At 42.0% G+C, this 92815-nt stretch carries 75 protein-coding genes, 2 tRNA genes, 1 pseudogene and 1 riboswitch; of the genes and pseudogenes, 42 read left to right on the top strand and 36 right to left on the bottom strand.

The features are described from left to right. Positions 1–107: 107 nt before the first annotated feature. The 4 genes from ACX0G7_RS20135 to mtaB all read right to left on the bottom strand — a co-directional run bounded on the left by ACX0G7_RS20135 (position 108) and on the right by mtaB (position 3098). Positions 108–182: transfer RNA gene (locus ACX0G7_RS20135), tRNA-Val, on the bottom strand. A gap of 357 nt (positions 183–539) precedes the next feature. Then, the gene (locus ACX0G7_RS20130; protein WP_458925319.1) at positions 540–1028 is read right to left on the bottom strand and encodes a hypothetical protein; all 489 of its coding nucleotides are present in this window, start codon (positions 1026–1028) and stop codon (positions 540–542) included. Positions 1029–1284: 256 nt separating this feature from the next. Continuing rightward, positions 1285–1719: a DUF1810 domain-containing protein gene (locus tag ACX0G7_RS20125; protein WP_458925318.1), complete on the bottom strand. Its 435-nt coding sequence runs from the start codon at positions 1717–1719 to the stop codon at positions 1285–1287. 104 nt (positions 1720–1823) lie between these two features. Further along, positions 1824–3098: a tRNA (N(6)-L-threonylcarbamoyladenosine(37)-C(2))-methylthiotransferase MtaB gene (gene mtaB, locus ACX0G7_RS20120; RefSeq protein WP_458925317.1), complete on the bottom strand. Its 1275-nt coding sequence runs from the start codon at positions 3096–3098 to the stop codon at positions 1824–1826. 60 nt (positions 3099–3158) lie between these two features. On the opposite strand from mtaB, the gene ACX0G7_RS20115 reads away from it, so the two are divergent. The 3 genes from ACX0G7_RS20115 to priA all read left to right on the top strand — a co-directional run bounded on the left by ACX0G7_RS20115 (position 3159) and on the right by priA (position 7105). Next, a complete protein-coding gene (locus tag ACX0G7_RS20115) occupies positions 3159–3698 on the top strand; it encodes a DUF4258 domain-containing protein (protein ID WP_458925316.1) in 540 nt (179 codons plus the stop codon). A 101-nt stretch (positions 3699–3799) separates the two neighbouring features. After that, positions 3800–4585 (top strand): lysophospholipid acyltransferase family protein, encoded by a 786-nt coding sequence (locus ACX0G7_RS20110; protein WP_458925315.1) that lies wholly within the window; start codon positions 3800–3802, stop codon positions 4583–4585. 81 nt (positions 4586–4666) lie between these two features. Then, a complete protein-coding gene (priA, locus tag ACX0G7_RS20105) occupies positions 4667–7105 on the top strand; it encodes a replication restart helicase PriA (protein WP_458925314.1) in 2439 nt (812 codons plus the stop codon). 115 nt (positions 7106–7220) lie between these two features. Here priA and ACX0G7_RS20100 read toward each other — a convergent pair whose 3' ends face one another. Beyond that, complete coding sequence (locus ACX0G7_RS20100; protein ID WP_458925313.1) at positions 7221–7895, bottom strand: NAD(P)H-binding protein; 675 nt, start codon at positions 7893–7895, stop codon at positions 7221–7223. Positions 7896–8022: 127 nt separating this feature from the next. On the opposite strand from ACX0G7_RS20100, the gene murB reads away from it, so the two are divergent. Beyond that, entirely contained in the window at positions 8023–9051 is a 1029-nt protein-coding gene (gene murB, locus ACX0G7_RS20095) for a UDP-N-acetylmuramate dehydrogenase (protein WP_458925312.1), read from the top strand. Between the two features lie 5 nt (positions 9052–9056). On the opposite strand, the gene ACX0G7_RS20090 is transcribed toward murB, so the two are convergent. From ACX0G7_RS20090 to ACX0G7_RS20040, 11 genes are all read right to left on the bottom strand, one after another. Then, positions 9057–9755: a hypothetical protein gene (locus tag ACX0G7_RS20090; RefSeq protein ID WP_458925311.1), complete on the bottom strand. Its 699-nt coding sequence runs from the start codon at positions 9753–9755 to the stop codon at positions 9057–9059. Positions 9756–10017: 262 nt separating this feature from the next. Further along, complete coding sequence (locus ACX0G7_RS20085) at positions 10018–11547, bottom strand: MoxR family ATPase (RefSeq protein WP_458925310.1); 1530 nt, start codon at positions 11545–11547, stop codon at positions 10018–10020. A 205-nt stretch (positions 11548–11752) separates the two neighbouring features. Beyond that, positions 11753–12850 carry a vWA domain-containing protein gene (locus ACX0G7_RS20080; protein WP_458925309.1) on the bottom strand — a complete coding sequence of 366 codons (1098 nt, stop codon included), beginning with the start codon at positions 12848–12850 and terminating at the stop codon, positions 11753–11755. A gap of 682 nt (positions 12851–13532) precedes the next feature. After that, entirely contained in the window at positions 13533–14600 is a 1068-nt protein-coding gene (locus ACX0G7_RS20075; RefSeq protein WP_458925308.1) for an aminotransferase class I/II-fold pyridoxal phosphate-dependent enzyme, read from the bottom strand. Positions 14601–14629: 29 nt separating this feature from the next. Then, positions 14630–15460, bottom strand: a complete 831-nt coding sequence (locus ACX0G7_RS20070) for an amidohydrolase family protein (RefSeq protein ID WP_458925307.1) — start codon at positions 15458–15460, stop codon at positions 14630–14632. Positions 15461–15546: 86 nt separating this feature from the next. Next, positions 15547–16908: a dipeptidase gene (locus tag ACX0G7_RS20065; protein WP_458925306.1), complete on the bottom strand. Its 1362-nt coding sequence runs from the start codon at positions 16906–16908 to the stop codon at positions 15547–15549. A 47-nt stretch (positions 16909–16955) separates the two neighbouring features. Then, on the bottom strand, positions 16956–17306 hold the full coding sequence (locus tag ACX0G7_RS20060) for a hypothetical protein (RefSeq protein WP_458925305.1): 351 nt from the start codon (positions 17304–17306) through the stop codon (positions 16956–16958). Positions 17307–17356: 50 nt separating this feature from the next. Beyond that, positions 17357–18199 carry an OmpA family protein gene (locus ACX0G7_RS20055; RefSeq protein ID WP_458925323.1) on the bottom strand — a complete coding sequence of 281 codons (843 nt, stop codon included), beginning with the start codon at positions 18197–18199 and terminating at the stop codon, positions 17357–17359. Between the two features lie 419 nt (positions 18200–18618). Then, positions 18619–20475, bottom strand: a complete 1857-nt coding sequence (locus ACX0G7_RS20050) for a hypothetical protein (RefSeq protein ID WP_458925304.1) — start codon at positions 20473–20475, stop codon at positions 18619–18621. 10 nt (positions 20476–20485) lie between these two features. Continuing rightward, the gene (locus ACX0G7_RS20045; RefSeq protein ID WP_458925303.1) at positions 20486–21799 is read right to left on the bottom strand and encodes a hypothetical protein; all 1314 of its coding nucleotides are present in this window, start codon (positions 21797–21799) and stop codon (positions 20486–20488) included. 3 nt (positions 21800–21802) lie between these two features. Beyond that, positions 21803–22627: a hypothetical protein gene (locus ACX0G7_RS20040; RefSeq protein WP_458925302.1), complete on the bottom strand. Its 825-nt coding sequence runs from the start codon at positions 22625–22627 to the stop codon at positions 21803–21805. 346 nt (positions 22628–22973) lie between these two features. Here ACX0G7_RS20040 and ACX0G7_RS20035 point away from each other — a divergent pair, with 346 nt between their 5' ends. Then, positions 22974–24350 carry a sigma 54-interacting transcriptional regulator gene (locus ACX0G7_RS20035; protein ID WP_458925301.1) on the top strand — a complete coding sequence of 459 codons (1377 nt, stop codon included), beginning with the start codon at positions 22974–22976 and terminating at the stop codon, positions 24348–24350. Between the two features lie 116 nt (positions 24351–24466). Here ACX0G7_RS20035 and ACX0G7_RS20030 read toward each other — a convergent pair whose 3' ends face one another. The 4 genes from ACX0G7_RS20030 to ACX0G7_RS20015 form a co-directional block, all read right to left on the bottom strand. Continuing rightward, entirely contained in the window at positions 24467–25066 is a 600-nt protein-coding gene (locus ACX0G7_RS20030; RefSeq protein WP_458925300.1) for a hypothetical protein, read from the bottom strand. A 264-nt stretch (positions 25067–25330) separates the two neighbouring features. Continuing rightward, positions 25331–28651 carry a protein O-mannosyl-transferase family gene (locus ACX0G7_RS20025; RefSeq protein ID WP_458925299.1) on the bottom strand — a complete coding sequence of 1107 codons (3321 nt, stop codon included), beginning with the start codon at positions 28649–28651 and terminating at the stop codon, positions 25331–25333. A gap of 204 nt (positions 28652–28855) precedes the next feature. Further along, positions 28856–29707, bottom strand: coding sequence for an SAM hydrolase/SAM-dependent halogenase family protein (locus ACX0G7_RS20020; RefSeq protein ID WP_458925298.1), 852 nt, complete (start codon positions 29705–29707; stop codon positions 28856–28858). A 140-nt stretch (positions 29708–29847) separates the two neighbouring features. After that, entirely contained in the window at positions 29848–30666 is an 819-nt protein-coding gene (locus tag ACX0G7_RS20015) for an SDR family oxidoreductase (RefSeq protein ID WP_458925297.1), read from the bottom strand. A gap of 415 nt (positions 30667–31081) precedes the next feature. Between ACX0G7_RS20015 and ACX0G7_RS20010 the strand changes: the two genes are divergently transcribed. Beyond that, positions 31082–31154: transfer RNA gene (locus tag ACX0G7_RS20010), tRNA-Lys, on the top strand. A 167-nt stretch (positions 31155–31321) separates the two neighbouring features. Further along, entirely contained in the window at positions 31322–33427 is a 2106-nt protein-coding gene (locus ACX0G7_RS20005) for a hypothetical protein (protein ID WP_458925296.1), read from the top strand. 173 nt (positions 33428–33600) lie between these two features. Here the strand turns inward: ACX0G7_RS20005 and ACX0G7_RS20000 are convergent, their stop codons facing one another. From ACX0G7_RS20000 to ACX0G7_RS19990, 3 genes and pseudogenes are all read right to left on the bottom strand, one after another. Next, positions 33601–35613 (bottom strand): nSTAND3 domain-containing NTPase, encoded by a 2013-nt coding sequence (locus tag ACX0G7_RS20000; protein ID WP_458925322.1) that lies wholly within the window; start codon positions 35611–35613, stop codon positions 33601–33603. Positions 35614–35775: 162 nt separating this feature from the next. After that, a pseudogene (locus tag ACX0G7_RS19995) lies at positions 35776–35946 on the bottom strand (restriction endonuclease); the annotation flags it as partial. A gap of 194 nt (positions 35947–36140) precedes the next feature. Next, entirely contained in the window at positions 36141–36347 is a 207-nt protein-coding gene (locus ACX0G7_RS19990) for a hypothetical protein (RefSeq protein ID WP_458925295.1), read from the bottom strand. A 960-nt stretch (positions 36348–37307) separates the two neighbouring features. Here ACX0G7_RS19990 and ACX0G7_RS19985 point away from each other — a divergent pair. The 7 genes from ACX0G7_RS19985 to ACX0G7_RS19955 all read left to right on the top strand — a co-directional run bounded on the left by ACX0G7_RS19985 (position 37308) and on the right by ACX0G7_RS19955 (position 44383). Next, positions 37308–38870, top strand: coding sequence for a tetratricopeptide repeat protein (locus ACX0G7_RS19985; protein ID WP_458925294.1), 1563 nt, complete (start codon positions 37308–37310; stop codon positions 38868–38870). Positions 38871–39327: 457 nt separating this feature from the next. Further along, a complete protein-coding gene (locus ACX0G7_RS19980) occupies positions 39328–40302 on the top strand; it encodes a GlxA family transcriptional regulator (protein ID WP_458925321.1) in 975 nt (324 codons plus the stop codon). A 238-nt stretch (positions 40303–40540) separates the two neighbouring features. Then, on the top strand, positions 40541–41446 hold the full coding sequence (locus ACX0G7_RS19975) for a DJ-1/PfpI family protein (protein WP_458925293.1): 906 nt from the start codon (positions 40541–40543) through the stop codon (positions 41444–41446). A gap of 91 nt (positions 41447–41537) precedes the next feature. Continuing rightward, a riboswitch (TPP riboswitch) is annotated at positions 41538–41641 on the top strand. An 83-nt stretch (positions 41642–41724) separates the two neighbouring features. Continuing rightward, positions 41725–42447 carry a class I SAM-dependent methyltransferase gene (locus tag ACX0G7_RS19970; RefSeq protein ID WP_458925292.1) on the top strand — a complete coding sequence of 241 codons (723 nt, stop codon included), beginning with the start codon at positions 41725–41727 and terminating at the stop codon, positions 42445–42447. A gap of 6 nt (positions 42448–42453) precedes the next feature. Beyond that, a complete protein-coding gene (locus tag ACX0G7_RS19965; RefSeq protein WP_458925291.1) occupies positions 42454–43506 on the top strand; it encodes an AIR synthase family protein in 1053 nt (350 codons plus the stop codon). Continuing rightward, positions 43503–44162 (top strand): thiamine phosphate synthase, encoded by a 660-nt coding sequence (locus ACX0G7_RS19960; protein ID WP_458925290.1) that lies wholly within the window; start codon positions 43503–43505, stop codon positions 44160–44162. Before ACX0G7_RS19965 ends, ACX0G7_RS19960 begins: the two co-directional genes overlap by 4 nt. Next, positions 44159–44383: a Trm112 family protein gene (locus tag ACX0G7_RS19955; RefSeq protein ID WP_458925289.1), complete on the top strand. Its 225-nt coding sequence runs from the start codon at positions 44159–44161 to the stop codon at positions 44381–44383. Before ACX0G7_RS19960 ends, ACX0G7_RS19955 begins: the two co-directional genes overlap by 4 nt. A 114-nt stretch (positions 44384–44497) precedes the next feature. Here the strand turns inward: ACX0G7_RS19955 and ACX0G7_RS19950 are convergent, their stop codons facing one another. Next, complete coding sequence (locus tag ACX0G7_RS19950; RefSeq protein WP_458925288.1) at positions 44498–46441, bottom strand: FAD-dependent oxidoreductase; 1944 nt, start codon at positions 46439–46441, stop codon at positions 44498–44500. A gap of 444 nt (positions 46442–46885) precedes the next feature. On the opposite strand from ACX0G7_RS19950, the gene ACX0G7_RS19945 reads away from it, so the two are divergent. The 13 genes from ACX0G7_RS19945 to ACX0G7_RS19885 all read left to right on the top strand — a co-directional run bounded on the left by ACX0G7_RS19945 (position 46886) and on the right by ACX0G7_RS19885 (position 56042). Further along, the gene (locus ACX0G7_RS19945) at positions 46886–48073 is read left to right on the top strand and encodes a LacI family DNA-binding transcriptional regulator (protein WP_458925287.1); all 1188 of its coding nucleotides are present in this window, start codon (positions 46886–46888) and stop codon (positions 48071–48073) included. A gap of 52 nt (positions 48074–48125) precedes the next feature. Then, entirely contained in the window at positions 48126–48401 is a 276-nt protein-coding gene (locus tag ACX0G7_RS19940) for an alginate export family protein (protein WP_458925286.1), read from the top strand. Positions 48402–48664: 263 nt separating this feature from the next. Then, positions 48665–49240, top strand: coding sequence for a Crp/Fnr family transcriptional regulator (locus ACX0G7_RS19935; RefSeq protein ID WP_458925285.1), 576 nt, complete (start codon positions 48665–48667; stop codon positions 49238–49240). 152 nt (positions 49241–49392) lie between these two features. Beyond that, positions 49393–50046: a hydrolase gene (locus ACX0G7_RS19930; protein ID WP_458925284.1), complete on the top strand. Its 654-nt coding sequence runs from the start codon at positions 49393–49395 to the stop codon at positions 50044–50046. A gap of 108 nt (positions 50047–50154) precedes the next feature. Continuing rightward, on the top strand, positions 50155–50511 hold the full coding sequence (locus tag ACX0G7_RS19925) for a nuclear transport factor 2 family protein (RefSeq protein ID WP_458925283.1): 357 nt from the start codon (positions 50155–50157) through the stop codon (positions 50509–50511). 15 nt (positions 50512–50526) lie between these two features. Further along, positions 50527–51408 carry a pirin family protein gene (locus ACX0G7_RS19920; protein ID WP_458925282.1) on the top strand — a complete coding sequence of 294 codons (882 nt, stop codon included), beginning with the start codon at positions 50527–50529 and terminating at the stop codon, positions 51406–51408. Positions 51409–51418: 10 nt separating this feature from the next. Beyond that, complete coding sequence (locus ACX0G7_RS19915) at positions 51419–52282, top strand: SDR family oxidoreductase (protein WP_458925281.1); 864 nt, start codon at positions 51419–51421, stop codon at positions 52280–52282. A gap of 44 nt (positions 52283–52326) precedes the next feature. Next, the gene (locus ACX0G7_RS19910; protein WP_458925320.1) at positions 52327–52626 is read left to right on the top strand and encodes a GNAT family N-acetyltransferase; all 300 of its coding nucleotides are present in this window, start codon (positions 52327–52329) and stop codon (positions 52624–52626) included. A gap of 8 nt (positions 52627–52634) precedes the next feature. Next, the gene (locus tag ACX0G7_RS19905) at positions 52635–52850 is read left to right on the top strand and encodes a (4Fe-4S)-binding protein (protein WP_458925280.1); all 216 of its coding nucleotides are present in this window, start codon (positions 52635–52637) and stop codon (positions 52848–52850) included. A 140-nt stretch (positions 52851–52990) separates the two neighbouring features. Then, the gene (locus ACX0G7_RS19900) at positions 52991–53971 is read left to right on the top strand and encodes an alpha/beta hydrolase (RefSeq protein WP_458925279.1); all 981 of its coding nucleotides are present in this window, start codon (positions 52991–52993) and stop codon (positions 53969–53971) included. A gap of 43 nt (positions 53972–54014) precedes the next feature. Continuing rightward, positions 54015–54983 (top strand): zinc-dependent alcohol dehydrogenase family protein, encoded by a 969-nt coding sequence (locus ACX0G7_RS19895; protein ID WP_458925278.1) that lies wholly within the window; start codon positions 54015–54017, stop codon positions 54981–54983. Between the two features lie 159 nt (positions 54984–55142). Continuing rightward, positions 55143–55592 (top strand): SRPBCC family protein, encoded by a 450-nt coding sequence (locus ACX0G7_RS19890; protein ID WP_458925277.1) that lies wholly within the window; start codon positions 55143–55145, stop codon positions 55590–55592. Positions 55593–55652: 60 nt separating this feature from the next. Then, complete coding sequence (locus tag ACX0G7_RS19885) at positions 55653–56042, top strand: RidA family protein (RefSeq protein WP_458925276.1); 390 nt, start codon at positions 55653–55655, stop codon at positions 56040–56042. A gap of 171 nt (positions 56043–56213) precedes the next feature. Here ACX0G7_RS19885 and ACX0G7_RS19880 read toward each other — a convergent pair whose 3' ends face one another. Continuing rightward, positions 56214–56768 carry a hypothetical protein gene (locus ACX0G7_RS19880; RefSeq protein WP_458925275.1) on the bottom strand — a complete coding sequence of 185 codons (555 nt, stop codon included), beginning with the start codon at positions 56766–56768 and terminating at the stop codon, positions 56214–56216. Positions 56769–56908: 140 nt separating this feature from the next. After that, entirely contained in the window at positions 56909–57922 is a 1014-nt protein-coding gene (locus tag ACX0G7_RS19875) for an NAD(P)-dependent alcohol dehydrogenase (RefSeq protein WP_458925274.1), read from the bottom strand. Positions 57923–58561: 639 nt separating this feature from the next. Between ACX0G7_RS19875 and ACX0G7_RS19870 the strand changes: the two genes are divergently transcribed. Genes ACX0G7_RS19870 through ACX0G7_RS19860 form a run of 3 tightly spaced genes read left to right on the top strand, consistent with a single transcriptional unit; the run spans position 58562 to position 62335 of the window. Further along, positions 58562–59410, top strand: a complete 849-nt coding sequence (locus ACX0G7_RS19870; RefSeq protein WP_458925273.1) for a peptidyl-prolyl cis-trans isomerase — start codon at positions 58562–58564, stop codon at positions 59408–59410. Beyond that, positions 59407–60399, top strand: coding sequence for a HupE/UreJ family protein (locus tag ACX0G7_RS19865; RefSeq protein ID WP_458925272.1), 993 nt, complete (start codon positions 59407–59409; stop codon positions 60397–60399). The genes ACX0G7_RS19870 and ACX0G7_RS19865 overlap by 4 nt, the downstream gene beginning before the upstream one ends. 37 nt (positions 60400–60436) lie before the next feature. Then, positions 60437–62335 carry a DUF3604 domain-containing protein gene (locus ACX0G7_RS19860; RefSeq protein ID WP_458925271.1) on the top strand — a complete coding sequence of 633 codons (1899 nt, stop codon included), beginning with the start codon at positions 60437–60439 and terminating at the stop codon, positions 62333–62335. A gap of 34 nt (positions 62336–62369) precedes the next feature. Here ACX0G7_RS19860 and ACX0G7_RS19855 read toward each other — a convergent pair whose 3' ends face one another. Together ACX0G7_RS19855 and ACX0G7_RS19850 are read right to left on the bottom strand one after the other, a co-directional pair. Continuing rightward, positions 62370–63524: a BamA/TamA family outer membrane protein gene (locus ACX0G7_RS19855; protein ID WP_458925270.1), complete on the bottom strand. Its 1155-nt coding sequence runs from the start codon at positions 63522–63524 to the stop codon at positions 62370–62372. A 359-nt stretch (positions 63525–63883) separates the two neighbouring features. Continuing rightward, positions 63884–64948, bottom strand: coding sequence for an SMP-30/gluconolactonase/LRE family protein (locus tag ACX0G7_RS19850; RefSeq protein ID WP_458925269.1), 1065 nt, complete (start codon positions 64946–64948; stop codon positions 63884–63886). Positions 64949–65465: 517 nt separating this feature from the next. Here ACX0G7_RS19850 and ACX0G7_RS19845 point away from each other — a divergent pair. Together ACX0G7_RS19845 and ACX0G7_RS19840 are read left to right on the top strand one after the other, a co-directional pair. Beyond that, positions 65466–66464, top strand: a complete 999-nt coding sequence (locus ACX0G7_RS19845) for an aldo/keto reductase (RefSeq protein ID WP_458925268.1) — start codon at positions 65466–65468, stop codon at positions 66462–66464. A 9-nt stretch (positions 66465–66473) separates the two neighbouring features. Next, positions 66474–67370 (top strand): helix-turn-helix domain-containing protein, encoded by an 897-nt coding sequence (locus ACX0G7_RS19840; RefSeq protein ID WP_458925267.1) that lies wholly within the window; start codon positions 66474–66476, stop codon positions 67368–67370. A gap of 48 nt (positions 67371–67418) precedes the next feature. On the opposite strand, the gene ACX0G7_RS19835 is transcribed toward ACX0G7_RS19840, so the two are convergent. Next, positions 67419–70340 carry a ligand-binding sensor domain-containing protein gene (locus tag ACX0G7_RS19835; RefSeq protein ID WP_458925266.1) on the bottom strand — a complete coding sequence of 974 codons (2922 nt, stop codon included), beginning with the start codon at positions 70338–70340 and terminating at the stop codon, positions 67419–67421. A 198-nt stretch (positions 70341–70538) separates the two neighbouring features. On the opposite strand from ACX0G7_RS19835, the gene ACX0G7_RS19830 reads away from it, so the two are divergent. From ACX0G7_RS19830 to ACX0G7_RS19820, 3 genes are read left to right on the top strand one after another with little or no spacing between them, the layout of a single operon-like run. Beyond that, a complete protein-coding gene (locus ACX0G7_RS19830) occupies positions 70539–72053 on the top strand; it encodes a TolB family protein (RefSeq protein ID WP_458925265.1) in 1515 nt (504 codons plus the stop codon). A 45-nt stretch (positions 72054–72098) separates the two neighbouring features. Further along, positions 72099–75266: a SusC/RagA family TonB-linked outer membrane protein gene (locus ACX0G7_RS19825; RefSeq protein ID WP_458925264.1), complete on the top strand. Its 3168-nt coding sequence runs from the start codon at positions 72099–72101 to the stop codon at positions 75264–75266. Positions 75267–75287: 21 nt separating this feature from the next. Further along, a complete protein-coding gene (locus tag ACX0G7_RS19820) occupies positions 75288–77066 on the top strand; it encodes a RagB/SusD family nutrient uptake outer membrane protein (RefSeq protein ID WP_458925263.1) in 1779 nt (592 codons plus the stop codon). An 827-nt stretch (positions 77067–77893) separates the two neighbouring features. On the opposite strand, the gene ACX0G7_RS19815 is transcribed toward ACX0G7_RS19820, so the two are convergent. From ACX0G7_RS19815 to ACX0G7_RS19800, 4 genes are all read right to left on the bottom strand, one after another. After that, positions 77894–78148 (bottom strand): hypothetical protein, encoded by a 255-nt coding sequence (locus tag ACX0G7_RS19815; protein ID WP_458925262.1) that lies wholly within the window; start codon positions 78146–78148, stop codon positions 77894–77896. Positions 78149–78267: 119 nt separating this feature from the next. Beyond that, on the bottom strand, positions 78268–79716 hold the full coding sequence (locus ACX0G7_RS19810; protein WP_458925261.1) for a S8 family serine peptidase: 1449 nt from the start codon (positions 79714–79716) through the stop codon (positions 78268–78270). 657 nt (positions 79717–80373) lie between these two features. Then, positions 80374–81045 carry an FAD-binding oxidoreductase gene (locus ACX0G7_RS19805; RefSeq protein WP_458925260.1) on the bottom strand — a complete coding sequence of 224 codons (672 nt, stop codon included), beginning with the start codon at positions 81043–81045 and terminating at the stop codon, positions 80374–80376. 481 nt (positions 81046–81526) lie between these two features. After that, the gene (locus ACX0G7_RS19800) at positions 81527–82828 is read right to left on the bottom strand and encodes a hypothetical protein (protein WP_458925259.1); all 1302 of its coding nucleotides are present in this window, start codon (positions 82826–82828) and stop codon (positions 81527–81529) included. A 516-nt stretch (positions 82829–83344) separates the two neighbouring features. Between ACX0G7_RS19800 and ACX0G7_RS19795 the strand changes: the two genes are divergently transcribed. Both ACX0G7_RS19795 and ACX0G7_RS19790 read left to right on the top strand, forming a co-directional pair. After that, the gene (locus ACX0G7_RS19795; RefSeq protein WP_458925258.1) at positions 83345–83677 is read left to right on the top strand and encodes a hypothetical protein; all 333 of its coding nucleotides are present in this window, start codon (positions 83345–83347) and stop codon (positions 83675–83677) included. A 178-nt stretch (positions 83678–83855) separates the two neighbouring features. Next, the gene (locus ACX0G7_RS19790; protein ID WP_458925257.1) at positions 83856–85268 is read left to right on the top strand and encodes a SulP family inorganic anion transporter; all 1413 of its coding nucleotides are present in this window, start codon (positions 83856–83858) and stop codon (positions 85266–85268) included. 115 nt (positions 85269–85383) lie between these two features. On the opposite strand, the gene ACX0G7_RS19785 is transcribed toward ACX0G7_RS19790, so the two are convergent. Together ACX0G7_RS19785 and ACX0G7_RS19780 are read right to left on the bottom strand one after the other, a co-directional pair. Further along, a complete protein-coding gene (locus ACX0G7_RS19785) occupies positions 85384–85713 on the bottom strand; it encodes a hypothetical protein (RefSeq protein WP_458925256.1) in 330 nt (109 codons plus the stop codon). A gap of 124 nt (positions 85714–85837) precedes the next feature. Then, positions 85838–86416 (bottom strand): TetR/AcrR family transcriptional regulator, encoded by a 579-nt coding sequence (locus ACX0G7_RS19780; RefSeq protein WP_458925255.1) that lies wholly within the window; start codon positions 86414–86416, stop codon positions 85838–85840. A 371-nt stretch (positions 86417–86787) separates the two neighbouring features. Between ACX0G7_RS19780 and ACX0G7_RS19775 the strand changes: the two genes are divergently transcribed. Continuing rightward, positions 86788–87798, top strand: coding sequence for a ScyD/ScyE family protein (locus ACX0G7_RS19775; RefSeq protein WP_458925254.1), 1011 nt, complete (start codon positions 86788–86790; stop codon positions 87796–87798). Positions 87799–87809: 11 nt separating this feature from the next. Here the strand turns inward: ACX0G7_RS19775 and ACX0G7_RS19770 are convergent, their stop codons facing one another. Further along, positions 87810–88442 carry a DedA family protein gene (locus tag ACX0G7_RS19770; protein ID WP_458925253.1) on the bottom strand — a complete coding sequence of 211 codons (633 nt, stop codon included), beginning with the start codon at positions 88440–88442 and terminating at the stop codon, positions 87810–87812. 254 nt (positions 88443–88696) lie between these two features. Between ACX0G7_RS19770 and ACX0G7_RS19765 the strand changes: the two genes are divergently transcribed. The 4 genes from ACX0G7_RS19765 to ACX0G7_RS19750 form a co-directional block, all read left to right on the top strand. Further along, complete coding sequence (locus tag ACX0G7_RS19765; RefSeq protein WP_458925252.1) at positions 88697–89218, top strand: hypothetical protein; 522 nt, start codon at positions 88697–88699, stop codon at positions 89216–89218. Positions 89219–89384: 166 nt separating this feature from the next. Further along, the gene (locus tag ACX0G7_RS19760) at positions 89385–90335 is read left to right on the top strand and encodes a DUF1259 domain-containing protein (protein WP_458925251.1); all 951 of its coding nucleotides are present in this window, start codon (positions 89385–89387) and stop codon (positions 90333–90335) included. 758 nt (positions 90336–91093) lie between these two features. Continuing rightward, entirely contained in the window at positions 91094–91951 is an 858-nt protein-coding gene (locus tag ACX0G7_RS19755; protein WP_458925250.1) for a carbonic anhydrase, read from the top strand. Positions 91952–91980: 29 nt separating this feature from the next. Further along, positions 91981–92815 (top strand): DcaP family trimeric outer membrane transporter (locus ACX0G7_RS19750; RefSeq protein ID WP_458925249.1); only part of this gene is annotated, 835 nt, incomplete at its 3' end.

Below are 92815 nucleotides of genomic sequence, written 5' to 3'. Positions count from 1 at the left end.
TGGGAGTTGACGGGTTCGAACCGCCGACCCTCCCGGTTGCAAACCGGGATGCACTGGACAATGGGATAAATGAAAAAGGTTTCAGTAAACTGAAACCTCTCAACCTGTGGGAGTTGACGGGTTCGAACCGCCGACCCTCTGCTTGTAAGGCAGATGCTCTGAACCAGCTGAGCTAAACTCCCTTTATCAATAGTTCTCTCTGTTTTGGGAGTGCAAAGATAGGGGAATGAATATTTTAGAACAATTTTTTTCCAATTTTTTTCTACAAGAAGTCAAATGCATTTTCGGACGGATCTTAAAGCTCCGGATCAACTCTTTAATAGCAAAAAGTTTCATTTTCCTGAAACCTTTTGCTTAGCAAAATTTAATTTATCAAGGTTACCACCAGAAGTCGGTCCAAATGATTAGAGAACTGTGTTGCAATCAAGTATTAGAGACCAGGCAGATCGGTACCTCATACCACATTGTAAAATGCGAGATTCGCATGTCAAAGTTTCGGCCTACCCTCAGAAATCATGAGCCATTTTCCGAAGTACATACTATTTCTTCCCGCTGGTCATCAACTGACCATAGGTAGGGATCTGTTGCATGATGGATGTCCGGATTGAGTTCAGCAGGTATACTTCAGCCTGGTAAAACTCGAAAGCGATCAATGCGTTGGTAGCGCTTTTTATCTTCTTATAATAAGACTCTAAACTCTTCTCCTGCTCTGCGCGGTTAATAAAATACGATTGTGCCAGTGAATCTGCTACAGCAGGATCCATGCGATTATAGGCATTCGCAGTTCTTTCATATAATGCCATCCTGTTTTTGGCGGTGACGCGGTTGGCCTGCTGGTATTCGTCGTAAATTTTCCAGAATGCGACAGAGTCTTTACCCTGGACCATCACCATCTTTGAAACTGCTTCTCTTTTCTTTACCCCTAAAAGATTGATTATTGCTTCGGCTTCCGCATCTGAGGTCTGAGCACAGATGGTATTTACTGAAAATAATGAAACCGCTATAAGTATTGTTGATCTTAATTTCATAGTAACATTTTACTGCAAATAGGACATTATTCCTGACAATAAGATGAAATCCGGACGTTTAACTGTTAAACGTAGAATCTGACAAAATGTACCGAAACGTTTACTGTATATGGCGGCTTAACTGACCTTTGCAGGCCGCTGAGAGTGGTGGATAGAACATCTGAATTTCCGGGTGTTCCGGGCAGGTTGCGATGTCGGACAGGCGATGTCGAATTATTTGGTACCGGATAGTTTTTTTGCAAAACTGCCTGGCGTGCTATTGCTTTTCCGAACTCAAAATCTGTATCGTTTTAGCATCGGGTTCGCCTTCAAAAAATTTATCAAGTACCTGTTGAAACACCGGATCAGTATCGGGCAAAGATGCAAACAAACTCATCGATGACCTTAACTTCATATCGTCAGGCACACCAAATATCATACGGGCATTATTTGATTTCTGCTTTAGCAACTCCCTGGATATTTCAATTAACCTCTTACCTAAAACAGGATGGCGAAGATATTCAGCAGCTTCGTCTGAATCTTTGATCGCATAGAATCTCGAGGTGTCAGTCAGGCCAAGACCTGCTATCTGTGGAAATATATACCACATCCAGTGACTTACCTTGCGGCCTTTTTTTACTTCAGAAAGCGCTAACTCATAGTCGCTTTTCTGCGCAGTTAAAAATCGTTGGAGATCTTTCTCTTTTGACATGGCCTTTGGATATAAGTTGTGCAAATCAAAATTTGTACCCTAGTGTGGCGTAAGCGGAAATGAGCATTCAGATCTTGTAGTTGACAATTCGCAGGGGTGATCAATCAGATCTTCCAGTCGACGAGTTCATTGACCCATTCCGGTTTGCGCGGAGCAGTAATCTTGATATAATTATCCGTGTATCCTTCCATCATAGCATGATTGCTGTGTTTCTCAAACAGCACTTTTCTTGTTTCACCGGCATGCAATGATGTGAAGTATTGCATCTTCATATATGATAGGTTCCGCAGTGTTTTGTTGCGCTCATTTCTTACGTTGATATCAACCACGGGTTCTATTTCAAGGGCCCGGGTATTAGCTCTTTCAGAATAAGTAAATACATGCAGATAGGATACATCAAGTGAATGTAGAAATTCAAACGTATCCTTAAAATCCTCATCGGTTTCCCCAGGGAAGCCAACAATTACATCAACGCCGATAGCGCAATGAGGCATCAGTTTTTTAATAAGGCTCACGCGATCTGCATAGAGTTCGCGCTGATAACGACGTCGCATCAGTCCAAGAATTTTGTTGCTGCCACTTTGTAATGGAATATGGAAATGAGGCATGAACTTATCGCTGTTCGCGACATACTCTATTATTTCGTTGGTCAGGAGATTTGGTTCGATAGAGGAGATCCGGTAACGTGCAATTCCATCCACCTTATCAAGCGCCCGCACCAGATCGTAAAAGTTTTCAGCCTGCTTTTTATTACCATCGGGACCCTTCCCGAAATCCCCAAGGTTCACCCCTGTCAGCACCACTTCCTTAACGCCTGTTCTGGCTAATTCGCGGACATTGTTAACTACGTTCGCAACCAGATCGCTACGGCTTTTTCCCCTGGCCATCGGGATGGTACAGAAAGAACAGGTATAATCACACCCGTCCTGGACTTTTAAAAAAGTCCTGGTTCGGTCGTTTTTTGAAAAAGATGGATTGAACCCGCTTACCTCGGATATATCACAACTACAGATCTTAGCGGTATCCGATTTTGCGAGTTCTCTGAGATGCTGGCCGATATTAAACTTTTCAGCCGCCCCGAGCACCAGGTCAACCCCCGGAATTGAGGCAATTTCTTTGGGTTTAAGCTGGGCGTAACAACCGGTGATCACTACAAAACTTTCGGGAGATTTCCGCTGTATTTTGCGGACAAGATAACGACACTCCTTATCTGCATTTTCGGTAACCGAACACGTGTTGATCACATACACATCTGCCTTTTCTGTAAAATCCCTTTTTTCGAAACCTTCGTTCTCGAGCAACCTCGACAGGGAGGAGGTTTCCGAGAAATTGAGCTTACAACCAAGTGTGTGAAATGCCACTGTCCTTTTTGCCGTCATACGGCCGCGAAGGTAATATTTATTCAAAACAATACATATCTTGAACTTTATCCTGAGATTATGAGACAGCGGCGTTTGCCAATTTTTCTGGTTGTTTTCATTGCTATCCTGGTAATGGTCATTTCGAGGCTCTACTGCAAAGGAACCTACCAGCCGGAAAATCAAGAGGAAAAAAAGCAGCAGGAAACATCTTCCCGGAATAATACGGTTTCGAACGAGAAGGCGGAGCCTGAGCCGGCCGGGGGAAAACAGGGTGATGACAGGGTCACAGCACCGTCAGGCGAAAGGCGGGGCAGACGGGATAATAAGGTTGAGCCTGTATTCAACCGTAATCTTTCCAAAATTGTCTACTCAAAACATGCCCGGTGTCGTATGGATTGCCGCCGGATCGATGAATCAGAAGTCCTTGAAATACGCGGCGAAGGAAAAATTAATTATGCGAAAAGTGAGCTTGATTCAAATCGCGATCCAAAATTTGCACTGGAAGGCGTCACCCACGACAAGCAACATGTGCGGATCGTTTTTGCCCAAACCTCCCATGCTCATGTGGTGGTCACCTGTATAGACCTGGATACCGACTGGGCATGCCGTTGTAACTAGGTATATTTTGTCGTTTTGCCATGTAAAGAAAACTGCCCGGGCCTAAACGATTATATTTACTATTCATAACTCAAATTATCTTTTTCAACTGCGTTTATTCATTGGTAAGATCTGTGATAAAAATAGCCCGGTTCATTTATGCGATCTATGTTTTGATTGTATTCATTCTGACAATGTTCCTGATCTTGCCGTTCGTGGTCATTGCTTCATTTTTTGGAAGGATAAAAGGGGGTAATGCCATATACCGGCTGTGCAACTTCTGGGCTGATCTCTGGTTCTTTTTTATCGGGATCCGTCACAAAAATTATTATGAATCGCCGCATGACAAACACAAACCTTACATTTTTGTAGCGAACCACCTGTCATATATAGACGCGCCGATCATCTGCAAAACACTCCGGCAGCAGGTAAGGATCCTTGCCAAATATGAAACTTCGAAGATCCCGTTTTTCGGATTTATCTATCGCAATGCTGTAGTAACCGTTGATCGTTCCAGTACGGAAGCACGATCAAAGAGTGTGAGGATACTCAAGTCTGTATTAAAAAAGGGAATATCAATATTTATATTTCCGGAAGGGACTTTTAATGAAACCGGCGAGCCTTTAAAGTCTTTTTTTGATGGTGCTTTCAGGGTGGCCATCGAAATGCAGACACCCATCAAACCTTTGCTGTTCCTTGATGGATACGACCGGATGCCTTATGAAAGTGCGCTGCTGATTTCACCTGGAAGATCGAGGTCCGTATTTCTTGAAGAAATTCCTACTAAGGGGCTCACACCCGCGGATCTGAGCTTTTTGAAAGAAAAAGTGTATGCCATCATGGAGCAAAAGCTTATAGAGTATAAAGCCTCATGGATCAAGGTTGAAAACCTTTCGCACAAAGGTTAAATACTGTTCAGCTAAAAGAATTCGATCGTAAATTGCCGGCTGACCAATTCAAGCCTTCGCCGGCAGTGGTCTTACCAAAACATGTTTGCAGAAATCATCATACCATTGGCCCTGCCAAAAAATTATACCTGGTCCGTACCCCCAGAACTTGAGCAACAGGTATTGCCCGGCTGCAGGGTTGAGGTTGTGCTTGGAAAGAATAAAAAATATGCGGGGGTTGTCAGGCGGGTTCATCATGATACACCCTCGTTTGAGATCAAGGACCTGTTGAATGTGCTGGATGCCGAGCCCATTGTTTTTGCTGAACAATTACAGCTGTGGGAATGGATCGCGCGTTACTATATGTGTAGTGAAGGTGAAGTAATGGCGGCTGCATTACCTGCGCACTTTAAGCTAAGCAGCGAAAGTATTCTTGTATTTAATGAAGAACATGGTGAAGATTTTTCGATGCTCGAGCAGGATGAGTTTGTGGTAGCTGAAGTATTGCACGTCAAAAAAGAACTCAGGATCACCGAAGTTCAGCAATTGCTGGAATCGCCCAAGGTTTATCCCATCATCAAAAAGCTCATCGAGAAAAAGGTCTGTTTTGTGTGGGAATCGCTGAAGGAGACTTATTCACCCAAAAAGGAAACTTATGTTATCCTTCATTCAGTGTATGATTCAGAGGATAAACTTGCCGACCTGCTGAACAACTGGTCGAGGGCGCCCAAACAAATGGAGTTGTTGCTTGCCTATCTGCATCTGCAAAGAACGGAGGGAGAGGTTACAAAATCCGGCTTATTAAAAAAAAGCAATGCTTCTGACGCCCAGTTAAAAGGGCTGATAGAAAAGAACATCCTTTGGATAGAAAAACGGCATATCGATCGGATCCGGTACCTGCCCAGGGATATTCAGATCGATTTTCAGCTGACCCCTAAGCAGGAAACTTCGCTGGCCGACATTACCAGTTCATTCGGCGAAAAATCTGTTTGCCTTTTGCATGGGGTTACTTCGAGTGGGAAAACCCTGGTCTACATCAAATTGATTGAGCAATATATCAGGCAGGGGAAACAGGTGCTGTTCCTGCTGCCGGAGATCGCACTAACGTCGCAGATCATCCGGAGACTACAGAAACATTTTGGAGGCTTTATTGGGATCTATCATAGTAAGTTCAGCCAGAACGAAAGGGTGGAGATCTGGAACAAGGTAAAGAACAGTGAGCTTAAGGTGGTGCTGGCGGCGCGTTCCGGCTTGTTCCTGCCATTCACAGATCTCGGGTTGGTGATTGTTGACGAAGAGCATGACGGTTCTTACAAGCAACAGGATCCGGCACCAAGATATAATGCCCGTGATGCCGCCATTTTCTATGCCTCCCTGTTTAAGGCAAAGGTGTTGTTGGGCAGTGCGACGCCTTCGGTAGAAAGTTATTTCAATGCCAAATCGGGTAAATACGGTTTTTCGGTTCTGGATGAACGTTATGGTGGTGTTCGGTTACCCGAGATAGAACTGATAGATCTGAAAAAACAGTTCAAGGTTGGCAATGAAAAGATCATGGTGAGTCAGCCAATGCAGGCTGCGATAGAAGATTCCATAGAAAGAGGCAAACAGGTCATACTGTTCCAGAACCGTCGTGGCTATTCGCCTTACCAGGTGTGTAAACTTTGTGGAACCATCCCGCATTGCCGATACTGCGATGTGAGCCTGAGTTTTCATAAAAACACGAACAAATTACACTGCCATTACTGTGGTACGGTTTATCCGCTCGTGCATCGTTGTGAAGCCTGTGGGGGTGACCAGTTTATGCAACAGAATTTTGGAACGGAGAAAATTGAGGAGAAGCTGGAAGAGTTGATACCAAAGGCACGCATTGCCAGGATGGACATTGATAGCGTTCGCGGCAAGATGGCGCATGATAACCTGATCCAACAATTTGAGCAGCACAGGATCGATGTACTGATAGGAACCCAGATGGTTGTGAAGGGCCTCGATTTCGAAAATGTGAACCTGGTAGGTATACTTGATGCGGACAGTTTATTAAGCTTTGCGGATTTCAGGGTGAATGAAAGGGCCTTTCAGCTGATGGAGCAGGTTAGTGGACGTGCAGGGAGGAAAGATGGTGAAGGTAAGGTGATGATACAGGTAGCGCAGACCGGGCATCCTGTGTTGGCTTATGTGGCGGCTCATGATTACGATCTTTTTTACCAGAATGAGATACAAAGCCGTAAACAATTTTTTTACCCGCCTTTTGCACGCATCATTCAACTTACCATGAAGCACCGGTCAAAGGATGTGGTTGCAGCAGCTGCAAAGATTTTTGCCGCGGCTTTAAAAGATGAATTCGGTTCTTATATGATTGGGCCGGCAGAACCGGTTGTGAACCGTGTAAGAAATCAATACCTGATGGAGCTTCTTTTCAAACTTCCCAAGGACACGGCCTTGAATAACCGTTGCAAAGCAGCTATTCATGAGCAGGTTGCTATTATGCACAATGATAAAAATTACAAAAACGTCGTGATTATTGCAGATGTAGATGCGGTTTGATCCGCTCCCGTGAAACGAGGATATGACAAAGGATGGTTGTCTGGGCCGTACAGGTACGGGTACGGTCCTGCGGCGTCAAAAACAAGATACCTGCTTGTATGCATTTGACTGGAAACTAAGTTTGATGAGCCATAGCCTCGATCTCATCGTAGAGATACACATTGACCCCTGTTTTATCTGATTTAGCGGCGTTGATCATAGCCCGGGCAACATCTGTCCCTTGCACTGCCCTGTATTTTCTCATTTTTCCACCAAGCACAAACGAAAACACAGGCATCAACACCTGGGCGATCTTTTCAGTTATCCGGAATTCGTTCCTTTCTCCGATTAATAAAGACGGTTGAAAAATATGTAAGGCCGGATAATTCAATTTTCTCAGCGCCGTTTCCGTTTCTCCTTTCAGTTTCAGATAAAAATTCCCGGAATTGGGATTGGCACCGACCGCCGAAACCAACAGGAATTTGCTAAATCCGTATTTAAGACCTGCCTTCGCGGAATTCACAGGTATATCGTAGTCAACTTTGCGATAAGCAGTCTTATCACCCTTCACTTTTGACTGCGTGGTTCCCACGCAGCAGAAAATACAATCTCCGCGGCCAATTTGCTGATCGAGATCAGCCGGATCATCGAAATTGACAAGCTTTACCTCTATTTTCGATTCATGGAAAAGAATGGGTCGGCGAACCAGCAATCTTACGCGGGTAAAGGCGGGATCAGCAATAAGTTGTTTAACCAGAAGGTCCCCGATCATCCCAGTGGCACCAATAACGACTGCAGTTTGTCCGGTCATAATTTTTTATTTTTGTATAGCAGCATCTGCTAATTGACGATGTTTGCCGGACCTCAGCCGATGTTCAATTCAATCAGTGGATTCAGCTAACGAACTGGCTGGGTGCAGGTACAAACAATAAAACTCTATGCAAGTTCACGAAAATTACCCACTGCGGGATCTAAATACCTTCGGCATTGCTGAAACTGCGCGATATTTTGCCACTTTCAGGGATGAGTTCGAATTGGAGGAACTGCTGGGCCGCTATAAAAAACTCACCGGGGTGTCAAAGTTCCCACCGATGATACTCGGGGGAGGTTCCAACATTCTACTTACCGGGAAGGTAAACCGAATGGTGCTTAAAAACGAGGTCAGGGGGATTGACATTATCAAGGAAGATACGAACCATGTTTATGTCAAAGTGGGGGCGGGGGAAAACTGGCATCGCTTTGTATTATTCTGTCTCGAAAATAACCTGGGCGGAGCAGAAAATCTTTCACTGATCCCGGGCAATGTTGGTGCTTCGCCCATGCAGAACATTGGTGCCTATGGAGCGGAACTCAGGGAGATCTTTGACGAATTGGAAGCCTTCGATCTTCAATCGGGCAAGGCATATATGTTTTCGGTGAATGATTGTGAATTTGGCTATCGTGAAAGCATATTCAAAAGGAAGTTCAGGGATCGGTTCGTAATCCTGAACGTAACCTTCCGAATGAATAAGAAACATGAATACAGGATCTCGTACGGAGCGATATCACAGGAGCTGGAAAGAATGCGCGTGAGAGATCTTTCTATCCATGCCATTTCACAGGCGGTGATTAACATCCGAACTTCTAAGTTGCCTGATCCAAGGGTAATAGGAAATGCAGGTAGTTTCTTCAAAAATCCAACGGTAAGTAAGGCCGTGTACGAAAAACTGGGGGCGAAGTTCCCGGACATTGTTGCCTATCCGCTGGAAGATTCTTCGATGAAACTTGCTGCCGGCTGGCTGATAGAACAATGCGGATGGAAAGGGTACCGAAAAGGAGACGCAGGTTGTCACACGCAGCAGGCGCTGGTGTTGGTAAATTATGGAAATGCGCGTGGCGCGGAAATAAATGCTTTAGGTATTGAGATCGCACACTCTGTAAAGAAGAAGTTTGGTGTGCAGCTTGAACGGGAAGTGAATCTTATTTGACATGCTCACTTATTCAGTTCCTGGAACAAGGTCACCAATGACTCTTCGTTTTTCAACCTGAGGTCGTTTGTCAATTTCATAATTTTATCCGCATATTCAGGCATTGCCTTCATCAAAAAGTTCCTGTCTTTTTTGATCCTGATGATGGTGTTGTCGGGAAGGGCAGCATATAATTGAGAATCTTCTGTATAAGTTCTTTTGCTTGCAAGATTAAACTCTCTGAATCCAATAATCGTCTTATACCGGTGTTTCAGCAATGCAATTTTTCCATCAACAAGCAATTCATAAAAAGTAGCCCTTGTGTTTCCAGCTATCGGCGGGAAATTACTTCTGAACACAACACCCAGCGTATTGTTTTCTGTATGCTGCAGATAAAAAGTCCTGACACTATCTACAAATTCAAGCGCCATACCATCACGTTTAAATAACAACCTGTTATTAAACAAATCGAATTGCAGATACACATCATTGCTCATTTTACCATCATTGAAAACTACACGGCCGGAAGCGAATTCATCATTGAGAAAGGGACTCCCTTCAATATCCATGCTTGGGGAACGCGGCAGTGGTTTCCCTGACAGATCACGTAAATAAACCAGGGTATGCTTTCCTGGTCCGTTCAGAACGGATAGAGGTGTCGCTTCCTGGGCAGAGCCGGAACCAGCAAAAAGGACGCAGGTTGATAAGAAGGCGATTTTTAACATGGTGCGTAATTTGACGACTTCACATCCAACTGATTTGAGTAGCCGCGAGTTATATCCAATTTACAAATTCTGCATCGATTTTCACATCTGGCCATGACGTTATATCATATACTCAATATCCAAGACCAAAGTGCGCACAATAAAAAAACCCCGGTAATTCCGGGGTTTACTGTGAAATACTGGTACAACTTTAAGATTAGCGTTGTTCGCGGTCTTATGCAACCGTAAGATTGATCACCCGCAGATTATTAGATAATGTTTGTTAATTAAAATCATCATTTTCGAAATCGTCATCAGCCTGGCTGGTACCACTGCTCATATTCAGCATAGATCCCATCAGGTCCTTAAACTCGATCTTGTTATCAACAATTTTTTTACTGATCAACGAATAAGAGGCGAGACCATGTAGTACAAACTCCATGAGTAAAGCAGCTTCTTTTTCATTTGCTGTTTTATAGTATTTCTTAACCAGTGAATGCAGGCCATCGACCTTGTAAAGCTGCTGGATCTTTTCCTGGTCCTTCGTATTCAAAAACAGGTTTAGCGCATTGCCCTTATCAAACCAGTTCTGAACAGGTTTGTAGGGATTTTCTTCCTGCGGCAGTTTAGGATTCCTTTTTTTCTTGAACGTATCAGGATTCGGAAAATAAGCTGCAAACTGGGTGCGCATAGCTTTATCCAGCAGGTTTGTTGCCACCTGGTACGGGCCTTCCTGTTCACCTTCGTAAACCAGCTCGATTTTACCGGTGATGGATGGTATTATACCAGACAGATCACTGATCCAGATCTGCGTTTCTTTTTCGTTATTAATAATGGCACGGCGTTCAGCTGCACTCACCGCATTTTCGTAAGCTGAGATACTGAGGCGTGCAGAAACACCACTTTTCTTATCAACATATTCACTTCCGCGGGCCTCGAAAGAAATCTGCTCGATGGTACGTTTGATGAGATCGCTGATCTTAACTTTTGATGACTGAGCCTCGGGGATGTCAGCTTCCTGCTCTGTAATGCTTAAAGCCGTATCAATCGTTTTTGGATAGTGGGTCAAAATCTGGCTCTCGATCCGATCCTTGAGTGGTGTTACGATGGAACCCCGGTTCGTGTAGTCTTCCGGGTTAGCCGTAAAGACAAAAATGATATCCAGTGGCATACGAAGCTTGAAGCCCCGAATCTGAACATCACCTTCTTCCAGGATATTAAACAAAGCAACCTGGATACGAGCCTGCAGATCCGGGATCTCGTTGATAACAAATATGCCACGGTTACTACGGGGGATAATGCCATAATGGATAACCCTTTCATCACCGAAATTCAGCTTCAGGTTTGCCGCTTTGATGGGATCAATATCGCCGATCAGGTCAGCAACACTTACATCCGGAGTCGCCAGTTTTTCACCGTAACGTTCTGAATGGTGCAGCCAGTTGATTGGAGTGGCATCACCTTTTTCTGCGATAAGATCTTTCGCGTAACGGCTGATGGGATTGAAAGGGTCATCATTGATATCACTGCCCTCGATCACCGGTACATACTCATCCAGCAGCATGGTCATCTGCCTGGCCATACGCGTTTTCGCCTGGCCGCGGAGGCCAAGAAACAGGATATTGTGTTTGGATAGGAGTGCACGTTCAACATCAGGTATTACCGTTTCTTCATAGCCGATAATATTGCTGAAAGTTTCTTCCTTTGCCTGTAATTTTTTAATGAGGTTGTCGCGGATTTCTTCCTTAACTGATTTTGGTTTGTAGCCTTGTTTCTTCAGTTCGCCTAATGTCCTTATTTTCTTAATATCCATTGTTGGTTTTTTATTTGGCAGCTTCAGCATCTGCTTAGCTATAGTACGCTTTTAATATTTTGTAAGATCCGGTGGTTGCTCTTTCAGGCAACATAGTCGGTTCACTAATCCATGAATACCCTTATACGATCTGTGCTAAACCGGTAAGTACAGGTCCAGGTATTTATAGCTTAGGGGGCAAGGCTGTTGACGAAAACTGACCTGTTTAATAAACCGTTTTACGTTTGCCGTTCTCGAAATCTTTGAAGATGAATGAACCGAGCCTGTCCAGTGAAGCAAAAAAGGCTTTACCATTATTTGTTTCGGTAAATTCGGTAACAAACCGCTGCAGGTATGGATCCGTGGCGATCATAAAAGTAGTAATCGGTATTTTAAGTTTTTTACATTGTGCAGCAAGGTTGAGACAGCGGTTGGTGATTTTCCTGTCTAAGCCGAAACTGTTCTTGTAATACTTCTTGCCAATCTTAAGGCAGGTAGGCTTACCATCGGTGATCATAAAAATCTGTTTGTTTGGATTTTTACGACGACGAAGCAGATCCAGGGCAAGTTCCAGTCCGGCTACAGTATTTGTATGATAAGGACCGACTTCCAGGTATGGCAGGTCCTTGATTTCTACCGGCCAGGCATCATTGCCAAAAACCACGATATCGATGGTATCTTTCGGATACTTGGTGGTGATCAGTTCGCTCAGCGCCATTGCCACTTTTTTGGCCGGTGTGATCCTGTCTTCCCCATACAAAATCATCGAATGAGAGATATCAATCATCAGCACCGTCGAGGTCTGTGCCTTGAAATCGGTTTCCCGGATGGCCAGGTCATCTTCACTCATCATGAAACTATCAATACCATGGTTGATCTGTGCATTCAGGATAGAAGTCGTAAAATCGATCTGCTCAAGGGTGTCCCCAAACTGGAAAGGTTTGGTTTCAGGATTGATCTCATCCCCCTGGCCAGGTTTGAAGCTATGGTGGTCGCCGGCTTTGGTCTTTTTTAGTTTGCCGAAAATTTCTTCAAGCGAACGTTTTCTGATGCCCTGTTCAGTTTTCGGGGTGATCTTGATCTGCCCGGTCTCTGTGTTATCCTTTAGATAACCTTTTTCCTTCAGTTCATCGATGAAGTCGCCCATGCCATATTCGTCGTTGGTAAGATTGTATTCCTTATCCAGCTGGTTCATCCAGTTCATCGCTTCGCTCACATCTCCGTTGGTATAACTGAGCAATTGCATGAAAAGATCCAGCAGTTCTTCGAATTTGCTTTTGCCTCCTTCACCCGGTTTAAATTTTGAAAAGTTGTAGCCAATCACGCGCAAAAGTTTTAGTGAATCAATTATCTCAATTTAAGCAATATTTGCCAACGGATTAATTACAAATAAATCACCTGATTGTTGTGGGGAAGATTCCGTGCCTGAGTTCTGGCGCGGATTGAGACAATCCCATTTACTTCAATTTTACGAGGCCCATGATTGGCCAGAGAAAACATATGTTTTCCCGGATAAGCAACTGAACGTTTGACCTCTTAGGGGAATCAACTGATGAATCTTCGAAGATAAAGAAGGAGCCGGCTATTTTGACGAGCACATAAATCAGTCGCAGGATAGGATCATAGGCCGTTTTCTAAATGAACGTCCTGAATCGGTAAAGTAAACCGCTAATGTCTTTTTCAGGATTAGGTTCGGTATTCATGATTAACCATCGCGATTATCTCCAACATGCAGAAATTCATGGTCTCTACTCGTCATAAGTTTAACAAAGGCGCTGAAACATTGTCGATTAATTTATTACATATGGATATAAATATTAATGGAAGCAGATATTAATGTGAAGTGGGATGCAGTTTTCTGATCAATTGAAATATGCACAAATATAGGCGGAGTGCGAATTTGAGGAGATGGCCCATGATTGGCTCCAAAATTGGTGGCATAGAGGGGTATGGGAGGAAATCGCATTCTTCGCAAAACAGGCTGCAAAGATTATGTGTATCGGTATTCAGAACATTCTTTGACAAGATTTTTTTAGATAACAGCCTAATCGCCTTAGGTCATTTTCTGAGTGATCCGACCGCACTATAACCGAAATAACCGGATGTGGTTCTAAATGCGGTGATGTTAAGGCAGTTCTTACTCCGTATGCAATTAACTTTTCATGAAGTGCTGTAATCTTTTCGCCGTTTGATTGGTTTATGTTTTGGACGGGAAAAATCCCCCCATTTGCACTCACACCAAATCCCGTCAACTCATTTCTAAATAATAGGACATTTTTCCATAATCTGTTTCTTTTCTGGTCACCCAGACTGTCGTTAATCATAAGCGCATTCAATGCTGCATTGAGATGTGCAGCACTGACGGGACTTGAATGTATCCTGGTTTCGCTGTATTTCTTAAAAGTTTGAATAAAGTCTACAGATCCGCTCATTACTGCCATTGGAACACCGAAGCCTTTGGCAAGCGAATTAATGGTAACGACGTTAGGGTCCTGGAGATTCAACCATTTCAATATCCCCCCACCTCCCTTGCCATATGGACAAGTGTTGTTTATTCGTTTTCCAAGAATTCCAAATGACTGCGAATCATCTAATATTGTTTTCCCTCCAAATGGCCTCAAAATTTCCAGGTAATCTTTAACCGGAGCAGGTTTTCCACATTGAGGGCACCAACCATCCGTGAGTATAACAGGAATTGAATTTGTCGGAAGGCAAGATTTTATTAATTGGCCAAGATGAAATATATCAAAATGCCTAAATGATCTCACCGGGATCTTTTTAACGATTAATCTTTCAATCCCATACTTCGAAACAGGATAAATTTTTTCATCTATAAAAACTACTATTCGTTTGGTGCCCAGGAAACCATACAGATCCCAATAAAGATGCAAAGTTGAAGGTGAGGTGATTCCGCTACTAAGACCTTGCATTAGCGCTACCTTTGCTGTAATTTGTTTGCTTTGTTCAAATTCATAGAGAGCCGAAGGAGCGCCTGAAGTAAGTTGTTTCCATCCGGGCAGCTCAGCACTGCTATGTTTCATTCCCAGATATAAAGAGGAAGTAAAATCAATCATACCTGATTTATTTTATCATCTAAGGACACTTAGACGGCCAACCATGGATCGCGATATTCATTACTCAATATGGAATCTGTTCTTCGATATCGGGGAATTTTTTGGTCTAAATGTTTATATTCTTTATTTCTCACCCTGGTGGTCATTCGCAGAAAATTTCCCGAAAGCATCTTTTCAAGCTCGGCCTTATTGTTTGTCAGTGCAAAGATCTTCTCCAGCTCTACCCGAGGGTGTAACCAGGGGCCATCGGTACCGAATAGAATTTTCTCGGACCCGGCCCTCTTAAATGCCATTTCGAGCAAATCAAATCTTCTGACGCCTGAAGTATCAGTAAAAACATTTCTATGCCTTTCCAACATGGGAATAAAAGCGATTTGTGCACGCCAGTCATCAGCAAAACTCGAAAGATGTGGTATAATAAAATTCACATCGGGATATTCGGTAGCAAGTAACTCAATCATAGAAACTTCACCCATCACATCATATAAAACAGGCAGATAAAAATATTTAGCGGTTTCGCATATTTCTCTTGAGATCCGCGCATCATGTCGGTGCACTTTGATGCCGCAAAATCCATATTCGGTAACAGCCTTCTTCACAAGTTCAAACACCCTCCCCCTGTCACTCACGGCATTTATAAAAGCAAAACCATAAAACTTTTCCGGATTGGAATTTACAATAGACGCGACTTCTGCGTTCGCGATTGAATAATCAGAATGAAAAGCCGCGAATAAATTCGTCTTAGAGATACCGGCATTCTTTGACCATCCTAAAAATTTTCTTAACGACGCACGTGTGTCCCAAGGGCCCGTAAAGCCATCGCCTTTGCCGGCATGACAGTGTGCATCAATAATAAACATAGCTGAATGATTTAAGGATCCCGATTTTCGTAGTTCTTGAAATGACAATATTTCCTTTCCAGCTAACTTCGGCCTCATAAAATATCTTATGACAGTGATTCTCGCGGATGAAAGGTAGGTGGATCCAGGCACCTTATTATCTTTATAAATTCAATAACTGTTTTTACTCCCCTAAAAAAGTTTGGCAAATAAAACCGTTCATTTGGGGCATGGATATTATCGCTGGCCAGCGCAAAACCCATTAAAATGACAGGCGCTTTAAGAATACTGCTCATATATTCCACAGCTGGTATCGTACCCCCTGATTTAATTAGCCTCGGCTTTACGTGGAATACAGATTCGTATGCTTTAGAAGCCGCCCCCAGTAAATAAGAATTCGTACTCTTGAAGTCTACTGGATTTGCCTGTGAACTATACTTCACATACGCCCAAACATCCTTAGGAATAAATCTTTCAATATGCCGGTTAAGTAGTGCTTCAATTCTTCCCGGGTTTTGATTTCTCACTAATCTGAAATTAAGTTTTGCTGATGCGCTCGAGGGAATGACATTTTTTACACCTTCACCTCCATATCCTCCAGAAATGCCTGTAACAGATAAGGAAGGCCTGATTGTTGTCCTTTCATACATTGTGTAATTGGCTTCACCCCATGAAACCGGGATTGCTGCGTCTTTCAAGATATCCTCGTCCGAAGGTCCATTCATTTTCATGAACATTCTTTCTTTTTTGCCTACCTGAACAACATCATCATAAAAGCCTTCTATGGCTATTGAGTTATTGTCATAATGTAAAGAACTAAGAAAATTACTTAAAACGATTGCTGCATTTGGAACGCACCCGCCAAACGTGCCGGAATGCAGATCTTTTCCCGAAGTTTTGATAGTAATTTCTGCATTTAATGCACCACGCAAGGAATAAGTGATAGCAGGTATGTCTTTGGAAATCATTTTTGTATCGGATACCATCACAGCGTCACAATGTAATATTTGCTGATTTGCAATTATAAAATTCTTTAAACCTTTGCTGCCAATTTCTTCCGCGCCTTCAATTAAAAACTTTACGTTTACAGGTAATGATCCTTTTTTCTTCAAAAGATGTTCAACTGCTTTTATGTGTATGAATAATTGACCTTTATCATCAGATGACCCTCTCCCATATATATGCGCGCCTTTAACTTCAGCCTTGAAGGGCTGTGTGTCCCATTTGGCCAAGGGATCCACCGGCTGCACGTCGTAATGACCGTAAAATAAAATTGTAGGGAATGAGGGATGTACGTTATATGTTGCAAACACTACAGGATGAGCCATTGTTTTGTAGACAGCTGCATGTTGCATTCCAATAGATTGAAGATGTTTCGCCAGCCACACAGCACATGCCCTCATGTTCTCTTGTTGGTTGCGGCTACTGCTGATAGTGGAAAAAGCAATGAAGTCAGATAACTCATTCATTATATTTTTCACATCCAGCATGTATAGTATTATTAGGCATTTGTATTTTACCTTGGTCTTTGTACATATTTTCTTCTATTTTGTGGGGAAGGCGCATTCTCGATATGTCTTTTCTTTTGGTCTTCAATATATACTGCTATATCATTGACCGGGGGCGGTGGTGGTGGCGGTCCGTCAGCCGGACCCAATAATTTTGCTATAATTTTAGCAGTTGCTATAAGCGGTTTTGCCTGATTGTATTTCTTTTTAGCAAAATCCTTCAGCCTGTTGAATAATCCGCCTAGTTCATATAATTCTGCCTCAGTTAATTCCCAGCCCAATTCATTGACCATGTTGCTCGTTTCGGCTTCCTTGGTTTCATATTCGCTGAATATTTCATCCATTATTGTTCTTTGCATTTTTTTAGATTTTGTTGAAAAGGATTCTGATTAAACACTGTCACTTTTGATTATACGACTATCACTTTCTTCAGACATATTTCTACCCGGCGATTATCGGCCGGGTTACTTGATACGGGCCTCGTTTCCCCTTTTGAATTGATTCTGAAAAATACTTTGTGCAGGTACCCTGGTCGCAATAATTCCAGTTGTTTAAACAATTCATTTATTACAGCAACCGACCGCCGTCTTCCAAGCTTTAGGTTGTTTGGCTTGCTTCCACTTGAATCTGTATGTCCAGTAGAGATAACTCCATTTATCTGGGCTCTAACTATCTTCTTAGCTAATAGTTGTATACGTACAATATGCGACGGATTTAGGACATCTTTATTGATTTCAAAATGAGGAAGTACATCACAAAGGCTATGTGTACACCCACAGGCGTTGCATGCAGCCGTTCCTGGTGAAGATATTGGCTGTGACGCATTAATATTTTGCGAGGTTATTGGCTGTGACGGATTAGTAATTCGTGGAGCTATGCGCTGCGCTGGGCTGGAATTCCGTTTACTGCTGTTTGTGACCTGTATTGGTACAGTTACCTGCTGAGGGCCTCTTGTCGTTGTAGAGCTTCGCACTTTGTTCTGAATTTTTGATCTTCCACTCCTTTTAGCTAAAATTCTCCGAAGCTTATTTAACAATATTATGGTTAGGCGTCCATCTGGCTGAAGGCCCAGCTTTTTTTGCAAATATTTTATAGCCTGCAAGGTGCGTTGTTCCATTTTTCCTGAAACCGGCAGGTTGGCTTTCAATATCTTGTTCAACGAATGCTGAACCCATTTTATCAATAGGGGGTTCAGGGTAGGCTGAGTTAACGAGTTCTTGTTTTGTCCCACCGGCTTCACGCTCGCAGGCATTCCTTTTTGTTGTATTGTTTCATATATCATGATACAAGGTTTTTACCTTTTGCGGTAACTGAATGAATCATTTGAAATTACTTATACATTCATAGAAGTTGCAATTCAATTTCGTTGTGACGGCTTTTCAATCAGATATCCGTTTGACGAATGAACAGTAGGGTAACATATGAACTGGGGTTATTAAATTCAACTTAGTTATCCAGTGGAATCACTTTTGCAGCAGTTCGTTTACCTGTAGGGTATAGCTGTATCACCTTTGCACCGTGTTTGGTTTGTTCGCGCCAATTTTCTAAAGCAGTGTCATTGAACTGTTTATTATTGGGTCTTGATGCATGTAATAATACATGTAAGCAGCGGGTTATTATCTTAGGAATAAGCATAACATAGATTTTATAGTTGAAAGGGTGATCAGGACTTCATGCCCGATTTCTTGATCTGTTTTCTAATAGCAGCCTTCGTGAAAGGAGATAGGAGGGTTGCGTTGCAAAATGTTCAACCAGCTGCACACTTTCTGCCGTTACAGCATTTAATTCAACACCTGTCACCGCACGGTAAGCATGTATATAACGTTGGATGCTATTACGGAATTCCTGGGCCCAGTTTGCCGCATTCTGACGGTCAAGGTTTACATCACTCCAGTTTCCATAACGAATCGATAACAGTATTAGCTCTCCATGTACCGCCAATTCATAAAAATATACGATGCTCGTAGTTCCCCATCCCTGTATATCGCGCATCGTATCCACCCGGTCCATCCAGGGCTCTTGGTAGGGAACCATAACACGACCTCCTAAAAATTCACGCATTTCGGGACGGGCAAGAATATATTGCTGCATCAACATTTCCTGGCGGGCAGTCCAGGTAAGATTACCATAAGCATTGTGGTTCCCCTCGGCAAGTAATAGATGCACTTCCTTCAATGCGTTGAGTATAGGGAAAGCATCGGCAATACGCGTAGTGTCGTCAGACTCCTTAAAATAAATGGTACAAATGTTTAGCAGGTTGTGAAATGCTCCCAAAAATGGTACCCGTGTATCTACACCAACAAATCTTGGTACTGCCTGGCCGGTAAGTTTTAATCCATATTCATGATCATATTCAACAACCCTTCTCGGAATTGATAAACGGTGTTGTTCATCCTGTATATAACCCCACAATATGTGGCTCAGAGGGCGAAGTGGATCGGTATTGAACCTTACCAAAGGATCACGATATTTAGAACCCTGTACGTTTTGAAAGCGCAAAGTAATTACATTGAGTGCCTGTACAAGCATACCTTGTTCCATCCAATAGCTCCAGATAAGCTCTACCATAAAGGGATTGAATACCCTTTCTTCTTCACGTTCCTCACAATCATTTAAAAATCTTGTTAAATTGGTATTATTCGCCAGGGTCAATTGATCATTAATTCGCTTGATTATAAAATCGTAATAAGGCAATTTGCCGGAACTACCAACATAACCTTTCATCTCGAAAGCTGAAATGCCGAACTTGAATAACATAAAGAATTCAGTACCGAACTTTACCAGATTATATTCATCGGTTTTGACAAAAGGGGTCCTTTTTTTCATCAGGTCTCTTTCATTTCTATATCCGGCCTTGGGCGCACAGATGATGTCATCAATAAATTCTGAATACTGATCGAAATTTAGAAAATGCGCTTTGATTGCCTTCCAGAGTTTCTGATCATCGGAATCTCCGGTGTCGGCCCGGGTAAGCCTTACGCTGGTAATGGGCGTAGTAATTCCTGCGACGGGTTTTTGCAATGCTACTTCGCCTAAACTATTATTGATTTCAGCAGGAAGAGGACTAACTAAAGTCAAGGTAGTTCCACTTTTGACAAATAATTCATTTGCCGGTGGACTTATAAAAAGATTCAGGATTGCATTTGATTGTGATCTCGAAGTGTCACTGTACATGACAAAGATTTCATTATTTCCGTCGGAAAAGTCTGATAGTGAAATACCTGTTTGATAAATTCTTTTCGAACTGGTAGTTTGCACCAAATCTAATTTGTATCCATTAATTGGTTTTGATGATCCTGGTGTTATGATAGCATAAAAATTGGGATCAGCATTTGTTTTTACACCACTAGCCGTCCTATAAAAGATCTCTGGCAGTTCATTCTCGTCTTCACCTACTCCCAGGTCAAGGGTTAGGTCTACCGTTGCGTTATTGACAGAAGTATTACATGTGATTTCATAGAAATAGTCCTTGAATCTGGAATCAGCATGTTTATATTCCGGGGGATTGATGGTTATATTCTGGCTCATATTGTATTTTTTAAACGGTAATCAAATTTTTTATCTCGTGAATGATCTTTTTGGATTCTTTCTTTGTCCTGTTTTCAGAACGCAGGAAAGCCCAGTGGGTAAGCCATCTAGAAAGTAACTTGCTTTCGGTCATAGCTGAAATGCTTGCATCTGCATGTGCCTGCCCAATTACTGCAAAGACAAGGGATGGGGGAGCAGCATTCATTGCATCCGGTGCGAAACGCCAGGTATTATATAAGAATTGCAGACTGGCAGGTTGCCGGACTTTGTAGGGAAATATGTCGGCCAACTTGTTGCCATTTAAATTAGGTGGCCGAAGAGTAATGATCATGTTTACAAAGTCAGGCATGCATATTTCCAGTTCCCTGATAATCGCTTTGCTTCTGTTATCAAGTGCTTCTACCGGGTACATGCTATTCCAGAGTCTGTCAAAACGTCTCCATTGCTCGTGTGGATAAAGTGCATCTCCAAACGCAAGACTCAACTTAACCCTGATCCATGGAAAAGGATGCGGATCGTCTAATTGTATTCTGAACATGAAGTACCGGGGTAGGCTTACTACGCTCATTAAACCGATTGTAGCCCCGATACCCAGGTGCGCCATTGCCCAGAAGTCTGCAATAATTTCTGATATCCAGCGATAATACAATTCCCAGGCAAGTAAATTTCTTCGCAGGCTCTGCTTTATCCTTATTTCCTTTCTGATTACACCAATAAGATCTAAGAGTGCTGCTCCCTGGTGGCCTACCTCATGTATGAGGGATGAGGCAATACCACAGCCCACCATTCTTTCTCTGGGCACCTGGATCACTGCAACTGGATTAAGTTTCCCCCCCGGCAATCTTGTCCTGGCTCGTCGGATCGCCGCACCATGTCCTCGTTCCAGATAACAAATCACCGGAGGGGATTGGTAATAGTTTCCTCTTAGGCTAAGTGTATCTTCGGCGAGTGCATCCAGGCCAGCTACCCAAACGCCAGTTTCGTGTTCAGCGCGCTGTGAGGTGACATCTGCAAAAATATCCAACTCATCCAGCAGGGCATTAAACCGTAGTTTAAGTAATGCAAATCGTTTTTGCGCCTCCTCTGAAGAGATATGATAACCTGACGGATCTCTAACCCAGAAGACAAAATCACGGACACTTTTTTTCAGCTCTTTGTTACCAACAATTATCAGGTCAGTAACGGCTTTTAACGCATCATCAGAAATATTAGCCGCTACAACCATTGGCATTGTGAGTGCAAACGGCTTAATCATTTCAAGTCTGCTCAAAAGCGACAGTGCCTCATTTACAATGAAGTGTGTTGCAAATAAACTACGTGCCATTTGTTATTGCAGATTAAGAATAATTTGATTGCCCTGCCTGTACCATGTACCAGATGATGTACCTGATGATTGATCCTGTTGCGCCGAACCATTCCATGCACCACCGTAGTTATAGCCACCTCCATTGGAAGGATAAGGTCTTGGCCTAGGTATTCTTCTCAATAAACCGGGTGCATACCTACGTGCAGAAGAAATCACGGCACTTCTTACCGTAGAGCGTGGTCTGGACCTAAACGCTGGGTTGCGTGACGCAGTTCTCACTGCATGATTAGCAAAGCGTACATAAGCCCTTGCCATCTCAAATTCTTTGTCTTCATTGCTTAGTCCCTCGAGTTCTAACTCAAAAAGATTACCTGCGAGCGAACCTAGCTTTCCACCAATGGCGCCTCCAAGAGGTCCCCCTACAAAAGTGCCTAGTGCACGACCGGCAAAGGGTAAAGCTTTTTTGGCTGCTGATTTTAGAAACCCACCGATTGCTCGTCCCGCAGAGGATTTTGCGAAACTTTTTACGGCTCCAGCTGCACGTCTCACAAGTTTACCCAGGAACTGTTCCATTTCGGCTTCGTTACTCACAGAAAGTAGTTCAGTAGCGAGTTCCGTTTCAAATGCTTCTTGTGAGATTTCATTCATTTCGTACGATTCATGACTAGTTTCCTGGCCATATTCACCTGGCAGCTCTCCGGTCTCCTGCAATTCCTGCAAGAATTCATCTTCAAATTCCTGACCGTATTCCCCTGTTATTTCATAACTCTCAGGATTTAATTCATAACCACCTTCCTGGTTATATTCATAGTTGGCTTCACCAACTGTGCGATCGATATTGTGCATAATAAATTTTTTAAATGATGAATAAATAAACGCCGGCAGTACTAAAGAAGCGAATAGTATGCCACCAGCTTTTTCGTATACTTTGAAGGCTTTATGCGAATAATTTTTCATTCAGTGACGAAAGAATACTTTTTACACGAAATAATTTTCGTGTTTAGTAACGTCTCTATAAAGACTATTATCTAATGTCTTATCAATAAAATATATTTCCATTTTTGAGTTCTTATTTGTATTTTGTACGTCCCATACCCAGGCATGTATTCGCAAATCGAGCTAACTGGTACTCCTCTCCAAAAAAACAACAAGGAACTTCATTAATTTTTTTGATGCTTCAATCCTTTTCTCTGTGCAAAGGAAAACTGAACATACGGCGGTTTGGCTGCAAGATTTGTCAGAGAATAAAATGTTCAATGATAAATTATCGAAGACTTTTACAAAAAATAATCTCTTATTAGAAAAATGGCATCATAAACTTGCATTCCCATTAGGGATAATTGTAATTGACGGGTACCATAATTATGAAGCGCTTATATCACTACTAAATATACAGCTGAAGAATAAATGTGAAAGGGTCATTGTAATTAATTCATCTCCAGATGCCCTTAACAGAGATGAAGTTATTAAGATCTTAAACTACGGGGCAGAGTATTATTTCGAACTATTGTCTCTAACTGAAAACTTTGAAAATCTAATTGAAAAAATTTTGCGTTGGAGGAATATTGAGAGCATCCTGCAGTCATCACTCGTAAGAAGAAGCATCGTTGGCGAGAGCAGTCTCCTTAAGAAGATGCTGCGTGGCATCATTGAAGTTGCGGTATATTCTTCTGCTTCGGTTTTAATCCTTGGCGAGAGAGGCACAGGGAAAGAGCTTTTTGCAAAGCTTATTCATGAAATTGATAATTCCAGAAACAAAGAAGATTTTGTTCTGGTTGACTGCACGACCATAAAAAAAGAACTTTCCGGCAGCGAATTTTTTGGTCATGAAAAAGGTTCTTTCACCGGGGCAGATTACACCCGGGAGGGTGCCTTTGCACTCGCTAACAATGGAACGTTGTTTTTAGATGAAGTAGGAGAGTTGCCCCTCACAATGCAAGCTGAGTTATTGCGTATTATACAGGAGGGGACCTATAAAAAGATCGGGAGCAATTTATGGAAGCAAACGAATTTCAGACTTGTATGTGCCACTAACCGGAACCTTGAACTGGAGACGGAGACAGGTAATTTCCGAAAAGATCTTTATGATAGAATTTCATTGTGGAAATGTTATACACCATCCTTAAATGAAAGAAAAGAAGACATTCCGCTACTTGCCGAATATTTTTTCAAAAAAAATATTCCTGAGCCGGACTTAATTATTGATGAAGGCATTATTAATTACCTTAAGGAAAGAAATTATCCTGGCAATGTTCGTGAGTTGCAAAATCTAATTAAACGAATTTGCCTGCGATATGTTGGTAAAGGACCCATTACCATGGGCGATATATCTGAATATGACCGCATCAACTTTACTTCATTTAGAAAAAATTGGTATGAGGATTCCAATCTTGCTGAATTAATTGCCGAGGCACTAAACGAAGGATATGATGCAAAAAGCATTGTAGACACCATTAAATCGCTTACTACTAAAATTGCGTTGTCACTAACTGGTAGTAATAAAGAAGTGTCACAATTGCTTGGTAAAAGCGAAAGATGGATACAATTGCAGAAAGCAAAGGAAAAATGATTTCAGAACAACACCCAATTCTCTAAACTGATTTCCAGTCTAAACTTAGGTCGGACAACAGCCAGGTCAATCCACATACTGGCAAAGTAATCTAAAATGGATAGTACAGGCGTTAACTACCAAGATTTTGCCTTGTTGTCATTACCTGCATACTCTATAATCACAATTTCTGTCAGCGGAAGGTAAATATTACGGTCTATGAGGGCGGGTGTTGTTTCCGCTGTGCCCAGCATTCCATATAACATGGCTGCGACCTGGTTTGCGGGAATATTGCCTTTCTTTTCACATTCCTTTGCCTGGTTGGCGATCAATACCGGGAGCTTGATCACCTTATTCTTTAATCCATGGTCACCGCCCAACACTGCCCAGTTGATCTTTATGCCTTTGCCAAGTTTAGCCATTATCTTGTCCTGCACGTTTTCAGGAAGGTTTGACTGGAAGCGGATCGTATCCAGGCGTTTTGAGGCGGAATCAAGGATAAATGATACAACGGCATACTGCACAACGCATTTATCGGGGGCCTTAATAAACGGCATCATAATTTGTGATACCTGGTTTTGAAGGCGCGAAATCTCTGCATCCTGTTTTTCATTGCCGGGTCCACTAAAACTGCTAAGCATAAAAACGATTGCCAGCATTATAATCATAAACGGGAAGGTCCAGGGATGATTCGGCACCCGGGGGAAAGCTGTTTTAGAAGGATATATTGCAAGCATGATTGACAAGTTTTAGAAGTGTATATATGTTTAGTCGCATTTCTGATAGTATGAGGAAACAACGGGTTTCGGGCCTCAGACTTCGTTTCTACATGTCAAACATACTATTGATCCATGCGGTAGCCATAGGTTAAAACACCCCTTATTTTAGCGTCGTTTCCACGAATCCAAACATGTTAGCGGCGTTCCATAAATGCAAAATCCCCGGCGGATGGCCGGGGATTTTGCATTTGGTTGATCTTACAATTAGTTGATTGCAAACACCTATTGTCTGTCTCCTTTACCTTGTTCCGTATCTCTTGGATTCGGAAGCTGCACCGGTGCATTTTCAGGTGGAGCTGCGGGTCTTGGGGCAGAGAACTGTTGTTCCATTGCTTCAATTTCGCGCAGCATCTGGTAGGAAGTATAGATATCGTATACAAACGGTTGCTGTTTGGATGAGAGATCACCCGGTTTGTTGTTCAGCAACTGCGCTGCCTGCATGGCAAGCTGCTCATTGGTCATATTATTTTCACCCAGCGAGCGGTAATATTTCATTTGCTGTTCCAGATCTTTTTTCAAAGAAGCTTTCACTTTTGCTGCCAGTTTTCTGTCACCCGCCAGGTAGGCTGCTTCAAGGAACTCTTTGGTCACATCATTATGGAAATTACCACGGTTCGAGGTCATTCCGTAAGGCACATTGCTCTCATCCACACCCCGGTCGTATTTGTTCAACACTTTAACGGCAGAATCTTTACGGCCATTGTACGCAAGGAATTTACCAAGTACAGCATGGGTCTGGCGGATACTGTTTATATGACGGCGGTTCTCTTCATCAAAATAATTTCCTTTTTTATCGGCACCACCGTAAGTGAATTTTTCCATCACATTTTTGTAGGCAACATCAACCTGGATCTGTGAATTTTCAACCGGTACAATGCGGTAGGTCAGGCCCTCCATTCTTGCATATTTTTCCAGCCCCAGATTGCGCAGTTCGGCAGTTGAAGTAACATAGATCGGGCGTCTCCACTTGTTCGTTGCGAGCACGGCCAGCAATGCCAGGTCATTTTTCTGGAGGTAGTTTTTGTTGATATCGAGGTTCACTACATTCACAATCGTATCGCCCGGATTCAGCTTAACTGTTTTTCTTACCGCTTCCACATCAACCGGGATAGACACTTTTTTGGTCGGGAACACATTAGCCATATCACCACTTTGCATAGCCACCTTACGTGCCGGATCATCACTGGCTACAACATCCTTCAACACAGTATAGAGATCCGAATATTTTGCCTGGTCGTATCCGGGAAGAGGATAAACCGGGATCACGTTTCGGGTCTCGCCCTGGATCTGCTCTTCGGTAAAGATTACATCGGCAGGTGAACTTTCATTCAGTTTATAACGAAGCTGGTTTACATACCAGTCGGTACCAAGCAGGCTATAGTTGATCACGCGGAGGTCGGGGCGTTTGCCTTCCACTTCCTGTGCATACCACAGCGGGTAGGTATCATTATCGCCAAAGGTTAACACGATTGCGTCTTTTTCACAACTTTCGAGATAGTTGAAACCAAGATCACGGGCAAGTGTTTTCTGGCTACGGTCATGGTCATCCCACTCCTGTGAAGCCATCAGCACCGGTACTGCAAGCAGCGTTACTCCGAAGGCTATATAAGATGGGGTGGCCAGGTTGCCTTTCATAAACCGGGCAAGCTGATCGCGGACCCAGATCACACCCAGGCCTATCCAGACAGCAAAAGCATAGAACGAGCCAACATAGGCATAGTCACGTTCACGTGGTTGCTGGCCCGCCTGGTTAAGGTAGATCACGATGGCAAAACCAGTGAAGAAGAATAGTAAGAAGTTGATAAAAAAATCGCGGCGGGTGCGCATGTATTGATGGATAAAACCGGCTATACCCAACAGGAAGGGCAGGAAGAATAACTTGTTATTCGCCTTGTTTGTTTTTCCTGCGGTATCGGGCAATTCCTGGTCGGTGCTGATGCCAAATATTCCGTTGTCGATGAAATGGATACCGGATTGCCAGTTCCCATCACGTATGTTGCCAAAACCCTGCAGGTCGTTTTGTTTGCCGGCAAAGTTCCACATAAAGTAACGCCAGTACATCCACCGGAACTGGTAGCTCATGAAGTATTTGATATCGGTAGCAGTATTCGGATCTTCCCCCTGTTCAAGACCACCGAAGTTGCGGTACATCCCTTCCTGGTTACGTTCGGTGCCATTGTCCCAGGTTCTGGGAAAAAGGTGAGCCGTTTCCATGCCGCTGTAGTTCAGCTTGCGTTGTTTGCCGGCCACTTCATATTTATCTTTTCCTTTTACATAGATATCACCTGCTTCAACATAGTCTTCGTTGGTCAGTTCTTCCGTAAAAAACGGTCCGTATAATATTGGCCAGTCTCCGTATTGTTCACGGCTGAGATAGCCCACTAAACTCACCGGGTTATCGACATTGTACATATCGACAGATGGATTGGCATTCGAACGTATCAGTGTGGTGAAATATGTTGAGTATCCAACGATCACGAAAATGGTTGACCAGATGGCGATCTTCAGGAAAGAGAAGATCTTGTCTTTTGCATAATAACAAATGGCTACGACAGCGCTGATCGCAAGTAGAAGCAGGAAAAATGTTCCTCCCGAATTGATAAAGGGAAAACAGAACATCAGGATGATGGCTGCCAGCCAGACACCAAAAGCATTGAACTTTTTGATCTGCTCGGGTTTGAAACGGAGACCTAGCACCAGCAATGCCGCGAGGATGGCGAAGTAAATTCCAAAACCCACGAAAAACGGTGTGCCTATCTGGTTCACGAAAAAGATATCAAAGGCGCCTGCACCTTTAATGGACCATTGGATGATCGCTACCTGCACAATGCCGGTAATGATACAACCGATCAAAAAGGCCCAGAATGTGCCCCACTTGGTGACTTTGTATCTTTTGAAATAATACACCATCACGATGGCGGGTATGGTCAATAAGTTCAATAAGTGAACACCGATGGACAGACCCATCATATAAAATATAAAGACTAGCCAGCGATCAGCACGGGAGAACTTATGCCCGTCTGTCTGGCTTTCGCGATCAACCTCATGTTCCCATTTCAGGATGGCCCAGAATACGATGGCGGTAAACAGGGATGAAAGTGCGTACACCTCACCCTCAACGGCGGAGTACCAGAATGAATCAGAGAAAGTATAGGCGAGGGCACCAACAACACCGGCAGCCATGGCAACAAACAGGTTTGCGCCGGTCAGCTCTTCACGGCCTTTCTGCACCATTTTGCGGGCGAAGTGGGTGATGGTCCAGAACAGGAACAGGATGGTGAGACCACTGGCGATAGCGTTCATGAAATTCACGGCCCTGGCGGCGCTTTGGGGATTGTCTCCGAACAGTACAATAAAGAAGCGGCCAAGGAGGATGAACATTGGCGCGCCGGGCGGGTGGGGGACCTGGAGTTTGAAAGCACTGGAGATAAACTCGCCGGTATCCCATAAACTACCGGTTGGTTCCATCGTCATTATATACACGGTACATGCAATAAGGCCCACGATCCACCCTACAATATTGTTCAATCTGTTGAAGTTCATTTGCATCGAATTTTTTTGAAACTTGGCAAACCTACATGATTTTTAATTACTTGCAAACGAAAGCCGCGAGTAATGAGGCTTAAACCTAAGAGGGCGTGAAATTATGTAATTATGATATTTGTTTTAGATTAATTTCTGCGATAATTGACAAGAGGATTGTTAATTGTAAAATGTCAATTTTAAGTTTTAGGATCGCCCCGGTTATCAGAAGAAGTCAACCTTAACGAGCTGGTAGATGAGCCGGTTTTGGGCATTCTGTGATTTTTCTGTGAAACCGCTGAGCCCGAGGAGGCCGGCAGCATTGCCTTTATTAATAGCGAGTTCCAGGTATCCCGCCGAATTGAAGAGCGCTAGTTTTTCGCCTTCGGGCACATTTGAGTAGTGGTCGCTGATCTTTTCGATCTTGTCGCCGTGGCGAAAAACGATCATAAAGTCGCGTCCCCTGCGTTTTTCCTCGAATTCTTCTTTTGTGATGTTGACAATGATGTTTTCGAAATGGTCTATAAATATGATCTGTCCTTCAATAAAATTGTCGGTCATCCTGGGTCGAAGCGGGTTCTTTACCTCTATTTCGATGTCTTCTTCGCCTATCTGAGTGATGCTGGTGCCATTTTGAATGCGTTTTATGGCTTCCGCCATGATCCGGGCGCAGTATAAGGTGTTTTTTGGTCCACCGTTAAATGTGAGGCCGGCGGCCGGCATCAGTGCCGAACCATCCAGGGGCAGGCCGATGACCAATTCGGGTTTTCCTTCCACGATCATGGTGATTAAACCATTGTCGGCGCAAAGGATATACTGATCATTGTGGAAAGCGAGTAAAAGTCTTTCGGGTTTTTTGTCGAACAGGTTGACCAGCACGATATGAAACGTGTGTGGCGGGAAGTTTTTAAAAGCGCTCCGGCAGATATAGGCTGCCTGGGGATGATTAAACGGCGAGATGCCGTGGGATATATCTATTATATTGAAACCCGGGTCAACCTGCAGCAGTTGGCCCTTGATGGCACTTACAAGATAGTCCTGGTGACCGATATCTGAAGTAAGCGTGATTAAGGACATTAATGGGAAATATTTTGAAAGATGCCCGAGGGGCCCCGCCCAAGCGGGGAACGGACGGGAAACGGATTCATGTTCGTCCCGACCTTGCGGGAAGCCGGAAAGGTATAAAAAAGTATCAATTCCATAACGAAAAGCATCAGTTACTTAATCAGCTTACCGTCTTTAATAAAGAACTTGTTGACCAGCCGGTCCGCCCAGGCAGGGAAAAGTTTGTTCATAAATACCGTTTGTTTACCCGTGAAGGTCAGCACCAGGTTGCGTTTGTTTTTTTCTATCGCATGGATTATATGTTTGGCCACTTCGCTTGCGGGCATCATCTTTTCTTCGTCGGACGCGGAAGTTGGCTGGTATTCACTGAGGTGGCCTTCACCTACCACTGGTGCTGCCTGCCTGATATTGGAACCGGTGAAGCCGGGTGCGACCCACATAATATTAATGCCTGTATTGAGTAATTCTGTCCTGAGCGCTTCCATCCAGCCCTGCAGGGCGAATTTGCTGGCAGAGTAACCGCTGCGGCCCGGGAGACCCCTATATCCAGCAATGGAGGAGATGCCAACAATCGATCCTTTTCTTTCCATGATCGAAGGCAAAGCATATTGGGTGCAATACACGGCTCCGTAGAAATTGGTGGCCATTATCTTTTCGATGGCTTCAACTCCCGTGTCTTTGAAAAGACCGCGGATATTGATGCCGGCGTTGTTAACCAGTATATCGATACCGCCGAAAGTGGCTATGGTAGAGTCGATGAATCGTTTACAGTCGTGCTGGTTGCTTACGTCGCAGGTCATGATATGCAGCATTACATTGCTGTATTGCATTTGCAGCGAGTAGAGTTTATCATAGTTGCGGGCGCAGGTTGCGATCTTTGCGCCGAGGGGTATAAGCACTTCTATCAGGGCTTTCCCGATTCCTTCACTGCCGCCGGTTATGGCGACCACTTTATTTTTAAAAAATGACATCAGCGATAGTTATCCTGCAAAAATAACAACCTTAACCCGGGTCAAAAAATAACATGTTGAAAATGATTGAGAAACCTGATGGTTTGAGAGGAAACTGAGGTTTACCGGCAATGGAAGCCTTGATCACATTATTTTTTTCGATCCCCTTGCCCGGTAGGATGCTTAAACATTTGGCCAGGCAATTTCGACTCAACAAAGCGAATCTGATGGCGATATAATCGTTTACGATGGCAGTTCTATAATCTTCTTGTTTCTTTGTAAAGAATTTAGTTATTGACGGCTGTTGAAAACAATCTGAATTTATTTTCAGCAAAAATTTGCCACAAAAAGATTTTGCCCTATTTTCGCACTCCCAAAAACGAGCAGCGCATCTCTGATGTCGTTGTAAATCAAAGGGAAAGAATACATAGTTTAAGATTCCGTAGCTCAGTTGGTAGAGCAATACACTTTTAATGTATGGGTCCTGGGTTCGAGTCCCAGCGGGATCACTGTTTAAGCCTCAATATTCAATTTAGATTATTGAGGCTTTTTGTTGCATATGATTTAATTTAGAAAATTAAACTTCGATTTTTGATTTTATAATATCTGATTGCATTGACACTTCTGATATTTTATCGATTGACCAAGATTAGTTTCTCTAATTTTTCTACATTTTATGACAACACCCCTTTCTCCGGCTCTCTCCAAGCGCGTAACAACTTATAGTTTATTGGCATACATCAATAACAAACAAGCAAGAACGGCGACATATGAATCAATATTCATTCCTATTGTCAAAAGGGGTTTATCCAAAATGGTGTCTCTGGGTGTTAAGAAAGGTGAAGATATAAGAACAGTACTCGATTTTATCGATCAGCTTTATGACATTGATATGCCTATAACGGTTCTTAAGAAACTTCTTAAAGTTATTGAAAATGAAGCTAACCATTCGAGTGAAACCCCGGCAGTTAAATTTTATGAGGATTGGTCATTCATCATTAACAATTACTACTTTGATGAATATGAAGATGAAATAGAGAAACGCGAAAGTGAAATTCAAAGGTTGCAGGAAATTTATGAAGCCTTTGTTCGTTCTGAAAGTAATGAGTCGGCACCTACTAGTATCTTTCATTTTATTGAGCAAGGAAAATTTTCACTAGGAAAATACATTAAAAGTAAGTATCCAAGTGATTTTCAAGACCACACGATTGAAGCAAGATTTATCAAATTTATTGAACCTATCGCGGGGTTTTATGAACTTGTACAATCAATTTACCTAGGTGCGATAATATCAATCTACTTAGAATATTCTCCGTCTGATGTAAAAAAGGATGTAGAATTAGTTCTTGACACAAATTTCGTAATTAGTTTATTAGACCTTAATACTTCTGCATCAACCCAAAATTGTAGGCGTCTCGTTGAAATAAGTAGACGGCTTGGGTATAGATTTTCGATTTTATCGATAACGCTAAAAGAGATAGATAATCTCCTCACTAGTCGAGTGCAGTTTTATAATGAGTATTTTTTGGGGAGTTTAGCCGACCCAGAGGATATTTATAATGCTTGCAAGCGCAGAAGTCTAAATAGAGCGGACCTAGACAAAATTCGAATTGATGTTCAACATCAGCTTGAAAACTTTGGGGTGGTGATAATTCCCAACGTGGATAAATATATTAATCTAGCGAAAAATGGCGATTTATTCTCTAAGTTAAAAGGTAAACGAAATACAGATTTTGCTGCGCTGCATGACGCGACCTGTATGGAATATGTCAAAGCCAAAAGAATAAAACAACAATATTCTTTTGACCGAGTTAATTGTTGGTTCCTAAATAATTCAAGCTCCAGAGCCACTCTTGCCAGTAATGGATTTCAACCGTTTACAATAAAATCGGAGGATTTATTAAATTTATTGTGGCTAACTTCTCCAATGGTGAAAGATATTGTCGATCAAAAAGAATTCTCCAATATCGGATTGTCGCGTTTAGTGTCTTCAACTTTAGATGACTCTCTCCCAAAATCACAAACAATTCGAGAATTAGACGATAACATCAAGAAATATGCAAATGAAAATCTTAAAGATGAAGACATTCTTAGAGTAGCAAAGGCCGTTGCCGAAAGAACTATTAAGAATTTAGACAAAATTAATGACCTAGCAGAAAACGACAGTGCCGCCTTTGTCAAAAAGCTACAAGAAATAGCCGATCATGAGAAAGAGAAAGAGGATGCGAGAAATCAAATGTACTATGAACTTGTGAGTCGGACGCGCGAAGAGATTTCTCAAATGCGGAATATGCATCAAAGTTTATCCGACGCAAAAGACGAATATCAAGACAAATACCAGGAACACCAACGAGTACAAACAGACACAATTAATCTTAATGCCGAAATCGTTGAGGTGAATAAACGATTAAAAAGAGAAAAAATCGACCTATTAAACCAAATTAGAATGGAGAAACGAACGTCATATACAGCTATCCAGAAATCCAAATGGCGCCGTAGGAGTTGGCTTCACCTGGTATTGTTAAGTATATGTGTCATTGCACTTTTGTTTGGCTATGCTGGTATTCGCAATTGGGACTTCACTGATTTCTATAATAATGCCAAAAATAGTAATTTAGGAGTTGTATTTACCGTTCTTGTTGGTATATGCCTAACTATTATTAGCGTCGTTATTATCCCCAGTTTAAGAGAAAAATACTACAATTTGAGCATCATCGAAAAATTTGAACAGCGCTTGACAATTCCGGAGGAATTTCGGCAGCTTCCATATGAGAATGAGTGAAAATATTGTGCTAGATTCTGAACGTATAGAAAGTTTTACTTACATCGTTAAGGGGCTATTTTCTAGTTGTCATTCTGTTTATCCAGAATGATTGTGATTTCGCGGGTCCAGCGGAAGTTCTGAAGTTCTCAAAAACGTTTACTCAACAAACCTGACAAATTTATCACAAAATGCTATTGTTCAAATAAGGCTTTTATTTCAGTTGAGTAGTCGGTTTGTTTAGTTCGAACAGATCGAGGACTATGTTTTACAATATCAGTAAGATTATTATCCGATTCATTGTCTTTTTCCCATTCGTGATAGTTATCACTCTCTTCAATATCAGGCAGGTATTCCTCTACGTCGAAACGCGGGGGAGGTAGTTTTACCTTTGTAAAGTTATCTTCCCAAATATCTCTTAGGTCGTCGGCGAGCGAATCTTGATCATCGCTTGTCTTTATAGAGCTTTTTCTGTACGACGCTTCGTCTGCTAAAACTTGGGATGCTACTGTGGAAATTCGCTCCAAAACGTTGCTCCGGTTTGGAGTTTCTAGAAGATATTTCGCTAGATCCTCAGAATAATATTTAAAGATATTGATAACATCATCGATATCATCCGGAATAGTGATGTTTGACCAAAGGGTGTTGCTGATGATCTCCCAGTTTACTTTGAAGAACTGATATACTTTCCCGCCTTGAAATCCATTTTGCATCGTTGCAATTAGCATGTCAAAAACCCGAAAGTTTAAGATATTGTTGAAATCAATATTGCTCAGCCGTTCTGCGCATAAAGCGTCTATCTTTTCTCTTAAAAATGAAAGTTCCGTCAGCTTTTGAAAAACCACAATGATTTTACATTTTGTCAGTTCTGCCTGCCTTTCTCCGAAATCAGTCATTGACACAAAACGATGTGTTTTAATAAAATTTAGGAGATCTGTCTGTTCATTGAATGTTCCTGGGCGCTGGAATACCAAAACTAGAATAGATCTGTAAATTCTTTCTAATTGTTCAATGTAAACTGCAGATTCCCAAACTTTTCTTCGTTCTTCTAAAGATTCTAGTAAAAAATTTGATAAAAAATCTTCAAGAGATGGATTTATAAATTTTAGAATAAAATTGCTTTCATAACCAGATTTTGTCCTTGTTATATGGCCATCCAAAAGCCGTTCTAACACACTTACATAGGTATTAAATGTTTTAGTGAACCCAGAATGGCTAACTTCGTATTCTAGTTTTTGTTTAAAAGCGAATTGAATTACATTTTCATGGGCCGTTCCACCCAAACTAAGCAAGGTAAACAGGAGAAAACGATCTTCATCTTTGATTTGATTTGTGATACTCTGTTTCCATATTTCCTTAGGATTATTGAGCATATCAGAGACAAACTGAAGGTAATCCTGGTTGCCGCTCTGGGAGAACCTGGTATTGTCTGTCACAAACTCTATTAATCGTGGATTATAATTTTGGTGTTTAATGATTTTTAAGTATGACTCATTAGCAAACAGAGGAGTCATATATGTGCGAGAAATTTTAGAGTGAAATAGGTGATTGTATAAAATTCGAGCTTTGTCTAAATCACTATATTCCACCAGCTCTAATTCCTTTCTCCCCAAATGTATGGCAGATTGATTTATTTTTTCATATAACTGGTAAGCTGAATTTAGGATAGTGGTTCTCGTTGTCAAGATTAAAAATTTGTTTGTAGATTTTGTAATTCGCTCTAGGAAGTTAACAAGTAAGCCATCTGTTGTTTTAGGATGAATAATGTCAAAGTATGTTGATCCAAGAAAATCATCTAGGTAAAAAATTTGTTTTGCATCGGGGTCACTGGTGATTGCTTCTTCTGCCTCCTTCAGATCACGCTCGACTACGACTAACTGGTAAGATTTTGAGAGCATAGAATAAATTACGATTTGAGCCAAAGTTGTTTTGCCAACTCCTGGCTGACCGGTAATCATCAGGTAGTGATGTTTTTTTAGAATCCGGATTGCATCCGCAAAGGCTTTTGTTGAAACATATTTTTTAATATTGGCTCGAATCTTTTGTTCATAAAATTCAGAACGACCATTCACTGAATTATGTAGAATACGAGTTAAAACATTAGAACTAGATATCCAAAGTTTGAAATACTTCTTTTCGATTTGCGGGAATTGAGAAAGAATTGAATTTAATCTTTCCCGGTCATAGATAGAATTCGCGGATATCATATGGGGTTTAAATAGGTCCAATATAGTTTTTTCATGCTGAGGAAGAAGTCTAATCGACGTCGCAATTATATAACTTCGAATTTTGTGTTGTGGCAGCTTTGTAACATCGTGTTTAAGCAACGTCACTAACGCACTAAACTTCGATTCAGGTATATGTTTACACTGGACTATAGTGTCGTTCAACTTGTTGGCAGTGGAGTAGCGTAGGTCAATACCGTTGTCTTTCCCCCTTTTAAAGCTTCTTAGTTTTAGACCCAAATCGGCGCTTAGCAGGTCCCGGCACAACTCTTCAAATTCCTTATCATTCAAACTCGAGAAGTCATAATTGTTCATGAGTGTGGGGTCTATTTGTATTTGAAAATATCATTTTTTTTGCGCTAAAACCAGAAAGCGCATTCTTTTTAAACATAATTTTAAGTTCCGTTATTCCTAGATTCTGAATAAGCAAAAATATAGATTTCTAAATCGTCCAGTCAAAAAGGGGAGGATTTTCACATCTTCGATGAGCTTACTGTTGCAAATGAAGCCTATGCAAGGTTGCTCACGATAATATTTCCTTCCTGATCGATATTTGGTGATGTTTTATCATAATTTCTAAGAAGAATTACAGTCTTCTTTGACCGTGTATCACTCAGCATAAATCGATTGAATCTGGCTACCGTTCCATTATGGTTTACCTTTTTATTGTCAGTATCATCGTCTGGTGAATAATCCCAGGCAATAACCATTACCATATTTTTTGTTTGTGAATTTTATATTGTCCGCATACTATCTCTATAATTCTTGAACAGGATATCTTTAACTATTGTTAATGCTATTGCAGATCTTGACTGGTTGTTAGTTGTGGTAAAAATGCCCCCTCTTAGGAGTTTGTTTCGTCTTCCTGCAAGTTCTTGTTCAGATGACTCTGTGCCACCAAGGGATGGATTCCAGTGAGATATAAACATACCCCCCCCAGGCATAACCATTAAAGGTTTTTGTAAGCTGCACCAAGTCACGTGTCCATCAAGCAACCGAGCAGCCCGTTATAGGTCAGGAGATTTTTTTCAGCTCTGAGGCAGCAGTTCTTTAACTTTGAGATAATTCTCACAGTTTGCAACGCGTGAATGTTTAATTCGCATCGATGAAATTTAAGAAATGGCTTGAGAATTTCTTGTATCGCGGTAGAATTAAATCGAAGCATTTCCTTCTACCAGGGCAGCTGCCCTTCTTTTTGCATTAATTTCTGTTAGTTAGCGGTCGATCAAAGCAGCTACGGCTAATATTGTTGATAAGATGAAAGATAAAATAAGTGGATTCAAAGGGGATACCTCCCCGGATAAATAGTCTTGAATAATAGATGCTGCCAATCGATGGCTTAAAGACAGGATAGGAGTGGAAGAACCATGAAATCAAGACAGACTTCTCACCCAATGCCACAATCTTTAAACATTCATAAATTAATGTTATCCTTTTGTCCTGCCCATCGTATAAGCGAATCACCATTTGTTTATTATTTCCTCGATTCTCCAATATCTTTCTGTATATAATGCCCAGGACACTTTTCACGGTTAATGTAACACTTTCAATTCTATTCACTATAATTACCCAGCTTCGTTACTCGTTCTAATTTTTTAGCTGGCTCTCTGGAAAAAATCAAATCTTATTGCTGATGTAAATTTTTTTGTAAATTAAAGCCTAATGCCGCTCTAAGTATGGATTTTTGGAAGGTTTTTGGTGACCCGATAATAGCATTCTTTTTTTCCCTGACTACTTTCATTATTAGCTTAATCGTGGGTCATATCTACTATGTCAAAGGTAAAACGGCCGGTGCAAAAGATTCGGAAATTTACAAACAACAACTTGAAAAGGCCAATGTCTCCCTAGCGATGGTTCAGAAAAAGTTAAATGATAGTTCCGCCCATTTAAAAGATTTAATTTCGTCGAGTCACCAAAATGCGGCAACAGTAACTTGGCTTAAGCAGGTATTGTCTATAATGAAAAATGGCGAAAATCCCACAGAACTCGAGGTAGTTGATACATTTATGGAACTGTTGCAATTTAATAGAGTCGAGGACGCTAAAAAGTACGCAGATGGAAAGAAATCAGTAATAACTACTACAGCGCTGCAGCAGTTTATTGAAGCCATGATTTGTGCCATATCCAATTTACCCGAAAAAGCGATAACATCATTTCAAAAGTGCGCAAATGCATTGCCGGAGAATTTGCGGTATACTGCTTTTATCAATGCTGGTACGCTTTATCATTCTTACAAGGCTAATCCGTCTCAAGCAATTAGTTACTATAAAAAAGCTGAAAACCTCTCGCCGAATGATGTGAGGGCCGTGTTAGCTCAAGTTTCGGCTTATCTTGAATTGGGAGAACGTGAGTCTGCGCGAGAAAAAATGAACAGGGCGTTGCGTATAGATCCAGATCACCCCAAAACATTTGAAATGTTGGTTATGTTTCACCTCTATACTGGTGATTTTGATAAAGCCATTTCTGTTGGGGCTGATTCTATTCGATGGGGCGCAGATCCCGACACTGTTAATGCCTTAATGGGTGATGCTTATTTGGCTAAAGAAGATTTTAACAACGGACTCGAACGCTATTTGCTAGTCTCATCAAAAAGTCTAAGCTTTAAGAAGGTATTGGATAGCATAATTCTCTGCCATCTTGAATTAAGCAATTTTCATTTTGCAGAAAAGGAATGTCTACGTTACATGAAAATATTTTCAGATCATCAACCTATTGCAGACAAATATATTTCTATCTTGTCTGAAACCGGGCGAGATGCACAAGCAATTAAATTTGCAGAAAGCCTCACGCCTTACCATGACGTTGCTGCAAACTATTCGGTTTTATCAAATTTGGGCAATTGTTACTTTAATATTGGCGATTTTTCAAAAGCTAAAACATGTTTTGACTTTTCTCTCTTAGGATATGAAAATAACTATACTGCCTTGCTTGGATTAGTCAGGTACTGGAATCACTCACCAGAGGCTAACCATAATAAAGCCCTCCAGATTCTAATCGACCTAGAAGAAAATGGATACGGACATGAAAAAGACGTTTTATATAATCTAGGTTTTACCTATTTTATGCTGAAAGATTTTACAAAGAGTCTTGAGTATTTAAATGAGTCCGTGAATAGATACCCAAATTTTAACGAATCAATTCAGTTACGAAAACGAGTTGTCGAACATAGTCAAATTGAATACGGCCGTATTTCTTCAATAATTCGTCACAGTCCTAAAAACGATTCGACAAGTGAGTGAAAAAGCATCAGTTGTGAATGTTAATTTATGGCGAAAAACAAAATAGTCGGACCACTAAAAGTATACTTACATAATTGCACGAGAATTGACCATTTATGGGATGAACGCTTCTCTAACTCAAGATTCGATAGGTTTGAATAATTATAAGTGATAAGATCTAGACGCTCTATTAAAGAGCATGATTATGTAAACTTTTGTTTCAAATTCTAAGCTTACCCTCGGAGGTTTAAACATTTTTCACCAAGGTATATACATTCGTTCATTTCTTTAACGCGAACAAATTGAATAGCCCAGACATCTAGGGTATTCGGATCTTGCTAAAGTCACGTTTAAAAAGTATCTCACCATTTCGCTCAATATAGTCGCCCGATATAATTCATAAGATTAAAACCATTCTTCCCACAGACTCGCTTCGTCCCTTCCTTTTTTCTGAGAATATTATGTTTCCTTTGAGGAAATCAACGCGCAGAATATCAAAAAGATACTTTTTATAGTACCGCCTAAAGTGCACTTGCTTGATATAACAGGACCCGCACATATTTATTATGAAGCAAAAGAATATAATGCGGAGATTGAACTTCATTTTATCTGCTTCGATGAAGTGGCGGAAGTCGAAAGTAGTGCAGGCTTGTTTTTTTCCAGGCTAACTTGTTTTGACCAATTCGAGTTATCAGCAACCGATTTTGTTTTTGTACCAGGGCTGGATTATAGCCAAATTCTGGATAATCATTTTCACCTGAAATTTAGTCCCTTTTTGAATTGGTTAAAACGGCAATATGCTGGCGGAACTAAGATTTGTTCTGTTTGTACGGGTGCATTTATACTGGCAGAAGCAGGTTTATTTAATGGTAAAAACTGTACCACCCATTGGAAATACTTCTCAAGATTTTCATTAAAATATCCCCAAGCAAATTTAAAGAGAGACCGTTTATTTGTTGTAGAAGATCATATTTATTCAAGTGCCGGCGTTTCTTCGGGAATCGATTTGGCTCTTTATATCCTGGAAGAACAGTTCGGGACTAAGTTAGCTATAGACGTTGCTAAAGAAGTGGTAGTTTATCTAAGAAGGGGCGAATCTGATCCGCAGTTGAGTATTTTTCTTCAATACAGAAATCATCTTGACACACGCATTCATGACGCACAGGATTTTATGCTTCGAAATATATCACACAATTGCACCTTAGAGGTTACAGCAAACCATGTAAATATGAGTATGCGGAACCTGACGCGAAATTTCAAAAAAACCACGGGCATCACGGTTGGTTATTACCTCGAAAAACTAAGAGTAGAACGGGCTGTACAGTTGCTGGCAGATGGCAACAAAATGTTGTCTGTAAGTTTAGATTGTGGATTTAAGAGCCCTAATCAGTTAAGAGCGCTTTTAAAAAAACACCTCCAGGTTTTGCCTGTTGAGCTATCCGACATATCCTGAGTTTGTCCTGATGTGGCGCTAATCTGTCCTTCCCGATCAGACGGCGTTTATTAGTTTTGGGTTCATCAAACAATCAATCATGAAAACAGTTTTGATTCTGCTTGTAAGTCTTTTACACTTCCAGGCACATGCGCAATCTTCCGTTAAACAATCAAGTCCTGATTACATTTGTCCGCCATGCAATAGAGAATGTGATAGCCTGACATTTAATAAAGCCGGAATCTGTACACAGTGCGGGATGAAGTTAGTCTTACATAATGATTCGACAGAACCGACTCCGCCAATCAGAAAAAAAATAGCTTTTTATTTACAAGATGGAGTAGAAGTACTTGATTTTGCCGGACCTATGGAGGTTTTCTCATACGCCGGGTATGAGGTTTTTACCGTTTCGAAAACAAAAAAAGTAAAATCTCAAGGCATTTTGAATATAGTGCCTGACTATACATTAACTGATGCTCCTGAAGCCGGTGTTCTCGCGTTTTTCGGTGGAAATTCTGGCGTAGCCTCTAAAGATCCTGATGTGATCAATTGGATAAAATCCCGAAAAGAAGTTGAGTATTATTTTTCAGTATGTACAGGAGCTTTTATACTTGCCGAGGCCGGACTGCTGAAAGGCAAAACTGCCACTACTTTTCACGATGCACTGGATGGCCTGGAGAAAGGTTATCCGGATACAAAAGTTTTAAGAAACACCCGCTTTGTTGATAATGGCAAAGTGATAACGACTGCCGGAATTTCTGCGGGAATTGATGGAGCATTGCATTTAGTTACAAAGCTTGATGGCCTTAATGCAGCCAGGAAAGCAGCCTGGTACATGGAATATGATAAATGGGTGCCTGGTGAAGGATTGATTTTATCAGCTGATAACCCCTATAGGGATTTCACGGACGCTCACCTCCAGGCATATCAGGGAGTGTACGAATTCAAGGATAATAAACAGATCCAATTAAAAATAAACGCAAGAGATAAGACACTTTATGCAACGGATAATGATCGGAAAACGCCGATCTTTTTCATCGAAGAAAACCTGTTCATGACTCCAAATGACGATGAGATTCTTTTTGCAAGAGATCTCAATAATAGAGTCGTTGGCTTTAAACTGAAAGAAGACAAAGGAAGATTATATCAGAGAATCAGGCGCTGAAAGAGTCTAACCTGTTCTGAATGTAGTTGTGGTTATTTTGTCGTAGACCCAGTTAAAAATTGGAACACTAGATAAAACTATTATATTGCATGGTACTTGCACGGGGTGCTTTTAATTGATATTAAAGGCTGAGATAATACCCGACACAACCTGATACGGATAATACCGGCGGAGGGAATGCATTGGCCAGCATAATTCACTTTGTTGTTTTATAAAGCCTTGTTCCCTGCACTTATTATCCTTGCAGGGAACAAGGCTTTACTTTTTAAAACAAGATTATGCAACTGGCAAAAAAACAATTTGACCACGTAACTAAAGACCTGCGCAACTGGCAGGGCCGTAAGGAATGGTTCTTCAACCGCGATTACACTGACACGTATGAGCAATGGTATGAAGGCAGGTATAAGAGGGCAGAAATATGGCAAAAGAAAGTGATAGCTCAATTGCTGAAGAAAGACGCAAGGGTTGCAGAACTATTGGAATTTGGCTGTGGCACTACTCGTTTTACGCGGTGGTGGCAGGAAATCGGAATTGAGGCCACAGGTGCAGACATTTCCCCTTTTATGCTGGGACAGGCAGTGCATTTGTTTGACGGCGACCTGGTAAATGCTGATTCACACCACATGCCTTTTAAAGATCAGAGCTTCGACGCGGTCGCCTTTATCACCACATTCGAATACTATAAAGATCCTGTGCAGGTTATACTGGAAGCCGCCAGGGTGGCCAGGCATGGCATCGCATTTGGCATGATGAACCGCAATTCTCCAAAGTTCCTCAGGCGCCGGGTGCAACAGGCATTTGGTAAAAATCCGTTTTATATAACGGCTACTTTTTATACGCCTCAACTGTTGATCCGCCAGATAGAAAAAGCGCTTAAGGGAAGAGAATACAGGCTGGAGTGGACCTGCACCGGTTTGCCTGAATGGTTTCCCGTTCAGCAATGGAGTATCCCCATTGGAGATTTCTTTGGATTGTATGTAAAATTTAATGTTGATAAATAGAGGATCATGTTTTTATCCGGCAAGATAGAGAACGGCGCTTTAGATACACTCGTGCTTGCGCATTGCGGTCATCATCGCAGCGAAATGTTGACGGGCCCGGGTTTAGGAGTAGACGTGGCTGTGATCGATCTGGGTAGCGACCAGGCTCTTGCCATAACAAGCGATCCTTTGTCGCTGATCCCTTCGCTGGGTTTACAGGAGTCCGCCTGGTTGTCCGTTCACCTGATGTCAAATGATATGGCAACAACAGGCTTTGCGCCGATGTATGTCCAGATGGTACTGAACCTGCCTGTTACGTTGACCAAAAAGGACTTTACAATCTACTGGGACCATATTCATAAATACTGCAGTGAGATCGGGGTGACCATTACCGGTGGACACACCGGCGGGATCGAAGGCCAGAACTCGACGATATCCGGTGGAGGAACCATGTACTTAACTGCGCCAAAAAAGAAAATACGCGTTAGCAGCAATGCAAAGGCCGGCAACCAGATTATTGTCACTAAGGAATGCGGCTTGTCGTCGGCGGCTATCCTGGCCATGAGCTTCCCGGAGATTGTAAAAAACACCCTGGGTAAACAGGTTTATGAAGATGGGCACAACCTGTTTTATGAGACGTCTTCCCTAAAAGACGGATTGATTGCAGCGGATGTGGTGAATCCATCGCTGGAAGTGACAGCTATGCATGATGTAACAGAAGGAGGTGTACTGGGTGCCGTGTATGAAATGGCGATAGCTTCCGGTAACGGTGTTCGTATCTATAATGACAAGCTGCCGGTGAGTAACACTGCTGCAAAGATCCTTGATCTCTTTAAACTCGATCCCCGGTTTTGCATCGGCGCAGGTGCAATGATCATTGCTGCTGAAAAAGAATTTGCCGGCAATGTAGTGGATAGGTTGAGCCAACACGATATAAGAGCCACCGTGATAGGGGAGTTTACTAATAAGGAAGATGGTTACCAGTTAGTGAAGGAAGGCATTAATACGCCATTGCCTTTTTTTAGCAGGGACCCATATTGGGCCGCATTTTTCAACGCGTATAAAATGGGATGGAAATGAACCACATGTCAATAGCAACCGGGGGAGTGTACCTGGTTGTTAATCCTTCTTTACCGGAACAAGCGCTTATGAATAAACTGAAGTCATCGCTTGATGGTGGAATCAGTCTTGTTCAGATCTGGAACAGGTGGGAGTTATTTGCCCGCAGAACAGAACTCATATACAAGATCTGCGCAGTTTGTTCAGCATATGACGTGCCGGTATTGATCAACGAAGATTGGCAACTACTTCAGGAACTTCCGGAAATTGATGGAATTCACCTGGATAAAATCACCCTCGATATCCACTCGATGAAACAAATGATCAACCGCCCGTTTATCACGGGTATCACCTGCGGCAATGACACCAGCGTTGTAGAATGGGCGATTGAAAACCGGCTTGACTATATTTCTTTCTGTTCGATGTTTCCTTCCGGTTCCGCTGGCGCCTGTGAAACAGTCACTCCTGCAATTATCAATAAAACGAAGAACATGACTGAGATACCCATTTTTATCTCGGGTGGAGTTACGCCTGAAAACCTGTTAATGCTTGCACACACAATTAGATTTGATGGCGTGGCGGTAATAGGTGGCATCTTAAGTAGTGATGACCCACAGCAAGCGACCAAAGCGTATAAAGAAGCTCTCAGGAAAATTAAAGAAAATCACCACAAATGAAATTGAAAACCATAAAAAAGCTATGCTGTCCTTTTGATAAGCACGATCTCTTATTAGAAGTGTTTATCCAGGATGCCAGCCAGGATATTCTCGAAGGTATCCTCACTTGTGACACTTGCAAAAGAAAATATCCAATTGTTTATGGAGTGCCGATCATGACACCCGATGAATACCGTGAAGTTGGGTTGGAACAAACCCTGCTCGGCAATGGTAATGTTTAATTGAAATCCCAGTTCATAAGCTATTTCTGCAACCGTTAAATGTGATGTTGACAGATCCTTCCCATCTCAGCATTTCGAGGATTACAGTCTGCGTTGAATTGGCCGCGTACCTTGCTAAAAAGCTTTTAAGTCTGTTTCGTTGCCTGGTTTATTCAACAGTTGTTGCAATGTTGCAAGATGTTTGGTATATACTTCCCGTGGCGAAGCATTTTGTTTGATACAAATGGAAGCCGCCTTGCCTACTACTTCTCCCATCATTCCGCAGGTCTTCATTACTCTTACCGGGCCCAGGCCTGATTTTGTTACGCTGATACATCTGCCTGCCATAAACAGGTTGTTGATATTCCGGCTATACAATGTTCTGTATGGAGCCCAATACTCACCGCCATACTCATATTCAGCTCCACGGGTATAGTCGGCTACAAAGGCATTTCCCTCAAAACCTTCTTCATATTCTTTTTTTGGGGAATGAAGATCAACGTGCCAGGAACAGGGAAATGACGCATCCGGATACTTTCGTTGTTGTTTAAAGTCTCCGGCATCAAGTACTATATCGCCCATCAAACGACGCGATTCGCGTTTTCCAGCTATAAACGCTACCCAACCAAGCCTGTGCCTCGGATACATCTTATCGACATTTTTTAAAACGTCCCAGGCACCATACATGGCTCTGAAATTATGGTAGCGTATAAGTTCAATATCATTTACCTGATCTTTATCAAACCCACTTTCCCAGTACCACTTATTTGCAAATGCCTCAAGCCCCTCTTTTCCAAAAGTCTTTGTGCCTTTTCTGCCCGGGAAAGGTTTATCTGACAAATCTAAAGCCCATGGGCAACGAGGGAAAGGCTGGTCATAATCTCCCATTTCACATTGCATAGCCAATGCACTTTTGTCTTTGCACTCACATGCCAGTACTTCTTCCTTGTTGGAGGCATCCAGTATATTAAAAAGATTAGTGCTTCCCATTAAATTTTCCACCTTGTATTCATAGTCCGCACCAGCCTTGTAGCCGATGGTAGCGTCGCCGGTGCAGTCTGCAAACAATGTTCCATTCAACCTCTTTTGCATTGCGGTACGGGTGCTTTGAATGACTACAGCTTTTATTGATTGTCCTTCAGTTTCGACCTTTATAACCCTGTGATTGATAAAGAGTGTTATGTTAGGTTCCGCTTTAACTTTCCGAAGCTTAAGTTCATCATCATAATAGTTTGCAGCCACGCCATTTAATACCTGTCCCGCTTCTTTTTTTATTGGGGGTAAAATTTCATTAACAATGTCGCCGATATGTGGGTATAGGCTTTTATTTGTATGACCCTCTGGCCATACACGTACCTCGGAACTACCATTTCCTCCAAGCACCGGTCTATCTTGCACAAGGGCAACCTTGATTCCATTCCGGGCGGCCGAAATGGCGGCACAGGTTCCTGCTAAACCACCACCGGAAACAATAAGATCAAACTTTCCTCCTTCTCCTGGCTGTTCGGGAAGGCCAAGAAGCTTGCGCCGGAACTTTGTTAAGGAGGCAATATCATTTGTTGGCTTAAAATCACCATCCTTGCAAAATAAGATGGCCTCGCAGCGACCTTCAAAACCAGTTAAATCGTGCAGCGCCAGGGAAGCCTTTTTGCCAACCTTTATAATGCCACCATCATGCCAATGCCAGGTTGCACTTTTAGTTCCAAAGATCTCCTTGAGTGCCACACCATCTACCAAAAGCTGAAATTTGCCGGGAGCACCAGGTGCCTTCCACGGTGCTACCCAGTCGCGGGTACGAACCCAAACGCGATAATTACCTTCGGAGGGAAATTCAATATTTGTTGTTGCATCTATAACTGGTATTCCCAACCCATGAGCCAATAAATAGGGCGATCCCATTTGCTCCATCGATTGTTGATCTAATTCCCACCCACCAAGGTCAGCAAACTGTTCTGCTTCGATAAAAACATATTCACCTGCGGCTTTCTTTTTATCAGTACTGGCTAATCCCGGCATACTGCCTGCTAACAAGGCTAAGCTTGTGTTGCCAATCAGTCCAACAAATTGTCTTCTTTTCATCTTGCAAAAATTAATTATCAGGTGTATAATGATCTGGGTTTGCACCTTTAGCAAACTCCATTTGGTGTTTACCTGGTCACGAAAAAGTGTATCAACTAAAAAAATAAAAATCAATCCACCTATCTCTTTTTCATCCGGGTATAACTAAAGATATAGTGAAGAAGGTAATAATATTACGGGAGCTTACCCGATCAATTAATTTTACCTATCGAAAACGATTCCGCAATCATTTCCGATACTTGGACGTTTTCAGCATCATTGTGTTGAAACCGTGCAGCAAATAGCAAAACTAATGACCCGGTTTTAAAGTATCATTTGAACTATCAGGTTGCTAAATGTATAAATATTGATTTAGATTCGAACCCACGAAACGCTTTCATATGAACATTTGCCTATCGCAAATACTTGCGAAATCGTTTTCGATAGGTAATTAAAGTTTACCCCATGCCAAGAGTTGTTTGCCCGAGATGTTTAAAAGCCGAGACTATTCAAAGGTCTGGTATAGTTCGTAACAAGCAACGATTCTGTTGTAAGGACCGTAATTATCATTTCACGCTACATCACGAAAGCATCAAAACGAAAAAGAAGCCGAAAGTAAATACAGGTACCCAGACATCACTGTCAGATATTGCAAAAGCGATCGGAGTTTCGGTTTCTACTGTATCAAGAGCGTTAAACGATCACCCAGACATTAGCGAGAAAACCAAGGCCGCAGTCAAGAAAATAGCCCTTGAATTAGCATATGAGCCAAATGCATTAGCACTCAGCCTTGTGACCAGGTCTACTCATACGCTGGGTGTAATTATTCCAAATTTGCAGACTACTTTTTTTGCAACCATGTTAAGCGGCATTCAACGTGTAGCTTCACAAGCTGGTTTCCGTATTGCAATCAGTCAGTCAGATGATCTTCATCAAACAGAAGTAGCGAATGTGCAGGCATTGATGAATAATATGATTGACGGGCTTTTGTTCTGCCATTCGCTTGAGACCTCAACATTTGACCATATAAACGTTCAATTAAAAAAAAGGGACATCCCCATTGTTCAGTTTTACAGGGTAACGATGGAAGTTGAAACGCCGCGCGTTTTTTGCGAGGATGAAGAAGGTGCTTTCCAGGTAACAGCACATTTGCTTGAAAAAGGATGCAGACAAATCGGCCTGTTGCTTGGTCCGCCACATTTGATGATTTCAAAAAAGAGGTTGAAGGGATATAAGAAGGCTCTGAAGAAATTTAACGTGCCATTTAATGCGCGGCTAATCTCTAATGTTGATTTTAGCATGGCTCAAGTCTCCGTCGCCGTTGACGCATGGCTAAAAGACCCTGTTCCGGTTGACGCAATATTTTCAATTTCGGATAAAAGTGCAGTGCAAGTAATTCAATACCTAAAAAAACAACAAATCAAAGTGCCGGATACTGTTTGTGTTGCCGGATTTGGCAATGAATATACCGGAGAAATAATTGAACCACAACTCACCACTTTTGACGTTCGGACTTCGATGATCGGAGAAGCGGCCGCCAGGCTTTTACTGGAAAAGATCATTGGACAAAACAAAAGTTGCGAAAACGTTACAGTAAAAGGTACTTTGATCGTGCGGGATTCTTCAAAAAAACCACCCCCTGTTGGAAGCTAATGCCGGTTGTTTCTAAATTGTTTTTATTCCTACTTTTTACAGTAACTACCGGGTGTGGTCTCCTTGGAACGGTGGATATTTTGGAATGAATCCGCAAGTGGGTCCGGCAAATTTAATTTCCGTATATCCAAACTTCACGTGGACCCCCAAAAACAAACTGAGGCTTACAATGGATGTGCTAATCTACTGGCGCTACTCTACAGAGGCTGGTATTTATGCCCCAGGTGGTTCGTTCCGGTTGTCGGGATCCGATTCGAAAAAAAGATACATTGGTACAGCATACATTATGACTCTTACATGGAACATAAATAATTTTTCTGAACTATAACATCGGTGTACAATATTTTAAAACAGGAAGTTTTATCAATGAAGTAGTAGCCCTACATCAAAATGGCTTTTTTGTAGGCTCGGTATTAGGGTTTAATTTTTAACAGTGTTGTGCCTTACTGGTAAGGATAAACGTATGTTCGTCAATGGTGATATTCGCAAAGATATAGGAAAGGGAGGCGATGAAGTGGTTTTTACAATGAACAGGACTGGCAGTAAATCAAGATCAAAAAAATCACTAATTTAGCCAGTCAATTTATGCTCATGCATCCACTTCATGCTTATCTCAAAACCTATGCTTCAACTTCAATCACAGATGAAGACTTTCAATTTATCGAAAGCCATTTTACCAACAAAAAAATAAGGAAAAGACAATACTTTTTAGAAGAAGGTGGGATATGTAAATACTTTGCTTTTATCATCAAAGGAGCTATGCGTAAATATTATTTAGATGACCAGGGGAAAGAACATGTGGTAGACCTTTATGTTGAGCATTGGTGGGCAGGTGACCGTGAAAGTTATGTTATGTTAACACCCAGTATTTATTACATAGAAGCTTGGGAAGATTGTGAATTGATGCTCATTACAAATGAAAATAAAATAAAATTGTGTAGTCAATTACCTTCCTTTAATGAGTTCTTACTAAGGCTTGACGAAAAAAATAATATTGCAACACAAAAAAGAATAACCTCTGCCATCAGCTCTTCTGCTAAAGTTCGTTATGATGATTTCGCAAATTCCTATCCTGAATTTCTACAGCGCTTTCCTCAACATGTTATTGCCTCTTACCTGGGAATTTCAAAGGAAACGCTGAGCCGTGTTCGTAGCCAGGTTTCTTAACCCAGGCTGCCTTGGCTACATATTGTCATCCTTAAGGGCGTTACATTTTATATCTGTTGACATTTGTCAACATTTTTTTTTGTCATTTATCATCGTTTCCGGCATCGGATTCCATGCAACTTTGTGGGATTAAGCATTTAAAATTAAAAACGATGTCAAAAAATCCACCCACAGGGCTTGCCGGTCTTCTTCGTCCTGAAGATAGTATAGTTGTACTAATCGACCACCAACCTTTTCAGGTTGCTAATTTACATAGCCATGAACCCACTATGATTATTAACAACACAATAGGGCTTGCTAAAGCTACAAAAGTATTTAAGGTGCCAACTATTCTTACTACTGTTACCGAAGAACGGGGAGGCTATATCATTAAAGGTATTCAGGATGTATTCCCGGAACAAAAACCGATTAACAGAACATTCATCAATACCTGGCAAGATCCTGCAGTTACTGATATAGTAAAGGAAAGCGGTCGTAAGCAATTGATATTAGCAGGCTTATGGACAGAAGTTTGTGTTGCGATGCCTGCAATTCAGGCTATGGGAGAGGGTTATGACGTATTTGTTGTTACAGATGCTTGTGGTAGTGTAAGTCCTGAGGCCCATGATATGGCTGTTCGTAGAATGGTTCAGGTAGGTATCGTGCCAATCAATTGGTTAGCTGTAGTTTCAGAATGGCAACGTGATTGGGCTCGTCTGGAAACAGCAACTCAATTGGGTCCTGTTTTGTTTGATCATGGTGGCGGAAGCGGTGTTGCTTTAGCCTGGGAATGGCAGTTACTTGCTACAACGCCTCCAAAACAGTAATGGTAATCAGGTATACTTAATACAGAAAGTATTAAACCAAAGACTGTCTTCGGTTTTTGAAAGTCTTTGGTATCTCCTTTCAACCAATCTGCTACATAAAATATATTTATGAATACTGATTTAGTTCTTTTAATGGAACAAAATTTAATTCAGGTCTGGAGTGAAAGAGACGCTTCCAATAGAATGAAATCCATACATGCCATCTATGCTGCTGAAAGCACACTATACCATGTAGGACATCAGACCACAGGGTATGCCGCTATCAATGAAAGCGTAAATAATGTTCTGGCTAATGTGCCTCATGAGTTTAACTTTTTTCAATTAAAGCCAGTGGTTATCAATAACAATGCAGGCAGGCTGATTTGGGGACTGGGGCCTGCTGTAGATTCAATTGTTGCAACAGGGATGGATATTGCTGTCTTTGAAGACGGGAAAATAAAATCATTATATGTATTCCTGGATTAATTTAAAATTGAAGAGATGAAAAAGAAAACCAGTTTTTCAACAAAAGGGCATAGAGCCGATATAGGAAACCTGACAATTTATAGAATATTAGCGAATAGATATGCCGATGCTGTTGGACCATTTGTGTTTTTAGATCACGTCACGCAACAAACCAGGGCGTCTTCTATGAAAAGGGGGACTGGTGCACATCCACATCGTGGCATAGCTACCTTGAGTTACATCATAGAAGGCGAAGCTGAGCATTTTGATAGTGCAGGAAATTATGCGAAAGTCCGTTCCGGTGGAATTCAGTGGATGAAAGCCGGAAATGGGATTATTCATGATGAAACGCTGAACATTGATTCTAAAACAGGAAGTAATTATATCCATGGGTTTCAATTCTGGATTAATCTCCCTTCAAAGAATAAAGTTGAAAAGCCAGAATACCTGGCAGTTCAAAGTACTGATGTACCACAAAAAAAAATATTAAATGATCGTGGTTGGATAAAAGTAATAGTTGGTAATTACGAAGAATTGAATGCTATAATACCAAATTATTCTAACCAATTTATATATCATATTCAACTTCAGCCGGGCAAGAGCTTCACTATTTTTTTTGATGAACTGGTAGAGGTTGCTGCATTCTTGCCGGGGAATAATGCGACGATTAATGAGGTTGAATTCCATGCAGGCGAGTTCATAGAATTTGACAGAAATGCCGGGGACATAGTGATCGAAAATAAACTGCAGGAAGTTACGGACATCTTTCTATTTGGAGGAGAAACTTATAAAGAGCCTATTGTGGCTGAAGGCCCATTTGTAATGAACAGTTCTGCTGAAATAGCAGAGGCTTACCGGGACTTTCATGCCGGTAAATACGGGAGAATCAGTTATCAATCAGGTGAATCAACAAATTAAAAATAAAAAAATGAACAAAAAGACTGTAGTGATCACAGGAACCAACAGTGGATTTGGATGGCTTACGGCCCAGAGTGTAGCCGCATCAGGGCATAAAGTGTATGCTACCATGCGGGACACCAATGGCAAGAACGCCGCTAAAGCAGAAGTCTTATCACAGGTAAAGAACGTAACTGTTTTGGATGTTTCGCTGACTGACGAAACAAGTGTGAAAAATGCGATTGATACCATATCAGCTAAAGAAGGAACGATCGATGTATTGGTAAACAATGCAGGTGCTGTGATTTTTGGTGTTGCTGAAAGTGCTACAAGCGAAGATGTACAGCGCATGTTTGATATTAATGTGATCGCCCCCTGGAGAATGATGAAACTGGCATTACCCTACATGCGTAAACAAGCCGAAGGTTTGATCATCAATGTTTCGAGCGGGTGGGGCAGATTCGCTGCTCCTTTTTCTGCTGTATACGCCGCTTCAAAGTTCGGCCTGGAAGGTTTGAGCGAAGGTTTGCACTATGAATTACGGCCGTTGGGTGTTGATGTAACCATTATCCAGCCAGGTGCTTATCCAACTGAAATGTCTCAAAATGTGCAGTTTGGCGCCGACACATCAGTTGTTTCCGGTTATCAGTTGATAGCAGATTTCCCAAATAAAATGGGTAGCGCCCGTGCTCAGCTGATTGAAACCGCAAATCCTGATCCACAGGATGTCGCAGACGCCGTTGTCGGGCTGATCAATATGTCTAAGGGACAAAGGCCATTAAGAACAGTTGTTGACCCAACGACAGGAGAGTTTGTCAAAAGGGCTAACGACGCTGTACACGTTGAGTACGTAAAAGCTTTAACAGCTTTTGGAATGAAAGGGTTATTGACGTAAATAAGTTAAGCCCTGTACAGTGTGTTGTTCAAGCATAGCCATATATTAAAAATGATACAATGGAAATACTATTAAAAGAAGAAAGCACCAAAGGCTTTGTGATGGCAAGGGAAAATAATCATCGGGCAGGGATCATGACCTATTCCGTTGCAGGACCATCATTAATTATCATAGACCACACCGAGGTTGAGCCGGCATATAATGGGAAAGGCGTGGGTAAACAGATGCTTTATAAAATGGTAGAGATGGCAAGGGAAAAAAATATAAAGATTATTCCACTGTGTCCATTTGCGGCATCTGTGTTTAAGCAATCCGAAGACATCAAAGACGTATTAAAAAATTAGGGATCACGATGGAAACAGTCAAACATTATTCAAAAGAAAATTTGACGGTAATATGGAAGCCGGCAAAATGTATTCATTCTGGTGTATGTGTAAAAACGTTACCAAAAGTTTACGACCCCAAAGCCACACCGTGGATTAAAACAGAACATGCCTCGCTGGAGGATTTAAAGAACCAGATCGATGCTTGCCCATCCGGGGCATTAAGCTACATACAAAACCAATGATGGCAACCAGCCGGATTAGAATCGCTTAGCTTCATCTCCACCATTTAGTAAAGGCTTCTAACTATCAGAAATATATGAAACAGATCAGCGTATCAGTAACAACAATTTTGTTGGCTTTCATCCATTTAAATTTGACAGTCATGGCACAAACGATCCCCGGAGAAAAAGACCCGAACATTTCAAAAGACACACGAGTATTTTTAAAAGCACTCAACAGTGGAGGTGGCCCGCCATTGGAAAAGCTGTCACCCAAAGATGCCCGCCAGGTTCTTATCAATGCACAAAAATCCGTGTCTTATGACTACAGCGATATTGAAGAATCAGAACGAGCCATTACGCAGGATGGTCTAACAATCACCATCCACATCATGAAACCCAAAGGAGCCAAAGACAATCTCCCGGTTTTTATGTTTTTCCAGGGTGGCGGCTGGGTACTGGGTGATTACCCAACACATAAACGTTTAGTCAGGGATTTAGTAGTGAAAAGCGGTGCGGTAGCCGTCTTCCCCGATTACACGCCAACTCCCGATGCACAGTTTCCCGTAGCCATCAATCAGGCTTATGCTGCTACAAAATGGGTTTCTGAAAATGGTAAAGAGATAGGGGTTGATGGATCCCGGTTGGCAGTTGCAGGTAACAGCGTGGGAGGAAATATGTCGACTGTAGTGGCATTAATGGCGAAAGAAAAAAAAGGACCAAAGCTGGTTTTTCAGCTTTTGTTATGGCCGCTTGTTGACGCAGATATGAGCCGACCATCTTATCAGAAATTTGCACAAGGCAGGTTCTTAACTACGCCAACCATGAAATGGATGTGGGATATGTATCTGCCTAATCCTCAGGACAGGAAACATAAATACGTGTCTCCAATTAACGCCACGCTGGAAGAGTTAAAAGGATTGCCACCCGCATTAATTCAGGTTGCAGAAAATGATATCTTATATGATGAAGGAATTGGGTATGGTCGCAAACTGGACGAAGCAGGTGTAGCCACTACTGTTGCCGTTTACACGGGAATGATCCACGACTATGGGATGTTGAATCCTTTGTCACATATTCCTGGCGTGCAGGAGGCATTGAGCCAGGCTTCAGCTGTATTGAGGGACGCTTTGTTCGGCAAGTAAGATAATTTTCTGTCTTTTGATTCCAACCAGTAAATGCATCATCATGAAAGCAGCTATTTTGAATGAGTTCGGATCTTCCGAAATTTTTCAAATCATAGAAATACCAACGCCTGCTCCACAATTTCAAGAGGTTTTAGTGAAGGTTCTTGCCACTTCGGTCAACCCTTTAGATTACCAGGTCCGCCGTGGAGATTATAAAAATGAATTGACCTTACCTGTTATTACAGGACATGATATCTCTGGTGTAATTGTGGAAATTGGACCAGGAGTAAAAAATTTTAAAGTTGGTGATGCGGTTTATTATTCCCCTGAAATTTTCAATGGGCAAGGAAGCTATGCACAATATCATAGTGCTCACGAATCTATCATTAGTCTAAAACCCGTGAACATAAGTCACCTGGAGGCAGCAACGCTTCCATTAGCTGCGGGTACCGCCTGGGAAATGCTTGTTACAAGAGCTCAACTTAAAATTAACCAGACAGTATTGATTCACGGAGGTGCAGGTGGAGTGGGAATACCAACTATTCAGATTGCTAAAGCCATGGGAGCAACTGTATTTACAACGGCAAGAAAAGTTCACCACCCGTTTCTATTGGAGTTGGGGGCTGATTATGTCATTGACTACAAAAATGAAGACTACATTCAGGCTATTCATCAATTAACCGGCAATAAAGGGGTAGATGTAGTTATTGATACCATCGGTGGCAATACTCTTTCTGAAAGTGGAAAAATACTTAATCAACTGGGCCAGGTAGTAACTATAGTCGATATTGAGAAGCCACAAAACCTTATTGATGCCTGGGGGAAAAATGCAACCTATCATTTTGTTTTTACACGACAAAATAGAAACAAACTGGAGGAACTCACTAAACTTGTAGAGAGCAAAAAACTGAAAGCCATTGTAACCAAAACCTTTTCTCTATCCGACATTGGTAAAGCTCATAACCTTTTGGAAACAAAAGCTGGTGATGAGAATATGTACGGTAAGATAGCTATAGAAATGGAACATTAACTGCTTTAATCAAAAGGGAAGGCATTTTACAAAATTGAAAATCGTATGCAACAGGCCGTTTAGTTGCTGATTAAGTGAACCTAAGTAATGTGGGTTGAAAAATGCATTCGGTGGTTCTACTTGAATACGACTGAAATTAGAAAATAGACGTCATTTGCAATGGAACTTAACACACAAATCATAATTAATGCCACACCTGGTCGGGTCTGGGCAGTATTGACGGATTTTGAAAATTATCGAACCTGGAATCCTTTTATTATAAGTATCACTGGGGAACCAAAAGCCGGTAGTCAAATCAAAGTTACCGTTTTGCCGCCACAAGGTAAGAAAATGACATTCAGACCAACTGTATTAGTCTTTGAACACAACAAAGAATTTCGCTGGAAAGGAAGATTGTTTTTTAATGGTTTATTTGACGGTGAACATCAGTTTGAACTCGTTGATAACGGAAACGATACCACTCTTTTTTATCATTGCGAAACGTTCAAAGGACTACTGGTCCGTTTATTCAAAAACCAACTGGAAAACAATACTAAGAAGGGCTTTGAACTAATGAATCAACATTTAAAGAAAGTTGTGGAAACTAATAACAGTTTGGAATTACCGTAAGGAGGATCATGTTAATCATTTAGTAAATGTGATGTATTCATAGAATTCAAAATCAATACAATGGAAAAACGTGTAATAAACCCCTGGACCTGGCAAAGGGAACGTAGTTACCACCAGGCGGTCGAAGTAAGAAATGTAACAGGAACGCTTTATGTTTCCGGGCAAACGGCCATCAATGATGGAGGCGAATCAAGTACCGCTGATATGAAAACCCAATTGGAGTTGGCGATTAACAATTTGGAGCAAGTAATTAGCCAGGCAGACTATCATTGTAAAAATATTGTGCGCCTTAACATTTACACCACTTCTACCAAAGATCTTTGGCCGCATTTCCACATACTGCAGAATTGGGTCGAAAAACAAGGCATGGCACAGGCTCTAACGCTTTTAGAGGTTGTAAGTCTTTTTGAAACCCTAACCGTTGAGCTCGAAGCGACTGTTGTTAAATGAGTTGATCAATCTACATCATGCATTATGATAATGAACAGCAGGAATATGCAGCAACGACTTCCTTTTGGAATAGTTTTTAAAGCACAGTTTCAAAAAATGATGCAGAGAAAATCAATCTTCTGTATGCCCACCTTCAGATAGCCGGCCAGGTGCTGATCGCTGCCGTAATCCTCAGCAACCTTGATTTTTGCTAAAGTCCCGTTTAAAAAGCACCTCACCATTTCGCTCAATATAGTCGCCTGATATAATCAAATAGGGGTGATTGGGGGAATACCCGGCGCTGCGGCTTCTTAGGATTATTTCGTCGTTGACTTTCAGGCTATTTAGCTGCTGAAATTCCTTAGGGCTGAATTGCATCATGTATTCTTCCTTATTAATCCTGACTATAAGCCATTTGATTGCTGAGGATTTCCCGGTGCGGCGAAAAGTAACGGAGGTTACCACTGCCTCCATACTGGTAAACGCCTTTATCTGCTTCCTGATTTTATCATGACTGGCATACACTTTTTTACCTGCAGGCGAGGCTTCCCATTTTTTGTACCATAAACCGTCAGGCGAAGCCTCCCATTTTTTCCTCGCATCCACGCCGGCAATGCTGTCAGCAACAGTCAAAGGCCTGGGGGATGGTTTAGGCTCTTTTTTAACTTCGCGGTTAGCAAATACCAGTCCGCTCACTACAATCAGCGGTAAGATCAGCACATAGATCGTTTTGTTCTTATTTTTCATATCGTTTCAAATTGATTGAGCGAAGCTAGTCTGATATTTATCGGACTGGTTGATTTGACTGTAAATAAAAATGTAAATACTGTAAATAAAATGTAAACCGGATAACGTTTAACGCCTCTGGCGCTCTTTCGGACGAGCGGTTACAAAAATTCCTGGTCATAAGTAATAATTACATTACCCTTTTTCTGTCCGGACATCACATACTTATAGGCTTCCCTGATCTCGCTTAGCGCATACCGTTTGTCAATTAATGGACGAAACTTGTCTTTTTCAATTAACTCGTTGATAAACGCCATACTGCGTTTTATGGAGAATGGAATCGGGAACTTTACCTTTTTGCCCTTTGTAAATGGAGCAATCAATGCAAAAAATGCGTTCTGCCAGTAGGGCCCAGGTTCAGAAGAAATGTAAATGCCATTTGGTTTTAAAAGTGGCTTGCATCTGCCAAATGTGCTTTTGCCTACCGCGTCAAAAACATAGTCAAATTGCTCGTTTAGTTTGGTGAAATCTTCCCTCGTGTAGTCAATCACATGATCCGCACCCATCGATTGCAAAACAGGGACATACGGTGTTTCGCACGTAACAGTAACATGCATACCTCTATACTTCAGCATTTGCAAAGCTGCATTGCCAATCGCGCCGGTTCCCCCATTTATCAGTATTTTATCATCCTTTGTTAGTTTCAATTTGTCTAGAAAATAAAAGGCATAATGCGCTCCCTCCAGGCTTGCTGCTGCTTGTTCATAGGTAATAGCAGCCGGTTTTCGTAATATTGCTTTCTTGATTGATACACACAGATAGCTTGCGTGCGAACCAATCCCTTCATCAAAAAAGCCATACACGTCATCACCAATATCGAACTCATCCACCGAGTCTCCTTTTGCCACAATCAACCCGGAAAAATCAGAACCAGTTGTTTCAAGCCTGGGTTTGATTAACCCGGTGAATAACCTGATTATCCAGGGTTTCCCGGTAAGTACTCCGCAGTCTGTCCGGTTAACCGTAGTGGCTTTTACTTTTACCAATATTTCACCTTTTTTTGGCTGTGGTATCCGGTCACTGGTTTTGATTGTCAGCACATCAGGTGAGCCATATTTAGTCCGGGAAGCTGCTTTCATCTTATTATTATAAATTTTACTGGATTTCGTTTTCATCGCCAGGTATTTTATCCCCGGCTGGGCACCACGCTAAAGCCACATGGAAGTATGACCTGTCGCTCGCTTCCTCATCAGCTATTGTTCGTTGACCTGGAAGTAACGGTAAAGCTTTGTGAATAAACTTCGGAAGATAATCCTGGCTCAAATAAAAAGTGTATTTCTGTTTTCATGAAACTGCAGGTTCACTTTGAAAAGCAAATGAACTCAATGATCTGCAAAAATTTATTGACGTTGGTTAAGATACCAGGGTTACGTTTTTTAATCTCAATGCATGCCCGAATTCGCCGTTCCAGAGGCCAGTGTGATTTTTTTTGTAAATAATTATAAAAATTTACAGATTTGAGTACAAAATTTCCGCATTTTTTTACAAATGAGGTTTATCCTTGTCTGGTTTTATGAGGGATGGGTTAGCTGCCGCCATAGTCTTTATGTAATGCCCGCCCCTTCGAATCAACCAGGTTATCTTCTCAACCTCCAGGCTATCCTCTGTTTAGTACACCAATCAATGCTTGCTTAAAGTTTGCCATTCACTACTTCGTTAATAGTGTTTGGACCTTTTTGCTTTTTCAAAAACCTAATTTATACAGGGCCATAGATACATTTTTAGGGGTTATCAATCAATTTCAACGAATGTTTATGAAAAAAATCTGGACAGAACCACTTGTTCATTTCCTGTTACTTGGGTTAATTATATTCCTGATATCGGGTTGGATTCAAAATCAAAAGAAACAATCCGATAGTACCATTACGGTTGACAATGCAGCAGTCGGCAGAATAGCTCTTTTGTACCGTATGCAGCACAATGCCATTCCTACCAAAGATCAATTGGATGGAATGGTAGAACAATATATCAACGATGAGATGATGTATCGTGAAGCGAAAAAAATGGGACTTGATGAAGATGACGAGATTATAAAAAGAAGACTAATCCAGAAATATGATTTTCTGAGTCGGGATGTCAAAACTTTAGGAAAGCCAGGCGAAAAGGAATTAAAAGCCTACTATCATGAAAACTCCGGATGGTTTAAGGATTCCACGCGCGTCAGTTTCAAACATATTTTTTTCAGTAACGATAAAGAAGGCGAGCATGCTGCTGTTGCCAGGGCATCGCAACTATTGACAAAAATCCAGTCTGGAGAGATACCTCATCCTCAAAATTGCGGCGACCGTTTTGCTCTTCAGCAGGAATACAATGAAATAGACCTGTTAGAGGCAAAGCAGCTGTTTGGCAATAGCGTCTTTGCGAATACATTGTTCCGGCAGCCTGCCGGAAAATGGTATGGACCTGTGCAGTCAGGCTACGGCACCCACCTGGTACTGATCACGAAACTTCGCCCAGCGGCTCTCCCGGATTTTGCCAATATAAAAGAACAGGTGATGGAACGATACCTGCAGGAGATGAACCGTGCGCAGAATATGCAGTTTATGGATGAATTAAGAAAGAGGTACCTGGTACAACGTGATTATTTAAACAACGGGAAGTGAAATATTTAACAATAATCATCTTTTCTTTTGGGTTGTTGATTCATGGTACATCCATTGCACATGAACTCCGTCCTGCTTATTTAGAAATAACTTCGCCCGTTGCCGGTGTATGGAAGATTTTGTGGAAGCAGCCAATAATTGGTGACGTGGCGATTGCTATTCGTCCTCAAATCAGTAATAATTGGCTTGAAGATTCAACCGGGGCCATTTCTCATACAGAAACTTATTTGTTGAAAGAATGGAAGATTCATGCTCCTCCAGGTGCGCTTACAGGCGAGGTGATTAACATTCCGGGTTTGGAAAAAACGATAACCGATGTCTTATTACGGATACGGTATGTTGATGGAACCACCATTACAACATTGATCAAACCCGGTAATCCCAATTATAACGTGATGGCAAATGAAAAATCAGCCATTACGCTGGCAGCCTATCTACAGTTGGGAATAGAACATATACTGTTCGGCATAGACCACCTGTTATTTGTCTTAGCGTTATTGTTATTGGTTGCAAATCGAAAAAGTCTGTTGTTTACAATTTCTGCCTTTACACTAGCGCACAGTATAACGCTGGCATTAGCCAGTTTAGGGCTGGTACATCTGCAACAAGCCGTGGTTGAAGCTATCATTGCCTTAAGTATTGTATTTGTTGGTGTTGAACTGATAAAACATTACCAGGGTCAAAATGGTTTCACCTATAGATATCCATGGGTAGTAGCATTTGTTTTCGGCTTACTACATGGTTTCGGTTTCGCTGGCGCATTAGCTGATGTCGGTTTGCCTGACCAGGATGTTCCCCTCGCATTATTACTATTTAATGTTGGTGTAGAAGTAGGACAATTATTTTTTGTTGGGATTGCTGTGACTATTGGTTGGCTGTACATGAAGTGGAATCCAATAATTGGGAAAAAACTCCAATGGGGTATTGCTTATGGTATTGGGTCAATGGCGGCCTATTGGTTTATAGAAAGATTAGTAACAGTATTTTAAAGCAACACGACTTAACCAAAATATAAATCAGTTATTTATGAAAAGAGTGGCAGACGCAATTAAAATTCTTTTGATGGTAACAGTATTTCCCTGTCTTCAGTCATGTAACAATGATGGCGGAAAGCAATCAGCTGCTGACAGCACTGCTCAGGCAAAATCAACTTTAGCCGAAGTTGTTCCACCGCCCAATCCTGATAGAAATTGCTATTTTGGTGACCTGCACCTGCACACTTCCTATTCAGCGGATGCCTTCCTTATGGGCGGGAAAGGCATTCCGGAAGATTCGTACAGATATGCCATGGGCGATACCGTTAGTTACTTAGGCCATACCCAGCAAAGGAAAGCTCCACTTGATTTTTTGGCTGTTACTGATCACTCAGAATATCTCGGCATTATGTCATTGATCCCCGATCCTGACGGCGAATTTAAAAATACCGATTGGTACCGGCGTTTCACGAGCACCGACAGAAAAGTAAAAGACACAACATACCTGATGCTGGTGCAATCCCTTTTTGACAATAAGCCTTACCCTGAATTTATGAAAGGGGATTTGTTGAGATCTAACTGGCAGAAGGTTATTGCTGCTGCAGATAAATATAATAAGCCCGGTAAGTTTACGGCGCTGGTTGGGTTTGAATGGACTTCGGCTCCCACATTTGAACCCGGCAAGGGACAGAACCTGCACCGTTGTGTGATTTTCAAGGGAAATAAAGTTCCGGTACTTCCTTTTTCTTCTTTTGACTCGCAGGATCCTGAGGAATTATGGACCTACCTTGAAAATGCCAGGAAAGAAGGGGATGATGTAATAGCGGTTCCTCACAATGGAAATGCCAGTAATGGGTTGATGTTTGATACCAAAACCCTCACGGGGAAAGCCCTTACCAAAGAATATGCGTTAAGACGAATGGCAAACGAACCCCTTACAGAGATCATACAGGGCAAGGGTCAAAGTGAAACAAACCCGGCCATTTCAAAAAATGATGAGTTTGCCAATTTCGAATTATGGGAAACACTTGTAGGCAACGGGACAAAAGCAAAGTTTATGAAAGGCAGTTATCTAAGGCAGGCTTACGGGGTGGGACAGGAATTACAGGAGAAAATTGGTGCGAATCCCTTCAAATATGGGATTGAGGCCGGTACAGATTATCACAGTGGCCTGAGCTCTACAGAAGAAGGTAACTATTGGGGTTCGCATGGAACCACGGACGATCTTCATGCCGATCCTGGATTCGTATTGAATGACACTGCTACGTTTTCGGCAGGCGGTGAGAGTACGATTGTAATAGGTGCCGGGGGGCTGACGGGAATCTGGTCAGAACAGAATACACGCGAGTCGCTTTTTGATGCTTTAAAACGGAAGGAGTGTTTTGGTACCAGTGGGAGTCGTATTAAAGTTCGGATGTTTGCGAGCCGGAATTACGATCCAGGAATTGTTGACGCGAATGATTGGGTGAAACAAGCTTATGCTGCCGGCGTTCCAATGGGTGCAGATTTACCACAGGGAAACGGTAATCCAAAATTTATAGTCCAGGCTGTCAAAGATCCTAATTCAGGAAACCTTGACAGGATACAAATAGTGAAAGTGGCGACAAAAAAGGGGAAAACGACAGAGCAGGTGATTGATATAACCTGGAGCGACAACAGAAAGAAAGATGTCAAAACAGGAAAAGTGCCCGCGGTGGGTAATACCGTAGATCTCAAAACTGCTACCTATACCAATTCAATTGGCGCTGCCGAGTTAATTGGTTTTTGGGAAGATAAGGATTTTGACCCTTCGGCCTATATCACTTATTATGCAAGAGTCCTGGAGATTCCAACACCCCGGTGGAGTACGGTTCAGGCTGTACGTAACGGATATGCGCTCAATAAAAAAGTTCAACCGTTTATACAGGAACGAGCCTGGACAAGCCCGGTTTGGTATGTGCCCTCGAAATAAATGTTACCGATATTCGTATAACCGTGAAGATCGTCTAAAACGCTTCGCCCGTAAAAAAGTAAAACCCGATGCCTTCTTTTGTGATGCCGACATCAAAGCGGAGGAATATATCTTTTTTGGGAAATAGCAAATAACGCAATCCGGCACCACCGGCCAGTTTAAAATTGTCGAGTCTGAAACTACCGGGTCCGGGCGCCACTGCGGCTGTTCCAAGAAAAGCGGTTGCGCCTATACGTTTGCTGAATGAAAATGGCAGCAGCCGGTACTCTACCTGTGATGCCAGCATGTTTTTATCACGGAACCGGCCATAATAGTAGCCGCGCATCATTATTTCTCCCCCCATCAGCGCCATCTGGTTAAACGGCACATCGCCGGTGTAAACATTGCCTGTAAACTGTACCGCCACCACGTTCTTTTTTGTAACCGGGAAATAAGCACGCACGTCGGCATTGATGCCGGTAAAGCTGGAAGTTGATGCCAGTTTATTTGAATAAGATAAAACACCAAGTTCCGCGAACAAACCTTTTCGCACATTCAATACATTATGCCGGTTGTCATAGACCAGTGCGGCACCCAAACCAAGATTTGATGAACCATCGCTCCCGGGTGGTGTTTCTTTGATGGGGTCATCCGCATGGTGCTCCACGTTTGTGTTGAACAGGTTCTGGTAGTCGACCTCGGGCCCAAGGAAAAGATTGGGTTTGATTTTACGGAGTACTCTTTGTCTCAAAATAAAGTAATTAGCATCTATCACCGCAGGATGTTCCTCTGGTGCGTCCGGGCCAATGCCATAATACAACAACGGAAATTTCTGGAACCTTGTCCGGCCAAGAATGAACCATTTGTCTTTATCGCCATAGATGGCATTGTCGAGCCAGATGCCGTACTGGCTTTGCATGGTGAAAAAGCTGAAAGCATTGATCTCGCTGATACGGTTATTGGTATCTTTTTTTGCCTGGAACAGGTACAGGGTAGAAAATCCGATCTCGAGCTTTGTTTCCGGGGAATATGCCAATGTCGGGTATATGCGGAAACTTGATTGCCCGGGATCGGTGGTGTCGATCAGGGAATGATGTACGATCCATCCCATGGTTTTTTTCAGCACTTGTGCCTTGACGGGATGAATAGAAGTGAAGAGGAAAAGAAAGAAAACGATCTTCAGGTGTGGTAGGGTAGGGTAACATTTCATAGATAGGGGTTCGTCGTCTCCTGTTCTCAGATCTTTGTCTTATTTAACTTCTGGTTTTATGCGTTTTTTTATTCTGGGACAAAACTACGGACAGGAACCTGATTATGCAACAGCTTCCTGGTACATGTCTCACTACAAAGCATCCACTCATCTTTTTTCTATATTCTGATTCAGGTTCGACAGAGATTTTTAACGCTCAGAAACACAAATCACATTTAAATTAATCCACCTGGAAAAATTATCGGATTGATTATAAAAGATAAAAACCAGGCAATGCCTGGACCATGGATGAGGATACGAAAGCCGGGTATTAAATAAGAGATTAAAAAACCCGGATCGCAGACCCGGGTTTCGGTACTTTAAAATTTCTCAACTCCCTTTACTTTCATCTTTACGGCTGTTATCCTGTCCACCGGACCTGTAATAAATAATGTTTTTTCATTCTGGCCGGCAAAAACATTGTTTGTTGCCCCGCTGCCGGTAGCAATATTCAAAATTTTGATTCCCGCCTGGTCAAAAGCAGTAACCCCTAAGCTGTTGCTTATGTAGATGTTTCCTTTTTCATCCATCGACATACCATCTCCGCCCATATCGATAAACTTCTTCATGTTGTTGAGTGTGCCATCAGGTTTGATGTCAAACACCCAGGTGCCGCCCAAATTGTCACCCGCCCATTTGTTTACATACAGTTTTTTTCCATCGGGGGTTCCCACAACACCATTTGGCCATGAATCAGATTCCCATCCCATGGCATCGGTTGTTACCCTCACAAGTGTTTTTGCACCGGGTGCCAGATAATAAACATAGCCACCTTTGCCGGTTGGGGCTTGTTCGGAATGGGTGGGGGGCCAGTTTGCGTTACCAATACGGCGGGGATCATTTGCATCCCAGTATCCTCTTGGAAACATGGGATCAGTGATATACATACCCCCGGTAACAGGATTGATCCATACGTCATTTGGGCCGTTCAATAGCTTGCCGTTATAATTATTTATCAAGACAGTTTTGACGCCATTCGGTGAAATTTTCAATAATTCACCATGCATGTCTGCACAGGCAATAAGGTCGCCGTTTTTATCAAAGGCCATCCCGTTTGATCGACCCGTGCCGGTTAAAAAAGTGGTGACTTTACCCGAAGATGCGTCCCATCTGTAAATTTTATCATTGGGCTGGTCTGTAAAAAATACATTTCCCTTTTTATCAACTGCAGGACCCTCAGTGAAGCTATAACCTTTGGCCAGTGTGTCCAGGCCCTTCTGATTCGGTGAGATCAGGCAGAATGGATCGTAAAAAGCAGATCCCCCAGTCTTAGGATCCCGTGGAGGGCACTCATTACAGTCTTCCGGGTGTCTATAATCTTTTTTACAGGAATAAAACCCAAGGGAACATGATATTCCCAGCAAAAAGAATAGTACTCTTTTCATAGCAAACAATTGTTGGTTAAAAAAAAGATGTAAGAAATGTATTCAGGGGCACAGAAGGCTTCGGGCTTTCATTGAGGTAGTGCCAATAAAAAGGGGGTTCACAGGAATAATCTTCCTGCACGGTTTTCCAGATTTACACTGCTAAACAAAGTAATTATAACTACATGAGAAAAACTTCCGAAAAAACACAGCGCAAGATTTTGAACATCATCGAGAAGATCAGTAGGACAACATCCCGCGGGAGAAACTGCCATCCGGACACTTCCTGCGGATTCACAAATCATTCATCATCGCGTTGGATAGGTTTCCGGTTAGAGTGCCACCCAGGTAATCGTCCACAACAAGGTATTTCCTTCAGGAAGAGTTGTTAAACTATTGTTGTTGAAAATACTTCAATCCAAAACCCGGTAGCTATATGGGTTGTAATCCCTGATTTGCATACATCTTTCAGTGATTTGAATACACCGGTTAATGTGTTCTTAACGAATTTTGATTTCTTAAAATTAATGATACGATAATGAAAAAAACAAATTTAGGAAGTGAAGGCCTGGTTGTGCCAATTATAGGTTTGGGCTGTATGGGTATGACGGGCTTTGAAGAAGGAAATATGTATGGCAAGGCTGATGAGCAGGAAGCTATTGCCACCATTCATCGATCCCTTGAACTGGGTGGCAACTTTTTAGATACTGCCGATCTGTATGGTCCTTTCAAAAATGAGCAGTTAATTGCTAAAGCAATAGATGGTAACAGGAGCAAATATATCATCGCGACAAAATTCGGTTGGGAGATAGATGATAACAATAAAGTGACCTGGGCTATCAATGGCAGGAAAGAATATGTCAAAAAAGCGGTAGAACGTTCTTTGAAGAACCTGAACACAGAGTATATCGATTTGTACTATTTGCACCGCCTTGATAAAAGCACCCCCATCGAAGAAACCATTGAAGCGATGAGTGACCTGGTGAAGGAAGGAAAAGTGGGTTATCTCGGACTCTCAGAGGTATCTTCAGAAACCGTAAAACGGGCACACGCTGTTCACCCGATAACGGCGGTACAAAGTGAATATTCTTTATTTGAGCGTAGAACAGAAGAACGTGGCATACTGAATACTTTGCGGGAACTTGGGATAGGTTTTGTTGCTTATTCACCCTTAGGACGTGGTTTTTTAACCGGGCAGATCCGAACTATAAACGACTTACCGGAAAATGATTTCCGCCGGGCAATTCCCCGTTTCCAGGAAGGTCATTTTTATAAAAATATCGAACTGGTTAAAGCAATTGAGGCTATGGCCAAAGAGAAAAACATAACCTCATCGCAGTTGGCACTCGCCTGGATAATAAACAAGGGTTTCTTACCCATTCCGGGCACTAAGAGAAAAGAATATTTAGAGCAGAACATAGCGGCTACCGAAATTGAATTAAACGAACAAGATTTGTCGAAACTCGAAAGCATTGTGCCGTTGGGAACTGATACCGGTAAACCATACGACGAGTTTAGTATGGGGCTGATTGATTAAATTAGTATTATGAATGCGATCTCATCAGTCTCAGAATTTCATCGTTTACTCTCTTTACCTGAGCCACTGCATCCATTGGTAAGCGTGATAAACCTCGCCGAAAGTGTTTTCCTGGAAGATGATGTATGGAAAGGTTTTGTGAATAGATTTTACTGTGTTGCCCTTAAAAGGGGAGCCAAAGGTAAAATAAGATATGGTCAGCAACATTATGATTATGATAAGGGTGTTCTGAGCTTTACTGCACCTAACCAGGTTCAATACCTGGATCTTAACAACGTAGAATGCGGATCGGGATACCTCCTTATTTTCCATCCCGATTTTTTGCTGGCCCATCCTTTAGCCAGCAAGATTGGCACTTACAACTTCTTTTCTTATGCGGTAAACGAGGCGTTGCATCTCTCTGCAGCTGAAGAAGATGATCTTATTACAATATTGAATAAGATTGATAAGGAATGCCGGCATATTGATAAATATACCCAGGAGATTATCCTGTCGCAGATTGAGTTGTTGCTCAATTATTCCAATCGGTTTTACGAGCGACAGTTCATCACCCGGAAAAACCACAATCATCAACTGCTTGCCAAATTTGAACGCCTTATTGAGGAGTATTTTAGCAGCAGTAAAACAAATCAACCCGAACTATTAACGGTACAACGCATGGCCGAACTCATGAACCTGTCTCCAAACTACCTGAGCGATCTACTCCGCATGCACACCGGGCAAAACACACAACAGCATATACATCTGAGGTTAATAGAAAAAGCGAAGGAAAAACTGTCAACTACCAATTTGTCGGTAAGCGAAATTGCATACGAATTAGGCTTTGAACACGCACAATCATTTAGTACGCTTTTTAAGAAGAAAACCAGTTTGTCACCTCTTGAATTCCGGCAGTCATTTAACTGATCAGTATGAGATAGTTATAGAGCGTGTTGGAACCTCAGTCCCGATGTTTTAGCCTCCCTGTTTCTGCGAGGAAAAGTTTTTAAAAAAATCATTCAGGTTCATATCACTGGAAAGTTGCAGCTTTTTTCTCAGCCGGTACCTGCTTATTTCAACACCTCGAACCGAAATGTTCAGGAGCTGAGAAATCTCCTTACTGCTCAGATTCATATGGAGATAGGTTGACAATTTTATTTCATTATGAGTTATGTTCGGATAAAGTAGTTTCAGGCTCTTAGTGAAATCGCTGTGGATGGTATCGAAGTGCGTGGCAAAGTTTTTCCAGTCTTCATCCATCTTGTCTTCGTCTTTTAATGCCCTGATTAACTTCCTGACACTATCACCGCTTCCATCTTCGTCAGAAACCTTCTTCAGGCGAACAAGCTCATCTTTTACTTTTGATAAAACTTCTCCTTTATGAACCATCTGCATTGCGAGGGAGGCAAGCTCTGAATTTTTTCCTTCCAGTTCCGCCTTAAGTTTTTCATTTCTTAATGCCACAATTTCCTTTTCAGAAATTTCCATTTCCAGTTTGTGCAAATACTGAATCTTCTGCTGTTCTTCCTCATGCTTCTTTTGCTGCTGTGAGAGTACCCGGTGTTTCTCTTTGTAAAGCAGGTAAACCAGGCAAATAAAAATGACCAGGTAAATTAAATAAGCCCACCAGGTCCTGTACCACGGTGGCTGAACTGTAAACTTAAAGGAATCGGCGGTGGCCTTTTCTCCGAGGCTTGTTTTTGCTTTTACTCTGAATATATAAGTTCCGGGAGGCAAATTGGTGTAGTCTTTTTGAGTATTCGCACTCCAGGCAGACCAGTCATTATCAAATCCATCCAGCTGAAAACTATATTGGATGCTCAATTGATGGCTGTATGAGGGTGAGCTGTATTCAAAATGAAAAGAGTTCAACGAGCTGTTTATCCTTACAACGCTTGTTTGCGCAATACTGTCAGTATTACTTGATTTGTATCCTCCGAACAATAAAGAATCAGTTTTGTCTATAGCTTTCACAGCAATGATTTTGACCTGTGGTACGCTGTTATTCTTTTTATATTCCTCGTAATTTATCTGGTAGAATCCTTTTTGTGACCCTACGAACACGTTATAGGGCTTGTAAGGATAAATAAATTCAAGTGAGTTCCCTGACACTATCTTACCGTCGAGCTCAGGAAAATAAAGTGGATTATTTATTTTGTCTTTGATGTTGAGGAAGCCAATATTTTTGCCCTCAATAAACCAGACATTTCCGCGGTCGTCGCTTTTTATAAGCCTGATATCTCTTCCTCTGAAGAAACCATTGTACAAGCCAGATTCTTCAAACAGATCCTTTTGCTGGTTATACTGATAAATTCCCTTTTCTGTCACCGAAAATATCTGGCCGTTTACCTTGCAAATACGGTTCCGGAGTTGTGAAGGCAATCCACTTTTTGTGCCGTAGGTTTTATAGACCGGGTTCAAATTGATGTCGAAACTGACTTTAACGATGCCATTAAAAGAGGTTCCGATCCAAACCGACTGATTGCTGTCTATAGCCATTGAACGGGCTGCAGTCTTAAAACCTGGCAAGGTTGAAAGCTTTGTGAAGGATCCCTGTGTAAGCAAATACAATTCCAGGCCCTTATAGCCACCGGCAATAATAACGGTTGATGAATCATTTTGGCGTAGGGGCAAAAATCCCCAATATCCCATGGTGGTGTTGAGAGGTACTGCAGAGTCCTTCCTGATCACAAATGCGCCGACATGATTGGCCATCAGCAGCTTTCCTTCAATCTCTGTGAGATTCCAGACAGAACCGGTAGAATTTGTTACAAACCTGAAAACCTCGTTGGTATTTTTGTCTTTTACATTTCCTGAAGCAGGTGCTTTAAACAGCCCTTTCGATGTGCCGATATACAAGTCATTATTGTGTATGATGGAGCTATACCCAATGCCCTCATCAAACTTTTCCGCATATACCTGTTTTATAGCATTGCTCGTTGCAATAAAATCAATTCCATTATCCAGCCCCAGCCATATATTTTTCCGGTTATCCCGGAAAATACTAACTACAGTATTATTCTGAAGTCCATCTTTTTTGGAGATATGCTGAACCACCTCTCCATTCTTATTTATAATATAACAACCCCCGACATCTGTTCCGATTGCTACCTGTTCATCATTTATGGCAATGGCACACAATACCAGGTTTTCTGCCAGGTTATCTCCTTTGAAATGAAAATCGAGAACCTTGCCATGGGTCAAAACATAGGCCTTGCCCTTTCGGGTTAAAATAAGAGAACTGTCCTTTCCATAAGGAATAACCGCAGTAATCAATGTATTGCCTGAAAAAAGTGGTTTAACTGCCACCGGCTGCCATGATGAACCAGTGAATGTTAATAATTGATTCAGGCCATCCTGTGCAATTACCGACTGTTGATGCAGACCCAGGTAAAGCCATCCCTTTTCATTTTTATAGACTTTAACGCTATCCTGGTTGAAATGAAATATCCTGTCTCTTTCCCTGAAAAAAACATCATCACCGGAAACAACAATGTCAAGGATATATTCAAAAGCAAGATCGGCCGCGGATAGGAATTTTTTGAGCGAAGTAAATTGAAGCGTTCCGTTTTCATCCGGGGAAAAATACCCGAAATCATTCTGCCCCCCCGCATAGATCCTGTTCTCCGGGCCAATTGCAAGGCTCCGGACTATTAATTTATTCGGGAAGGGGTAAAGCATCCAGAAGGTTCCGTCGAATCTCAACATTCCTTCGTTGTTGGCAAAATATATATAACCGTTGTTATCCTGAGCTATATCCCAGTTCTGAATACCGGCATTGTAAGCGTTTTTGGAAAAGTTGGTGATGTTCGGGATGCCTGAAATGGTTTGACCATGAGCTTCGAAAACCAAATTCCACAGCATAAACATCACGGTGAAACGCACATGTGCTTTCATCGGCTACAATCATTTGAAAACGAATATACTGTTTTTAAGCTGCCGCTAAACCGGGTGATGTAGGAATGTTGTAGTCATAATACGCCTGTATTGACTCCTGACCTGAATCTGATGTAGTGTTGATGTAGTGCACTTTAGTGTTCCTGGTGTTCATAAACCTAGTTTTATGACTTCTCGAAACACTCCAATTGAAACAACATGCTAAAGAAAAAACTAAGATTGCACGCTTCACTTATTTTCCTGCTCCTGGTAGCTTCTACGGCTTACAGCCAGAAACTGGGAATCTTCGATGGCCACGGCGATATAGGAACTAATGTAAAACCCGGTTCAGCAACTTTTATCCCGGAAACAAGACAATACATTATTTCCGGCGCCGGCTATAACGTTTGGCTCGACCATGATGAATTCCACTTTGTCTGGAAAAAAATGAAGGGTGATTTCATCCTTTACACCCGTGCTGAATTTGTAGGAAGCTGGGTAAAAGAACATAAAAAAGTAGGTTGGATGGTTCGCAAATCCCTGGATGGAAATGCTGCCCATATCAATGCGGTAGAGCATGGTGATGGACTCACATCACTGCAGTACAGGCGGACCGCAGGAGCTAAAACAGAAGAAATCAAATCAAAGCTAACAAAGGCAGACGTGATCCAGCTGGAAAGAAAGGGCAAAACGTATACCATGAGGGTTGCAAAATTTGGTGAGCCCTTTGTGACCGAACAGGTTAGCGATGTGGATCTTGGGGATGAAGTATATGTAGGACTTTTTGTAGGATCTCATAATGTAGACAAACTGGAAACCGGTGTCTTTAAAGATGTAAGTATCACCGTTCCTTTTGGCCCGGGTGAAGCCGACCATACTACTCCCATGAAACTTGGGTCTAAACTCGAGTTATTGGATATAGCCAGTGGCGATCGCGAGGTGGTGTATACCATGCCGAATTCAATCCAGGCTCCGAACTGGACAACCGATGGTAAAAGCCTGATCTATAACGGGGGCGGACTGATTTATAATTTTGACCTGGCGCGCCGTACTCCCAAACTGGTGAATACCGGGGAAGTGAAAAATAATAATAATGATCACGTTCTCTCTTTTGATGGCAAAACACTTGGATTAAGCAGCGCTGTGAAGGATCTCGGTGGCTCGATCATATACACGGTGCCTACGACTGGAGGCACCCCAAAACAGATTACACCCAAAGGGCCTTCTTACTTACATGGCTGGTCGCCCGACGGGAAAAGCCTGGTGTTTTGCGGATCGAGAAACAACGAATACGATATCTACAGGGTGCCGGTAAACGGCGGAAAGGAAGAAAGGCTCACAACTGCACCCGGACTGGATGATGGACCGGAATATACACCCGATGGCCAGTTCATTTATTTTAACTCGGTACGTTCGGGTCTTATGCAGATCTGGAGAATGAAGGCGGATGGTACTGAACAGGAACAGGTCACAAAAGATGATTTCAATAACTGGTTCGCACACATTTCCCCTGATGGCAAGTCAATGGTTTTTCTTTCTTTTCTTAAAGAGGAAGTTGAGCCTGGAAGACATCCACCCTACAAACACGTCTATATCCGGCATATGCCCTTAACCGGTGGAACTCCTAAGGTATTAGCTTATGTATATGGCGGCCAGGGTTCGATCAATACTCCTTCGTGGTCTCCCGACAGTAAAAGGATTGCTTTTGTGAGCAACTCCGATATGGGTAAATAACATCAGGCAGGCAGTAATAAACCATTACCAAAAACGATTGCATATATGAAAAAGATCATCCTTCTTTTGCCCTTGTTATTATTCATAACTATTGCTTTTGCACAAAACAGAATCTCTGGGCAGATAATAAAAAACTCATCGCGTGAGCCGGTTGCCGGTGCAACCGTGACCTCCGCATCCGGAACAGTAATCACAGATTCGCTGGGTAAGTTTTCGCTGATTGCTTCCGCGGGCGACGAGCTGAATATATCTTATGTTGGCATGAGACCGGTAACCACAAAGGTTACCAGTTCACAGGATATCATCATAGAAATGCTGGATGGTGAAGCACAGCTGGACCAGGTTGTTGTTACAGGTTATCAATCGCAGAGGCGTGGCGACCTGACGGGGTCAGTAGCCATTGTGGACATGGGAAATGCAAAAGACATTCCCTCCGGAAGTGTGCTTCAGAATATCCAGGGTAGGGTTCCGGGTGTTTACATCAGGTCCTCCGGCACTCCAAGTGGTGCAGCAAGTTCTGTAAACATCAGGGGTATCAATACGCTGGGTAATACAAACCCTTTATATGTAATAGACGGCGTGCCAACAACAGATCCAAACATCTTCCAGTTCATGGACCCCAATTCCATTGAATCAGTCCAGGTATTAAAAGATGCATCGGCATCTTCTATCTATGGTTCCCGGGCATCTAACGGGGTAATTATTGTTACCACCAAACAGGGAAAAAACAATGTAAGTATCAGCGTAAATTCAAGCTTTTCTGTAGCATACAACAAAAGGCGACTTGAGATGCTGGATACCCGGGAATATGGGAAGGTCCTGTGGCAGGCATCTGTAAATGGGGGCACACCCACAAATGCGCACAGTGCCTTATATAGTTTTGTAGAGCATACCGGGGCAAACGGAGTACGGGTGCTTGATGAAGTAATACCCGTGAAATTCATCAACAATGATCCAAACATTCCATCTGCTGACACTGACTGGCAGGACGAAGTGTTTAAAACAGCAATTATATCGCAACACTCAGTAACACTCACAGCCGGGGGGCCAAGAAGTTCCACGTTGATAAGTTTCGGTTACTTTGGTAATACCGGGTTGATTATTAATAATGAATATAAACGCTATACCGGGAGGATAAATAATTCCATAAATTTCTTTAATAATAAACTCAGGATTGGCGAGAACCTGCAGATCATCAAAGCAAGGGAACGGCCACTACCGGGCGACCAGTTTTCAACTGCGGGATGGAACCCGGATGCCACCACAAGGATTGCCACAGCTGGTCCGAATACACTTCAGCTGGCCACGATTGTTTTGCCAATTTTACCAGTGCGAAAACTCGATGGAACCTTTGCCGGTCCTATCGGAGCTGGCTTTTCTGATCGTCATAATCCTGTATTTCTTGCAGACCTTGAACGGGATGATGTAAACAATGACCTCCAAACGTTTGGAAATGTTTATGCAGAATTAACCCCGGTCAAGAATCTAATCATCCGCTCGAGCTTTGGAATAGATTACACTAATAATTATGATATAAACATTGAAAGAAGTTATTCGATTGGATTTCTGAACCGGCCTATCAGTCAGCTCCAGTTAGCCCAGCGCCACCGGCTTAACTGGACCTGGTCCAATACAATCAATTACGCATTGACGGTTGAAAAATCAAGAATAAATATTCTGGCAGGAATGGAGTCGATTAAAAATTCAACTAAAATCTTTGCTGCTCAGAAACAAGGATATGCAATACAGGAATTGCCATATTTTCAGTTGAATGCCGGTACAGGAGTAGCAGGTAATTCAGGTTTTACAACGGGGAACCAGTTACTCTCTTATTTTGGTAAAGTCAATTATTCTTATAACAATAAATATCTCTTATCAGGCACATTGCGTTACGACGGTTCATCACGTTTTGGTGCCAACAACCGGTTTGGTGTATTCCCGGCAGTTTCGGTTGGATGGACAATAAGCAATGAAAACTTTGTCAAAGATAATTTAGGCTTTATTTCGAACCTCAAATTACGCGCCGGCGCAGGCAAAGTTGGCAACCAGGAGATAGGTGACTATACAACATCAAGACAGTATGTGCCTAACTACGGCACCACTGATCCTGCTAATCCACGGAGACCCACGGGCACTGCTTATGATGTTAATGGTGCAAACACGGGTACTTTGCCTTCTGGTTTTGTAGTGATAAGAACTGAAAATCCGAACCTGAGATGGGAGAGTACAAGTGAAGTAAATGTCGGCCTGGACTTCGGTTTTGCGCAACAAAGACTAACAGGCTCGTTTGATTACTTTACCAGGAACACAGAAGATATACTGGTTACTCCACCCATTCCTGGCATACTGGGTGAGGGTGCGGTACGGACAGTTAACGGTGCGAGTATGGATAATAGCGGATTCGAACTTGCACTTGGCTACCATGATACAAAAGGCTTATTTTCTTATTCCCTGGATGGTAACGTTGCAAGATTTCGTGACAAAATAACTTTCCTTCCTTCATCGGTTGTCAGATCCTTCGCCGGCAATGTTGAAAAAAATATCCTCGGACGTTCCAGAACTTCCTATTTCGGTTATGTTACAGACGGTATATTTCAAACGGCTGAAGAAGTTACAAAGGCGCCCGCTCAACCTGGAAAGGGTGTTGGAAGACTAAGGTATAAAGATCTGAATGGAGATGGACAAATAAATGCTCTTGACCAGGACTGGCTTGGAACTGAGTTGCCCGGCCTGACATATGGCCTGAATGCACAGGTAAGCTATAAAAATTTTAGCCTGACCGTATTTATGCGTGGTGTGGCGGATGTAACCGTCAACGATGCATCAATTGTATTTACCGATTTCCTGGGAACCGCAACCGGTGTTAACAAAGGAGATCGCTTATTGAGTGCATGGACACCGCAGAATCCAACTTCTGCTATTCCCGCAGTTTCGCTTGTAAATGCCAACAGCGAAACGAGGAGCTCTGATTACCTGCTCAGGAATGGAAGTTATTTCAAAGTGCAGAACATAATGCTCGGTTACACAATTCCAACAGGACTTGCAAAAAAAATGAGATTGACTTCTCTTCGGTTTTATGGCCTCGCGGACAACGCTGTTCTTTTTTACAATAAGTCAGGATCACGCGCTTATACGGGCCCCGATCCTGAAACCCCGGGTTCGATTTATCCGAGACCTGTGACATTCACTTTCGGTTTGGACCTGAGATTTTAAAACAAATAAAATTGCGCTCATATGAAACCATACCAACAACTCGTAGCAGTGATGCTAACGCTATCGATGATTTTTTTCAATTCTTGTAAAAAAAGCTTCCTGGATGTTCAGCCGACCGGTGTACTGACAGAAGAATCTCTTAGCAGCGTAGAGAAAACAGAAGACTTGATTGTAGCTGCATATGCAGCGCTTGGGAATTCAACTTATGACCGTCCCTATGTGAGTGACTATGTCTGGGGCAGCGTGAGATCCGACGATGCATACAAAGGGGGGAGCGGGGTTGCGGATCAACCGAACCTGAATGACATGGAACAGTATAATACAGTGACACCATCAGTTGCGACTTATGCAAACAATACCTGGATAGTTGTGTATTCTGCTATCGACCGGGTGAACTCAGCCCTTAGACAATTGGATAAGTTTACTGACCAAGCGTACATAGTCAGCGGAATTCCTAATGCCCGGAAAGTACGACAAGCTGAGCTTCGTTTTTTGCGTGCACATTTCATGTTTATCCTTAAAAGAATATTTAAATATCCCGTGTGGATTGATCATACCGTTTCACAGGATGATGCCAGGCTGATCTCAAACAGGCAATATTCAAATACGCAATTATGGGACAAGATTGGTGATGATTTTCAATTTGCTACAGATAATCTTCCTGTTTTGCCACGCGAAAAGGGCAGAGCATATAAACATGCGGCAACTGCTTATCTCGCTAAGGTAAAGTTGTACCAGGCTTATATTCAGAATGAAGATCATTCGGTAACAAGTATTGATGCCACAAAGTTGCAGCAGGTGGTAATGCTGACTGACATGGTTATCAATTCCGGTGCCTTTAAGTTGTTAGACAACTACGGTCTGAAATGGCTCTATGGAATCGAGAACAGCAATAATCCAGAATCAATATTTGCAGTTCAATATTCCTTTGACGACGGAACAACATTCGGACGTGTGGATTTTGAACATGGATTGAATTATAGCATGGCTCCACCTTACGGCTGTTGTTCATTCCACCATGCCAGCCAGAACCTGGTGAATGCGTTTAAAACGGATAAGGTGAGCGGGCTTCCCATGTATGAAAACTTCAACAATACGGAAATGAAAAACCCTGCAGATTTCGAAATTCCGGTGAACACTGTTGACCCGAGACTCGATCATACTGTAGGAATCCCTTCTCATCCGTTCAAATATGATGTTGGTTTTATCACGCAACCGTCATGGTCAAGAGCTCCTGCCGTTTATGGCAACTTTGTAACCATGAAAGAAATACAATTGCCGGGAACATCAATACGGAAAACAGGACCATTTACAGGTACAGGTAAAAATTGGGATATACTCCAATACAATGATGTTTTGTTAATGAAAGCAGAAGCGCTGATTGAGCTCGGACAGCAGGATCTTGCAAGGCCCATAATTAATTCTATAAGAGAGCGTGCTGCCGGATCGACATCATTGATAACCTATCCGGTTGGTCATCCGAAAGCCGGACAGGGATTTTCCAGCTATAAAATTGCTACTTATAATGGAGTCAATTTACCATGGACCAGGGAAAATGCCCGCAAAGCGTTGCAGTGGGAACGTAGGCTTGAATTTGCGATGGAGAGCCCGAGATTTCACGACCTGGTAAGATGGGGAATTGCAGCAGAGACGCTAAACGGTTACCTCGCTGTAGAAAAAACAAGACGACCATATCTGGCAACAGCTGTCTTTACAAAAGGTCGTGATGAATACCTGCCAATTCCACAGGACCAGATTAATCTGGTAGATGGGCTATATATCCAGAATCCGAAATATTGAGATGAATATAAATGAATTAATTCCCTGGTTGAATGGCTTGTAAATCTTACGACTACATCTCTGGTACATGCCATCGATAAAAAGATGGCATGTATTCTTTACGGTGCCGATTTCTATTCTATAAGTATATGCCTGAAGCCATGTATTCATTACCCACAAGGCTATCGGTGTTGCTATCAGTATATCTGTGCAAACTAATTTTAAGAAATCCTTTGACAACAAGGCAGTAACTTCGGATCTACTTGCAAACAATACTTTTCCCTCGGTTATTAATTTGTTGAATATAATTAGCTACTTTAAGGATGATTGCAGCCATCCGATTCGCCTTCCTGCCAACTGCCATTGTTAGATCTCCCCTGGGGTTTTAAGATCTAAAGCACTTCGATTTTTACCATAATTGACTTATAATCGAAGCCGCGCCTGCAGGTTCTGTCTTGTTAAAATTCAATTACAGACCTTACTCAGCAGAATCAATGAAATATACCAGGTAAAATCTCATATTCATGCTGTTATACATAATTGAGACTATGTGGGGAGGTGGTATACTTTGACCGTTTAAAAACTCCATCAGCCCACTTTCTGTGGTAAAATTTTTAATAAAATATTTGCCATTCATGATCTGTTTATTTCCCCTAAAGATCGCCCTTTATTCTATTTTTTTTTTGACGTATTTCCAATAAGTTCGATAACGATTATCAATCTTTTCTTAAGTTATTCTCTTAGCTGTATCCCAGATGGATTAAAGATGATTATATGTTTTTCCCATGCAAAAAAAATGGCTAAGCAATTCTGCTCAGCCATTTTTACTGTCGGGTAGTAACGCCTTGTTATTGCAACAAATCATCAGATGGCGGTAATTCGATAATTATTTCCTTTTCTACACTCAACACTCCATCCTCACCTTTTAAATCCTGCATTTTAGTCTCAACGCATGTACCAACAATTACTCCCGTCATTGGCATAACCTTATCTACCTTAAATCCTTTTTTACCTATTTTATCGGCAATTTTTTTTATGTTGGGCAGCGCTTCGTCAGTTACAGTTATGATAACCTTGATTAGGTTTTTACCTGTATTGTTCATATACCGATTTTGATTAAATCTACATAAAATTTAGCCTGGATATATGATATTCAATGCTGAAAAATGTTTGGCAAAGACTAACTGAAAAGTATTAACTGGCAAGAGATAAATTTTACTTTTTATTGAGGAGCCTGCGCTAAGCCTGAACCCACATCGGATGAAGGAATATTCACCGGCCTTGTTGTCTGTAAAAGCTTGTTCCATAATGCGGCTCCTGTTAATCCGGTTGCCTGGCTCCAGAGGGCGGCAATACCGGCAACATGCGGTGTGGCCATGCTCGTACCATTAAAAAATGCGTGCCTTCCTTTGTTAACAGGTACGCTTGAAAAAACACTTACGCCGGGACCAGCGATATTGACCCTGCCGCCAATACCGGTAACGAGACTGCTGCGTGCCGAAAAATCAGCAATCCTTAAATTGTTATCAATAGCAGCCACGGCCATAGCAGCATCTGAATTGGCTGGTGACTCTACAAATCCCATATTACCTGTTGAACGGCTGGCATTATTGCCTGCTGCTGCTATTACCAGGGTACCGGCATTCAAAGCCCGTTGTATAGGCACGTTGTATTGTGCTACCTGTTGGTTAATAGCTGCGCCAATTGATAAGGAAACTATTCTGCAACCATTTTGCATAGCCCATTCTATACCTGCTATAGTGTTACTGGTTGGGGCCGAGGGATTAGGGTTATTGTTAAATATTTTTCCTGCAAATATTTGTGCACCATATGCAACACCATAACGCCGTACACCGCTCGCCGGCAGCTTAGCCCCGCAAGCCGTACCAATGCAATGGGTTCCATGACCATGAATATCATTTACCGGGAACCCGCTAAACGAGCGGGTAGTAATTGGCCTGCCGGCAAAATCAGGATGTCGAAGGTCAATGCCTGTATCAAGCACCGCTACTTTTATACCTGCACCGCTGCGGGTAGATGAATGTACACGTGTAGCCTGCAAGCCCCAGGTGAACTGCGCGGTATCGTTAAATATTGCCTGAAGCGATGCATCTTCAGAACCAGGGCCGCCTGAACCACCTTTCGCCATAATGTTTTCATACAGTTGGTTTACACCATCCCGGTATCCTTTCAGGTACTCGTAAGGAAAATCTTCAGCGGTTGATAAGTAGGCAATATATTCCGGCTCAACTGCCAGAATATTGCTGTCCTCATCTGAGGCTAATGAAGATAGAGCCTCCAACGCTTCACCCTCTGATATGACCATGATACCCAGCTTTTCAAAATAGGCTGATTTGCCAGAGGCAAGGTCTTCTGAGGAGATGGTACCGTCTTCATAATCGGATGATGAGGCTATGTCTTTCAATCCGGCAGTATTTTTAAGACTGGCTTTTATAGACCTGGCACCTTCGGCCCGATCTTTTAAGATAACAATATACCTGCCTGTTGTGAGGGGCTGACCCGAATCTTTAGATGTACCCGATGGAGGTAGGCCGGGATTAATATTTTGAAAATTGGTGTCCGGCATTGACCCATCATTTGAATCCGGGATATCTTCTTTGGCTTGATTTACGCGGGGGCGTGCTGTCTTTGTTCTTTTTGCCTTTGCCATGTTTTGGTAGGTTTTAAAGTAAAGTAATATGGAAGAGCGCCTACTCTTATCAGTTTTCGGCATCCCTGTGCATACTTGTTTATTTGGTGTCGCCTTTCTGCAAAACCGACTTTGGAGGGGGTAGTCCAGGTCAACCCATTACTATATTTTATAGCTTAATGAAATGCCATAAGAAGTAGCGTTTGGTTTTTACTTATTTCAATCGTTTTATAAGGTATGCTTCTGCGGTTGATAATATTATACCTGAAGTTTATGAACAGCTTTTTGACATTTCGGCATCAAGACTTTGAGCATTTACATGCCTGGCGGTGAGGCGGATGGTTGATCAAGGATAACAATTTTGTCGGCTATCAATCTGCCAATAAAGGAGTAGGCAACGATTAATATGCAATCATGTGGTATGGAATAGGGGTGCTAGAAGGAAGATTAAGAAGCAGATTAAAATCAATTATGGTTTGATTATAAAATTGTAGAGAATATTTCATTTTAAAAAGGGTGTTTCTACCTTTTTTTGAGTAGCTGCTGGTACCGGCGTTCCCATATCGTTCTCAATGAATCCTGTATAAACAATTATGTCATTGTGGTATACGCTTTACCTCCAGCCATGCAGCGATGGAATTTCCAGAATTCTATAAAAGGTCAAGCCTAAAAATATTTCTAAAATTCCTCGATGATGATTTTTTTTTCATCTGCACCCAGGGAAAGTAAATTTTTCTTAATTGCTTCAATCATCGGATCAGGCCCGCAGATATAAAAGTATTGTGAAAAATCTTTAATCTTTTCACTGAGGTATTGACTGTCAACTCTTCGGTGTTCAAATTGATTACTTTTTTCTTCTGTCAATGTGTTGATAAAACGTTCACCCAGCATCTCTGTAAATTCATCCTTTAGAATAATATCTTTGGAAGTTCTGTTGGAAAAGATCAACATGTTATTTCCGATCTTATTTTCTTTTTTCAGTTGGCGGAAAATAGAAATGTAGGGAGTAACACCTGCGCCACCCGCAATGAACACACCTTCGCCAAGATAATTGATGGCACCAAAAACGCCGTGTATAATCAATTCATCTCCTGCATTTACCTTTCCGAGATGATTGGTCACTCCGTTGTGATCAGCATAGATCTTTATAGTAAATTCCAGATGTTCCCAGTCATTCAATCCGGTGAAGGTAAATGGCCGGATTTCATCTTTCAACTCTGGGGTGTTAATTGAAACATCTGCCGCTTGTCCTGAAACAAAATTCAACCCGTCGGGTCTTTCCACTTTGAATCTTCTCACATTGTGAGTTACCATTTCAGCGCTGATGATGCGAACGATTGCTGGTTCCATAAAAGTTACTGTTGGCTTTGTTAAGACTTGTGATCGAAAACATAAGTTAGGAAATAACCCAGACTTGAGTTGCAATTGTTATCGGTTGTTTAACCACCTTTTTTTCAGTAATTCAAGTTCCCTGATCAAGTATTGTTGTTCGTCCTTTGTTATCTCTAATAACGGGCTGCGCGAATAATTTGATACTAATAATCAAGAAAAACAGAAAAATAAAGGGTCTGATTGCTATACAGGCCTGGTTTTTACGATCACTTGAATAGTAACGGATGATCAGCTTGTAGTGTAGGTTCATGATCGAGGGTTACGGATAAAAATAGCGCCCGACAAAATAACTAATTGCAGCCAAAGTGATGTAGTAAGAAGTATTTGTTGTAAAGTTGATGTAATAGTAAGAGGAAATACTTATGTCGGGTTTCTTTTACAGGTTAAAAAGGTTGTATTTCAGTGTAATTAAACATTGCTACTAGCATAAAAGCCGATATTACCTTCGGTTTTTGTTTGTCAATATATAAAGCTTCCGCACTTCGGCATTACTGTCAAATTTTATTTCTTGTCTGATTGAAGCTGGTAAAACATTGTTGTCGATTAAAAGTTTAACAACGTCTTTTCTGCATAGTCCACAATTCATTCTTTTATAAATTGATTCAAGAGGCTCTTTACATTCTTTTGTTTTGTTTGCTTCATAGATGTTGAGATAACCAAATCCAATTGAGTGAACAAAGTCATATCTGTCAGACCTTTTTACAATTTCATTTAGAAGTTTATTATCGCCTTTTTTATAATTACTCACTAACAGGCCGAGATATTTGAAAGGATTTTTTTCGGTTTTGAATTTTACCAGTGCTAATTCCCTAATGTCTTTGCCTGAAAAATATTCTAGTGCGTCAACCGAAAATTCAATAAGTTTTGTTTTTCCCGGATTTTTGCCGCTTGCCATTTTAAGTATAGGATGATAATCAAATGGGAATTTTCTTTTACCAAAGAACCGCAAATAAAGTTCTTGTTTTTGCTTGTTTTTTTCTGTTAATAATTCGGTTGCTAATTTTTCAACATCGTGAATTGAAAGGTCATTTGCTCTGTCAACTGAAATAAAACGGAACTTGCCAGACTCTATTTTTTCTTTCACAATCTCGTACGAAAATTTTATAATTTTTTTATTCTTTGAGAAAGTCCTCTTATTGTTAAGTATTGAATCGTAATAGGCTTTAATAAATTTATTTTTTTTACCTGCTTTTGCAAGTTCAGCGTAAACTGGTAAGTCTTTGTGCTTTTTCTGAAAAGTATCAATAAGGTAACTATCTTCCCAATCATTTTCTTCAAGAATGTTCCTGCCAACCATTTCAGCTACTTTCAAAACACCATTTATGCCATCAATTTCCATTAATTGACTTTTTCCGCAAAACTCGTAACCTTCAACAGTGTTCTTCTCAAATCGATTATACAAGGCCGTTTTTGCTTCCGCATGTCCTCCCTTGAAAAACAAAACAGCTAAATCACACATCTGGTCAAGACCCCAATAATCGGTTTTCTCTACTTGAAGTCTTGTTAGTACAGCGGTTATAATGTTATCTTTTCGCTTAGACTTTTTAATAAGCTGATAGATATAACCGGCCCGGCTGCCTTCACTTTGCTGGTCGTAAGCATAATTTGTAATTGCTCCTTTAATAATTAATGGTGAGAAGTCAATATTTGGATTGTTCTGTTTAATTAGATTTGCTTCGCCCGTCCCACGTTTTAACGAGTTTAAAAATTTTCCCTTAATGACAGAAGTCTGGTCGCTCATAAAATTTCAAACTTTTTGTCGATAGTAATATCACCCTGATCTCAAAATGGGCCTGGCATTACCTGAATTTCAATATGTTTCCCGGGAGAAATAAATTTTACTTCTTTTTGGACGGACAAATTATCTTCCTTTTTGCAAATCCCGGCAGCCTTGACTCTCCAGTACTAATCCAGTATAGCCATCAATCACATAAGCCAGATATAATTTTGAAAAGTAACTCAGAATTTTGTCGTTTTCAAATTACTGGTGAGATTCAAAATGCAGTTTCGGGAAAATAACATCTGATTTCATTAGCATGTCCCCAGGCAAGCCATTTAGACAATAGAGATGCTGAGTATTGTCAAAAAAACACAGGTGCTTATATGCAACTGTGCTGATTATCAAGTTGCCGTTACAACAGGTTAATTGTAGCCAAGCCAAAAGCCAGATTTGCTTGAAGCGGATGAGCTTATCCCAGCCCATGGTTTTATCCTTTTATCTGAGATTAAACCTGAAAAATTTTCTAACTTTAAATGAATGAAAGCAATGTTGATCATATCGATGTTAGCTTTGACAATAAATTTCAGCGCATTTGGTGCCGATCACGGGAATAAAATATCAAATCAGGAATTGGGACCTGAAGAGACTTCTGCCTGGTACTTTCTTGAAGAAAATGATATCAATGCTAATACAGCATCTGAGTCTCTTGTAGACCAGGGAGAAGATGAAGACAATTCCAAAGAAAAACTATTTCATCGCCTGGCAAACCTGTATTTTTCCAACCTATCCCGCCAGCACTATAATTGCCAGCATTCAATTTTTCTTCAGATTAGGCTGGAAACTGAAACACCACCTCCCAGGGCTTCTTAATCAGCCCGAATCCTTTTTGTGTTTTAATCGAATTTACCGGGCTGGTAATAGCGTATGCCTACGGCTAAAGGTAACAGCTGGTCATTTGTAATGTATCCGACCGATGTTCCAGGTAAAGCTGATATAGCTGATATGGCGTATGTCCTATACTACCTGGACAAACTCAAAAAAGATTTTTATGAATCAGAATGAAATGTCTTTAAAGAAAAGATTGCTGTTTTTCGTTACGCCCTTCGATGGACGTTATGAAGATCTGAAAAAAGGAAACTGGAGGCTTAACGTAGTGCGTGATTTAACAGCAGGGTTAGTGGTAGCAATGGTCGCTATCCCACTGGCAATGGGCTTTGCAATGGCTTCCGGACTCCGCCCGGAACAGGGTATAGTAGGCGGAGCCGTCGCCGGATTAATTGGTGCTTTATTCGGTGGTTCAAAATACCAGGTATATGGCCCGACAGCGGCTTTTATCCCGGTAATTGGCGGACTTATGGCCACATACAATCACAGTTTTTTAGTGCTGGTTTCTATTATCGCAGGGGTACTTCTGATGCTGTGCGGAGTATCGAAGCTTGGCAGGGTAATTACGCTGGTACCGCACTCAATTGTTGTCGGATTTACAATAGGAATAGCCGTAGTCATTGCTTTCTCTCAGATAGGAGACGTGTTGGGAATCCCCCACGATCTTGGATACAATATTACGGAACAGGTGCCACGAATCCTTCTTCACATCAGTGACATGAATATTTACGCATTAATACTTGCTGTAATAACTTTTGTTCTTTGTAAAACGTTGCTAAAGCTTTCGCCGTTTATTCCCGCTCCTTTAATCGCACTTGGATTTGGTTTATTGATGGCCAGCACTGCTTGGTCTGATAAGAACCTGGTCACCATTAAGGATGAGTATGGTTCAATACCAACCGACTTTCTTGTATTCACGACCCCTGCATTACCTGAACTAACAATGGGTGTGGTCGGAGATATGATCTATTACGTGATTGCCGTTTTCCTGGTAGCTTCTATTGAAAGCCTGTTGTGCTCCCGCATGGCAGACCGGCTTGCGAATAACAAGGGTCTTCCTTTCAATCCTGATAAAGAGTTGTGGGGCCAGGGTTTGGTCAATATTATTACACCGCTGTTCAATGGGTTTCCTCATACTGGTGCCCTGGCACGTACTGCAGTTAACATAAGGCTTGGTGCGATCTCACCCCTGGCAGGTATAGCCAAATTTGTATTCAAACTTTTGCTGGCCGCTTACCTCGCTGTGTATCTTGAACATGTGCCTATGGCCTGCGTTGGAGGTATTCTTATGTATGTAGCATACGGAATGATAAAGGTCAAAGAGATCAAAGAGATTCTAACCTTAAATAAATTTCATATCGCGATCATGATCTACACGGCGATAATGGTTCCGGCAGTTGGATTCATGTGGGCTGTAGTTTCGGCTATTTTGATCTATGCGGTTCTGAAGCCATGGGTAGGTAAAGCTGAAAAGCGAATAGCCGGTCGGCACCAGCAGGCTGTGGAACTGGCGGATGTATCGGTACGAAATAAAAAGCTGGAGGTTAGTGATCCGGTATCAGAAAAAACAAACTAATCTGTCAAAACTGATTTTAAAAAATAACAAAAAGTACCCAAAAATCCTAAAATTACGAGGCAACAATAAGAAATGTATAGCATTTTCTTGTTGAGGATCTTTTACGTCTATCATGTTATTTTTTTAAAAGCTTTTCTGTTTTGCTCAGGAAGGCCTCGAGCGCAGTAGTAATATCGATATCCATCCGGTCTGCGAGCGTGATCAGCCACCAGATGCTCTCGCCCAATTTATGAGTCAGCTCTTTATCGGTGTCTCCTTCTTTGGGCCACCTTTGTTGCTGTGACATCGTGAGCCTACCCACTAATGCTGCATCCGTCAGGAAAGCAAGGGCATCTTCTTCAATACTCCAATTACTGCCATGATGGGCCAGTTCCAGTTCATGGTAAATTTTTCTGATCTGCCTGGACCGGGTTATTACTTCCGTTAAAGTCAATTCTTTCGCCATTTTATTTCTATTTATCGGCTATACTCCACATAGCCTGGTTTTGATATTTATTTTAGAACAAATGTTACAAAATAAGTGGTGATTAAAATTCCGTTTGACCAATGGTTCTTAATGAGTAATTATATTAATTAGAAATCTGAGCGATCAGGTATTTGGCCATTCTTTTGATCCTGATCGGGTCTTTGTGTATGATGTAAGACTCATGCCAACCAGTGAAATTGCTGATGATAAAATCGGTCAGAGTTTCTGGATCAGTACCGGCATCCAATTCGTTCAATTCAATTGCCTTATTGATAAGGCCGGATAGAAAATTATGCGTGAAATCACTGTCTTCCCGGAGAATGGCTTGCAGATCGGGGTCTGTTGCAGCAACTTCAAACGTTGTCTTAATGGCTAAGCAACTATTAGCACCATACAAAATTGCATCGACAGCATCGTTTATAAATTTGTGAATTGCTTTCCTAGGCGATTTGATTTTGCTTGCCCGCACCTGCGCATCCTGGGCCCTGGCCTGTGTATAACTGCGTATGCATCTCAGGAATAGTTGATGCTTGTCACCTATTGTGTTGTATATACTGCTTACCTGTATATTCATCGCAGCGGCGAGATCACGGATAGAAGTTCCGGTATAACCTTTTTCCCAAAAAACTTCCATTGCTTTCTTAATTGCCTCCTCTTCATTAAATTCTAAATTTCTTGCCATAAATCCTGTAAAAGTACAAACATTTTGTAACGGTCGTTCTAAAATAATAATATTTTAGAGCAGCGTGACTATTAACCATGATATCGTCCCGCTAACTCAAATCCGGTTTGCAAGCGACCGAATAAACGTGGAGTGATTCCAGGTAAGAGGAGTGGAGTCTATCGAAATAAAAAATGCGGGATAAAAATGTCGATAATCGTTCTATTTTATTAACTTCAAAGTCGGTTAAAGCGCCATTCTTATCCAAACCTCATACTCTCCATCCACAAAAGAATTACGGATCTTCCTGTACTCCGCCCGGATTTATACATAAAACAACTGTGCTAATCCTTCCCCATGGATAGTATTATTCACTTCTAAACACGAAGATTATGCACACAAAACTTTTCAAGGCGACATTCGCCTTAATTACATTTTCGTTTTTGTTAGTTGCATGTCATAAAGACAAAGACATGAACGAACCCTCTAAGCCGAAGAAGCTGCTGGATGGCCTTGGGATTTGTTTCGGCAGCGCAACGGGGCCTGGTAATGATTTGTTTGTTCCTGACGCGCAGGCCGGTGCCATCTATCGTATTGATTTGAAAACCGGCGATAAAACAATCATCGCCACTGGCTTACCTAATTTGATACCGGAAATTGGTTTAGGTGGGGTTATGGATGTTGTCTTTACCGGTGGTAAACTCTATGCGCTGGTATCCGTGGTCGATGATGCATCATTTCCAACCGGGCAGGTTAACGGAATCTATCGTATTGATGGCCCAAGCAATTTCAAAGTTATTGCAGACCTTGGTGCGTTCAACGTGGCGAATCAGCCAACAGGCTTTTTCATCGACGTTCCAACCGGAGTGTCTTACTCTATTGATACTTATCGAGGTGGATTTCTTGTAAATGATGGGCACTTAAACAGGGTGTTGCAGGTCACACTCGATGGTAAGATCACCGTGGTGCACCAATTTCCAAATATTGTTCCCACCGGGCTCGCAGTGAGGGATAATATGATCTTCATATCTCAGGCCGGGCCGGTGCCCCACGATCCCGCGGATGGAAAAGTTCTTGCTTTATCCCATGGTAAGGTTTCTACGGTCACAGAAGTTGCTGCCGGCGCGCCTTTGCTCGTTGATGTGGAATTTGGCCGTGGGCATTCACTTTTTGCGCTTTCGCAAGGTGCTTATAGTGGCAGGGTGGAGGGTTCGCCAGCGCTGCCTAATACCGGTTCACTCCTGAGCGTTAACACAGACAAGACATTTTCAAAAGTCGCCGACAAACTTAATATTCCAACTTCACTTGAAATTATTAATAACACTGCTTACATCATAACTATTGAAGGCGAAGTATGGAAAGTCGATAATATTGATGGTCCTCCGTATGGACGGCCGCATTAATTACATTAAGCTTATTCTTCCCCTTCCATTCCTGTAGGTTTCCTGATCGTCCTGATGATCTTCACGACGAGCGGAACTGTCACTGCCAAGACAAAGAATGCAATGATGTATTTTAACCAGGGACCCAGGAATGGGAGGCTACCTACAAGATAACCCATCAGCACAAACGCTGATATGAAGATCAATGACCCTATAATATTTAACATGAGGAATCGTTGAAATTTAATCTTAATGATGCCGGACAATACGGGTGCAAATGAGCGGATCACAGGTAAAAAATAACTTCCGATCATTGCCAGGTTACCATATTTTTGATAAAACTCTTCTGTAGAGATTAAGTAGCTTCTGCGAAATAACCGGGAATCCTTACGGTTATAAAAAAACTTCCCTGAGCTGCGGCCGATCACATAGCCAGCCATGCTGCCCGCGACACTGGATAGACTTAGAAGCAGACAAAACGTGAGTATGGAAGGAAGCAGGTTCTCTGTTGCAGTCAGAATGCCGGCTGCGAACAAGATAGCACCAATAGGTAAAAAGAAACAAAAGAAAAAACCGACAGAACAAAACACCAGTAAACATAGGAGCGCAATCCCACCGTACCTGATCAGAGACTCTGCATCTATATTTAATATAATATAAGGCATGATCAGATAATATAAATCTGTGATGTGGTTGGATGGACCATTCAACAGTTATCCGGGAACTCGTTGATAAAACTATACCAAAAATTGTATCCTATAACGCAGGATACAATTTTTGCGGATGAAAGACCTCCGCAAAAGTCGTAACATTCTTCAAATAATTTGTCAATAAGTAAGTTCTATACAAAAAGTGCATTTTCCTTCTATTTTGGAAGTCTTGAATGGCATAGCATTGCCGGCAAAAACATCAAGGCTCTATGACAAACAGACTTATGCCGGCAGTAGTAATTAGTTTTTTATGTGTATGTGGCTCTCTTTTTAACGTCAATGCGCAGCAACCATCAACGGGTTATCCTAAGTTAGCCGGTTATGCAGGAATTCTTCACCCCTTAGTGACATTTTCCAAAGAGGAAACATCAAAGAATTTCAAAGACTATTATGTAGTTGGAATGCCCATTGGCATCAACATATGGAAGTCGGCAAAAATTGGTTTTTCAGCTGAATTCGTGCCCTTTGTCCGCGCCGGGAAGGGGACGAGTAAGATGAGCAATTTCCTGTTCCATCCCGGCGTGCTGGTTGCGTTGGGAAAAGGTTGGACCTTCGCCGGCCGCGCCGCATTTGAAACGGGTGGAAGATATGGATTCACTCCGGTGCTCAATAAGATTGTAAAGAAAAAAAAGAATAGTGGTTATTTTGTGGCTTTGCCTTTGCCGTTTAGATTTGGTAATGATCATCCGGCTTCATTAGGCATAGGCTTTCAGTTTGGGATAGCATTCTAGCTGCCGGGCAGGATGGACAGTCCATGGTTGATTCAGTTGCAATAAATTTGGCTTTACTTACTAATGTAACTTTATTGGAGATTGAGAACAGCGTGAGCAGGTAATTATCTTGATTGCGGCGTTCCCGGGGTTTATCTTTAAATACTTAACATCTAATTCTACTGCTATGAGCTCGTCTTTTTATTTGGTATGCTTCGCTGTTGTTATTGCATTATCGTGCAACGACTCTCAAACTACTGTTGAAGATCGTGGAAAAGACAGCTCGGGTGTAGCAGTCGTTTGTCCTCCGGGAAGTGTACTTGATACAGCCGCCATTGCTAAGATCACCGGCATGAAAGGAGCGGGCAAAAACGGGGAGTATAAGATCACGGTCCCGCAGAATGACCTCAATGTTGTTGTTGATGGTTTTAAAATTATTCCTCCGATGGGCCTGGGAAGCTGGGCGGCATTCACACCATGTGCCGACAGTGCAATGGTTATGGGCGATATCATTGTGACTGAGACGGATCTTAAAATTGTACAGGCTGAAGTAATCAGGCAAGGTTTTGGGATCACTGCTATTCATAATCATTTTGTTCGAAACAGTCCTGATGTTATGTATATGCACATCGATGGAAAAGGCAATGTGCCTGCCTTAGCGGGTAAGGTTAAAGCAATATTTGACAAGGTCAGGGAGTCCAGGGGGAAAGATCCCGGTACCGGGAAACCTGACAGTGTCGCGAATTCCATCAGCATATCAATGCTCGATAGTATCATTGGTCATAAAGGCGAGCTGAGCAGGGGAGTTTATAAGTACACAATTGGCCGACCGGATATTTCATTGAGCGAGCATGGAATTCCTGTCAGCAGCTTTATGGGATTCAACACCTGGGCTGCATGGCAGGGCACTCCTGAAAAGGCGGCTGTCGCAGGCGATTTTGCTATGTTAGAAAACGAAGTAGAGCCGGTAATACGGGCGTTGGTGCAATCCGGAATTGAGGTCGTTGCTGTGCACAATCATATGGTCCATGAAGAGCCGCGTATATTCTTCCTGCATTATTGGGGCATTGGGCCAGCCGAAAAATTGGCGAGAGGCTTTAAAGCGGCACTTGAACAAACTGGAAATAAAGGTCAATAACAGCGTAACTTCTTTAATATCCCCTTCTGGTTTAATATCCCCTTCTGGCTGGTCGACATTAACACGTCCGTTGACTCCGCGACCTTCATCACCCAACCAACAATATTGGCGACTTGATTCCATATCACGGCCGGTAGATTTAAAAATGCCATTTTCGCATCCAATGAAAACGGCTCCTCCCACCGTTTCAGAAACTGTAGGTATGCCATTTATTTCGAGATTGGTGTGAATCGGTGTCCATGCATTCGTTCCGTTTTCTTTTTGTAAAAACCGGCCATTTGTTTTTGTCGGTTACGATATTTCGTAAAAATTCGACATCTGGTGAAAAAGGTAGGGTCGCTAAAATGGCCAACTGCTTACTTCAGTAAATTCTTTTTATCTCTTAATCAATCTACTACGGGCAATCGGTCCAGTCTTTCGATCAATTGGCATGTATTTGGAAAGGTGGACAGTCACTCTTTTATAGCCTTGCTAAATTTTCCATGCATAGTAGTGCATCATCTCCTGGCAAGGGCACCGGTAAAGTGATTCTGGTAATAGCAAATAATCGTTTCATCCCGCTGTCTTACATGTTGTTTTCGGTGAGCATTTTTTAGTAGTCAGATTCCCTATCACATCCATGGTCAAACGATGATCAGTTGCGAAAGTAATTCGAACATCACGATGACAGGGGAAACTGTAAATTAATCACCAGATGGCTTAAAATATCAGATCTGGTCCGGTAAACTGCCAATTTCAGCACCTAAAATGCAGACTTCATGAATACATTCAGAATTTCATTTGCAGCGAAATTAATTGCATTCGTATCGGTCCTGGCCTGTAATTCAAACCCTGCACCGGAAAAGGAATCTTCAGCAAAAGACAGCGGCACAGCCAAAGTCAGCACCGGCTCGGTTAGACCAGTACACTGGAGTTACAGCGAAAATAATGGCCCGGGAGGATGGGCAAACCTTTCACCTGTGTATGCACTTTGTGGTTCAGGAAAGTCCCAGTCTCCGGTCAACCTTTCGCCTGGCTCCGCTGGTGAGGGGAAGAAATGGAAGGTTGAATATAAAACAACCAAGTTGTCAATATCGCATAACCAACACGTGGAAGAGCTTATTAACAACGGCCATACGATACAGGTTACTCCGCAGGATGGAAGTTTCATAACGTACGCAGGCAAAAATTATCATCTTAAACAATTTCATTTTCATACGCCCAGCGAACATACGGTAAACGGAAAGCACTTCCCAATGGAGATCCACCTGGTACACCAGGCTGATGATGAAAGCCTGGCTGTAATTGGCGCGCTGGTAAAAGATGGCAAACACAATAGCAATTTCGACGAGCTTATCAAGTATTTGCCTAATGCCCCGGGCGAGAAGAGAACCCATGACAGCGTCAGTATAGACATTAACATACACATTCCAGAAGAATTGTTCGCTTACCATTATATAGGTTCACTCACCACACCCCCTTGCTCTGAAAATGTGCAATGGTTAGTGTTAAGAAATCCTATATCAATGAGTACGGACCAAATAACCGCTTTTTCTTCTCGGCTCAAAAATAATAATCGTCCTACCCAGTCACTGAATGCCAGAAAAACGACTATCGATGATATGACTTCAAACTGATAAAGTTTTCATGAACAAATGAATGTATTATGAAATATTTACTGGTCTTCTTGTTTATGATTACAGGTCACATACAATCGTCAGCACAGGAAAATGAAGAAGATATACCGGCAGGTTGGTGGAAGATCCCTAAAACAAATGCCCGGATCACGGTCGGAGGATATGTAAAATTTGATCTGATACAGGATTTCAATCCGATTAATTCTCCCAGTTTCTTTGATGTTTCCAAAATCCCGACTGACGGATCGAAGGGGACGAATACCCATCTGCAGGCGAATGAAACCCGGTTTTACATCGATTTCAGAACGCCGGCCGGGAAAACTGATTTGCGCACCTATGTTGAAGGTGATTTTTATGGAACAGGCGGAGGACTTCGCTTGCGTCATGCCTATCTTGAAGTTGGTGGGAAATTATTAGCTGGTCAGACCTGGTCAAATTTCATGGATGAAAATATCATACCTCCGACACTGGATTTCGAAAAACCCAGCGCGTATGCGTTTGTGCGGCATGGAATGATCAGGTATAAAATCACTACCGGCAAACACAGTTATGTTGGACTTGCACTCGAAGAACCACTCATTAATGCAGATGCTCCTGCGCAACCCGGCAAGATGGAGACTTTTGTACCGGACTTCACCGCGAGATACCGATATACGAACACCTGGGGCCATATCCAGGTGTCAGGATTCGCCGGCATTGTGCGTTTTCGGCCAGTAACCGGCTCAACAGAAAACACAGAAATATTCGGTATCAATTTATCCGGGCAACTGAATCTCCCCCGCAAGGACTATATCATTTACCAGGCCGTTGCAGGACCAGGTATTTCCCGCTACCGAAATGGAAAGTATGCTGCGCCAGATGACA

It is taken from the genome of Flavitalea antarctica (assembly GCF_054461535.1).
Note: the sequence above shows the minus strand (reverse complement) of the source record. Positions and strands in the feature narration are given on the sequence as shown.

Coding starts and splice junctions, on each gene's coding strand:
- ACX0G7_RS19755 (WP_458925250.1), top strand. CDS start 91,094: ATGAATACATTCAGAATTTCATTTGCAGCGAAATTAATTGCATTCGTA.
- murB (WP_458925312.1), top strand. CDS start 8,023: ATGCAAGTTCACGAAAATTACCCACTGCGGGATCTAAATACCTTCGGC.
- ACX0G7_RS19875 (WP_458925274.1), bottom strand. CDS start 57,922: ATGAAAACGAAATCCAGTAAAATTTATAATAATAAGATGAAAGCAGCT.
- priA (WP_458925314.1), top strand. CDS start 4,667: ATGTTTGCAGAAATCATCATACCATTGGCCCTGCCAAAAAATTATACC.
- ACX0G7_RS19790 (WP_458925257.1), top strand. CDS start 83,856: ATGAATCAGAATGAAATGTCTTTAAAGAAAAGATTGCTGTTTTTCGTT.
- ACX0G7_RS19915 (WP_458925281.1), top strand. CDS start 51,419: ATGAACAAAAAGACTGTAGTGATCACAGGAACCAACAGTGGATTTGGA.
- ACX0G7_RS19885 (WP_458925276.1), top strand. CDS start 55,653: ATGGAAAAACGTGTAATAAACCCCTGGACCTGGCAAAGGGAACGTAGT.
- ACX0G7_RS19880 (WP_458925275.1), bottom strand. CDS start 56,768: ATGAAAAATAAGAACAAAACGATCTATGTGCTGATCTTACCGCTGATT.
- ACX0G7_RS20075 (WP_458925308.1), bottom strand. CDS start 14,600: ATGATTGATTTTACTTCCTCTTTATATCTGGGAATGAAACATAGCAGT.
- ACX0G7_RS19830 (WP_458925265.1), top strand. CDS start 70,539: ATGCTAAAGAAAAAACTAAGATTGCACGCTTCACTTATTTTCCTGCTC.
- ACX0G7_RS19815 (WP_458925262.1), bottom strand. CDS start 78,148: ATGAACAATACAGGTAAAAACCTAATCAAGGTTATCATAACTGTAACT.
- ACX0G7_RS19825 (WP_458925264.1), top strand. CDS start 72,099: ATGAAAAAGATCATCCTTCTTTTGCCCTTGTTATTATTCATAACTATT.
- ACX0G7_RS19945 (WP_458925287.1), top strand. CDS start 46,886: ATGCCAAGAGTTGTTTGCCCGAGATGTTTAAAAGCCGAGACTATTCAA.
- ACX0G7_RS19810 (WP_458925261.1), bottom strand. CDS start 79,716: ATGGCAAAGGCAAAAAGAACAAAGACAGCACGCCCCCGCGTAAATCAA.
- ACX0G7_RS19795 (WP_458925258.1), top strand. CDS start 83,345: ATGAAAGCAATGTTGATCATATCGATGTTAGCTTTGACAATAAATTTC.
- ACX0G7_RS20130 (WP_458925319.1), bottom strand. CDS start 1,028: ATGAAATTAAGATCAACAATACTTATAGCGGTTTCATTATTTTCAGTA.
- ACX0G7_RS19820 (WP_458925263.1), top strand. CDS start 75,288: ATGAAACCATACCAACAACTCGTAGCAGTGATGCTAACGCTATCGATG.
- ACX0G7_RS20045 (WP_458925303.1), bottom strand. CDS start 21,799: ATGGCACGTAGTTTATTTGCAACACACTTCATTGTAAATGAGGCACTG.
- ACX0G7_RS19870 (WP_458925273.1), top strand. CDS start 58,562: ATGAAAAAAATCTGGACAGAACCACTTGTTCATTTCCTGTTACTTGGG.
- ACX0G7_RS19850 (WP_458925269.1), bottom strand. CDS start 64,948: ATGAAAAGAGTACTATTCTTTTTGCTGGGAATATCATGTTCCCTTGGG.
- ACX0G7_RS19920 (WP_458925282.1), top strand. CDS start 50,527: ATGAAAAAGAAAACCAGTTTTTCAACAAAAGGGCATAGAGCCGATATA.
- ACX0G7_RS20020 (WP_458925298.1), bottom strand. CDS start 29,707: ATGTCCTTAATCACGCTTACTTCAGATATCGGTCACCAGGACTATCTT.
- ACX0G7_RS20040 (WP_458925302.1), bottom strand. CDS start 22,627: ATGCACAATATCGATCGCACAGTTGGTGAAGCCAACTATGAATATAAC.
- ACX0G7_RS20015 (WP_458925297.1), bottom strand. CDS start 30,666: ATGTCATTTTTTAAAAATAAAGTGGTCGCCATAACCGGCGGCAGTGAA.
- ACX0G7_RS19765 (WP_458925252.1), top strand. CDS start 88,697: ATGACAAACAGACTTATGCCGGCAGTAGTAATTAGTTTTTTATGTGTA.
- ACX0G7_RS20085 (WP_458925310.1), bottom strand. CDS start 11,547: ATGGATATTAAGAAAATAAGGACATTAGGCGAACTGAAGAAACAAGGC.
- ACX0G7_RS19895 (WP_458925278.1), top strand. CDS start 54,015: ATGAAAGCAGCTATTTTGAATGAGTTCGGATCTTCCGAAATTTTTCAA.
- ACX0G7_RS19760 (WP_458925251.1), top strand. CDS start 89,385: ATGAGCTCGTCTTTTTATTTGGTATGCTTCGCTGTTGTTATTGCATTA.
- ACX0G7_RS19855 (WP_458925270.1), bottom strand. CDS start 63,524: ATGAAATGTTACCCTACCCTACCACACCTGAAGATCGTTTTCTTTCTT.
- ACX0G7_RS20090 (WP_458925311.1), bottom strand. CDS start 9,755: ATGTTAAAAATCGCCTTCTTATCAACCTGCGTCCTTTTTGCTGGTTCC.
- ACX0G7_RS19800 (WP_458925259.1), bottom strand. CDS start 82,828: ATGAGCGACCAGACTTCTGTCATTAAGGGAAAATTTTTAAACTCGTTA.
- ACX0G7_RS19845 (WP_458925268.1), top strand. CDS start 65,466: ATGAAAAAAACAAATTTAGGAAGTGAAGGCCTGGTTGTGCCAATTATA.
- ACX0G7_RS20065 (WP_458925306.1), bottom strand. CDS start 16,908: ATGAATGAGTTATCTGACTTCATTGCTTTTTCCACTATCAGCAGTAGC.
- ACX0G7_RS19775 (WP_458925254.1), top strand. CDS start 86,788: ATGCACACAAAACTTTTCAAGGCGACATTCGCCTTAATTACATTTTCG.
- ACX0G7_RS19935 (WP_458925285.1), top strand. CDS start 48,665: ATGCATCCACTTCATGCTTATCTCAAAACCTATGCTTCAACTTCAATC.
- ACX0G7_RS19960 (WP_458925290.1), top strand. CDS start 43,503: ATGAACCACATGTCAATAGCAACCGGGGGAGTGTACCTGGTTGTTAAT.
- ACX0G7_RS20055 (WP_458925323.1), bottom strand. CDS start 18,199: ATGCCTGCGAGCGTGAAGCCGGTGGGACAAAACAAGAACTCGTTAACT.
- ACX0G7_RS19770 (WP_458925253.1), bottom strand. CDS start 88,442: ATGCCTTATATTATATTAAATATAGATGCAGAGTCTCTGATCAGGTAC.
- mtaB (WP_458925317.1), bottom strand. CDS start 3,098: ATGACGGCAAAAAGGACAGTGGCATTTCACACACTTGGTTGTAAGCTC.
- ACX0G7_RS19955 (WP_458925289.1), top strand. CDS start 44,159: ATGAAATTGAAAACCATAAAAAAGCTATGCTGTCCTTTTGATAAGCAC.
- ACX0G7_RS19950 (WP_458925288.1), bottom strand. CDS start 46,441: ATGAAAAGAAGACAATTTGTTGGACTGATTGGCAACACAAGCTTAGCC.
- ACX0G7_RS20000 (WP_458925322.1), bottom strand. CDS start 35,613: ATGATATCCGCGAATTCTATCTATGACCGGGAAAGATTAAATTCAATT.
- ACX0G7_RS19970 (WP_458925292.1), top strand. CDS start 41,725: ATGCAACTGGCAAAAAAACAATTTGACCACGTAACTAAAGACCTGCGC.
- ACX0G7_RS19925 (WP_458925283.1), top strand. CDS start 50,155: ATGAATACTGATTTAGTTCTTTTAATGGAACAAAATTTAATTCAGGTC.
- ACX0G7_RS20100 (WP_458925313.1), bottom strand. CDS start 7,895: ATGACCGGACAAACTGCAGTCGTTATTGGTGCCACTGGGATGATCGGG.
- ACX0G7_RS20070 (WP_458925307.1), bottom strand. CDS start 15,460: ATGTTTATTATTGATGCACACTGTCATGCCGGCAAAGGCGATGGCTTT.
- ACX0G7_RS19835 (WP_458925266.1), bottom strand. CDS start 70,340: ATGAAAGCACATGTGCGTTTCACCGTGATGTTTATGCTGTGGAATTTG.
- ACX0G7_RS19860 (WP_458925271.1), top strand. CDS start 60,437: ATGAAAAGAGTGGCAGACGCAATTAAAATTCTTTTGATGGTAACAGTA.
- ACX0G7_RS20060 (WP_458925305.1), bottom strand. CDS start 17,306: ATGCAAAGAACAATAATGGATGAAATATTCAGCGAATATGAAACCAAG.
- ACX0G7_RS19805 (WP_458925260.1), bottom strand. CDS start 81,045: ATGGAACCAGCAATCGTTCGCATCATCAGCGCTGAAATGGTAACTCAC.
- ACX0G7_RS19965 (WP_458925291.1), top strand. CDS start 42,454: ATGTTTTTATCCGGCAAGATAGAGAACGGCGCTTTAGATACACTCGTG.
- ACX0G7_RS19905 (WP_458925280.1), top strand. CDS start 52,635: ATGGAAACAGTCAAACATTATTCAAAAGAAAATTTGACGGTAATATGG.
- ACX0G7_RS20125 (WP_458925318.1), bottom strand. CDS start 1,719: ATGTCAAAAGAGAAAGATCTCCAACGATTTTTAACTGCGCAGAAAAGC.
- ACX0G7_RS19930 (WP_458925284.1), top strand. CDS start 49,393: ATGTCAAAAAATCCACCCACAGGGCTTGCCGGTCTTCTTCGTCCTGAA.
- ACX0G7_RS19975 (WP_458925293.1), top strand. CDS start 40,541: ATGAAGTTAGTCTTACATAATGATTCGACAGAACCGACTCCGCCAATC.
- ACX0G7_RS19780 (WP_458925255.1), bottom strand. CDS start 86,416: ATGGCAAGAAATTTAGAATTTAATGAAGAGGAGGCAATTAAGAAAGCA.
- ACX0G7_RS20005 (WP_458925296.1), top strand. CDS start 31,322: ATGACAACACCCCTTTCTCCGGCTCTCTCCAAGCGCGTAACAACTTAT.
- ACX0G7_RS19890 (WP_458925277.1), top strand. CDS start 55,143: ATGGAACTTAACACACAAATCATAATTAATGCCACACCTGGTCGGGTC.
- ACX0G7_RS19840 (WP_458925267.1), top strand. CDS start 66,474: ATGAATGCGATCTCATCAGTCTCAGAATTTCATCGTTTACTCTCTTTA.
- ACX0G7_RS20115 (WP_458925316.1), top strand. CDS start 3,159: ATGAGACAGCGGCGTTTGCCAATTTTTCTGGTTGTTTTCATTGCTATC.
- ACX0G7_RS19985 (WP_458925294.1), top strand. CDS start 37,308: ATGGATTTTTGGAAGGTTTTTGGTGACCCGATAATAGCATTCTTTTTT.
- ACX0G7_RS20050 (WP_458925304.1), bottom strand. CDS start 20,475: ATGAGCCAGAATATAACCATCAATCCCCCGGAATATAAACATGCTGAT.
- ACX0G7_RS20030 (WP_458925300.1), bottom strand. CDS start 25,066: ATGCTTGCAATATATCCTTCTAAAACAGCTTTCCCCCGGGTGCCGAAT.
- ACX0G7_RS19900 (WP_458925279.1), top strand. CDS start 52,991: ATGGCACAAACGATCCCCGGAGAAAAAGACCCGAACATTTCAAAAGAC.
- ACX0G7_RS19990 (WP_458925295.1), bottom strand. CDS start 36,347: ATGGTAATGGTTATTGCCTGGGATTATTCACCAGACGATGATACTGAC.
- ACX0G7_RS19785 (WP_458925256.1), bottom strand. CDS start 85,713: ATGGCGAAAGAATTGACTTTAACGGAAGTAATAACCCGGTCCAGGCAG.
- ACX0G7_RS20025 (WP_458925299.1), bottom strand. CDS start 28,651: ATGAACTTCAACAGATTGAACAATATTGTAGGGTGGATCGTGGGCCTT.